Annotated in this window: 111 protein-coding genes, 3 tRNA genes, 1 other RNA gene and 1 riboswitch (1 of these 116 only partly in view); of the genes, 75 read left to right on the forward strand and 40 right to left on the reverse strand. The window is 62.3% G+C overall.

Annotated elements, in window-relative coordinates; translation table 11 throughout:
- Positions 1–234 precede the first annotated feature (234 nt).
- Both FHW83_RS23300 and FHW83_RS23305 read right to left on the reverse strand, forming a co-directional pair.
- Complete coding sequence (locus tag FHW83_RS23300) at positions 235–1557, reverse strand: Nramp family divalent metal transporter (RefSeq protein ID WP_373997256.1); 1323 nt, start codon at positions 1555–1557, stop codon at positions 235–237.
- 56 nt (positions 1558–1613) lie between these two features.
- Positions 1614–2309: a UPF0149 family protein gene (locus FHW83_RS23305; RefSeq protein ID WP_176648757.1), complete on the reverse strand. Its 696-nt coding sequence runs from the start codon at positions 2307–2309 to the stop codon at positions 1614–1616.
- 63 nt (positions 2310–2372) lie between these two features.
- On the opposite strand from FHW83_RS23305, the gene FHW83_RS23310 reads away from it, so the two are divergent.
- Positions 2373–3353: a serine/threonine protein kinase gene (locus FHW83_RS23310; protein ID WP_176648758.1), complete on the forward strand. Its 981-nt coding sequence runs from the start codon at positions 2373–2375 to the stop codon at positions 3351–3353.
- A 9-nt stretch (positions 3354–3362) separates the two neighbouring features.
- Here FHW83_RS23310 and FHW83_RS23315 read toward each other — a convergent pair whose 3' ends face one another.
- From FHW83_RS23315 to FHW83_RS23330, 4 genes are all read right to left on the reverse strand, one after another.
- A complete protein-coding gene (locus tag FHW83_RS23315; protein ID WP_176648759.1) occupies positions 3363–4169 on the reverse strand; it encodes an oxidoreductase in 807 nt (268 codons plus the stop codon).
- 20 nt (positions 4170–4189) lie between these two features.
- On the reverse strand, positions 4190–7291 hold the full coding sequence (locus tag FHW83_RS23320; protein WP_176648760.1) for an efflux RND transporter permease subunit: 3102 nt from the start codon (positions 7289–7291) through the stop codon (positions 4190–4192).
- Complete coding sequence (locus FHW83_RS23325) at positions 7288–8382, reverse strand: efflux RND transporter periplasmic adaptor subunit (protein ID WP_176648761.1); 1095 nt, start codon at positions 8380–8382, stop codon at positions 7288–7290. Before FHW83_RS23325 ends, FHW83_RS23320 begins: the two co-directional genes overlap by 4 nt.
- 84 nt (positions 8383–8466) lie before the next feature.
- Positions 8467–9084: a TetR/AcrR family transcriptional regulator gene (locus FHW83_RS23330; RefSeq protein ID WP_176648762.1), complete on the reverse strand. Its 618-nt coding sequence runs from the start codon at positions 9082–9084 to the stop codon at positions 8467–8469.
- 90 nt (positions 9085–9174) lie between these two features.
- Between FHW83_RS23330 and FHW83_RS23335 the strand changes: the two genes are divergently transcribed.
- Positions 9175–10632 carry an efflux transporter outer membrane subunit gene (locus FHW83_RS23335; protein ID WP_176648763.1) on the forward strand — a complete coding sequence of 486 codons (1458 nt, stop codon included), beginning with the start codon at positions 9175–9177 and terminating at the stop codon, positions 10630–10632.
- A gap of 116 nt (positions 10633–10748) precedes the next feature.
- A complete protein-coding gene (locus tag FHW83_RS23340; protein ID WP_229224327.1) occupies positions 10749–13028 on the forward strand; it encodes a hypothetical protein in 2280 nt (759 codons plus the stop codon).
- A gap of 99 nt (positions 13029–13127) precedes the next feature.
- Here FHW83_RS23340 and FHW83_RS23345 read toward each other — a convergent pair whose 3' ends face one another.
- The 3 genes from FHW83_RS23345 to FHW83_RS23355 all read right to left on the reverse strand — a co-directional run bounded on the left by FHW83_RS23345 (position 13128) and on the right by FHW83_RS23355 (position 15621).
- Positions 13128–14081 carry a hypothetical protein gene (locus FHW83_RS23345; protein ID WP_229224328.1) on the reverse strand — a complete coding sequence of 318 codons (954 nt, stop codon included), beginning with the start codon at positions 14079–14081 and terminating at the stop codon, positions 13128–13130.
- 75 nt (positions 14082–14156) lie between these two features.
- Positions 14157–14525 carry a hypothetical protein gene (locus FHW83_RS23350; RefSeq protein ID WP_176648764.1) on the reverse strand — a complete coding sequence of 123 codons (369 nt, stop codon included), beginning with the start codon at positions 14523–14525 and terminating at the stop codon, positions 14157–14159.
- A gap of 34 nt (positions 14526–14559) precedes the next feature.
- Positions 14560–15621, reverse strand: coding sequence for a DUF475 domain-containing protein (locus FHW83_RS23355; protein ID WP_176648765.1), 1062 nt, complete (start codon positions 15619–15621; stop codon positions 14560–14562).
- 108 nt (positions 15622–15729) lie between these two features.
- Between FHW83_RS23355 and FHW83_RS23360 the strand changes: the two genes are divergently transcribed.
- From FHW83_RS23360 to FHW83_RS23375, 4 genes are all read left to right on the forward strand, one after another.
- The gene (locus tag FHW83_RS23360) at positions 15730–16152 is read left to right on the forward strand and encodes a divergent PAP2 family protein (protein WP_176648766.1); all 423 of its coding nucleotides are present in this window, start codon (positions 15730–15732) and stop codon (positions 16150–16152) included.
- Positions 16153–16359: 207 nt separating this feature from the next.
- Complete coding sequence (locus tag FHW83_RS23365) at positions 16360–17529, forward strand: efflux RND transporter periplasmic adaptor subunit (protein ID WP_176648767.1); 1170 nt, start codon at positions 16360–16362, stop codon at positions 17527–17529.
- A 15-nt stretch (positions 17530–17544) separates the two neighbouring features.
- A complete protein-coding gene (locus FHW83_RS23370) occupies positions 17545–20775 on the forward strand; it encodes an efflux RND transporter permease subunit (RefSeq protein ID WP_176648768.1) in 3231 nt (1076 codons plus the stop codon).
- 162 nt (positions 20776–20937) lie between these two features.
- The gene (locus FHW83_RS23375; protein WP_176648769.1) at positions 20938–22359 is read left to right on the forward strand and encodes an OmpP1/FadL family transporter; all 1422 of its coding nucleotides are present in this window, start codon (positions 20938–20940) and stop codon (positions 22357–22359) included.
- Between the two features lie 47 nt (positions 22360–22406).
- On the opposite strand, the gene FHW83_RS23380 is transcribed toward FHW83_RS23375, so the two are convergent.
- Both FHW83_RS23380 and FHW83_RS23385 read right to left on the reverse strand, forming a co-directional pair.
- On the reverse strand, positions 22407–22721 hold the full coding sequence (locus FHW83_RS23380) for a hypothetical protein (RefSeq protein ID WP_176648770.1): 315 nt from the start codon (positions 22719–22721) through the stop codon (positions 22407–22409).
- Positions 22722–22788: 67 nt separating this feature from the next.
- Positions 22789–24189: an L-cystine transporter gene (locus tag FHW83_RS23385; protein ID WP_176648771.1), complete on the reverse strand. Its 1401-nt coding sequence runs from the start codon at positions 24187–24189 to the stop codon at positions 22789–22791.
- 209 nt (positions 24190–24398) lie between these two features.
- On the opposite strand from FHW83_RS23385, the gene FHW83_RS23390 reads away from it, so the two are divergent.
- Entirely contained in the window at positions 24399–26069 is a 1671-nt protein-coding gene (locus FHW83_RS23390; protein WP_176648888.1) for a methyl-accepting chemotaxis protein, read from the forward strand.
- 39 nt (positions 26070–26108) lie between these two features.
- A complete protein-coding gene (locus FHW83_RS23395) occupies positions 26109–26609 on the forward strand; it encodes a hypothetical protein (protein WP_176648772.1) in 501 nt (166 codons plus the stop codon).
- A 149-nt stretch (positions 26610–26758) separates the two neighbouring features.
- Here the strand turns inward: FHW83_RS23395 and FHW83_RS23400 are convergent, their stop codons facing one another.
- The 7 genes from FHW83_RS23400 to FHW83_RS23430 all read right to left on the reverse strand — a co-directional run bounded on the left by FHW83_RS23400 (position 26759) and on the right by FHW83_RS23430 (position 34553).
- Positions 26759–28072: a PAS domain-containing sensor histidine kinase gene (locus FHW83_RS23400; RefSeq protein ID WP_176648773.1), complete on the reverse strand. Its 1314-nt coding sequence runs from the start codon at positions 28070–28072 to the stop codon at positions 26759–26761.
- The gene (locus tag FHW83_RS23405) at positions 28069–29526 is read right to left on the reverse strand and encodes a sigma-54 dependent transcriptional regulator (protein ID WP_176648774.1); all 1458 of its coding nucleotides are present in this window, start codon (positions 29524–29526) and stop codon (positions 28069–28071) included. The genes FHW83_RS23400 and FHW83_RS23405 overlap by 4 nt, the downstream gene beginning before the upstream one ends.
- Before the next feature lie 3 nt (positions 29527–29529).
- A complete protein-coding gene (locus FHW83_RS23410; RefSeq protein ID WP_176648775.1) occupies positions 29530–30726 on the reverse strand; it encodes an ABC transporter permease in 1197 nt (398 codons plus the stop codon).
- Complete coding sequence (locus FHW83_RS23415) at positions 30726–31964, reverse strand: ABC transporter permease (RefSeq protein ID WP_176648776.1); 1239 nt, start codon at positions 31962–31964, stop codon at positions 30726–30728. The genes FHW83_RS23410 and FHW83_RS23415 overlap by 1 nt, the downstream gene beginning before the upstream one ends.
- Positions 31965–31973: 9 nt before the next feature.
- Positions 31974–32636, reverse strand: coding sequence for an ABC transporter ATP-binding protein (locus FHW83_RS23420; protein WP_176648777.1), 663 nt, complete (start codon positions 32634–32636; stop codon positions 31974–31976).
- Between the two features lie 17 nt (positions 32637–32653).
- Positions 32654–33901, reverse strand: coding sequence for an efflux RND transporter periplasmic adaptor subunit (locus tag FHW83_RS23425; RefSeq protein WP_176648778.1), 1248 nt, complete (start codon positions 33899–33901; stop codon positions 32654–32656).
- A 118-nt stretch (positions 33902–34019) separates the two neighbouring features.
- Positions 34020–34553, reverse strand: coding sequence for a GNAT family N-acetyltransferase (locus FHW83_RS23430; protein WP_176648779.1), 534 nt, complete (start codon positions 34551–34553; stop codon positions 34020–34022).
- A gap of 84 nt (positions 34554–34637) precedes the next feature.
- Between FHW83_RS23430 and FHW83_RS23435 the strand changes: the two genes are divergently transcribed.
- Positions 34638–35420, forward strand: a complete 783-nt coding sequence (locus tag FHW83_RS23435) for a transporter (RefSeq protein ID WP_176648780.1) — start codon at positions 34638–34640, stop codon at positions 35418–35420.
- A 94-nt stretch (positions 35421–35514) separates the two neighbouring features.
- Here FHW83_RS23435 and FHW83_RS31175 read toward each other — a convergent pair whose 3' ends face one another.
- On the reverse strand, positions 35515–37173 hold the full coding sequence (locus FHW83_RS31175; RefSeq protein ID WP_176648781.1) for a methyl-accepting chemotaxis protein: 1659 nt from the start codon (positions 37171–37173) through the stop codon (positions 35515–35517).
- A 241-nt stretch (positions 37174–37414) separates the two neighbouring features.
- On the opposite strand from FHW83_RS31175, the gene FHW83_RS23445 reads away from it, so the two are divergent.
- On the forward strand, positions 37415–38587 hold the full coding sequence (locus tag FHW83_RS23445) for a DUF418 domain-containing protein (RefSeq protein ID WP_176648782.1): 1173 nt from the start codon (positions 37415–37417) through the stop codon (positions 38585–38587).
- A gap of 60 nt (positions 38588–38647) precedes the next feature.
- Here FHW83_RS23445 and FHW83_RS23450 read toward each other — a convergent pair whose 3' ends face one another.
- Positions 38648–39244 carry a YigZ family protein gene (locus FHW83_RS23450; protein WP_176648783.1) on the reverse strand — a complete coding sequence of 199 codons (597 nt, stop codon included), beginning with the start codon at positions 39242–39244 and terminating at the stop codon, positions 38648–38650.
- Between the two features lie 102 nt (positions 39245–39346).
- Here FHW83_RS23450 and FHW83_RS23455 point away from each other — a divergent pair, with 102 nt between their 5' ends.
- Positions 39347–41329 (forward strand): helicase-related protein, encoded by a 1983-nt coding sequence (locus FHW83_RS23455; RefSeq protein ID WP_176648784.1) that lies wholly within the window; start codon positions 39347–39349, stop codon positions 41327–41329.
- A gap of 5 nt (positions 41330–41334) precedes the next feature.
- The gene (locus tag FHW83_RS23460; RefSeq protein WP_176648785.1) at positions 41335–41610 is read left to right on the forward strand and encodes a hypothetical protein; all 276 of its coding nucleotides are present in this window, start codon (positions 41335–41337) and stop codon (positions 41608–41610) included.
- A 37-nt stretch (positions 41611–41647) separates the two neighbouring features.
- Here the strand turns inward: FHW83_RS23460 and FHW83_RS23465 are convergent.
- Positions 41648–41723, reverse strand: a tRNA-Lys gene (locus tag FHW83_RS23465).
- 116 nt (positions 41724–41839) lie between these two features.
- On the opposite strand from FHW83_RS23465, the gene FHW83_RS23470 reads away from it, so the two are divergent.
- The 4 genes from FHW83_RS23470 (at position 41840) to FHW83_RS23485 (ending at position 46985) form a co-directional block, all read left to right on the forward strand.
- Positions 41840–42991 (forward strand): acyltransferase, encoded by a 1152-nt coding sequence (locus FHW83_RS23470; protein ID WP_176648786.1) that lies wholly within the window; start codon positions 41840–41842, stop codon positions 42989–42991.
- A gap of 25 nt (positions 42992–43016) precedes the next feature.
- A complete protein-coding gene (locus FHW83_RS23475) occupies positions 43017–43238 on the forward strand; it encodes a hypothetical protein (RefSeq protein ID WP_176648787.1) in 222 nt (73 codons plus the stop codon).
- Positions 43239–43374: 136 nt separating this feature from the next.
- A complete protein-coding gene (locus tag FHW83_RS30900) occupies positions 43375–44019 on the forward strand; it encodes a PEP-CTERM sorting domain-containing protein (RefSeq protein WP_229224329.1) in 645 nt (214 codons plus the stop codon).
- A gap of 203 nt (positions 44020–44222) precedes the next feature.
- Positions 44223–46985 (forward strand): TonB-dependent receptor, encoded by a 2763-nt coding sequence (locus FHW83_RS23485; protein ID WP_176648788.1) that lies wholly within the window; start codon positions 44223–44225, stop codon positions 46983–46985.
- 7 nt (positions 46986–46992) lie between these two features.
- Here FHW83_RS23485 and FHW83_RS23490 read toward each other — a convergent pair whose 3' ends face one another.
- From FHW83_RS23490 to FHW83_RS23505, 4 genes are all read right to left on the reverse strand, one after another.
- The gene (locus tag FHW83_RS23490) at positions 46993–49110 is read right to left on the reverse strand and encodes a TonB-dependent siderophore receptor (RefSeq protein ID WP_176648789.1); all 2118 of its coding nucleotides are present in this window, start codon (positions 49108–49110) and stop codon (positions 46993–46995) included.
- Positions 49111–49189: 79 nt separating this feature from the next.
- Positions 49190–50215, reverse strand: a complete 1026-nt coding sequence (locus tag FHW83_RS23495; RefSeq protein WP_176648790.1) for a galactose oxidase — start codon at positions 50213–50215, stop codon at positions 49190–49192.
- 101 nt (positions 50216–50316) lie between these two features.
- Positions 50317–50790: a PIN domain-containing protein gene (locus tag FHW83_RS23500; RefSeq protein ID WP_176648791.1), complete on the reverse strand. Its 474-nt coding sequence runs from the start codon at positions 50788–50790 to the stop codon at positions 50317–50319.
- Positions 50791–51082: 292 nt separating this feature from the next.
- On the reverse strand, positions 51083–52060 hold the full coding sequence (locus FHW83_RS23505) for an aromatic alcohol reductase (protein WP_176648792.1): 978 nt from the start codon (positions 52058–52060) through the stop codon (positions 51083–51085).
- Positions 52061–52204: 144 nt separating this feature from the next.
- On the opposite strand from FHW83_RS23505, the gene FHW83_RS23510 reads away from it, so the two are divergent.
- Together FHW83_RS23510 and FHW83_RS23515 are read left to right on the forward strand one after the other, a co-directional pair.
- Positions 52205–53089, forward strand: a complete 885-nt coding sequence (locus FHW83_RS23510) for a LysR family transcriptional regulator (RefSeq protein ID WP_176648793.1) — start codon at positions 52205–52207, stop codon at positions 53087–53089.
- Between the two features lie 392 nt (positions 53090–53481).
- Positions 53482–55797, forward strand: a complete 2316-nt coding sequence (locus FHW83_RS23515; RefSeq protein ID WP_176648794.1) for a sialidase family protein — start codon at positions 53482–53484, stop codon at positions 55795–55797.
- A 59-nt stretch (positions 55798–55856) separates the two neighbouring features.
- Here the strand turns inward: FHW83_RS23515 and FHW83_RS23520 are convergent, their stop codons facing one another.
- Positions 55857–56339, reverse strand: coding sequence for a hypothetical protein (locus FHW83_RS23520; protein ID WP_176648795.1), 483 nt, complete (start codon positions 56337–56339; stop codon positions 55857–55859).
- Positions 56340–56345: 6 nt separating this feature from the next.
- Complete coding sequence (locus FHW83_RS23525; protein ID WP_176648796.1) at positions 56346–57053, reverse strand: hypothetical protein; 708 nt, start codon at positions 57051–57053, stop codon at positions 56346–56348.
- A 411-nt stretch (positions 57054–57464) separates the two neighbouring features.
- On the opposite strand from FHW83_RS23525, the gene FHW83_RS31385 reads away from it, so the two are divergent.
- The 14 genes from FHW83_RS31385 to FHW83_RS23595 all read left to right on the forward strand — a co-directional run bounded on the left by FHW83_RS31385 (position 57465) and on the right by FHW83_RS23595 (position 68378).
- The gene (locus tag FHW83_RS31385) at positions 57465–57602 is read left to right on the forward strand and encodes an AAA family ATPase (protein ID WP_176648797.1); all 138 of its coding nucleotides are present in this window, start codon (positions 57465–57467) and stop codon (positions 57600–57602) included.
- 237 nt (positions 57603–57839) lie between these two features.
- On the forward strand, positions 57840–59264 hold the full coding sequence (locus FHW83_RS23535) for an AAA family ATPase (protein ID WP_218106424.1): 1425 nt from the start codon (positions 57840–57842) through the stop codon (positions 59262–59264).
- A 1070-nt stretch (positions 59265–60334) separates the two neighbouring features.
- Entirely contained in the window at positions 60335–60637 is a 303-nt protein-coding gene (locus tag FHW83_RS23540; RefSeq protein WP_176648799.1) for a helix-turn-helix transcriptional regulator, read from the forward strand.
- On the forward strand, positions 60638–62764 hold the full coding sequence (locus FHW83_RS23545; protein WP_176648800.1) for a Mu transposase C-terminal domain-containing protein: 2127 nt from the start codon (positions 60638–60640) through the stop codon (positions 62762–62764).
- A gap of 48 nt (positions 62765–62812) precedes the next feature.
- Positions 62813–63553, forward strand: coding sequence for an AAA family ATPase (locus tag FHW83_RS23550; protein WP_176648801.1), 741 nt, complete (start codon positions 62813–62815; stop codon positions 63551–63553).
- A gap of 14 nt (positions 63554–63567) precedes the next feature.
- Entirely contained in the window at positions 63568–64209 is a 642-nt protein-coding gene (locus tag FHW83_RS23555; RefSeq protein ID WP_176648802.1) for a hypothetical protein, read from the forward strand.
- The gene (locus FHW83_RS23560) at positions 64196–64543 is read left to right on the forward strand and encodes an XRE family transcriptional regulator (RefSeq protein ID WP_176648803.1); all 348 of its coding nucleotides are present in this window, start codon (positions 64196–64198) and stop codon (positions 64541–64543) included. Before FHW83_RS23555 ends, FHW83_RS23560 begins: the two co-directional genes overlap by 14 nt.
- 23 nt (positions 64544–64566) lie before the next feature.
- Entirely contained in the window at positions 64567–65166 is a 600-nt protein-coding gene (locus tag FHW83_RS23565; RefSeq protein ID WP_176648804.1) for a helix-turn-helix transcriptional regulator, read from the forward strand.
- Entirely contained in the window at positions 65163–65381 is a 219-nt protein-coding gene (locus FHW83_RS23570; RefSeq protein WP_176648805.1) for a hypothetical protein, read from the forward strand. Before FHW83_RS23565 ends, FHW83_RS23570 begins: the two co-directional genes overlap by 4 nt.
- Positions 65378–66178, forward strand: coding sequence for a hypothetical protein (locus FHW83_RS23575; RefSeq protein ID WP_176648806.1), 801 nt, complete (start codon positions 65378–65380; stop codon positions 66176–66178). Before FHW83_RS23570 ends, FHW83_RS23575 begins: the two co-directional genes overlap by 4 nt.
- Positions 66179–66206: 28 nt before the next feature.
- On the forward strand, positions 66207–66839 hold the full coding sequence (locus FHW83_RS23580) for a DUF3164 family protein (protein WP_176648807.1): 633 nt from the start codon (positions 66207–66209) through the stop codon (positions 66837–66839).
- Positions 66840–67122: 283 nt separating this feature from the next.
- Positions 67123–67187, forward strand: an RNA gene (locus tag FHW83_RS23585) — hammerhead ribozyme type II.
- Between the two features lie 349 nt (positions 67188–67536).
- Positions 67537–67968 carry a gp16 family protein gene (locus tag FHW83_RS23590; protein ID WP_176648808.1) on the forward strand — a complete coding sequence of 144 codons (432 nt, stop codon included), beginning with the start codon at positions 67537–67539 and terminating at the stop codon, positions 67966–67968.
- On the forward strand, positions 67965–68378 hold the full coding sequence (locus FHW83_RS23595; protein WP_176648809.1) for a Mor transcription activator family protein: 414 nt from the start codon (positions 67965–67967) through the stop codon (positions 68376–68378). Before FHW83_RS23590 ends, FHW83_RS23595 begins: the two co-directional genes overlap by 4 nt.
- 16 nt (positions 68379–68394) lie before the next feature.
- On the opposite strand, the gene FHW83_RS23600 is transcribed toward FHW83_RS23595, so the two are convergent.
- Positions 68395–69210 (reverse strand): AbiJ-NTD4 domain-containing protein, encoded by an 816-nt coding sequence (locus FHW83_RS23600; protein WP_176648810.1) that lies wholly within the window; start codon positions 69208–69210, stop codon positions 68395–68397.
- Between the two features lie 189 nt (positions 69211–69399).
- Between FHW83_RS23600 and FHW83_RS23605 the strand changes: the two genes are divergently transcribed.
- From FHW83_RS23605 to FHW83_RS23660, 12 genes are all read left to right on the forward strand, one after another.
- Positions 69400–69831, forward strand: a complete 432-nt coding sequence (locus tag FHW83_RS23605; RefSeq protein WP_176648811.1) for a putative holin — start codon at positions 69400–69402, stop codon at positions 69829–69831.
- A gap of 1 nt (position 69832) precedes the next feature.
- Positions 69833–70459, forward strand: a complete 627-nt coding sequence (locus FHW83_RS23610; RefSeq protein WP_229224330.1) for a lytic transglycosylase domain-containing protein — start codon at positions 69833–69835, stop codon at positions 70457–70459.
- Positions 70456–71070: a hypothetical protein gene (locus tag FHW83_RS23615; protein WP_176648812.1), complete on the forward strand. Its 615-nt coding sequence runs from the start codon at positions 70456–70458 to the stop codon at positions 71068–71070. The genes FHW83_RS23610 and FHW83_RS23615 overlap by 4 nt, the downstream gene beginning before the upstream one ends.
- Positions 71063–71293, forward strand: coding sequence for a TraR/DksA C4-type zinc finger protein (locus FHW83_RS23620; RefSeq protein WP_176648813.1), 231 nt, complete (start codon positions 71063–71065; stop codon positions 71291–71293). The genes FHW83_RS23615 and FHW83_RS23620 overlap by 8 nt, the downstream gene beginning before the upstream one ends.
- Complete coding sequence (locus FHW83_RS23625; RefSeq protein WP_176648814.1) at positions 71283–71585, forward strand: hypothetical protein; 303 nt, start codon at positions 71283–71285, stop codon at positions 71583–71585. The genes FHW83_RS23620 and FHW83_RS23625 overlap by 11 nt, the downstream gene beginning before the upstream one ends.
- Entirely contained in the window at positions 71582–71788 is a 207-nt protein-coding gene (locus FHW83_RS23630) for a hypothetical protein (protein ID WP_161080316.1), read from the forward strand. The genes FHW83_RS23625 and FHW83_RS23630 overlap by 4 nt, the downstream gene beginning before the upstream one ends.
- 3 nt (positions 71789–71791) lie before the next feature.
- Positions 71792–72292 (forward strand): DUF1804 family protein, encoded by a 501-nt coding sequence (locus FHW83_RS23635; RefSeq protein ID WP_176648815.1) that lies wholly within the window; start codon positions 71792–71794, stop codon positions 72290–72292.
- A 2-nt stretch (positions 72293–72294) separates the two neighbouring features.
- Complete coding sequence (locus FHW83_RS23640; RefSeq protein ID WP_176648816.1) at positions 72295–72474, forward strand: hypothetical protein; 180 nt, start codon at positions 72295–72297, stop codon at positions 72472–72474.
- 4 nt (positions 72475–72478) lie between these two features.
- Positions 72479–74113 (forward strand): phage terminase large subunit, encoded by a 1635-nt coding sequence (gene terL / locus FHW83_RS23645; RefSeq protein ID WP_176648817.1) that lies wholly within the window; start codon positions 72479–72481, stop codon positions 74111–74113.
- 38 nt (positions 74114–74151) lie between these two features.
- Positions 74152–75648 carry a DUF935 domain-containing protein gene (locus FHW83_RS23650; RefSeq protein WP_176648818.1) on the forward strand — a complete coding sequence of 499 codons (1497 nt, stop codon included), beginning with the start codon at positions 74152–74154 and terminating at the stop codon, positions 75646–75648.
- Entirely contained in the window at positions 75648–76874 is a 1227-nt protein-coding gene (locus tag FHW83_RS23655) for a phage minor head protein (protein WP_176648819.1), read from the forward strand. The genes FHW83_RS23650 and FHW83_RS23655 overlap by 1 nt, the downstream gene beginning before the upstream one ends.
- 120 nt (positions 76875–76994) lie before the next feature.
- The gene (locus tag FHW83_RS23660; protein ID WP_176648820.1) at positions 76995–77507 is read left to right on the forward strand and encodes a phage virion morphogenesis protein; all 513 of its coding nucleotides are present in this window, start codon (positions 76995–76997) and stop codon (positions 77505–77507) included.
- A 23-nt stretch (positions 77508–77530) separates the two neighbouring features.
- Here FHW83_RS23660 and FHW83_RS31390 read toward each other — a convergent pair whose 3' ends face one another.
- Both FHW83_RS31390 and FHW83_RS23665 read right to left on the reverse strand, forming a co-directional pair.
- The gene (locus tag FHW83_RS31390) at positions 77531–78028 is read right to left on the reverse strand and encodes a HEPN domain-containing protein (protein ID WP_373997257.1); all 498 of its coding nucleotides are present in this window, start codon (positions 78026–78028) and stop codon (positions 77531–77533) included.
- The gene (locus FHW83_RS23665; RefSeq protein WP_176648821.1) at positions 78028–79185 is read right to left on the reverse strand and encodes a DUF262 domain-containing protein; all 1158 of its coding nucleotides are present in this window, start codon (positions 79183–79185) and stop codon (positions 78028–78030) included. Before FHW83_RS23665 ends, FHW83_RS31390 begins: the two co-directional genes overlap by 1 nt.
- A gap of 387 nt (positions 79186–79572) precedes the next feature.
- On the opposite strand from FHW83_RS23665, the gene FHW83_RS23670 reads away from it, so the two are divergent.
- The 24 genes from FHW83_RS23670 (at position 79573) to FHW83_RS23785 (ending at position 99037) form a co-directional block, all read left to right on the forward strand.
- Positions 79573–80730: a peptidase gene (locus FHW83_RS23670; RefSeq protein ID WP_176648822.1), complete on the forward strand. Its 1158-nt coding sequence runs from the start codon at positions 79573–79575 to the stop codon at positions 80728–80730.
- A 45-nt stretch (positions 80731–80775) separates the two neighbouring features.
- Positions 80776–81150 carry a capsid cement protein gene (locus FHW83_RS23675; RefSeq protein WP_176648823.1) on the forward strand — a complete coding sequence of 125 codons (375 nt, stop codon included), beginning with the start codon at positions 80776–80778 and terminating at the stop codon, positions 81148–81150.
- A gap of 58 nt (positions 81151–81208) precedes the next feature.
- Positions 81209–82165, forward strand: a complete 957-nt coding sequence (locus tag FHW83_RS23680; protein WP_176648824.1) for a capsid protein — start codon at positions 81209–81211, stop codon at positions 82163–82165.
- 68 nt (positions 82166–82233) lie between these two features.
- The gene (locus FHW83_RS23685) at positions 82234–82407 is read left to right on the forward strand and encodes a hypothetical protein (protein ID WP_176648825.1); all 174 of its coding nucleotides are present in this window, start codon (positions 82234–82236) and stop codon (positions 82405–82407) included.
- Between the two features lie 6 nt (positions 82408–82413).
- Positions 82414–82848: a gp436 family protein gene (locus tag FHW83_RS23690; protein ID WP_176648826.1), complete on the forward strand. Its 435-nt coding sequence runs from the start codon at positions 82414–82416 to the stop codon at positions 82846–82848.
- On the forward strand, positions 82848–83399 hold the full coding sequence (locus FHW83_RS23695; RefSeq protein WP_176648827.1) for a phage protein Gp37: 552 nt from the start codon (positions 82848–82850) through the stop codon (positions 83397–83399). The genes FHW83_RS23690 and FHW83_RS23695 overlap by 1 nt, the downstream gene beginning before the upstream one ends.
- 29 nt (positions 83400–83428) lie before the next feature.
- Positions 83429–83638, forward strand: coding sequence for a DUF2635 domain-containing protein (locus tag FHW83_RS23700; RefSeq protein WP_218106425.1), 210 nt, complete (start codon positions 83429–83431; stop codon positions 83636–83638).
- Between the two features lie 2 nt (positions 83639–83640).
- Positions 83641–85065, forward strand: a complete 1425-nt coding sequence (locus tag FHW83_RS23705; RefSeq protein ID WP_176648828.1) for a phage tail sheath C-terminal domain-containing protein — start codon at positions 83641–83643, stop codon at positions 85063–85065.
- Between the two features lie 57 nt (positions 85066–85122).
- On the forward strand, positions 85123–85497 hold the full coding sequence (locus FHW83_RS23710; protein WP_176648829.1) for a phage tail protein: 375 nt from the start codon (positions 85123–85125) through the stop codon (positions 85495–85497).
- Positions 85498–85521: 24 nt separating this feature from the next.
- Positions 85522–85827 carry a hypothetical protein gene (locus FHW83_RS23715; RefSeq protein ID WP_176648830.1) on the forward strand — a complete coding sequence of 102 codons (306 nt, stop codon included), beginning with the start codon at positions 85522–85524 and terminating at the stop codon, positions 85825–85827.
- Between the two features lie 250 nt (positions 85828–86077).
- Complete coding sequence (locus tag FHW83_RS23720) at positions 86078–88258, forward strand: phage tail tape measure protein (RefSeq protein WP_176648831.1); 2181 nt, start codon at positions 86078–86080, stop codon at positions 88256–88258.
- A gap of 79 nt (positions 88259–88337) precedes the next feature.
- Complete coding sequence (locus tag FHW83_RS23725; protein ID WP_176648832.1) at positions 88338–89777, forward strand: DNA circularization protein; 1440 nt, start codon at positions 88338–88340, stop codon at positions 89775–89777.
- Positions 89761–90900 carry a phage baseplate assembly protein gene (locus FHW83_RS23730; protein WP_229224331.1) on the forward strand — a complete coding sequence of 380 codons (1140 nt, stop codon included), beginning with the start codon at positions 89761–89763 and terminating at the stop codon, positions 90898–90900. Before FHW83_RS23725 ends, FHW83_RS23730 begins: the two co-directional genes overlap by 17 nt.
- Positions 90897–91517, forward strand: coding sequence for a phage baseplate assembly protein V (locus FHW83_RS23735; protein WP_176648834.1), 621 nt, complete (start codon positions 90897–90899; stop codon positions 91515–91517). The genes FHW83_RS23730 and FHW83_RS23735 overlap by 4 nt, the downstream gene beginning before the upstream one ends.
- Positions 91517–91900 (forward strand): phage GP46 family protein, encoded by a 384-nt coding sequence (locus FHW83_RS23740; RefSeq protein ID WP_176648835.1) that lies wholly within the window; start codon positions 91517–91519, stop codon positions 91898–91900. Before FHW83_RS23735 ends, FHW83_RS23740 begins: the two co-directional genes overlap by 1 nt.
- 13 nt (positions 91901–91913) lie before the next feature.
- Positions 91914–92975: a baseplate J/gp47 family protein gene (locus FHW83_RS23745; RefSeq protein WP_176648836.1), complete on the forward strand. Its 1062-nt coding sequence runs from the start codon at positions 91914–91916 to the stop codon at positions 92973–92975.
- Positions 92968–93501: a putative phage tail protein gene (locus tag FHW83_RS23750; protein WP_176648837.1), complete on the forward strand. Its 534-nt coding sequence runs from the start codon at positions 92968–92970 to the stop codon at positions 93499–93501. Before FHW83_RS23745 ends, FHW83_RS23750 begins: the two co-directional genes overlap by 8 nt.
- Position 93502: 1 nt before the next feature.
- A complete protein-coding gene (locus FHW83_RS23755; protein WP_176648838.1) occupies positions 93503–94639 on the forward strand; it encodes a hypothetical protein in 1137 nt (378 codons plus the stop codon).
- Positions 94639–96267, forward strand: coding sequence for a hypothetical protein (locus FHW83_RS23760; protein ID WP_176648839.1), 1629 nt, complete (start codon positions 94639–94641; stop codon positions 96265–96267). Before FHW83_RS23755 ends, FHW83_RS23760 begins: the two co-directional genes overlap by 1 nt.
- Positions 96267–96671, forward strand: coding sequence for a hypothetical protein (locus FHW83_RS23765; protein WP_176648840.1), 405 nt, complete (start codon positions 96267–96269; stop codon positions 96669–96671). Before FHW83_RS23760 ends, FHW83_RS23765 begins: the two co-directional genes overlap by 1 nt.
- Entirely contained in the window at positions 96668–96979 is a 312-nt protein-coding gene (locus tag FHW83_RS23770; RefSeq protein ID WP_229224332.1) for a hypothetical protein, read from the forward strand. Before FHW83_RS23765 ends, FHW83_RS23770 begins: the two co-directional genes overlap by 4 nt.
- 123 nt (positions 96980–97102) lie before the next feature.
- The gene (locus FHW83_RS23775) at positions 97103–97264 is read left to right on the forward strand and encodes a Com family DNA-binding transcriptional regulator (protein WP_176648841.1); all 162 of its coding nucleotides are present in this window, start codon (positions 97103–97105) and stop codon (positions 97262–97264) included.
- Complete coding sequence (locus FHW83_RS23780; RefSeq protein WP_176648842.1) at positions 97257–98048, forward strand: DNA adenine methylase; 792 nt, start codon at positions 97257–97259, stop codon at positions 98046–98048. The genes FHW83_RS23775 and FHW83_RS23780 overlap by 8 nt, the downstream gene beginning before the upstream one ends.
- 359 nt (positions 98049–98407) lie before the next feature.
- Positions 98408–99037 (forward strand): hypothetical protein, encoded by a 630-nt coding sequence (locus tag FHW83_RS23785; protein WP_176648843.1) that lies wholly within the window; start codon positions 98408–98410, stop codon positions 99035–99037.
- Between the two features lie 253 nt (positions 99038–99290).
- On the opposite strand, the gene FHW83_RS23790 is transcribed toward FHW83_RS23785, so the two are convergent.
- From FHW83_RS23790 to FHW83_RS23835, 10 genes are all read right to left on the reverse strand, one after another.
- Positions 99291–99366: transfer RNA gene (locus FHW83_RS23790), tRNA-Lys, on the reverse strand.
- Positions 99367–99395: 29 nt separating this feature from the next.
- Positions 99396–99471 (reverse strand) — tRNA-Lys (locus FHW83_RS23795).
- Between the two features lie 57 nt (positions 99472–99528).
- Positions 99529–100284, reverse strand: a complete 756-nt coding sequence (gene ybgF, locus FHW83_RS23800) for a tol-pal system protein YbgF (RefSeq protein WP_176648844.1) — start codon at positions 100282–100284, stop codon at positions 99529–99531.
- A gap of 111 nt (positions 100285–100395) precedes the next feature.
- The gene (pal, locus tag FHW83_RS23805; RefSeq protein WP_176648845.1) at positions 100396–100926 is read right to left on the reverse strand and encodes a peptidoglycan-associated lipoprotein Pal; all 531 of its coding nucleotides are present in this window, start codon (positions 100924–100926) and stop codon (positions 100396–100398) included.
- Positions 100927–100952: 26 nt separating this feature from the next.
- Positions 100953–102218: a Tol-Pal system beta propeller repeat protein TolB gene (gene tolB / locus FHW83_RS23810; protein WP_176648846.1), complete on the reverse strand. Its 1266-nt coding sequence runs from the start codon at positions 102216–102218 to the stop codon at positions 100953–100955.
- Position 102219: 1 nt separating this feature from the next.
- On the reverse strand, positions 102220–103143 hold the full coding sequence (gene tolA / locus FHW83_RS23815) for a cell envelope integrity protein TolA (RefSeq protein WP_176648847.1): 924 nt from the start codon (positions 103141–103143) through the stop codon (positions 102220–102222).
- Between the two features lie 9 nt (positions 103144–103152).
- On the reverse strand, positions 103153–103590 hold the full coding sequence (locus tag FHW83_RS23820; RefSeq protein ID WP_176648848.1) for an ExbD/TolR family protein: 438 nt from the start codon (positions 103588–103590) through the stop codon (positions 103153–103155).
- 5 nt (positions 103591–103595) lie between these two features.
- Positions 103596–104285, reverse strand: coding sequence for a protein TolQ (tolQ, locus tag FHW83_RS23825; RefSeq protein WP_176648849.1), 690 nt, complete (start codon positions 104283–104285; stop codon positions 103596–103598).
- 6 nt (positions 104286–104291) lie between these two features.
- Positions 104292–104705: a tol-pal system-associated acyl-CoA thioesterase gene (gene ybgC / locus FHW83_RS23830; protein WP_176648850.1), complete on the reverse strand. Its 414-nt coding sequence runs from the start codon at positions 104703–104705 to the stop codon at positions 104292–104294.
- Positions 104706–104890: 185 nt separating this feature from the next.
- A complete protein-coding gene (locus FHW83_RS23835; RefSeq protein ID WP_176648851.1) occupies positions 104891–105637 on the reverse strand; it encodes an SDR family NAD(P)-dependent oxidoreductase in 747 nt (248 codons plus the stop codon).
- A gap of 130 nt (positions 105638–105767) precedes the next feature.
- Positions 105768–105904: riboswitch (ZMP/ZTP riboswitch) on the forward strand.
- Positions 105905–105998: 94 nt separating this feature from the next.
- On the opposite strand from FHW83_RS23835, the gene glyA reads away from it, so the two are divergent.
- The 6 genes from glyA to FHW83_RS23865 all read left to right on the forward strand — a co-directional run.
- Positions 105999–107246, forward strand: a complete 1248-nt coding sequence (gene glyA, locus FHW83_RS23840) for a serine hydroxymethyltransferase (protein ID WP_176648852.1) — start codon at positions 105999–106001, stop codon at positions 107244–107246.
- Between the two features lie 130 nt (positions 107247–107376).
- Positions 107377–107850: a transcriptional regulator NrdR gene (gene nrdR, locus FHW83_RS23845; protein ID WP_176648853.1), complete on the forward strand. Its 474-nt coding sequence runs from the start codon at positions 107377–107379 to the stop codon at positions 107848–107850.
- Positions 107851–107943: 93 nt separating this feature from the next.
- Complete coding sequence (gene pilV / locus FHW83_RS23850) at positions 107944–108480, forward strand: type IV pilus modification protein PilV (RefSeq protein ID WP_176648854.1); 537 nt, start codon at positions 107944–107946, stop codon at positions 108478–108480.
- Positions 108477–109340, forward strand: a complete 864-nt coding sequence (locus FHW83_RS23855) for a PilW family protein (protein WP_176648855.1) — start codon at positions 108477–108479, stop codon at positions 109338–109340. Before pilV ends, FHW83_RS23855 begins: the two co-directional genes overlap by 4 nt.
- Positions 109341–109343: 3 nt before the next feature.
- Positions 109344–109874, forward strand: a complete 531-nt coding sequence (locus FHW83_RS23860) for a PilX N-terminal domain-containing pilus assembly protein (protein ID WP_176648856.1) — start codon at positions 109344–109346, stop codon at positions 109872–109874.
- Positions 109871–111102 carry the 5' portion of a pilus assembly protein gene (locus FHW83_RS23865; RefSeq protein WP_176648857.1) on the forward strand. The gene runs 694 nt beyond the window's last position, so 1232 of the gene's 1926 nt are visible here — the first part of the coding sequence; it begins with the start codon at positions 109871–109873; the stop codon falls past the right edge of the window. Before FHW83_RS23860 ends, FHW83_RS23865 begins: the two co-directional genes overlap by 4 nt.

Genomic DNA, 111102 nt, shown 5'->3' on the forward strand with positions numbered 1-111102 from the left:
CGGGTATACGCCCGTTAACCAATACCTGCAACACCTTCAGGCTTATTCAAGCAAATTTATTCCGGACAGCAGTGCGCCTGCGCGGGAATGACGGCTCATCAGTTTGCGGTCAAAAAAGCCTTAACTTAGCGGTACTAACGTCAGTACCGCGACAATTTGCTGACGACGATACAGGCGGAAGGACAGGCGGCCTTGCAGTCACACCTGAGCAAGCTGCAAGGCAAATAGCAGGGGTCAGGCCAATGCCTGCCACACCAGCCAGGCGTTGGCGCTGGAGATGACGGCGAACAGGAACCATGACAGCGCGGTGGTCCACCAGGCGTTGACGAAGTTGCCCATGATGCGGCGTTGCGACGTCAGGCTGATCAGCGGGTACATGGCGAACGGCAGTTGCATGCTCAGCACCACCTGGCTCAGCACCAGCAGTTTGCCGACCGAGTGTTCGCCCAGCGTCAGCACGCCGATCATGGCTGGCACCAGCGCCAGGCCGCGCGTGATGGCGCGCCGCTGCCAGCAGGGGATCTTCATTTTCAGGAAGCCTTCCATGATCACCTGGCCCGCAATCGTGCCGGTGAAGGTGGAGCTTTGCCCCGAGGCCAGCAGGGCCAGCCCGAACAGGATGGCCGCCAGCGCGGTGCCGGCCACCGGCTCCAGCAGGCGATAGGCTTCGTCGATGTCCAGCACGCGCTCGTTGCCCGGTTCATGGAACGCGGCCGCCGCCAGCACCAGGATGGAGCCGTTGATCAGCAGGGCCAGCAGCAGGGACACGACGGTGTCAATGCGCGACAGGCCGATGGCTTCGCGCTTGGCATGATCGTTCTTGCTGACCACGCGCGTTTGCACCACCGAGGAATGCAGGTAGAGGTTGTGCGGCATCACGGTCGCGCCAAGGATGCCGATGGCCAGGTACAGCGGCTCGCGTGAGGACAGCGCGCTGATCGACGGCACCAGGCCGGCCGCCACCGCCTGCCAGTCCGGCTTGACGAAAATCAGCTCGGTGAACAGGCAGATCGCCACCGTCAAAATCAGGCCCAGCACGATGGCTTCCACCTGGCGGAAGCCTTTGCCTTTCAGGCCCAGCACGATCATGGTGTCGAGCGCGGTCAGCGCCACGCCCACCGGCAGCGACACGCCCAGCAGCAGCTTGAACGCCAGCGCGCAGCCCAGCACCTCGGCCAGGTCGCAGGCGATGATGGAAATCTCGGCAAAGCCCCACAAGGTCTTGCCGACCGCCGGCGGATACTGCTCGCGGCAATGCACGGCCAGATCCTTGCCGGTGACGATGCCCAGCCGCATGCTCAGGCATTGCAGCACGATCGCCGCCAGGCTGGACAGCACCACCACGAACAGCAGCTGATAGCCGAACTGCGAGCCGCCCTGGATCGCCGTGGCCCAGTTGCCCGGGTCCATGTAGCCGACCGAGACCAGCAGGCCGGGGCCGGCGAAGCGCAGCACTTTTTTCCAGAACGGATCGCTTTCCGGCACGGCGACGGTGCCGGCGACTTCGGAGGGGCAGAACGGGGCGGTGGCGGTGGTGGGGAGCTTGAAGGAGAACATAGGCATCCTGAAAAAGATGCCTGAATTCTACTGTAGAAGGAGGGCGACCGCCTCTGTCATTCCGCCGATTCGGCGCCGTGGCACTTCTTGTACTTCTTGCCGCTGCCGCAAGGGCAGTCGTCGTTGCGGCCGACTTTCGGCTCCTCGCGCTTGACGGTCTCGACGCCGGCCTTGCGGCGCGGCAGCCAGAACTTGTAGATGTTCGGCAGGTTGGCTTCCAGTTCCAGCGCCAGCTTGTGGGCCTTGACCGGGTCTTCCACCAGCGGCAGTTCCTCTTCCTCGATTTCGTCCGCGCCCAGCAGGTAGATCGGACGCATCAGGTCGGACTGCTCGGAATCCCAGATCGGATCCCACGAACCTGGACGCAGCTCCATGCCTTCCCAGAAGCCCCAGCACCAGGCTTCGGCGTTGATCAGGGTCTGGCCTTCGTGCTCGTGCTCGACGAACAGCGGCTCGAACTCCTTCGGCGCCACCTCGAACGTCACCAGCACCTCGTTCATGAAACGCATGATGAGGTGGATGATGCGCTGTTCTTCCTTCTCGTGCTTGAACTGCGGCACGTCGGTATCTTCCTTGCCCCAGACTTTCTTCAGCCATTCGGCCGGCATGATGGGTTCCGGGCCGATGGCGATGGCGGTCAGGTAGCCATGGAGCATGTCCATGGTCATCGCGTCTTCGGGCGTGCGGTCGGACAGCAGGAAGTTGTCCAGTTCGTCGAATTCTTTTTCGCTCAATGGCTGATCGAGTTGCATAACTTGCTCTATTTATTTGGGTGAATATGACAGTATACACGCCGCGCCCCGTACAATGGCGGTATGACTGCACCTCACCCTTATTCCGCGTTGAGCCCGGACTGCGTGCTCGACGCCCTCGACAGCATCGGCTTGCGCGGCGACGGCCGCCTGCTGGCGCTGAACAGCTATGAAAACCGTGTCTACCAGGTTGGCATCGAAGACGACAAGCCGCTGGTGGTGAAATTTTATCGTCCTGGCCGCTGGAGCGACGACGCCATCCTCGAGGAACACGCGTTCACCGGGGAATTGGCCGCCGCCGAAATCCCGGTGGTGCCGGCGCTGGCGCTGAACGGCGCCACGCTGCATCACTACCAGGGTTTCCGCTTCGCCGTGTTCACCCGCCACGGCGGCCGCGCGCCCGAGCTGGGCGATCCGGCGGTGCTGGAGTGGACCGGACGCTATATCGGCCGCATCCACGCGGTGGGCGCGGCCAGGGCGTTCGCGCACCGGCCGGCGCTGGACATCGACACCTTCGGCACCGAGCCGTGCGCGTTCCTGCAGACCAACGGCTTCATTCCGGACGATCTGAAGGCCGCCTACGCCAGCATCGCGCAGCAGGCGCTGGACGGCGTGCGCCGCTGCTACGAGCGCGCCGGCGAACTGCCGCAGCTGCGCCTGCACGGCGACTGCCACGGCGGCAACGTGCTGTGGACCGATGCCGGCCCGCACTTCGTCGACTTCGATGACGCGCGCATGGGACCGGCGATTCAGGATTTGTGGATGATGTTGTCCGGCGAGCGCGCCGAGCAGGTGCGCCAGATGGGCGACATCCTGGCCGGCTACGAGGACTTCTGCGAATTCAATCCGCGCCAGATGCATCTGGTGGAGGCGCTGCGCACGCTGCGCCTGATCCACTACTCGGCGTGGCTGGCGCGGCGCTGGGACGATCCGGCCTTCCCGGCCGCCTTCCCATGGTTCAACACCCAGCGCTACTGGCAGGACCGGGTGCTGGAGCTGCGCGAGCAAGTGGCGCTGATGGACGAGCCGCCACTGCCCGTCTGAGCTGAACGATCAGACCAGGCCCAGGCCCTTGCGCAGGCTGGCGTCGACCGGGCCGGCCGGCATGAAGCGGCGCAGCTTGCTCAGCAGCGAAGCTTGGCCCGGCGGCATGCGCCGCATGCGCCATTTGCCCAGCGCCGCCTCGACGATGGTGGCGGCCACGCCGTCCGGTTGCGGCGCGCCACTGACATGGCCGGCCACCGCCTCGGTGACGATGCCGCGCTCGCGGTCGTAGGCGCCGATCGGGGCGCTGGCCGACGGCGAGTTGGCGTCCAGGCTGGTCCTGGTGTAGGAGGGCGCCACCAGCGTCACGCGCACGCCGAACTGGCGCACCTCGTGGTCCAGCGTCTCGGACAGGCCCTCGACCGCGTGCTTGGAGGCCGCGTACAGGCCCATGTACGGCGCCGGCAGGAAGCCCAGCACCGAACTGACGTTGACGATGCGGCCCGACTGCCGCTGGCGCATATGCGGCAGCACGGCCTGGGTGGTGCGCAGGATGCCGAACAGATTGGTGTCGAACAGCGCCTGCGCCTCGCCGACGCTGGTTTCCTCCACCGCGCCCATCAGGTTCATGCCGGCGTTGTTGACCAGCACGTCGATGCGCCCGGTTTGCGCGACGATGGCGGCGATGGCGCGCTGCACCGAGGCGGTGTCGCGCACGTCCATCTCGACCAGCGTGACGCCGCGTATCGGCGCCGCCTTGGCGATATTGCGCACGGTGCCGAACACCGCGCAGCCACGCTGCGCGAACTGTTCCGCCGCCGCCCGTCCGATGCCCGACGACACGCCGGTCACCAGCACCACTTGGGATGTTGTCATGGTATTTCCTTTCAATTGATTCAGGCCCGCAGGCGTTCAGTGTCCGGCTCCGCCGCCGTCCCGGCCTGCTGGGGGCGGATCTTGAACCAGATCGAGTACATGGCCGGCAGGAACACCAGCGTCAGCACGGTGCCCGCCAGGGTGCCGCCGATCAGGGTGTAGGCCAGCGTGCCCCAGAACACCGAATGGGTGAGCGGGATGAACGCCAGGATCGCCGCCAGCGCGGTCAGGATCACCGGCCGCGCGCGCTGCACGGTGGCCTCGACCACGGCGCGGAACGGATCGAGCCCCTCGGCCTCGTTATGGTGGATCTGGCCGATCAGGATCAGCGTGTTGCGCATCAGGATGCCCGACAGCGCCACCAGGCCGACCAGCGCGTTGATGCCGAACGGCTGCTGGAACAACAGCAGGGTCGGCACCACGCCGATCAAGCCCAGCGGACTGGTGAGGAACACCATCACCATCGCGGCGATCGAGCGCACCTGGAAGATGATCAGCAGCAGCGTGACGGCCAGCATGATGGGGAACAGCGGCAGCATGGCCTTGGTCGCCTTGCCCGATTCCTCGATGGCGCCGGCTTCCTCGATGCGGTAGCCGGCCGGCAGCTTGTCGATGATCGGCTTGAGCTGCGCGGTGATGGCGTTCGAGACGTCCGGCGGCTGCATGCCGTCGGCGATGTCGCCGCGCACGGTGATGGTGGGCATGCGGTCGCGACGGCGCAGCACGGGTTCTTCCATGCGCACCTCGACCTTGCCGACCTGCGACAGCGGAATGCGCTGGCCATTGGCGCCGGCCAGCGTGAAGTCGCCGATCCTGGCCGGGTCGAGGCGGGCGCCGCCGGCCGAACGCGCCACCACCTGGACGGTGCGGATGTCTTCGCGCACGCTGGTGATGGGCGCGCCGCTGAGCAGGAATTGCAGCTGCTGGGCGACCGCGCTGGTGCTCAGGCCCACCGCCTGCAGGCGGTCCTGCTGCAGCACGAAGTGCAGGGTCGGCACGCGGGTGCCGCCGTCGTTGTTCACGGTCCGCATCATCGGGCTGCCATCCATCACGCGCTGTACCTGCTCGGCGATGCCGCGCAGTTGCTCCGGGTCCGGACCGCTGACACGGTAGGCCACCGGGAACGGCGAGTACGGGCCGAACACCAGCTGGGTGACGCGCACCCGCGCCTCGGGGGCCAGGCCGGCGCCCACCGCCGCGCGCAGTCGCTGTTTCAGTTCGTCGCGCTCGTGCTGGCTGTCGGTGCGCACCACGATCTTGGCGAACGATGGATCAGGCAGTTCCGGTCCCATGGCCAAGAAGAAGCGCGGCGCGCCCTGGCCGATGTAGGCGGTGACGATTTTCGCTTCCTTCTGCTGGCCCAGCCACGCTTCCACCTTGGCGGTGGCGGCGCTGGTCTGGGCGATCGAGGTGCCGTACGGCATCTGCACCTCGACCAGCACCTCCGGGCGGTCCGAGATCGGGAAGAACTGCTTCTTGACCACACCCATGCCAAGAATGGAAACCACGAACAGGGCGACCACCGAGCCGGCCACCAGCCATTTGCGGGCGATCACGCGGCCCAGCAGCTGGCGGAAGCGGTTGTAGCGCGGCGTGTCGTACATCGCCTCGTGGCCGCCTTCGATCTTCTTCATGTCGGGCAGCAGCTTGACGCCCAGGTAGGGCGTGAACACCACGGCCACCACCCACGAGGCGATCAGCGCGATGCCGACGATCCAGAACATATTGCTGGTGTACTCGCCGGCGCTCGAGCGGGCGAAGCCGTTGGGCATGAAACCGACCGCCGTCACCAGGGTGCCGGACAGCATCGGCGCGGCCGTGTGGCTCCACGCGTAGGCGGAGGCGGCGATGCGGTCGTAGCCTTCCTCCATTTTCACCACCATCATCTCGATGGCGATGATGGCGTCGTCCACCAGCAGCCCCAGCGCCAGGATCAGCGAGCCGAGGGTGATGCGGTCGAAGTTCTTGCCGGTGGCGGCCATGATGACGAACACCACGGCCAGCGTCAGCGGCACCGCCGCCGCCACCACCACGCCCACGCGCCAGCCCATGCTGATGAAGCTCACCAGCATCACCACCAGCAGCGCGACGAAGAATTTGACCATGAACTCGCCGACCGCCGAGCTGATGTTGACGGCCTGGTCGGTCACCTTGCTCAGGCTGACGCCCAGCGGCAGCTGCGCGTTGATGGCGCCGACCTCGCCGTCCAGCGCCTTGCCCAGGTCGAGGCCGTTCCAGCCTTCGCGCATGACGATGCCCAGCAGCAGCGCCGGCTCGCCGCCGTTGCGGATCATGAAGGTGGCCGGGTCCTCGTAGCCGCGCTTGACGGTGGCGACGTCGGACAGTTTCAGCGTGCGGCCTTGCGCCACCACCGGGGTGTCGCGGATCTTCTGCAACTGGTCGAAGGCGCCGTCCAGGCGCACCAGCACCTGCGGCCCCTGGGTCTCGACCGAGCCGGCCGGGTTCAGGACGTTCTGCGCGTTCAGGGCCGCGAACACGTCCTGCGGGCTGATGCCCAGCGTGGCCAGGCGCTCGTGCGAGAACTCGACGTAGATGCGCTCGGCCTGTTCGCCGACGATGTTGACCTTCTTCACGCCCGGCACGTGCAGCAGGCGCTGGCGCAGGGTTTCGGCGTCGCGCACCAGCAGGCGCTGTTGCTCGCCCTTGGCCTTGAGCGCGTACAGCGCGAAGGTGACGTCGGCGTACTCGTCGTTGACCATCGGGCCGATCACGCCGGCCGGCAGGTTGCCGACCTCGTCGCCGACCTTCTTGCGCGCCTGGTAGAACTCATCCGGCACGGCCGCCGGCGGCGTGCTGTCGAGCAGGGTCAGGGTGGTGAAGGCCAGGCCCGGACGGGTGTAGGTTTCGCTGCGCTCGTACCAGCGCAATTCCTGCAGGCGCTTTTCCAGCTTCTCGGCGACCTGGTCCTGCATCTCCTGCGCGCTGGCGCCCGGCCAGGCGGTGACGATGGTCATCACCTTGACCGTGAACGCCGGATCCTCCGCCCGGCCCAGCTTGAAGAACGCCAGCACGCCGGCCAGCGAGATCAGGCAGATCAGGAACAGCGTGATGGCGCGCTCGCGCACCGCCAGCGCGGACAGGTTGAAGCGGCCCGGGCTCACGGACGTGCTCCTTCGGTCGCGGCGATGCGGACCGGGGCGCCGTCGCGCAGCAGGTGCGCGCCGAGGGCGACGACGCGGTCGCCCTGGCGCAGGTTGCCGCTGACGCGGGCGCGCTCCTCGTCGAGTTGCTGCACCGCGACCGGGCGCCAGCTCACCTTGGCCGGTTCGCCATTGATGAGCCATACGCCCGGGCCCTTGCCGGCGTCGTACAGGGCGCCGATCGGCACCTGCACGCCGCCCGACGCGAGCGCCGGACCGTCGGCGACGCGGATGGTGACGGTGGCGCCGAGCGGGGCGTCGGCCAGGTCGCCCTCGAGCACGTAGCGCGCCTCGTAGGTGCGGGTCAGGCGGTCGGCGGTGTTGGAGAGCTGGCGCAGCTTGGCGGCCACGCTGACGTCATCCTTGCCGAACAGCGTGGCGGTGCCGCTCGAGCCGAGCGCCGGGCGCAGGGTCTCGGGCAGCTGCACCACCGCCTCGCGCCGTCCGGCGTGCGCCAGGCGCACCACCGGCTGGCCGGCGTTGACCACCTGGCCGGGTTCGGCCAGCGTTTCCATCACCACGCCGTCGCCGTCCGCCACCAGCAGCGCGTAGCCGCTGGCGTTGCGGGCGACGTCGGCCTGGGCCTCGGCCGCGCTGAGCTGCGCCTTGGCGGCGTCGGCGGCGGCCTTGACCTGATCGTAGGCCGAGGCCGAGATGGCGCCGGTGCCGCGCAGGTCGCGGTAGCGGGCCTCGTCTTCGCTGGCCTGGCGGGCCCGCGCGCGGGCCGCGCTGACGGCTTCCTGCTGGGCCTGGGCGGCCAGTTTCAGGTCGACCGGGTCGATGCGCATCAGCGGCTGGCCGCGCTTGACGGTCTGGCCGGCGTCCACCAGCCGCTCCAGCACCTTGCCGCCGACGCGGAAGCCAAGGTCGCTCTGCACGCGGGCGGCGACGATGCCGGTAAACGAACGAGAGGCCGCCTCGGCCGGTTGGACCGAGGCGGCGCGCACCAAGGGCGCCTCGGTGCGCGGATCGGTGGCGGGTTTTTCGCTGCAAGCAATCAGTGCTAACGGCAGCAGCGCGGTAATGACTGTGGTTGGATATCGCCGGAACATATGCATCCCATGAGCAAGTAGTAGAAGTGCTCATTATGGTTCAGGTGACTAATTTAGTCAACAGTCACAGTCATTAAAATAGTTTCAGGGCGATAAGCTGCGCAGCACCAGGCTGGACAACTGGGCCGGGGCGTCGTCGGCGTAATCGAAGCTGTATTGCAATAACAAGGGGCTGAGGTAGGGGCGCATCACCAGGTAAATCGACATGGTGGCCTCGTCCAGCGGGGTCTTGCGCTCGAAGTCGCCGGACTGGCGCCCGGCCTGCAGCACCTCCTGCAGCAGCTTGCGGATGTTTTCCTCGTAGGTCACCACCGATTTCCAGCGTTCCGTGGCGGCCGAGGCGGCGATTTCGTAGAGCTTGCGGTCCTGGAAGAACAGGCCGAGGCTGGCCTCGGTGCAGGCCTTGAACATGCGTCGCAGCTTCTCCGGCGGCAGTTCGACCTCGGCGACGGCGGCCCTAACCTGGGATTCCAGCTGTTGCAGGCAGGCCGAGCAAATCGCCTCGCCGATCGCCTGCTTGGATTCGAAGAACTTATAGATGTACGCCTTGGAAAAGCCGATCGACTTGGCCAGGTCGGAGACCGTGGTCTTGGCATAGCCGTAGTGGCTGAAGTGTTCGCCGGCCGCGGTGAGGATTTGATTGCGGACGTCGTGGTCCGCCGGCCCGCGGGCCGCAGTGGTTGGGGTGCTTGGATTGTTCATAGCCGAGAGTCTACGCGAAAACGTTATGGTGGACAAATTGTGACCATTTGGTATTATAGTCACCAATTCTACCATTTACGAAAGTATCCCATGTTGACAAAATCCACACTTGGCGCGCTGATTGTTGCCGTCTTCTCAACGGGTTGCGCCGTCGGCCCCGATTACGTCCGTCCCGAGACCCCGATGCCGGAACGCTACCATGGCCAGGCCGCGGTCGACAGCCGGCAGGGCGCGACCAGCGCCGACCTGGCTGCCTGGTGGGGCGGATTCTCCGATCCGCTGCTGAGCCGCTACGTCGAGCGCGCGCTCGAGCAAAATCTCGACCTGGCCCAGGCGGCCGCGCGCGTGGCGCAGGCCCGGGCCGGCGTCGGCGCGGCTGATGCCGCGTTGCTTCCTTCGGGCAATGTGTCTGGCCAGGCGGCCAGGGCATATCAATCGGTGGAAACGCCGCAGGGGCGCATCCTGAGCGGGACACCCGGCTTCGACCGTTACGGCAACGCCTACGAGATGAACCTCGGCGCGGCCTGGGAGCTTGACATTTTCGGCGGCCTGCGCCGTGGGCGGGAGGCGGCGCAGGCCGAGTACCAGGCCTCGGAGGCGGGCGCGGCGGCGACGCGCCTGGCCGTCGCCGGCCAGACCGCCGACATCTATATCACCATCCGCGGCCTGCAAACCCGCCTGAATATCGCGCGCGATCAGGTCAAGACGCAGCAGGAACTGCTGGACACCATCAATCTCCTGTATAGCAAGGGATTGGCGGCCGAACTGCAGGTCCGGCAGGCGGAAGGCGCGCTGGCGCAGGTGCGGGCCTCGATTCCGGTGCTGGAGACGGGACTGGATACGGCCATGAACGCGCTGGACGTGATGCTGGGCACGCTGCCGGGCACGCACCGGGCGGAATTGATCGACAGCGCCGCCGCCATCCCGGCGGCGCCGATGATCGCCGATGCCGGCGCGCCCGGCGACCTGCTGCGGCGGCGGCCGGACTTGATCGTGGCCGAGCGGCGCCTGGCCGCCTCCAACGCGCGCATTGGCGTCGCGATGGCCGAGTATTACCCCAAGCTGTCGCTGAGCGGCCTGGTCGGCAGCGCCACCTCGGTGTCGGGCAATCTGTTCAGCAGCGGCGCCAGCCAGGCGTCGGGGGCGCTGGGGCTGCGCTGGCGGCTGTTCGATTTCGGCCGCATCAACGCGCAGATCGGCCAGGCCAAGGGGCAGGAGGCCGAGGCGCTGGCGGCCTACCGGCTGGCCGTGCTGCGCGCCGCCGAGGACGTGGAAAACGCCTATTCCGCGCTGGTCAAGCGGGAACAGCAGGCGGTGGTGCTGGCCCAGGGCGTGGACTCGCTCAGCCGTGCGCGCGGCGCCTCGTTCGCGGCCTATCAAAAAGGCGTGGTCAGCCTGATCGAAGTGCTGCAGGCTGACGACAGCCTGCTGCGCGCCTCGGACGCGCGGGCCCAGGCCCAGGCCGAGACGGCGCACGCGGCGGTCGCCGCCTTCAAGGCGCTGGGCGGCGGCTGGCAGGGCGCCAAGCCGGCGCTGGCGGCGCGCTAGGGGGACAGGGCCGGGCAAGCGCGGAATTGGCGGGTTTTTCCGCCTCTTCTTGCGGCTCGGCTTGCCAGCTTGCCACATGATAATGAGAGCTCGGAAATCCCCTAGCGAGAACTCTCATGAACGACAACGATCTGCTCCCGATTCCCATGGTCTCGCTGCATGAGGCGGAGGAGCCCGCCGCCATGCCGCGCGCCGCGATGGAAATGAAAGCCATCCAGGAAGCGATCGCTCGGGTGGAGGCCGAAGCCAAGGCCGCGTGCGCCGCCGAAAGCCGCGCCCACGCCGAAGCGCGGGCCCGCGCGCTGGCCGAGGACCGCGCCGCCATGGACGCCGCCGCCGCCGCCGTGGCGCTGCAAAACGCGCAGGCGGCGGAGGAGGCGATCAAGGCCAACCAGGAGCGGCTGGAATCGCTGCGCGCCGCCGCCCAGGCCAGCGTGGCCCGGCTGGACGCCGTCAAGCAGGAAACCGCTGAGCTGCGCGCGCGCGCCGAGGCCGACAACCAGATCCGCCAGGCCGCCCAGGAGCGCGCCAAGGCCGAGGAAGAAAGCCGCAAGCGCGCCCACGAACAAATCGCCACCGAGGCCGAGCTGGCCGAGCAAGCCGCGCGCGCCGCCGCCGAGCTGCAGGCGCAAACCGAGCAAGCGCGGTTGCAAGCGGCCGAGCGCGTGGCCGCCGTGCAGGCCGCCAAGGAAGAAGTCGTGGGCATCGCGTCGGCCGACGCCCGTGTCGCCACGCTGGCGCGCGAGCGCGAGCGTCACGCCGCCGCCGCGCGCCAGACCGCGCAACAACTGGCGGAAGCCGAGGCGGAGGCGCTGGAGCTGACCAAGCAGCGCGAGCGCGCCGACCAGATCGCGCTGGAATCGGCCTTCAACCGATCCGCCGCCGAGGTGCGCGCGCTGGAGGAAGCGCGCGCGCTGGCCCACCTGGAGCAGGAGCGCGAACAGATCGCGCTGGCCAAGGCCGAATCCGAGCGCAGCGCCGCGCAATCGCTGCGCATGCGCCTGCAAACCGAAAAAGAAATCCGCGACGCCGCGATTCACCGCGAGCGCATGGAAGCCGTGGCGGCGGCGGCGGCGCAAGCGCGGCGCGAGGCGGACGCCCGCATCATCGCCGCCACCGAGGCGCGCATCGAAGTCGACAACCAACTGCGCGCGGTGGCGCAAGCGCGCGTGCTGGCGGAAGAGGAAGCCGAGATCGCCACGCTGGCCAAGGTGGAAGCCGAAGCCGAGGCGATGGAGCAGGCCAAGCTGCGCCAGGCCGCCGATGAAGCGGCTGCCGAGGCGGCCCGCGCCGACGCGCAGGAACAGCAACGCGCCAGCGAACTGGCCAACGAACGCGCCGCCAAGTCGCGCGCCGCGGCCGAACTGCTGGCTAGCCAGAACGCCGCCGAGCAACAGGAAATCGCCACCCTGGCGCAGCACGTGGAAGCGCAAAGCGCCGCCGCCGCGCTGGCCGGGCAGCGTGCCGCGCAGGCGGCGCAGTTGTTGCAGGCCGAGCAGGAACGTGCGGCGGCCGAGCAGCAAGCCATCGTCGCGCTGAAAGAAAAGCTGGACGCCGAGCAGCTGGCGACCGAGGCCGCGCAACAGCGCGCCGCCGCCGAGCGTGCGCAAACCGAGGCCTTGCGCCAGCAACGCGAAGCCGACCAACGCCTGGCCGAGGCCGCCAATCAGGAAGCCGAGGCGGCGCGCGTGATGGCGGCGCAAGTGTCGGCCGAAGCCGAGCAGAAAGCCATTGCCGCGCAGGCGCTGGCGGCGCAGGCCCACCTGGCGGTGGAATTGGGCGTGGTGCATGCCGAGCGCGCCCGGGTGGAACAGGACAAAGCCGCCAAGGCGGAAGCATTGCTCGCCGCCGAGCGCGAGTTCGTGGAAACCGAGCGCAAATCGCTGGCGTTGATCGACCAAAAGCTGACGCAGCAACGCATCGCCACCGCATCCGAGCTGCGCGCCTCGCAAGCGATTGCTGGCCGCCTGGAAGCGGAAAAGAACGTCGCCGCGAGCGCGCGTCAGCGTGCCGACGAAGCCCAGGCTGAAGCGGACGCGATGCGTCTGCGCGAAGAGGCCGAGCAGGAAGCCGCGCAAGCGGTGGCCGACAAGGCGGCGGCGCAGAAAGCCCTGCTGGAGGCCGCGCAGGCCCACGCCGCGATGCAGCGCAAAGTGGCCGACACCACGGCCGCGATGACCGTCGCCAAGCAAAAACTGCTGGAACTGGAAACGCGCCGTCTGGCGGCGGCACAGAAAGTGCTGGCGTCGGTGCAAGCCAAGATCGCGGCGGAAGAAGCGCTGGCGGCGGAGGGCGGCACCGTGGTCGCCACCCTCGACGACGCCCGCGCCCGCAAAGAAGCCGCCCGCCAATCCACCCCCGCCGAGCCCGCCAAAGCCGTCTGGCGCGCCCGCTAAAACTCCGGGGTCAGGTCCTCCATTTCGTCACACTGGAACTAAAATAGGCGGCGAAAGTTCCTGAATGACGAAATGGAGGACCTGACCCCGGATTTTGCGTTAAAAACTATAGCCGAGGCCGATCAGCAGCAGGTCGGCGTCGCGGTGGTAGTCGGTGACGACACGGTTCCAGGCCGCCTCGGCCACCACGCGCCGGTCCAGGTGGTAGCGCGCGCCCACGGTCACCAGACCCGACCGGTGCGAGCGCTGCCCCTCGCCATCCGGCACCTTGGCGTTGAAGTAGGGCCCCGCCCCCATGCCCAGTTCCACCTTCGGACTCAGCGAGCGAATCAGCCACAGTTGCGTGGCCACGCCGTTGCGCTTGCTCTGCGCGCTGTTGCCTTCGTGGATGGCGGTCACGGTCCAGTCCACATAGCGCCCCACCGCCCGCCGGTATTCAATCGCGCCGATCGCCGTGCTTTCCGAACGCAGGCTGTTGGTGATGCCTTGCCCCGCCATCAGCGTGACCGCCTCGTCCGCCGCGCTGCCCTCCAGGTGCAGCTTGTCGCCCTTGACCCCATCGAACCGGTAGCCCACGCCCAGCATCAGCGAGGTGGTCGAGTCCTTGCCGGACGGCGTGATGCGGTTGATCTGCACCTGGTTGTACCAGCGGCTGTCCGGGTAGTGGTAGGTGGCTTGCAGGCTGTAGATGTTGGCCCAGCCATGGTCGTTGGTGTAGCGGGCGCCGCTGGCGCTGTGCAGGTCGGTGGTGTCGAAGTAGTAGTACTGGCCGACGCCGGCCCCGAAACTCCAGCCCGGCACGTTGCCGCCGGTGCGCGCCCAGAGTTGGCCGGCCACGCCGTCGCGGTGGTGGCTTTGCGGATGGCCTTCGTTCAGATAGCTCAGGCTCAGCGCGAAGTGCTCGCCCAGCGGATGCGAATACGAGGCGCCGGCGCTGAAGGTGGCTTCGTCGGCTTCCTTGACGCGCAGCGCGCCGCCGTAGACGGTCACTTCCTGCGCCGATGTCATGCCAGCCACGGCCAATGCCGCCGCTGCGAGTAGGGAACGTTGCATGATTGAAGTTCCGGCAAAATGCCGAGTCTACCGGAAATCAAATCCCGGCGCTTTACGCCAGCGCGATTCCAGACCTCAAGGCTGGACCGTGACCTTGGTGATGTAATACTCGGTTTCTCCGAAGCACTGGGTCGGCACGCCCTTGTGCTGGGCGTAGCTGAGGATGACGCGCTTGCCGGTGGCGGCGCTCAGCTCCCTGGCGACCTGCTCGTCGCGCACGCTGAATTCGAATTTCTCCGGGATCGCGCCCGGCATCGAGGTCAGCAGGATTTCACCTTCCCAGGTCTTGCACACCCAGCCGCGGCTGGAGAATTTTTGCAGGTAGCCGGCGCGCTCGCCATCCGAATACGAGATGTGCAGCATGGCCCAAGTGTAGGCGGCCAGCAGCACGGCGGCGGCCAGCAGGCCGATGAAGTACAGGAATACGCGTTTGGAGGTGGTCATGGCGGTTCTGAGTTAGGCAATGTTGCGCATCTTATCACGCGGCGTTCAGGCGTTTGTGGCGCACCGATGACCACAGCGAGACCACGATGAAGGCCACGCCCGACAGCCCGGTGAACCACTCGGGGATATGGTATTTCACGCTGGCCAGCATGATCACGGCCAGGATGCCGATCGCGTAGTGCGCGCCGTGCTCCAGGTAGACGTATTCGTCCAGCGTGCCCTTGTGCACCAGGAACACCGTCAGCGAGCGCACGAACATGGCGCCGATCGCCAGCCCCAGCATGATGATGACGACGTCGCTGGTGATGGCGAACGCGCCGATCACGCCGTCAAAGCTGAACGAGGCGTCCAGCACTTCCAGGTAGAGGAAGCCGCCGAAGCTGCCCTTGGCCACCGTGGCCACCACCGGGCCGACCCCGGCCTCGGTGATGTCGTCGTCGTCATCCTGTGGTTCCTCCTCCTCCAGCAGGCTGCTGATCCAGCCCACCGCCAGGTAGACGATCACGCCCACCACGCCGGCGGTCAGGACCTTGTATTGCTCGTCGGCGCCGACCAGCGACACGCAGGCGAACACCCCGGCCAGCGTCAGCAGCACGGCCAGGCTTTCGGTGCCGTGCTTGCCCAGCTTTTCCTCGATCCAGCCGAGCCAGTGCAGTTCCTTCTGGTCGTCGAACAGGAAGTTGAGGAACACCAGCAGCAGGAAGGCGCCGCCAAACGCCGCCACCTCGGCGTGCGCGCCGGTCAGGTGGCGCGAGTATTCCTCGGGCGTGGTGGTGGCCATGTGCCATACGTCCAGCAGCCCCAGCCCGGTGGCCATGGAGACGATCAGCAGCGGGAAGATCAGGCGCATGCCGAACACGGCCACCAGGATGCCGACCGTCAGGAACAGCTTGCGCCAGAATTCGTTCCAGTGGCGCAGCACGGAGGCGTTGACCACCGCGTTGTCGAACGAGAGCGATACCTCCATCACGCCCAGCACGGCGGTGATCCACAGCGCCTGCGCCAGGCCGCTGACGCCGCCGTGGTTGTAGCCCCACCAGCCGGCCAGGGCCATGAGGAGGAAGGTGACGGCGAACGAGACGCGGAAGTGCTGCATAGTTATCTTTTTTGAATGATTGGGACAGCCTGAATTTTATATTACTTGCTTCCGCCACTGGGGGGCGTCTGCCATAATGTCGCCACAAAAATGCATAGGACCGCCACAATGGACATCGCTTATCTCGTCACCCCGCTGATCACCTGGATCACGGTGGGGCCGATCAAATTCCTGATTAATAGCGCCAGGGCGCGCAAGTGGGCCTTCAACCTGGTCGGCAACGGCGGCTTCCCGAGCAACCACAGCGCCGTGGTGTCCAGCATGGCGACCCTGATCGCGCTGCGCGAGGGCATCGGCCACCCGGCGTTCGGGGTGGCCGTGACGCTGTGCTTTATCGTGATCATCGACGCCAACAGCCTGCGCCAGCACGTCGGCAAGCAGGCGGCGGCCATCAACCGCCTCGCCGGGGAGGACGGCGGCCACAAGTGGCTGCGCGAGCGCATGGGCCACACGCTGGTGGAAATCGCCGGCGGCCTCGCCACCGGCATCATTATGGGTAACATCATTAACGCCATCTTCGGCCGCGGCTGACTGTCCGCGCCGTCCGCTCCGGGCCGGACAATGTCCGGTTCCGCACCTCCCAGGTTTACCGTTCATCCCCGTATTTGGCGTTTCAGCCACAAATTCTGCCGTCCGTCGCACTGTGATTGACCTGACAACCCGGGTCGCGGATACTCTGCGCCCTGTAGTCTGGCTAATTCTAAAAGCACCGCACGTGCCACTTTCTCGGAGAACTTTATGTTGCGCAAAACCCTTCTAGCTCTCGCCATTGCCTCGGCCCTGGTCGCATGCGGCAAATCCGCCAAGGAGCCTGAAAAAGCCGCCGCCAGCGCTTCGGCCTCTGCCCCGGCGGCGAAGGACGAGCAGAAAGTGACATTGCAGATGTCGCCGGAGGACACCCTGACCATCGAATCGAACGCGCTGGCGTCCGGCCCGGTCATCACCGGCTCGATCCAGCCCGAGCGCCGCGCCGACCTGCGCGCCGAGGTGAACGCGGTTGTAGTTCAGGTACTCAAGGAAAATGGCGAGACGGTTAAGAAAGGCGATGTGTTGCTGCGCCTGGACGAAACCGCCATCCGCGACAGCCTGACCTCGGCCGACGAGGCCACCCGCGCCGCCGAGCAGTCGCTGGCCCAGGCCCAGCGCATGTACGAGCGCCAGAAAACCCTGCTGGCCTCCGGCATGGTCTCGACCACCGCCATGGAGGACGCCGAGGTGCGCCGCAACAACGCCCAGAGCGACCTGGCGGCCGCCCGCTCGCGCTCGGTGACGGCGCGCCAGCAACTGACCCGCACCGTGGTGCGCGCGCCGTTCGACGGCATCGTCAGCGACCGCAAGGTGTCCAACGGCGACACGGCGCAGGTGGGCAAGGAGCTGATCAAGGTGATCGACCCGGCCAGCATGCGCTTCGAGGGCATGGTCTCGGCCGACAAGATCGGCGAGGTGAAGGTGGGCCAGCCGGTGCTGTTCCGCGTCAACGGTTACTCGGACCAGCATTTCAACGGCAGGATCAAGCGCGTCGATCCGGCCGCCAACGCCGTCACCCGCCAAGTCGAGGTGCTGGTGGACTTCGCCGACGCCAACCGCCCGGGCGTGGCCGGCCTGTACGCCGAGGGCCGCGTCGAGTCGAAGACCACTTCCTCGCTGATGGTGCCGCCGTCGGCGCTGGTGCAGGCCGGCGACAACAACTATGTGTGGCGCGTCAAGAACGGCGTGCTGGCCAAGGTGCCGCTGTCGATCGGCACCCGCGACGAGCGCAGCGGCCGCTGGCAGGTGCTGTCCGGCCTGCAGGCCGGCGACATGGTGGTGCGCGTGCCGGCCTCCGGCTTCAAGGATGGCCAGAAGGTGGTGCTGAGCGCGCCCAAGGCCGTGGCCTCGGCCTCGACCCCCAAGGTCTCGGAAAAATAAAAAGGAATCCCCGCCATGTTCTTATCGGATTTTAGTATCAAGCGGCCCATCGCCACGATCGTGCTGATCGTCGCGATGATGTGCCTCGGCCTGATGGCGCTGACCAAGCTGCGCGTCAACCAGAACCCGGACGTGGAAGTCCCGTTCATCGTGGTCAACATCCCGTATCCGGGCGCCTCGCCCGAGACGGTGGAGCGCGAGATCGTCAACCGCCTGGAGAAATCGCTGAACTCGATCACCGGCGTGACCGAGTTGAACAGCACCGCCTCGGAGGGCTACGCCAGCATCTTCATCAAGTTCACCTTCAGCAAGAACCTGATCGAGGCCTCGGACGAGATCCGCAACGCCATCGCGGCGGTGCGCTACAAGCTGCCGATCGAGATGCGCGAGCCCATCCTGCAGCGCATCGACCCGTCGGCGCAGCCGGTGATGCAGATGGCGCTGTCGTCGAGCTCGCAAAGCCACGCGGAGATTTCGCGCCTGGCCGAGGACAAGCTGGCCGACCGCTTCCGCAGCATCGACGGCGTGGCTTCGGTCAACATCGACGGCTCGCTCAAGCGCGAGCTGAGCGTGCTGCTGAAGGCCGAGAAGCTGCGCGAGTACAACGTCTCGGTGGGCGACGTGGTCAACGCGCTGCGCAACCAGAACACCAACGCGCCGGTCGGCAAGGTGCGCGGCGAGCTCGACGAGAAGAGCATCCGCCTGGTCGGCCGCATCGAGCGGCCGGAGGAGTTCCAGCAGGTGGTGGTCAAGCGCAACGGCAACGAGCTGGTGCGCCTGGCGCAGGTGGCCACCATCGCCGACGGCTTCGCCGAGACCAACAGCCTGAGCGTGCGCTCCGGCAAGCCCAACGTCGGCATCTCCGTGACCCGCTCGCGCGACGCCTCGACCGTGACGGTGGCCCGCAAGATCAAGGCCATGGCCGAGGAAATGCAGAAGGAGATGCAGCCCGGCACCAAGCTGGAGATCACCCAGGATGACGGCGAGAACGCCGAGAGCAGCCTGGACAACGTGATCCACGCGCTGGTGTTCGGCGCCGGCCTGACCATCTTCGTGGTGTACGCCTTCCTCAATTCGTGGCGCTCGACCCTGATCACCGCGCTGTCGCTGCCGACCTCGGTGCTGGCGGCCTTCATCGGCGTCTGGCTGTGCGGCTTCACGCTGAACTTCATGACCCTGCTGGGCCTGTCGCTGGCGATCGGCGTGCTGATCGACGACGCCATCGTGGTGCGCGAGAACATCGTGCGCCACATGCAGCTGGGCGCCGACCGCCGCACCGCCGCGCTGAAGGGCACGGCCGAGATCGGCATGGCGGTGGCCGCCACCACCTTCTCCATCATGGCGGTGTTCATCCCGGTGGCCTTCATGCAGGGCATCACCGGCGAATGGTTCCGCCCGTTCGCCCTGACGGTGACCTGCTCGGTGGCGGTGTCGCTGCTGATCTCGTTCACGCTGGACCCGATGCTGTCGGCCTTCTGGGGCGACCCGCCGGGCCACCACGACGCGCCGCGCAAGGGCATCGAGAAGTATTTCGCCAAGTTCAACCACTGGTTCGACCACCAGGCCGACCGCTACGGCAACGTCATCGAATGGGCGCTGCACCACCGCCGCTCGATGGGCGTGATCGCGGTGGCGACCTTCGTCGGCGCGCTGTTCCTGCAGGCGCAGTACGGCGGCGCCAGCTTCGTGCCGGCCTCGGACTGGGGCACCATCGCGATCGACGTGCGGACCCCGTCGTCGAGCTCGCTGGAATACTCGCGCCTGAAGCTTGAAAAGGCGGCCGTGATCGCCCGCTCGATCAAGGAAACCAAGGAAACCAACAGCTACGTCAACCTGAGCGGCGGCCGCATCTACGTCGACATCGGCAAGAAGACCGAGCGCAAGCGCGGCGCCGTCGAGATCGCCAAGGAGTTGCGCGAGAAGCTGGCCGGCCTGGTGGGCGCCGAGTACACCGTGCTGGACGACCTGAGCAACGGCGCCCGCAAGCCGGTGCAGATAGAATTCACCGGCACCGATTCGCGCAAGCTGATGGAGATCACCAACGCCTTCATGGACCGCCTGCGCAAGGTGCCGGGCGCGGTCGACGTCGGCCTGTCGGAGATGGATCCGAAGGACGAGCTGCAGATCGAGCTCAATCGCGGCCTGGCCAACTCCATGGGCATCGCCGCCGGCGACGCCGCCCAGGCGCTGCGCGTGGCCTTCGCCGGCATCGAGGTGGGCGACTGGGTCGACCCGACCGGCGAGTCGCGCGACGTGGCCGTGCGCCTGGCGCCGGAGGACCGCACCAGCGCCGAGAACATCGAGCGCCTGCCGATCGCGGTGTCGGGCACCAACCAGATGGTGCCGCTGGACCAGATCGCCACCGTGACCATGGGCAAGGGCCCGTCCACCATCAAGCACAAGGATGGCAAGCGGGTGATCTCGGTCAGCGCCAACGTCGAGGGCCGCTCGCCGGGCGAGGTGACCACCGACGCCATGAAGCTGGTCAAGGACATCGACTTCCCGCCGGGCTACGGCCTGGCGCTGGGCGGCGCCGGCAAGGACATGCAGGAGGTGTTCGGCGCCATGATCATCGCGCTGGTGGCCGGCATCGGCCTGATGTATTTGATCCTGGTGATGCAGTTCGGCTCCTTCACGGCGCCGGTGGCGGTGATGCTGTCGCTGCCGCTGTCGCTGATCGGCGTGGTGCTGGGCCTGCTGGCCACCAACAGCACCATCAACCTGATGAGCCTGATCGGCGTGATCATGCTGATGGGCCTGGTCGCGAAGAACGCCATCCTGCTGCTGGACGCGGCGCGCAAGCGCGAGGAGGAGGGCTTCGGCCGCGAGGACGCGCTGATGTACGCCGGCCGCATGCGTCTGCGGCCGATCCTGATGACCACCTTCGCGCTGATCGCCGGCATGCTGCCGGTGGCCATCGGCCTGGGCGAGGGCGGCGAGTTCTACCGTCCGATGGCGATCGCCATCATCGGCGGCACCATCACCTCGACCCTGCTGACGCTGCTGATGGTGCCGACCTTCTACGACAGCATCGAGATCAAGAAGGACAGCGCGATCGCCAAGATGCACCGCCGCGCCGAACGCTTCGGCATGGTGGCGGCGGTGGCGTCGATCGTGGTCGAGACGCTGCTGTTCGTGCTGCTCATCCGTTTCGTCTACCGCATGGTGATGCTGGCGGCGCGCAAGCTGTTTGGCGGCCGCAAGGCCCCGCCCGCCGCGCCGGAGGAAGAGCGTAAGATTGCTTAGAAGTATTGTTGATTAAGCATCGGAAAGGGCCTTCGGGCCCTTTTTTTATTAATGAAATGCAGAGCGAATGCTCGGTTTGGCTTTTTTTGGTGTATGCTGCTGGCCTTCCAGTACCAATTTTTGGCTACCGGACCCTATAACATCTGATAAAGCGAGACCTCCATGCAGCGCAAATACCTCTCCCTGCTCATCGCCGCCGCCCTGGGCGCGGCCTCCGTCGGCGCGCACGCCTCGGGTTACCGTTTCGGCTCGCAGAGCGTGGCCGGCCAGGGCACGGCCGACGCCAACGGCGCCGAAGCCAACGACGCCTCGACCATCTTCTACAACCCGGCCGGCATGTCGCGCCTGGACGGCACGCAGATCAGCGCCGGCGCCACCGTGGTGGTGCCGCACTCGACCTACAACGACACCGGCTCGACCCACTTCACCGGCGCCCCGACCGGCGGCACCGCCGCCAAGGATTACGCGCCCGACGCGGTGACCGCGCCGTCGCTGTACGTCAGCAAGAAGCTGGACGACAAGTGGGCCGTGGGCCTGGGCCTGTTCGTGCCCTACGGCGCCAAGCTGGACTACGGCAACACCTGGAACGGCCGCTACGCGCTGTCCAACATCAAGCTGGAAGCCATCACCCTGAACCCGTCGGTATCGTGGAAGCTGAACGAGCACCACGCCTTCGGCTTCGGCATCAACGCCGAATTCATGAAGGCCGAGCTGGGCCAGGCGGTGGACGTGCCGGGCTCGATCGCCGCGCTGTCGAGCGGCGCCGGCGCGGCGCAGGGCGCGCTGCTGATCAAGCAGATCACCGCGCTGGGCGGCAATCCCGCGCTGCTGCGCTCGGTCAAGGACGGGCACGGCTCGAACGACGGCAAGGACTGGGGCTGGGGCTTCAACCTGGGCTACCTGTTCACGCTGGACGAGAACACCCGCTTCGGCCTGGCCTACCGCTCGTCGGTGTCGCACCAGCTGCGCGGCAGCACCGTGTGGGACTTCTCCCAGGTGACCACCGACCCGATCGTCAACAAGGTGCTGGAAGCGGCCTCGCACAAGGTCAACTCGGCGGCGCTGGTGACCCTGCGCACGCCGGAGACGCTGTCGGCCAACGTGTTCCACCAGTTCGATTCGAAGTGGGCCGGCATGGCCGACGTGACCTTCACCCGCAACAACCGCATGGGCAACCTGAACATCCAGTTCCCGGGCACCGGCGAGGGTGACGAGGTGATCCGCCAGCAGTGGAAGAACACCGTGCGCGTTTCGCTGGGCGGCAACTACGCCTACAACGACAACCTGACCCTGCGCGCCGGCGTGGCGTATGACGAGTCGCCGGTCAAGAGCGCGGAGCTGACCCACCCGGCGTTGCCTGACAGCGACCGCATGCAGTATTCCTTCGGCGCCAACTGGAAGCTGAGCCCGCGTTCGTCGATCGATCTGGCCTACAGCTACCTGGACTTCAAGGATGCCAAGATCAACTACACCAACCAGTGCAATCCGCTGGCGACCGGCTGCACCGGCAACGGCGAAACCACCCGCGGCCTGTTCCAGACCCACCTGTCGCTGGTCGGCATCTCGTACAACTACAAGTTCTAAGTTCGGAACCGCGTAGCAAGCAAAGGGCCTTCGGGCCCTTTTTTTTGTTACTGCTGCTTGGCCGGCGGCGGGCTGGTTTGCTGTTGCTGCTGGTTGGGTGGCGTGGTGCCAGTGTTGTTGCCGGCCGCGCCGGTGCCGCTGGCGTCGGCGCCGCCGGTGCCAGTCGCGCCACCAGTAGCGCCCGTGCCGCCAGTGGCGCCGGTGCCGCCGCTCGGGGTGGTGGCCGGGGTGGTGGTGCTGTCGGGCGTGGCTGTGGCGGGGGATGGCGGCTGGTCAGCCGGGCGTTTGTTGCAGGCGCCGAGCAGCGACGCCGTCAGCGCCGCGCCCAGCAGGATTTTCATCGCATGAGGCAGGATAGTCATCATTTTTCCTTTCGGTTAAGGGAAATGATTAGACCGCGCCGGCGTGCCGGCGGTTCCCGCGCGCGCGTCAGGCGGCCTTGCGGTCGCTGTCGATCGGTGCCTCGGCGTCGCTGTTGAAGACCGCCTGGTCGGTTTCTCCCAGCACGCGGCTGGCGACCGCGCCCGCCGTCACCGAACCGCTGACGTTGAGCGCGGTGCGGCCCATGTCGATCAGCGGCTCGATCGAGATCAGCAGGCCGGCCAGCGCCACCGGCAGGTTCATCGACGACAGCACGATCAGCGCGGCGAAGGTGGCGCCGCCGCCGACGCCGGCCACGCCCACCGAGCCGATGGTGATGATGGCCAGCAGCGGCGCGATGAAGCCGAGCGTGAACGGATCGACGCCGACGGTCGGCGCGATCATCACCGCCAGCATGGCCGGGTAAATGCCGGCGCAGCCGTTCTGGCCGATGGTGGCGCCAAACGAGGCGGCGAAGTTGGCGATGCCTTCCGAGGTGCCGAGGCGCGTGGTTTGCGTCTGCACGCTCATCGGGATCGCGCCCGCGCTGCTGCGCGAGGTGAAGGCGAAGGTCAGCAGCGGCAGGATCTTCTTGGTCCAGCGCAGCGGATTCAGGCCCAGCCCGGAGACGATCAGCAGGTGCACCCCGAACATCAGCAGCAGCGCGCTGTACGAGGCCAGCACGAAGTCGACCAGGCGCAGGATGTCGGTGTAGCTGGAGGTCGACACCACCTGCGCCATCAGCGCGAACACGCCGTAGGGCGTCAGGCGCAGCACCAGCGTCACGATGCGCATCACGATGGCGTGCGCCACCTGGATGAAGCGCTCGAACGCGGCAAAGATGTCCGGCTTCTTGTCATGGATGCCGGTGGCGGCGATGCCGATGAACACCGAGAAAATCACCACCGCGATGGTGGAGGTCTTGCGGCCGCCCGTCATGTCGAGGAAGGGATTGGCCGGGATGAAGCTCAGCAGCATGCTCGGCAGCGAAATCGCCTGCGCCGCCTCCACCTTGCCTTGCAAATAGACGCCGCGCGCGATGTCGGCCGCCGAGGCGGTCAGGCCGACCGCGCTCAGGCTGAAGGCCTTGGCCATCAGGATGCCGATGCTGGCCGCGATCAGCGTGGTGGCCATCAGCGTGCCGATGGTGAGCGCGCTGATCTTGCCGAGCGAGTTGATGCCCTTCAGTTTCAGGATGGCCGAAATGATGGACACCATAATCAGCGGCATCACAATCATTTGCAGCAGCTTGACGTAGCCGGTGCCGACGATGTCGAGGTAGTCGCCGGTGGTCTTGACGTCGGCCGCGCCGGCGCCGTAGATCGCCTGCAGCGCCGCGCCCAGCACCACGCCGAGCCCCATGCCGGTGAATACGCGCACCGAAAACGACGCATGCTTGCGCTGTTGCGCGTACAGCAGGCCCAGCAAGGCCAGCGCCGCCACCAGGTTGAGGATTACGTTGATCGTCATTGCTTATCCTTTACTACTTATTTGTAACCGATCGTGCATTTTATAGGTTCCCATCGCGCGCCCAGCGAATATTTGGCTATATGCCTATACAGAATTCACATATGCAAGTGTTGTAAGTTGTTTTGGGCCCGATATTTATAAGGTTACCCTTTGGTGGTTGCGAGCTACAATTTCCTGCATTCCACTTGCAAGGAGCATGTATGGCCACGATGAAGGTAGGCACCCGGTTGAGCCTGGGTTTCGGACTCGTGTTGGTGCTGTTGCTGCTGGTGGCCATGCTCGGCGTGTTTAACATGAGCACGATCCATGCCAAGCTGGACCGTATCGTCAACGAGAATGCCGTCAAGACGCAGCTGGTCAACGATATGTCGGAGTCGGTGCACATCGTGGCGCGCGTGACGCGCAGCGTGGTGCTGCTCACCGACCATGACGCCATCCGCCGCGAGATGGAAAAAGTCGCCAAGGCGCGCGAAATCTACAACAAGGCGGTGGAGACGCTGGCGCAAATGCCGGCCACGCCCAAGGGCGTGGAAATCCGCGACCGCATCGCCGCCCAGGCCAGGCTCACGCGCCCGCTGAACGACAAGGTGTTCGAACTGGCGCTGGCCGACAACGATGCCGAGGCAACCAAGGTGCTGATGCAGCAGGCCGGCCCCAACACGCAGGCCTGGCAGGACGCCATGGACGAGTATGCGGCGCTGCAAAAGGAAGCCAACCAGCGCGACGCCGCCGAGGCGACCGCCGCCTACGAGCGCGCCCGCGCCCTGATGCTGGTGTTGAGCGGCGTGGCGATCGCGGTCGGCGCGATCGCGGCGGTGCACATCGCGCGCGGCCTGTTGCGCCAGCTTGGCGGCGAGCCCGATTACGCGGCGGCCATCGCCAGCCGCATCGCCGCCGGCGACCTGACGGTGGTGGTCGACACGCGCGGCGACGACGAGCAAAGCATGCTGCACGCCATGAAGATGATGCGCGACGCGCTGGCCCGCATCGTGGCCGAGGTGCGCACCGGGACCGAAACCATCGCCTCGGCCTCGACCCAGATCGCCAGCGGCAACCAGGATTTGTCCGCGCGCACCGAGCAGCAGGCCAGCTCGCTGGAGGAGACCGCGTCGTCGATGGAGGAGCTGACCAGCGCGGTGCGCGCCAACAACGACAACGCGCGCCAGGCCAACCAGCTGGCGCGCTCGGCCTCCGAGGTGGCGCAGCAGGGCGGGGCGGTGGTGTCGCAGGTGGTCGACACCATGGGCGCGATCAATGAGTCGTCGCGCAAGATCGTCGACATTATTTCGGTGATCGACGGCATCGCCTTCCAGACCAACATCCTGGCGCTGAACGCCGCCGTGGAGGCGGCGCGCGCGGGCGAGCAGGGCCGCGGCTTCGCGGTGGTGGCGTCGGAAGTGCGCACGCTGGCGCAGCGCTCGGCCTCGGCCGCCAAGGAGATCAAGGAGCTGATCGGCACCTCGGTGGAGAAGGTGGAGATCGGCAGCAAGCTGGTCGAGCAGGCCGGCCACACCATGGACGAGGTGGTGGCCAGCGTGCAGCGCGTGACCGACATCATGGTCGAGATATCCACGGCCGGCGACGAGCAAAGCGCCGGCATCGAGCAGATCAACCAGGCCGTCAGCGAGATGGACACGGTGACGCAGCAGAACGCGGCGCTGGTGGAGGAGGCCGCCGCCGCGGCCGAGGCCATGCAGAATCAGGCGGCCAATCTGGAGCGCGTGGTCAGCGTGTTCCGCGTGGACGGCATGCCGGCGGGCGTGGCCCCGGCCGCGTCCATCGCCAGGCCGGTGGCGCGGCGTCCGGCGGCGCTGAAGCCGTCCACGCCGCGGCTGGCCGGCGCCGCGTCCGGCGGCAAGGACGACTGGGAGGAATTCTGACTATAATCGCGGCAGTGTCTTTTTAATGGATGAGTCGCGATGAAAGCTCTGTTTGCCCTGATGTTGGTTTCGACGGCCGCGCTGGCCGATGACGCGGCGCTGCTGAAATGCCGCCAGCTGGAAGATGGCCCGGTGCGCCTGGCCTGCTACAACGCCATCGTGGTCGCTCCTGGCGCGCCGTTCGCCGCCCCGGCGGTTGCCGCCGCCGCTGGCGCCGCGCGCGCCGCCGCGCCGGCCTACACCACGGTGGCCGCGCCCACAGAGGCCGAAATGGCGGCCATGTTCGGCCGCGAACCGGAAATTCTGAAATCGGCGCGCCTGAACTCGATCGAGACCAGCATCAGCGGCCCGTTCGACGGCTGGGTGCGTGGCCAGCGCATCCGCTTGGCCAACGGCCAGGTCTGGAAAGTGGTGGACGATACCGAGGATGTGGTGGAGCTGAACAATCCGAAAGTGACCGTCAAGCGCGGCCTGCTGGGCGCGATCTTCCTCGACATCGAAGGCGCGCACCGCAATCCCAAGGTCCAGCGCGTGCAGTAAAGCCCGGCTCGGAGCCTGATGCCGTCATTCCCGCGCAGGCGGGAATCCATGCTGAACTTATGACCACGCGTCCTATGGATTCCCGCCTGCGCGGGAATGACGGTTCATCAGTTTGTGGTCGAAAAAGGCTTCACTTAGCGGCATTGGGCTCAGAACCAGATATCGAAGCTGGTCGCGCCATCGCCGGTGGCGGCCAGGCGGTAGTGGAAGCCGTGCCGGTTCAGCACTTCGCGCACGAACAGCAAGCCGATGCCCTGGCCGCCTTTTTTCGTGGTGAAGAAGGGCGTGAACAGCTGCCGCGCCGGCACTTCCCCCAGCAGGTTGCCGCTGTCGATCACCGACAGGCGCACGCCGCCCGCTTCATTCGCCAGCACGAGGCCGATGCGCTTGTCCGCGCCGTGCCCCGCCTCGGCCGCCTCCATCGCGTTCTTCACCACGTTCAGCAGCGCCTGTTCCATCAGGTGGCGGTCCATGGCGATGGCCGGCACCTGGTCACAGCGCTCCCAGGCGATGTGGATGCCGCGGCCGCGGCATTGTTCGCGGTACAGGTAGAGGATGTCGTCCATCAGGTCGCGCACGGCGTTCGGACGCAGCTCCGGCGCCGGCATCTTCACCACGCGCGTGAAGCGCTCGATGAACTCGCCCAGGCTGGCGTTGCGGCGCTGGACGGCCAGGATGGCGGTGCCGAAGTCCTCGCGGTCGTGCGCGGCCAGCTGGTCGCGGTAGTAGAGCAGCGAGTCGAGCACCGAGCCGGTGGCGGCGACCGTGTTGTTGACCTCGTGCGCCAGCACGCGGATCAGCTTGTCGTACGTGGATTTCTCCGAGCTCTCCAGTTCCTCGGTCAGCTCCTCCACCAGCAGGAAGTGGCGGGCGAAGCCGCGATCATAGAATTGCCCGCGCTGCCCGCGATAACGGCGGCCGTCGGCGTCGGCCAGCAGCTGCGAGTCGCCAAGCGGCAGGGTGTTCAGTTGCGCCAGCAGTTCGGTCGGCGGGCATTCGGCCAGGGTCTTGCCTTTGGCGTCCCGCAGCCCGGTCAGCGCCTGGGCGCTCGCGTTCAACAGGCTGATCCGGCCGTCGAAGTCGAACACGATGACGGCGCTCGGCGTGGCCTCCAGCAGCTTGTCCAGGAAGCCCTGTTGCTCGCCCAGTTGCAGGCGCTCCTGATAGAGCGCGCCCAGCATGGTGTTGAACAGCTGGACCAGTTCGTTGAGTTCGGCGTCGCCGCTGAGTTGCAGGCGGGCTGCGTAGTGCTGGTCCTGCAGCAGGTCGTGGAAGTGGCGCGTGTAGCCGAGCGGCTCGAGCGCGCGGCGGATCAGGCGCACGCCAAGCGCAAGGCTGAGCAGCACGGCCGCTTCCAGAACCAGCATCAGCACCGGCTGGCTGCGGAACAGCAGCACGGTGATCGCCAGGAACAGCAGGTGGGTGACGATCAGATAGGCGTACAAGCGCCGCCGCAAGCTCATCTCCAGCCGCCGCGTGCGCCGGCGCCGGCGTGGGCGAGGTTGCCGGCGTCCGCGGCGTCGGCAGCGCCGCCGAGGCCGTGGCGTTCGAGGCGGCGGTAGAGCGCGGTGCGGCTCAGCCCAAGCGCCTTGGCCACGCGCGAGATGTTGCCGTGGTGCTGCTCCAGCGCGTGCACGATCATGTGCCGCTCGACCTGCTCCAGCGTCATGCCGTCGACGCCGAGCCGCGCGCCCGCCGCGCCGGGGCCGCCGCCATGCTCATGCTGCTCGACGGCGACAAAATCCGCCTGCCGCAATTCGCCGCGCCCGACCAGCAGCAAGGTGCGCTCCAGCGTCTGCTTCAACTGGCGGATGTTGCCCGGCCACGGCTGCGCGCTCAGCCATTCCAATGCCTGCGGCGTGATCGTCGCGGCGGGCAGGCCGTAGCTGACCGACACCTCGCCGAGGATGTGGCGCGCCAGCAGTGGAATGTCGCTGCGCCGCTCGCGCAGCGGCGGCAGGCGGATGGTGATCAGGTTCAGCCGGTAAAACAAATCCTCGCGGAACTCGCCGCCCGCCACCAACTCCGCCAGCTCGCGGTTGGTGGCCGACACCACGCGCACGTCGGCCTGCTCGCTGCGGCTGGCGCCCACCGGCTGATAGGTCTGGTCCTGCAGCACGCGCAGCAGCTTGACCTGGTCCGAGCGATTCAGTTCGCCGATCTCGTCCAGGAACAGCGTGCCCCCGTGCGCGCTGGCGACGTGGCCCTTGCGGTCGGTCTTGGCGTCGGTGAAGGCGCCGCGCACGTGGCCGAACATCTCGCTCTCGAACAGCGACGGCGTGATCGCGCCCATGTTGATCTTGACGATGGCCTTGCCCGCGCGCGAACTGTTGCGATGGATTGCGTCCGCGATCAACTCCTTGCCGCAGCCGCTCTCGCCCAGTATCAGCACCGGCGCGCGCGTGTTGGCGACCTGGCCGATGGTGCTCAGCACTTTCAGCAGGCGCGGATGCTCGCCCACGATCGCGCTGAAATCGAACTGCGCGTCGAGCGCCTGGCGCGACGAGCGCGCGGCCGGCGCGGCCGGCGCGGCCGCCTCCAGCGTGGTGCGGATCAATTCCGCCAGCTGCGTGTTGTCCCACGGCTTGGTGAAGAAGTTGGCGGCGCCGGCCTGCATGCCGCGCACCGCCAGCGCGATCGATCCCCAGGCGGTCATCAGCAGCACCGGCAGGGCGGGGTAGGCGGCGCGCAGGTCGGCCAGCAGCCGCAGGCCTTCCTCGCCACTGGTCTGCAGCGAGAAATTCATGTCCTGCAGCACCAGGTCGACCGGCTGGGCGGCCAGCATGGCCAGCGCCTGTTTCGGATCGTCGGCGCACAGCGCGTCGTAGCCGGACTGCTTGAGCAGCAAGGCCAGCGACACCTGCACCGCGTTGTCGTCGTCGATAATTAAAATGCGTTGCTTGCGAGTCGGTTCCATTGTTTATTCGTAGTGCAGCGCCTGGGTCGGGCTCAGGCGCGCGGCGCGCCAGCCGGGGTAGAGCGAACAGACCAAGGATAGCAGATAGATCACGCTGGCCGATAGCGCCGTCGCGCCAAAAAACACCGGCCAGTTCAGGCCGTCGCCCAGCACGCCGGTCAGCGGCAATTGCACCAGCAGCACCAGCGCGACCAGCATGGCGCCACTGCTGAGCAGGATCTGCTCGGTGGCGATCTGGCGGTAGATGCTGCCGGCGTCCGCCCCCAGCGCGCGGCGCAGGCCGATTTCGGGGATGCGCTGGGTGGTGTTCTGCCACAGCACGCCGAACAGGCCGAACGCCACCATGACCAGCAGGAAGGCGGCGATCACCGACAGGATCACCAGCGGCGTGGTTTGCGTGCGCATGATGGCGTCGCGCGCATCCTCCAGCGGCCCGGCGAGATAGGTCCAGTCGTTGCGGATCTGTTTCAGACGTGTGACGAGTTTGGCTTCAAACACGCGCGGCGTGCCGGGCTTTACCTTCAGCACGATCGCGCTGGCCGCCTCCTTGGCGACGCCCGGCACCCAGCGCGGCAGCATGAAATAGACCGGGTCCATGTAGTCGCCCTGCGAGCGGAACTGCTCGACCACGCCGACCACGCGGTAGCGCACCGGCTGCTCCTTGTCGCGCGGCAGCAGGTAAAGCTGGCCGATCGGGTTTTTGCCGGGGAACCAACGGTCCGCCAGCTTGCGGTTGATGACCACCGGGGCGGCGTCGGCGCCGTCATCGATGCGGGAGAAGAAACGGCCGGCCACCAGCCGCATGTCCATGGTGGCGAAGAAATCGTCGGAGACCGCCATGCCGTCGATGGTCAGCTTGGCGCTGCCGTCGGGCAGCGTGTAGTCCTCGGTCCAGCGCGTGAAGGTGTAGGTGGGGAAGGAGCTGAAGGCGACCGATTCCACCTCCGGCAGTTCCAGCAGGCTGCGCTTGATGTTGTCGAACAGGACCGGGTCGTTCGGAATCTCCGGGCCGGATGGCAGGATGGAGACCGACCATTGGTTGCGCCAATTGTGGCCGACCGGCAGCTGGTACAGCTGCCAGTAACGCAGGCCGAAGGCGGCGATCGCGAACACCAGCATGAACGCCAGCAGGATTTCCAGGCTCAGCATCATGTTGCGGCCCTTGCGTTTCCAGATCAGTTTAAGCAGATGGCGCAGCATTATGCATTTCCTTTCAATGCGCGGACCGGCGCCATGCGGGAGGTTTTCCAGGCCGGAATTACGCCCGACAGGACACCGAACACCAGCGCGATCAGCAGGCCGTAGCCGAAGATGGCGAAGTTCAGATGGACTTTCAGATAGGGCAGCACGCCCCAGCTTTCCATCCACCACAGCAGGCCGCTGGCCAGGACCAGGGCGATGGCGCCGCCGATCAGGCTCAGCAGCACGTTTTCCAGCACCAGCTGCCACACCAGTTGGCGGCTGGTGGCGCCGAACGCCTTGCGCACGCCGATCTCGCTGCTGCGCTCCATGATGCGGCCCATGTTCAGATTAATCAGGTTCAGCGCCGGCAGCGCCATGAACAGCAGCATCAGCACGACGATGATGGACAGCAGCGTCGAGGCGCCGCCATCGTCGGCCTGGCTGTTCAGCAGCGTGCGCGAGAACAGCGCCAGCTTGGAGTCGCCCCAGAACTGGGTCGTGTTGAAGCGGTTGGGATCGTCGTACTGCACGTGTTTGGCGGCCTCGATGATTTCGCGCTGGAGCGCCGGCAATTCCGCCGGCGAGCGCGCCATCATGATGGCGCTGAAGGCGCCGAACATCTGATCCTTGTAATCACTGGAGGGCTGGCTGGTGAGCGGCACCCAGATGTCGGACACCGCATTGACGTGCAGCTCGTCCCGCACCACGCCGATCACGGTGAAGTCCTGCCCCATGGCGTTGAACTTCTGGCCCAGCCAGGGCTGGCCGGGGAACAGCTTGCGCGCGGTGGCCTCGTTGATGACCGCCACCATGCGGCCCTGCGCCACGTCGTCCTGGTTGTACAGCCGGCCTTGCAGCAGCCTGAAGTCGAGGATTTGCCAGTATTCGGCATCGGTCTGGCGCATTTGCAGGCTGCTGACGCGGTCGGGCTGATAGACCGAGATGGTGAGCGGCAGGCCGGCGGCCGACACCACCTCCGCGTGTTTCAGCGGCTTCAGGTATTTGTCGATTACCTTGTAGCCCAGCGTGCCGCTGCGCCAGCCCGGCTTGTCGGTGTGCGACGAGCGGTACAGCAACATTTGCACATAGCGGTCGCTGCGGCCCTCGACGCCGGTCGGGTAGAAGGTGTTCTCCAGCAGCGCGGCGACCACCACCAGCACCACCAGCGTCAGCACGATGCACAGCAGGTTGATGGCGGTGAACAGCTTGCGGCGCATGAAGACCTTCCATGCGGTCAGCAGATAATTTCTGAACATGCGCGCTCCTTACGCGACCAGCTGGCCGTCGAACACGCGCACGATGCGGCCGGCCTGCCGGGCCTCGTGCTCGTTGTGGGTGACCATGACGATGGTGGTGCCCTCGCTGTGCAGCTTGAGCAGGATGTCCATCACTTCCTGGCCCATCTTGCTGTCCAGGTTGCCGGTGGGTTCGTCGGCCAGCAGCACTTGCGGCTGGCCGACGATGGCGCGCGCGATCGCCACGCGCTGCTGCTGGCCGCCGGACAGCTGGTTCGGGTAGTGGTCCATGCGCGCGCCGAGGCCGACCTTCTCCAGCGCCTCGCGCGCCAGCCGCTGGCGCTTCTTGGTGGAGACGTTGCGGTACAACAGCGGCAGCTCGACGTTGTCGATCACGCGCAGGTCGTTAATCAGGTGGAAGCTCTGGAAGATGAAGCCGAAGGTCTGGTTGCGCAGCTTGGCCACGTATTTGTCCTTGTACGACGCGACCGGCGTGCCGGCCACGTGGATCGAGCCGGCGCCCGGCTCGTCGAGCAGGCCGATCAGGTTCAGCAGGGTGCTCTTGCCGCAGCCGCTGGGGCCCATGATGCTGACGAACTCGGACTTCTCGACGTGCAGGTCGATGTCCTTCAGGGCCAGGGTTTCGACCTTGTCGGTCTGGTAGGTTTTGCTGACTTTGTGCAGGCGGATCATTGTTGAGGGCTCCCTTGTTATTGGGCCACGCGGACGCTGTCGCGGTCCTTGTAGCGGCTGGTGTCTGAAATGATGAGCTGGTCGCCGGCGCGCGCGCCGGACAGGATTTCCACGTTCTTGCCATCGCTGGCGCCGATGTTGAGCGTGGTCTTGCGGGCGATGCCGTCGCGCACCACGAAAATATCCTGCGGGCCGCGGCCGTTGAAGGCGGGGCCGTAATCGGCCAGCAAGGTATTCTGTTTTTGCTCGGTGATGATATTGACCTCCACGCGCAGCTTGTTGCGCAGGATGCTGTGATGCGGCTCGGCCAGCGTCACCAGCAGCTTGACGGTGCCGTTCTGGATTTCCGGCAGCACGGTCTGCACCTCGCCGCGCAGCTTGACGTTGCCTTGTTCGACCAGCACCTGCTGGCCGGCGCTGAGCGCGCGCGCGTGGAAATCGGACAGCGAGGCCTCCACCTTGTAGTTGTTGAGCTCGGAGACCCTGGCCACCAGCTGGCCGGTGCTGACGCTGGCGCCTTCATCGGCCAGCAGCCAGGTCAGCATGCCGGCGAAAGGCGCGCGCACCTGGGTTTGCGCCAGCAGTTGCTGTTGCTCCTGCAACTGCTTTTGCAGGATGCTTTTTTGCAGGCGCGCGCCTTCGATATTGCTGTTGGTGACGCGCTTGCCGTCCTCGATCTGCTCGCGGTGCTGGCGCAACTGGATCTCGGTGCGCTTGACGTTGAGTTCGGCGGTCAGCAAATCCTCGGCCGAGACGCCGCCGGCCTTGCGCAGGGTCTGGTAACGGCCCAGCTTGACGCGGGTGGCTTGCAGATCGAGTTCCAGCAATTCGATGGCGCTGGTCAGCTGCTTGCGTTTCTGGTCCATTTCCAGCGTCAGCGCGAGGATGCGGTTCTCCTGCTGCGCCAGCTGCTCCTTGAGTGCATCGATGGCCAGCTGGATGGTGCGGTTGTCGAGTTCCAGCAGCAGTTCGCCGGCCCGCACCTGCTGGCCGGGTTTGGCATGGACTTTCGCCACCCGCGTCTGGATCGGGCTCGACACCAGCTCCTCATGCACCGGAATCACGATGCCGGAAGCGTTGATGGTGTTGGCGATGGCGCCGCCGCGCACGGTGGCGATGCTGACCTTGCTCGCGTCCACGCTGGGGCTGACGGCGCGGTTGATGGCCCAGGCGGTCAGGCTCAGCGTGGCGAGCAGGGCGGCCGCCGCCAGCGCGGTGTTGCGCTTGCGGCGGGCGATGATGGCGGGGTTGATAACGGTATCCATGCCCACTGTATTGCAACCTGCGTGCCAGGCTGGAATCGCTTGAAAATCATAGGCTTAGCGTTGGGCGGCGTGGGCGGGCTTGCCCGTCTCCGCGCACCACCGTCCGGAACCGGACACCCTAGCGCAGGCGGCGGGTCATGAAGGTGTAGCTATAGTGCTTGCCGTCGAGGAGAAACATGTTCGGGATCTCGCCGGTTTTGCGGTAACCGCTGCGCTCGTAAAGCTTGATGGCGGGTGTGTTCACCGACAGCACCTGCAGATCCACCCACTGCACCCCGGCCAGCAGCGCCCAGTTTTCGGCGTGGGCGATGAGTTGGCTGCCAAGGCCTTGCTGGCGGTGCTTGCGATCCACGCCCATACCCAGCAGGCAGCGATGCCTGGTGTAATTTTCCGGCAGGCCGCGCAGATCGATGTGGCCGGCGATGGCGCCGTCGTCGGCGCGCGCCACCCACGCGCGTCGCCAGCCGGGCTTGCCGACCTCGATCCGCAAGCCATTCCTGAACGCCTCCGCCTTCTCGGGCGGGAAGCGGGAGGCGTCGCGCGGCAGGGGCTGGAAATAGGCGGTGCCGTCGCGGCCATTGTCGGAGAGATGGTCGTTCAGATAGGCCAGGAACTCATCGAAGGCCGTCGGTGGAAGTTTTTCTATCGTCATGTTTCAGTGTGGGAATTTACCAACGATTGATTTATACCAATGTGTTAGGGTGACGTCCATTGTGCATCATGTAGAGGAGAAAACATGCCTCGTTTATGGACTGCGGCATTGCTGCTTGCGCCCTTGCTGGCTTGCGCGGACGAGGAAAAAGACCAGATCGTCACCGACCGCCCTGATTTCGTGGAATCGAGCAATGTGGTGGGCCGGGGCCGCTTTCAGATCGAAACCAGTTTCGCGCTCGATCGCAACAAGGCCGATGGCGTCAAGCAGCGCACCTACTACAGCCCGACCTTGCTGCGTTTCGGCCTCAGCGACACGGTGGAAGCGCGGATCGAAACCGACGGCCGCATGCGGTTGGTCACGGATGAAGCCGGCAAGCGCGTCACACAAAACGGCTATGGCGACGTCTCGCTGGGCGTGAAATGGCACGTTGCCGACGAAGAGGGCGCGCGGCCGTCGCTGGGCGTGCTGGCCCATGTCGACCTCGACAGCGGCTCGCCCGCTTTCCGCGCCGCCGGCAGGGGCGGCTCGCTGCGTTTGGCGGCCGAGTGGGAGTTGCCGGGGGACCTGGGGTTGGGCGTAATGCCGGGCATCGCCTGGCAGCACGATGATCAGGGCGAGCGCTACGCCGGCGGCATCTTCGGGCTCGTGTTGGGCAAGGAATGGAGCGAGCGCCTGCGCACCTTCGTCGAATACTCGGCGCCGCGGATCGCGCGCGGCCGCCACGGCGGCTCGGTGACCACGTTCGACATCGGCGGCGGGTATCTGCTGACCGACATGGTGCAGATCGACACCGCGCTATCGCGCGGCCTGAACAAGAACACGCCGGACTGGAGCTGGACCGTGGGCTTGTCCATCAAATTCTAATCCGGGGTCAGGTCCTCCATTTCTACACGAGCCCAGCAGTAGGCACGCCTACTGCTGGGCTCGTGTAGAAATGGAGGACCTGACCCCGGATTTTTCAGGCGGCGGCGAGGTGGTGGTGGTCGCGCGGGGGGGCCAGCGACAGTCGCGGCTTGTGGCGCTGCGCCGCACGGCCGGCCGGCGCTGCCGCTTGCCCCGGGTCGGTCGCCAGTTTGAATACGCCTACCAGTTGCACCAGCTGGTGCGCCTGGTCTTGCTGCGCTTCCGCCGCCGCCGCCGCTTCTTCCACCAGCGCGGCGTTTTGCTGCGTTACCGTGTCCATCTCGGCAATCGCGTGGTTGATCTGCTCGATGCCGGCTTCCTGCTCGTTGTTGGCGGTGCTGATTTCGCCCATGATGGCGGTCACCGATTGCACGGCCGCGACGATTCTCTCCATCGTCGCGCCGGCTTCGCCCACCAGCTGCGTGCCGGCGCCGACCTTGCCCACCGAGTCGTCGATCAGTTTCTTGATTTCCTTGGCCGCTTCCGCCGAACGCTGCGCCAGCACCCGCACCTCCGATGCCACCACCGCGAAGCCACGCCCCTGCTCGCCCGCGCGCGCCGCTTCGACCGCCGCGTTCAGCGCCAGGATGTTGGTCTGGAACGCGATGCCATCGATTACGCCGATGATGTCGACGATCTTCTTCGCCGATTCGTTGATCGCGTCCATGGTCCGCACCACGTCGGCCACCACGGCGCCGCCTTGCACGGCGATGTCGGAGGCGTTCAGGGCCAGGGTGTTGGCCTGGCGCGCGTTCTCGGTGTTTTGCTTGACGGTGGCGGTCAGTTCCTCCATCGAGGATGCGGTCTCTTCCAGCGAGCCGGCTTGCTGCTCGGTGCGCGTGGACAGGTCCATGTTGCCGTTGGCGATTTCGGTGGCGGCCGTCACGATGGAGTCGGCGCCGCTGCGCACCTGGCCGACGATGTCGGCCAGGCTGTCGCGCATGCCCTGGATGGCGAACAGCAGGCTGCGCTGGTCGCCCTGGCGCAAGGGGATAGGCACCGCCAGGTCGCCGGCCGCGATCTGGCCGGCGATGGCGGCCACGTCGTTCGGCTCGCCACCCAGCTGACGCAGCAGCTGGCGCGAGATCAGCCAGGCCAGCGCCGCGCCCAGCGCCAGTGACGCCAGGCCCAGCCCGATGGACAGGCTGCGCGACTGCCGGTAGGTGGCTTCCGCGCTGGCGCGGGCGCTTTCCATGTTGGCGCTCTGGTGCGCGATCAGGGCGTCGATGGCCGCCATGTATGCCAGTTGCAGGCCGCGCATCTTGCCCAGCATTTCGTTGACGGCGCCGTCGATGTCGCCGGCGCGGCGCAGGCGCATCACTTCATCCAGCGATTCGTTGAAGGGCGTGCGGGCCGCTTGTACCGCCTGAAACAATTCCACGCCTTTGCCGGACTTGACCATCTCGCCCAGCTTTTTCATGGCTTCGCTGTTTTCCTGGCGCTTTTCCATCACTACGGACAGTTCCTTGGCGGCCTTGGCTTCATCCTTGATCAGCAAGGCGTTGCGCAGCGAGCGCGCGATCTTGTTGTTGTGATTCATGATGAGTTGCGCTTGCAGCACTTTCGGATACGTCTCGGTGACGATGTCGTCGGTGTTGTCCGCCAGTTCGGCCTGGCTGTAGATGCTCATGGCGATGGTGATCGCCAGCATCAGCAGGAGCGCGCCAAAACCCAGTCCGAGCCGGGTGCCTACCTTGAGGTTGTCGAGTTTCATGATGGTATTCCGTTAGTCGAGTGGACTCGCGTTCCGGGCGGAACGTTGGCGGGAATAAGGCCAGAGAGGAAAAAGGCGATCGCGGGAATTTGGCGATCAGTAATGCGGTGAATTCTCTCCAATATACACGCATCGTTCCCGTAGGGCAACAAAATTCATGTAACTATCCGCGTGTGTCTTGGGATCGATTCCATTACACTTGGCATTCTGTTCATTTTTACCCGAGGATAGGTGGAGACTCATGACAACTAATCATTCCCGGCTGGATGTAATCGATGCGCTGCGCGGCTTCGCCATCGTCTCCATCATGCTGCTGCATAACATCGAGCATTTTGATTTCTATTTCCAGCCGGCCGGCCTGCCGGAATGGCTGAAGGCGGTCGACAAGGTGATCTGGGACAGTCTGTTTTTCCTGTTCGGCGGCAAGTCGTATGCCATTTTTGCTTTGCTGTTTGGTATGACTTTCTACATCCAGTACCACAACCGCGAACTGCGCGGCGAGGATTTCCGCGCCCGCTTCGCGTGGCGGCTGGTGCTGTTGCTGGGTTTTGGCCTTTTAAATTCGATGTTTTATCACGGCGATATCCTGAGTATTTACGCGGTGCTCGGCTTTGCGCTGATACCGGTCGCACGTCTCGGTAATCGCTGGGTGCTGGCGATTGCGGTGGTGTTATTGCTGCAGCCTTATGCCTGGATAGAGTTTATCCAGGCGCTGCCGAACCCCGATCAGAAACTGGCCGATCCCGCTTCCTGGGCTTATTTTGGCAATGCCAATGAATATTTCGCTCACGGCACCGCTGCCCAGGTCTGGTGGGGTAATCTGACTAATGGCAAGATCGGCGTTATTCGCTGGAGCTGGGAAAATGGCCGGATATTCCAGATTCCCGCGTTGTTTATGCTTGGCATGCTGGCTGGCCGCAAGGGTTTATTCAAGGAAGGTAATGACGCTTTCTGGCGCCGCACGTTGTTGATTGCCGTGTTGGCGTTTATTCCGCTTTATATCTTGAAAACCTGGCCGGAGACGTGGGGCGTGGGCCAGGCTGTGGCCCGGCCATTACTGACTATCGTGACTTCGTGGTCGAACGTCGCGTTCATGGTGGTGCTGGTTTCTGTATTTACACTGCTGTTTTATTCTCATCGGTGGCTGGAGATATTCTCGCCGCTCGGCCGCATGAGTTTAACCAGCTATGTGGTGCAGTCGATTGTCGGCACCACGATTTATTATGGTTTCGGACTCGGCATGTACAAATATACGGGCGCCAGTTTCGCCTTGGCGATTGGCATCGTGCTGGCGGTGGTGCAGCGCCAGTTCAGCGTGTGGTGGTTGGCCCGTCATTCGCAAGGACCGCTGGAATCCCTGTGGCACAGAATGACGTGGGCTGGCGCGAGCTCCTTGGTTCATGCCAAAAATTAGCGCGAATAAGCTATGAATCAGCTTGAACAGCGCGGCCGTCAGCGATGCGGGCCGCGTTGTTTATTCGTCCTCGGGTTTGGTCCAGGAAATGCGGCCGTGGCCGGCTTCATTCAGGCGGATAATCAGTGATTCGGCCGCGCTATCGGCCAGGCTGAATTCGAATTTCACATCGTCGGCATGGTGCACATTATTCAGCACCGCCCCGGCGGATTCAATTTCGCGCCGCACCAGTCCTTCCATCGCGTATGGGGCGCTGCAAATCAAAAAGCGTTGTTTGATAATCGCGATTTTCTCGGCTTTTAATAATGCCTGCGCCACGCTGTCGGCATAAGCGCGTACCAGGCCGCCAGCACCTAATTTAATGCCACCGAAATAACGCACCACCGTGGCCAATACGCCTTCCAGATCCTGATGGCGTAATACATCGAGCATGGGACGGCCGGCGGTGCCGCTTGGTTCGCCATCGTCCACCGCCGCCGATTGGCCGCCGGCTAATAATGCCCAGCATACGTGGGCGGCGCCAGGATGCTGGGCTTTTAATTCCGCGACGATTTTTTGCGCACCGGCGCGATCCGCCATCGGCTGCACGCAGGCGATAAATCGGCTTTTTTTAATCAGCAGCTCATGATGCACTGCTGTTTCTATGGTTTGCGGCATGGGAAACTTTGTGGTACGGCAACTCATCATTATAACTTGCGGGATCGGCGGCGCGGCGCGGGGCGCGTTATAATCGCCGGCCAGATCCACTGAGTCCCGCCCATGAAAGTTTATTCCACCGCTTCCCCCGCTTTTGATGCCGATGGCGATACGGGCGAGGACGATCAACTCATACACCACCTCGGCCTCGTGGAGAAGGGCGTGTCGCTGGCGCGCCTCGAGGGCAGGGTGTTCTTGCGCATCACCGGCATGGTTGAGTACGCCGGCCGTCGAGTTCCCTATGACCTGGTGCCGACCCAAGGTGTGCTGGCCAAGCCGTCCAAGTGGCGCAAGATGGACATGGATGCCCGCGCCACCCTGCTGCGCGAGCGCGCCAGCGACGAGGCGATCGCCGAGCTGCACGGCCACGTCAGCGCTTTCGTGGCGGAGTTGTCCGATGCCTGCGACGATTGCGACATGGACGCCGAGCCTTTCCTGAACGCCCTCAGCGACATGCAGATCGCCGAGCCGGCCGGATTGGTGTTCGACCGCATCCGCCAGCGTCTGGAGCACGCGGTCGAGCGCGAGATGGAGGAACAGCACGCCGAGCGCACCCGCCAAAGCATCAACCTGGCCGAATATCCGGCCTCGTTCGAGGTGGCGCGCCGCATGAAGCGCAAGTTCATCGCCGTGCTGGGGCCGACCAATTCCGGCAAGACCCACCTGGCCATGGAAGCCCTGGGCAAGGCCCCGAGCGGCGTGTATCTGGCGCCGCTGCGCTTGCTGGCGCTGGAAAACTATGAGCGCCTGCAGGACATGACGCAGCACGGCAAACCGCTCAAGGTCAGCCTGGTGACGGGCGAGGAGCGCCGGCTGGAGCCGGGCGCCACCCACGTCGCCAGCACGGTGGAGATGCTCGATACCCAGACCCCGGTCGACGTGGCGGTGATCGATGAAATCCAGATGCTGGCCGACCGCGACCGCGGCGCCGCCTGGACCGCCGCCGTGTGCGGCGCGCCGGCCAAGGTGGTGTACCTGGTCGGCGCCCCGGAGGCGCGGCGCGCGATCGAGGTGCTGGCCGCGCGCCTGGAATGCGAGCTGGAGGTGCATCTGCTCAAGCGCAAGGGGCCGCTGTCGATGGAGCCGGCCGCCGTGCGCAAGCTGAGCAACCTGCGCCGTGGCGACGCGGTGATCTGCTTCTCGCGCCGCGAGGTGCTGATGTGGCGCGACATGGTGACCGAGGCCGGGCTGTCGGTGGCCACGGTGTATGGCAATCTGTCGCCGGAGGTGCGGCGCGCGCAGGCCCAGCGCTTCCGCGACGGCGCGGCCGATGTGGTGGTGGGCACGGACGCCATCGCCATGGGCCTCAACATGCCGATCGCGCGGGTGGTGATGACCACCAGCGTCAAGTACAACGGTTACGAGGAGGAGGAGATCCCGGCCGCGCTGGCGCGCCAGATCGCCGGCCGGGCAGGGCGCTTCGGCGTGCACGAGGAAGGCCTGGTGGCCGGCTACGACAACGAGACCCACAACGTGATGCGCTCGCTGCTGCGTGAAAAGCCGGTGCCCCTGAAAACCACCGGCTTCGCGGTGGCGCCGACGCTCGAGCATTTGCACCGCATCTCGTCGGTCACGCACGAGCAGGCGCTGGCCAAGCTGCTCAAGCGTTTCGTGCACAACATCGACGTGCCGGACGGCTTCTTTTATCCGCGCATCACCGAGGACCAGTTCGAGCGCGCGGCCTGGCTCGATACGCTGGAGCTGACGGTGGCGGAGAAATTCGCGCTGTCGCTGGTGCCGATTTCGGCCAAGGTGCCGGCGCTGCAGAACGCCTGGGAGAACTGGGCCAAGTCGCTGGCGCACAAGAAGGTGACCCATCTCCGGCCCAGCGACAGTCCGCTGCATTATATGAACCTGCAGGAGGTGGAGGACGCGTGCCGGCTGTACTCGGCCTACGCCTGGCTGGCCTACCGCCAGCCCGAATACTTCCCGGACACGGAACTGGCGCTGCGCCTGTCGCGCGAGGCGTCCGAGCGCGTGGACGCGATCCTGCAAGATCAGAATTCGGCGGCGCGCAAGCGTCAGCCGCGCAAGTTCAGGCGCTGAGCATCATGGAAGGCGAACCTTGTCCGCTGTGCGGCCGCGAGCTGGGGACGGTCAATATCGACCGCCATCATCTGGTGCCGAAGACGTTCAAGGGCAGGGAGCAGTTCCCGATTCATAAGATTTGCCACCGCAAGATCCATTCGGTGTTCAGCGAGCGCGAGCTGCTGCGGCACTATCACACCTGGGAGGCGCTGCGCGCGCATCCGGACATCCGGACCTTCATCGAGTGGGTGGCGCGCAAGCCGCCCGGCTTTTACGTGCGCACCGCGAAGCAGAAATAGAAAAGCCAACCCGAAGGCTGGCTTTTCTATTGAATCTTGGTAGGCCGTGCGGGATTCGAACCTGCGACCAACGGATTAAAAGTCCGCTGCTCTACCAGCTGAGCTAACGACCCAAGGGCCAACATTTTACTGCTGCTTGGCGGAAAGTTCAAGGGCCGCGCTCTGCCGCGCGCCACATACGCCACAACCTCGGCTATCATAGCGCCCTTCACGAAAGAGGAATGAGGTAATGAAAGAAGTTGCAGTGACGCATGGCGCGGATAAGCCGGCCCCGTCGCAGTTTGGTCTGATCAATCTGCTGAAGGCGGGCGCGGCACAACTGATCGTTTTGCACCATCTGGCTTTCTATGGCCCGATGTCCGACCACGCACGCACCTTGTTTCCCTCGTTGATCGACTGGCTCGGCGGCAGCGCCCGCATTGCCGTGCAGGTGTTCCTGGTGATCGGCGGTTTCCTCGCGGCCAAGTCGCTGGCGCCCTCCGGCCGTGCCGGTTACGCCGATCCGCTGCGCGCGATTTGGCGTCGCTACGCCAAGCTGGCGCCGCCGTTCCTGGCCGCCACGCTGATCGCGGTGCTGGCCTCGGCGCTGGCCTCGCGCTGGATGATACATGACTCGATTTCGGCGCCGGCCACCTGGTCGCAGCTGGCCGCGCACGCCTTGCTGCTGCACGGCGTGCTGGGCTATCCGGCGGTGTCGGCCGGCGCCTGGTATGTGGCCATCGATTTCCAGTTGTACGCGCTGCTGGTGCTGGCGCTGTGGATGGCCGGCATCGGCGAAGGCAAGCGACCGGTGGCCTGGCTGATGCCGATGGTGACGGCGTTCGGCATCACGCTGTCGCTGCTGCATTTCAATCTGTACGCCGAGTGGGATAACTGGGCGCCGTATTTCTTCGGCAGCTACGGCCTCGGCGTGATGGCCTGGTGGGCCAGCGATCCGCGCCGCAAGCCCGGCTTCGCCGTGCTGTTGCTGCTGATGGCCCTGCTGCCGGCCGTGGTTGGCCTGCTGCTGGAATTCCGCAGCCGCATCGCGCTGGCGGCTGTGGTGGCCTGCGTGCTGTTCCTGTTCGGCCGCATCAAGACCGCGTCGGAAGCGCGGGCCTGGCGCGCGATTCACGGCATGGGCAAGATTTCCTATTCGGTGTTCCTGATCCACTTCCCGGTGTGCCTGCTGGTCAACGCCGCCTTCAGCCATTTTGTCCCGCTCGCGCCGCAATGGCAGGCCTTGGGCATGCTGGCGGCGTGGGGCGGCAGTCTGGCGGCCGGGGCCTTGTTCCACCGCTGGGTGGAGGAGCCGCTGGGCCGCGTGATGCAGCTGTTCACCGGTCAGCTGGTCACGTCCGCGCCGTTGCCTGCTCGCCTGAACGGTGTTTCGCTGCGATAATCCCTCCTTTTGAACGGAGGGTCGCATGACCTATGAAGAATACCTCGACGAAGTCACCACGCTGATCTTCGAAAAATACGGCCTGGACGAGGCCGCCGCCGTCAAGCTGGTCGTCGCTGCCCAGGACAACGAGTTCTTCGTCAAACACGACGATGACAAGAAACTGCGCACCATCGATCAGGCGCACAAGGACGCGAAAACGATTTACGACGCCGCCAACGCCGTCAAAGCGAAGCCAAAACGCTAATATTCCGTTGTTTTTGGGAACGAGTTAATATATTTCTTGCATGCATTTCGCATGGCGTGATATCGTACGTTCCATGGTTTAAAAGAAAATAAAATTTCATTTTAGAAATATAACTGGGGTACGTATGAAAAACTTCATGAAAATCGCATTGTTGAGTTCCTGCCTGGCTGGCGCAGTGGCTCACGCGGCGCCTCCGGGCTCCGCCGCAGGTACCTCCAGCTACAAAGACGCCTCGCTGACGGTGGGCGGCACCAAGGATTTCTCGGATCAGTTCGCCCTGGTCCTGGACCAGAACATCAACCCGATCCAGTCGACCGCCGGCTTTTCCGGCACCTTCACCAATGCCCTCACCGGCACCTCGAGCTGGAACCGCGCGGCGATCGTGGATCACGGCTCGCTGGTCGATAAATTGCTGGGCGATGGCCTGACCTTCAGCTTCAGCAAGACCAACGATTACAGCGGCACCTGGTCGATCACCAACACCAACGCCAGCAAGAACCTGACGGTGGACCTGGTGTTGTCGCTGCACGCCGGCAATGGCGTCGGCAGCTTCCTGTTCGACAACCAGGTGGTGAAAGCCGGCTCGACCTTGCAAGGCAACTGGGCCGTAAACTGGATCAACAACGCCAACAACCCGGCCAGCATCGCCAAGTTCTCCAACATGGGCATCTACACGGGCGCGAGCAGCTTCACCTCGCCGGTGCCGGAACCCGCCACCTACGGCATGATGCTGGGCGGCCTGGCCCTGCTGGGCTACGCCGCGCGCCGCCGCAAAGCTTAAAAACAACAATCCGCAGCACATTGAACGCCAGCTTATGCTGGCGTTTTTTTATGGGGCGCGCGTCCGCGTTATATGAATTTGGAATCCCTTTGTGTAAAGAAATAATAGATTGGCATTGTTGTGTGCGGCTTAAGATTGGCGAAAGCAGTTGACGTACCAAGCAGCGCACGAAGTCAAACCTATAACTACACACTGGAGATAGCATGAAAACGACTCGGACAACCCTCCGTAAAACGGTATTAGCCGCGCTCATTGCCGACCTCGCCCTGATGGCCGGCGCCCACGCGCAGACGGCCACTGAGGTCGATCCTTCCGCCACCGTGGTGGTGAGCGGCATCCGCGCCTCGCTCAGTTCCTCGCTCACCACCAAGCGCCTGCAGGATGGCGTGGTGGACGCCGTGTCGGCCGAAGACGCCGGCAAATTCCCGGACACCAACATCGCTGAATCGCTGCAGCGCGTGACCGGCGTGCAGATCCAGCGTAACAACGGCGAAGGCCGCTACATCTCGGTGCGCGGCCTCGGCCCCGAATTCAACAACGTGCTGGTCAACGGCCGCACCATGACCAGCGACACCGGCGGCCGCGAATTCTCGTTCGACCTGCTGTCGTCCGACCTGATCTCGAAAGCGCTGGTGTACAAGACCTCGCAAGCCTTCCTGCCGGAGGGCGGCATCGGTTCCACCGTCGACATCCAGACCGCGCGTCCGCTGTCCGGCAAGGTGGGCCACAGCTCGGTGGTCAACGTGTCCGGCGCCTACGACTCCAACTCGGAGAAGAAGACCCCCAACATCAGCGGCATGTACTCGTTCGCCAACGAGGCGCGCACCTTCGGCGTGACCGCCTCGCTGTCGTACACCGACCGCGCCTCCAAGCAGAACAAGGCCATCACCGACGCCTGGAACCTGCGCGACGTGTCGATGATCAACGGCGACCTGAACTCCAAGGGCCTGACCATGGCCGACGTCACCACCAAGAAGCTGTACATTCCGCAGAGCTTCGGCTACCAGCAGGAAAACGAGCGCCGCAAACGCCTGGTCGGCAACCTGACGGTGCAGTACAACCCGACGCCGGACTGGAAGCTGACCGCCGACGCGCTGTATTCCCACCTCGACCAGCGCAACGACGTGATCGCCTTCAGCGACTGGAACAACCCGGTGCAGCTGGGCGTGAAATACAACGGCAACAACCAGATCACCAGCTTCCTGCGTCCCGGTTCCATCTTCTACGCCAACAATCCAGCCATCGCCGGTCCCGGCACGCTGCTGGGCGAGGCCAACTCCAACGACATGATCGTCAAGGGCGGCGACCGCCTGTCGACCACGCGCGCGTTCGGCCTGAACTCGAAATGGAAGCTGTCGCCGGACTGGAAACTGGAAGGCGACGTCTCGACCTCGCGCACCACCTCCGGCTCGCCGGACATGTGGGTGGTGGCCGGCATGGTGCCGAAGAACGGCGACGTGCTGACCTTTAACGGCACGCCGGGCCTGACGTTTGGCGACGGCATCGCCGACCCGACCGCCGTGCGCGCGCACGCCGTCTCCAACGGCGACATCCGCAACCACGACAAGCTCAACGAAGGCCGCCTGAACCTGTCGTGGGCGCAGGACTGGGGCTACTTCAAGGGCCTCGACACCGGCATGGCCTACTCGCAGCGCAGCGTCGACCGCACCGAGTGGAAGAACGACGCCTGGAACGCGTTCAGCGGCTACCACCTGGCGCTGCCATCGTCGCTGTTCACGGTGACGCCGATTGACAACTTCATGGGCAACGGCGTGCAGATGCCGAACGCCTACCTGAGTTTCAATCCGTACAGCTACATGAACTACCTGAACCAGCCTTCGATCCTGGCGCAGTCCAACGATCCGGCGCTGTACCTCAACACCACCAAGTATCCGAACGGCCCGATGGCCATCGACTACACGCTGCCATCGATGTGGGGCGTGAAGGAGAAGGTCGCCAGCATCTTCGTCGACAGCAAATGGGAAGGCGAGGGCTGGTCGGCCAACGCCGGCGTGCGCGCCGTGCGCGTGAAGTCGAGCTCGATCGGTATCAGCCGCGTGCTGCTGTCGGCCACCAAGAGCCCGAACGACACCACCTACATCCTGAACTATGGCCCGAGCACCGTGAACACGGTGGACAACAGCTACAACAGCGTGCTGCCGTCGGCCAACATCAAGTTCGACCTGACCAGCGACATGCTGCTGCGCCTGGCCGCGTCCAAAACCGAGACCCGTCCGACGCTGAGCCAGATGGGCGTCGACAACTGGTACGGCGGCCGCTATGGCGACGTGCAGACCGGCGGCGGCAACCCTTACCTGAAGCCGATGAAGTCCAACAACTACGACCTGTCGTGGGAATGGTACCTGTCGAAAACCAACTACGTCAGCGCGGCCGTGTTCCAGAAGAACGTGCGCGACTTCCTGGAGACCCGCCTGGTCGACATGAAGATTCCGCAGTATGACGAAGTGGTGCACGACAGCCGCGTGCGCAACGGCCAGAAGGGCAAAATCAAGGGTGTGGAGATCGCCGGCCAGTACGCCTTCGACACCGCCGTCCCATGGCTGCGCGGCTTCGGCGTGACCGCCAACTACACCTACGTCGACGCCAGCGCCACCCGCGAGGACAACAGCACCCCGGCGTGCGGTTATCCAGGCCTGTCGCCGCAGTCGTACAACGGTTCGGTGTTCTATGAGAACAGCAAGTTCCAGGCGCGCGTGAGCTACAACTGGCGCAATCACTTCTCCATCGATTGCGGCGGCGGCAGCACCCAGCCACGCAACCGCGCCGCCTACGGCCAGACCGACGCCAGCCTGCGTTACAACCTCTCGCCGACGCTGTCGCTCTACGCCGACGTCATCAACCTGAGCAACCAGCGCACCCACGAGTACGCGCTGAACGAGAGCCAGTTCCTGACGCTGGAAGATGTGGGCCGCCGTGTCAGCATCGGCCTGCGGGCGGCGTTCTAAGCGCGCGTTACAGCTTGGCGCTCAGTTGCAGCGCCAACGTCCTCGGCGCTACCGGGATGTCGAACGGTAGCGCCAGGCCCGGCGACAAGCTGGGCTCGCGCGCATCGGCGTTGAACAGATTGCGCACCGTGGCCGACACGGTGACGCCGTGCGGCAGTTGCCGGCTCAGGATGGCGTCCACGGTCTTGTAATCGGCGACCGGCGCGCGCGCGTCACCGGCCGCGCGGCGTCGGCCAGCCACCCAGTTCAGCTGCGGGCCGAACTGCCAGCTCGGGCTGAAACCCCAGTCGAGGCGGGTGTAGGCGTGGTGGCGCGGCGCGTAGCCGGGATCCTTGCCGGTGGCCGGGTCGTGCGCGTGCTGGCGCGCGTAGTTGGCCAGCCAGCGCAGGTTCTTGTCCATCTCCCATGCGAGCTCCAGCTCGCCTCCCTTGCCGTCCACGCTGCCGCTGTTGCGGTAGGTCGCGCCCGGCGCCGGCGCCGGATTGGCGGTCGAACGGATCAGGTCCTTCATCGCGTAGCGGTACAGGCTCAGGTTGACCGACAGCTCGGGCCGCGCCTGCCAGGCGAACGCCGCCTCGGTGGTGGCGATGGTTTCCGGCTGTATCTTCGGGTTGCCCATGTTGACCGGGTTGATGCCGGTTTGCTCGTTGAAGCTCGGCGAGCGGAACGCGCGCCCATGCAGCAGCTTGACCGTGAGGTTGAGGTCGGCGTCCCACACCAGCGCCAGGCGCGGATTGGTGGTGCCGCCGAAATCGGAGTAATCGTCGTGGCGCACGCCGGCCGTCAGCGCCCAGTCGCGCGCGAACTGCCATTCGTCCTGCACGTAGGCGTAGTTGATCTTGCGCCGCTGCGGCATGATGTGCGGCTGGATGGCGCCGTAGTCGATCACCGGGCCGGTCGGGATCGGCACCCCGGCCGGATTGAGGAGGAAGTTCTTCATGGTGCTGACCTGGTACAGGTACAGGTCGTCGTGGCCGGCGCCGACGCGCAGCGCATGGCGGTTCCAGCCGCTGTAGGTGGCGTGCACGGCCGCGCGCAGATTGCGCTCCCAGCGGCTGGGGCCGCCGATCATCCCGTCCGGGAACAGGTTGGGGCCGATGCGCGCGCCGGCCGGAAACAGGCCGAGGCCGTCCGGCGACTGCTCGGTGAAGAACAGATAGCTGAGCGAGCCGCCCACGCTCCAGTTGTCGGAAAAGTCGGGCGCGCTCCACGCCAGTTCGCTGAGCGCGGTGCCGCTGCGGGTCTTGTGGTTGGGATCGAGCGCGGAATTGATGCCGGGACCGGTGCCGGCATCGCCGCGCCACTTGAGGTTGGTGCGCCAGCGCCAGCGCTGGTAAGTCAGGTCGAGGCCGCCGTCGAAGGCGTTGTAGCCGACGTTCAGCGGGCCGGGCGCGTAGCTGGCGTGGGTGCCGAAGCGGCTGTCGTTGAGGGTTTGCGCATCGGCCTTGATCAGCTGGTCGGAGCCGTTGGTGCGGCCGGCCTGCAGATAGGCGGCGATGCCGAGTTCGTCCCGCTTGCCGCCATATTCCAGCCACGCCTCGCGCGACTGGAAGGTGCCGGCGCGCGCGCCCACGCGCAGCCCCGGCATCTGTTCCGCCGTCTTGGTGATGATGTTGATGACGCCGGCGAAGGCGTCGGCGCCGTACAGCGCCGAGCCGGGGCCGCGGATGACTTCGATGCGGGCGACATTGGTCACCGGCATGCTGATCCACATATTGCCCTTGTCGCCGTTGTAGTCGGTGTTCAGGCGCAGGCCGTTGAGCAGCACCAGCACCTGCGGATTGGTGGGGCCGCCCGCGCCGATGCCGCGTATCACGTAATTGGGCGCATACATCGGCGCGCCGCGCGTGACGTGGATGCCGGCCACGGTTTCCAGCACGTGATCGAGATCGGTGGCGCCCATGGCGGCGATATCCTCGGCCGTCACCACCGAGGCCACCGCCGGCGCGCGGCGCAGCGGCTGGGCCGAACCGGTGGCCAGGCTGATGGCGAAGCGGTCCATGCCGAACAGGGCCAGGTCCTCGTCCTCGGGCTGGGTGGCGGCGGCAGGCAGGGGATAGCAGGTGGCGACCGCCAGGGCGAGCAGCCAGCCGGCGCGGCGGTGCTGGGAAATTAACAGAGTCATCTTGAAAATTAAACTACATCAATGACTCCACAATACACGGGATGGCTGGCTTAACAAACACAGGTGTTGTCAAAGCGCATCAAGGCGGGGAGGGCAGGGTAAAGCGGATCACACCGCCGCTGACCTGCTGATGGGCGCGCATGCCGCCGAACAGCCCGTAGGCGCCGTCACCCAGCGGGACCAGGCCACGGAAGTCCATGCCGGCTTGCGGCAGCGGCGCGTGCCGCTGCCAGGTCTGCGTTTGCGGGTTGAAGCTGAACACCGCATCGGACGGCTCGGCAGGCAGCTTGTCGTAGCCGATGCCGTTGTAGTTGTAGGGCCGCCCGCTGCCGCCGGCGAACACGATACGGCCGCCGTCACCCACCGCGCCGGCGCGGTACAGCGGGGTGCCGGGATGGGCCGGCAGTTGGCGCCAACCGATGCGGGCCGGCTGCCGCGGATCGAGCGTGCCTTGCCAGCAGGCGTTGGTGATGGCGAACGCGTTCTTGCCATCGGCGCCCTTTGCGGCGGTGACGCCGTCGCAGATCACCATGGTGTCGCCGGCGAGGCCGCCGGCGTGGCCGAATACAGGCGCGCCGGGGTAGGGCGTGGCGGCTAGCCATTGCTTGGTTTGGGTATCGTAGAGCTGAACGTCGGCCACGTTGGCCTGGTCGTGCCAGCCGCTGACCAGCACGATCCAGCGCTCGCGCCACGGCATGGTGACGCTGTCGTCGACCGGGACCGGCATCGTGGTTTCCGTTTCGAAGCGGCCGCTGTCGGGCAGGAAGCGCATCACCTCGGGTGTGGAGACTTCCTCGCCGCTGGGCGACACGGTGTAGCCGCCAATCAGGTAGACCTTGCCGCCGACCGTGAGCGCGGCGCTGGCCAGGCGGCCTTGCGCGACCGGAATGTCGCCCACCTTGCGCCATTGCCCCGAGCGCAAATCAAGCGCATGGACATCGCGCTCGATGTCGGCGTGCGTCTTGCCGGGGCCGAGACCGAAGAAGGTGTAGACACGGTCGCCAGCGCGGGCGACCGCCCAGTTGGCGCGCGCGACAGGCGCGTCAGCCTGCGCCAGCGCCGTGCAGCAAACGAGTGCGCCGATGAGGAAGAAAGGTTTGATCATCTCCGATTATAAGCACAAGCTCGGTGGAACCTGTACGAACAAAGCGCGCCCAATAGCCTTGTAATGCCATCGCTGATATTTGCGCCGGTTGACAGGCGCTTTTACGGGATACGTGGAAGTGGGGGATCGCCCGCTGTCGTTGGAACGGAGTAAGGTGCTTGAATGTTGGACGTGGTGCCCGTGTTGGAGTCGTAATCGTAAGGAACGTGGATTGCGATGCGAGCACTGGTGAAATCCCGAGTGTTCCTCGTTACCAAGGGGATACCATATGAGAGGGCTGTTGCCGCGATGATTGCATCGGGCAGTTTAATTTTTGGCGGTGTGACTAAGCCGCTTCCTCGTATGGCAATTGAATATTCAACAATTTGCGGGTCTAGCTGAAGCACTGTGAACTCGCTGAGCACCGCGTCGAGAATGGGTTTGTCTGACGGGTGGGAAATTTCCCCAGAACGTAATTCCATGTAGGTGATAACGCTAATCGCGGGTTCGTCGTAGTGTCCAAGTTCCACTGTGGCGGCATGCACGCCGTTGAGCATGTCGATGAAAATATTTGTATCGAACAGGATCAACGCCATTCGGCCCTCAGTTGTTCCTGGTACTCTACGCCATCCTTCGGCAAGTCGGTGCGATGCTTCCAAAGACCTTCGGCGGCTTTTAGCGCAGCGATGCGACGACGACGACGTTCCTCCTGCTCTAAGCGGGATGCTGAACTATTGACCATGGGGCGTTCGCCCACGTTTGGTAAAGTGCTCATTGGAGCCTACCGTTGCTCGAATTGGATAAATCCAGTGTAGCGCAAATGCGTGGCGACGTGCGGAAAACAAAAAGATTCCACCATCGGTTTGGGCGTCGCTCTTGGTACTGCCTTTATCCGTGCGGGCGATATCGTTCAGATCTAAGCAGGCAAGGCCACGATTGCCCGCTGCTCACGGAGATAAGGTTCTCATTGATCCATGACCCGACATCGGTGACTGGGAGGGCACGCAGACTATTGAACGTTTGCGATTTATCCCAGGCGACGCCCCTGCCTTGAGCGAAAGCCGCACGGTACTTTCGCATCATGTTGTGCGGGTCTCGCGCCAGCTCGGCCAGTAAGTACTCTTCGTCCCACTCCGAACGGCTAAAGGGGCGGCCGAGGGATGCCTGGAGCTTGTCGGCGACCTCTCGGTAAGTCACCGTATCGCCAGCCAGATAAACGATCTCGTTCCGGATGCGAGGTTTGGTGAAAACGATCTCGGCAGTCAGCGTGCCGATATCATCGGGAGTGGTCAACGTGACGGCGGTGTCGAGGCTGCCCAAGGCGTGAACGGCGTCGTTTTGTAGGTCTACAACCCCGAATTCAGGCTCGAACAGGTAGCTCATGAACATCCCGGTCGAGATAATGACCCATTCAGTCTGCTGCTGACCGCGCAGCAGTTCCCGCACGTCCAACTGGGCGTCGAAAATATCCTGCGGACTGCCGCGTCCGATCACGTCAAAATCGACGCCGAACTGCCATGGAAAATACCTTGGTATTCGCGCCTTCAAGGCGGCGCGAGCCAATTTCATTGGGGTGTCAATTCCCGCCGCATAGCCAGCGCAGCCGATCACCGTATCGTATCGCCCGAATACGCCTGCGAGGTCGTCGACCGAGCTCTTCACAAGATCGCCTATGACGATCTCGATCCCCAGACCTCGGATCTCCGCGATATCACGTTGCTTGGCTGGTGCGCTGGACTCAACCGCACTTGCGCGCAACAGCACGCTGATTTTCACACCGTCGATTTCCTTTGCGCGCTGCGCAAGACCTCGCAATACCGGCAAGCCGAGTTCTCCTGCTCCGAGCACCAGAATGTTTTGAGACATAGTCAGTTCCTCCTTTGGATATGAGGCCGCACTTTAGCGAATGCAGCGATGCGGAAAAAGTAGCTTTTGCGGTTTTAAGCATGCGGAAAATGCGAACAATGTTGAGTTATAGTGCCGTTTTCCCAATCGCTGTCAGGACAACGCATGGATCGCGTACAAGCAATGCAGGTATTTCTTCGCGTGGTCGAAAGCGGGAGTTTTGTCCGTGCGGCGGAGACCCTGGGTTTACCGGCGTCATCAGTCACGGGCATCATAAAAAGGCTGGAAAAACATTTGCAGATACGCCTGCTGAACCGCTCCACCAGAAACCTCAGCTTGACGCCAGAAGGCGAGCGTTACTTCTACCGCTGCCGCGAGATACTCGACCTTATCGACGACACGGAATCCAGCTTGCACGGCTCTTCCGAGCGTCCTCACGGGCGGCTGAGGGTGGATATGCCTGGTGGCATTGCGCATGCAGTTATCTTGCCGAAGCTGGCACAATTCCAGCGGCGCTACCCCGACATATACCTCATGATCGGCATCAATGATCGTCAGGTGGATTTGATACAAGAGGGTGTCGATTGCGTCATTCGTGCGGGCGTGCTGCATGACTCGACGCTGGTAGCGCGCCGCTTGGGCGAGCTGCGTTGGATCACCTGCGCGGCGCCAAGCTACTTGGACGAAAAAGGTATTCCGGCCGGGCTGGAGGATTTGCACCGACACCGGGCCGTTCATTACTTTTCCGGCACGGCGCGGCGAGGAAGCCAGCTCCATTTCACGGAGAACGGAGAGCGCGTCTCAGTTGAGGTCCCTGGCACGGTAGCGGTCAACGAGACCGGCATGTACATCAAGCTGGGCCTCGATGGCGCCGGCCTGATGCAGTTGGCCGAGATTCTGGTGACGGAACATTTACGGACCGGAGAATTGGTCGAGGTACTGGATGATCGGCGGCCCGCACCGTTGCCGGTATCACTGGTCTACCCCCATCACCGCTTTCTCTCGCCGGCGGTGCGAGCGTTCGCCGATTGGACGGCCGAGCTGTTCTGATCGACAGAGCACCTTCCCGCGAGGTGCGTTAATCCCGCTCAATTAAACAGCGTCGTTCCGGCGAAGGCCGGAACCCATAGAACGCATGCTTTACCGCATCGGCGAACCGTCCGCCTACGCCGAAATAACGAATTGAACGCTAGCCACACACGGCAGAGATGCTTGAAGAAACATAAGTTTAATCTCTCGCAACGAATGTTTATTCGATGAAATCGCATCATATCTGAATGATAACTTGCCTTGCAAGTGGGCTGTGAAATTTTATTCAGTCATTTGATGATTTTAAGTATTGCAGGGGCCTTCCCATATCCGCACACTGCCGCAGCAGCACATCTTCACCCGAAAGATACCCAAGATCGTTTGTAGGCAATCTATATGGAGGAGTAACCCTCATGAGACAAAATAACAAGTTCATCGTTATACCGGCCTTACTGGCCGGCTTACTGGCCGGCTGCGGCGGCGATAGCGGAACCACCGCCAGCGCGCCGGACCGCCTCCTCGCCGGCGCGGTGACCGTCAATGCCCTCGCCGGCCCGGCGGCCGCCAGCTGGACCAGCGTGAAGTGGGGCGGCGGCGGCTACGTCACCGGCACGATCTACCACCCGGTCAATTCGAGCCTGCTGTACGCGCGTACCGACGTCGGCGGCGCCTACCGCTGGGACGCCACCACCTCGACCTGGACCCCCATCACCGACGGCCAGGGATTCGGCGCCGGAGAAGGCCGCTACCACGGCGTGGAGAGCATCGCCCTCGACCCGAACAACGACCAACTGGTCTACATGATGACCGGCGATACCGTGGGCCAGGACGCCCACGGCCGCATTTACATTTCCAGCGACCGCGGCAACACCTGGAGCTGGTACGAGCTGCCGTTCGCGGTGGGCGGCAATGACAACGCCCGCGGCTACGGCGAACGCCTGGCGGTCGACCCGCAGAATCCATCGACGCTGATGTTCGGCTCGCGCAAGGCCGGCATCTGGAAAAGCACCGACTCGGGCCACACGTGGAACCAGGTCACGGGCTTTTCGAGCACCACCATGACCGGCGGCGGCACCCCGATCGGCGTCGAGCAAATCGTGTTCGATACCCCGTTCAAGGGGACCGGACAGCCGACCTGGATCATCTGGGCCACCGTCGCCTCCGACTACGCCCAGGCCGCGGGCCTGACCTCGACGCTGTACCGCTCCACCAATGGCGGCGCCACCTGGGCGCCGGTCGCGGTCCCGTCCAACGTGGCCAATTACGACATCCCGCACGTCGTGAAGACCTCCGACGGCACCTTCTACATGACGTTCCGCCCGACCGCGCCCCAGGTGCAGGGCGGCAGCGGCCCGAGCTATCTCTACAAGTTCGGCGCCAGCAACGGCAGCGGCTGGACCCAGCTCCTGAGCTCGACCAGCATGGGCATGGCCGGCCTGTCCGTCTACGGCAGCGGCTCGACCGCCCGCATTGCGGTGGGCATGACCGGCTGGAGCGACACCAGCAAGCAAATTCAAATGTCCGACAACGGCGGCGGCACCTGGCGCGAAATCGCGGCCAACATGCCGCACACGTCCGACACTTGCCGGGGCTGGATCGAGAGCGTCACGATCGACCCGGCCAACCGCGACCACATCATGCACGTCCACGGCGGCGGCATCTGCGAAACCACGAACGCCTCGTCGTCCACGCCGACCTGGAGCCCCAAGGTCGACAACCTGGAAGAGACCGCCACGCTGTTCGCCGTCGCCCCGCCGGCCGGCGCGCAGTACAAGCTGATCAACGCCGCCGGCGACATCGGCGCGTGGGTGATCACCGACCTGGCAACGCGGCCGACGCGGGCGCCGATGCCTGGATGGAGCAGCGGCAACGCGGCCGACCTGGCGTGGGCCGATCCGTCCTACATTGCCGTCACCGGCGTCGACAATGCCAACGGTGCCGTCGTCAAGGGCTTCTGGTCCGGCGACTCGGGCAATAGCTGGTCGCAGTTCGCGTCGCTGCCGGCTGGCGGCTCGACCAGCGGCAGCCAGGTGCAGAGCGTGGCGGTGACGTCGCGCAACAACCTGGTCTGGGCGCCGCAAGACTGGGTGCCGTCGTACACCACCAACAATGGTGCGAGCTGGACGCAAACCAACCTGCCGGCCTTCACCGCCACCTGGAACGGCTTCTTCCGCGCCTATCGCCTGGCGGTGGACCGCAAGAACCCGAACAAGGTCTACGCCTTCGATTCGGGCGGCGCACCGTGGAGCTGGCAGCCTGGCAAGGTCTACGTCTCGACCGACGCCGGCCACACATTCACGCTGAGCCAGGGCTCGGTGAACGCGAACCTCGCCTGGAATGCCTGGGGCGACACGTCGATGGTGGTCAACCCGAACGCCGAGGGCGACATCTGGCTGGCCGACGGCAACGCCGTGTACCACTCGCTGGACTCGGGCGCGACCTGGACCAAGCTTACCGCCTTTGCCACCGTCAACGGCAAGCTGGGCGCCACCAATATCACGCTGGGCAAGGCGCAAACCGGCTCGTCGTACTCGGCAGCGGTTTATGTGGAAGGCACGATCAACGGCCAGTGGGGCATCTACCGCTCCGACGATGGCGGCGCAACGTGGTCGCGCTTCAACGATGACGCGCACCAGTTCGGCGGCAACGCCGTGGTGGTGGGCGACTGGAACACGTATGGCCGCATCTACGTCAATGGCGTCGCCCGCGGTCTGCTGTACAGCAACTAAGTATCTAAGCCCCACGTCCCTGATGTGAATAACGGAGGCCGCGCGCCTCCGTTTTTTTTTCAGACGACAGTCTGCGACGTTTGAGGCAGCGGGCTGCTATCCAGCTGAAACATACGGAAGAACTTTAGCGGCCGACTCACCCCTATCGGATCGGAGATGCGCGGGAGCGCAAATTTCTTCTCAGGAAACAGCTTGAGTGTCCAGGTTTTCTCGGCAAAAAAACAAAAGCGAACCGTGTTCTCCTGCGTCAAATCGAGATCTGAGAAGATACCCGTAGCGTACATGAAGTACATGCGCGCCCAATCTACGATGTTAAGCGCCGCATCCAGTAAATAGATGTTCAGCGTCTCCTCAAACGGGACATCGTCGGTCAAGAACAGCAGGGTATATTCGTGCCATCGCAATGCTGCTTCAAACACCGCACCATCGACGATTTTCCCGGTCGGCACGCCAGCAATCAGGATTTCGCTTTTCGGTATCGTGTCTGATGTGGACGGCGTGACTACCCTGATCGAGTAATCCGGGGCATGTGTCAATCTCATAAACGCCTACCAAATAAAACTCGTGCCAAATGCTGCAAGTGCGCCGCCTACAAACGCCCCTACCGTAACGCAAACCGGAGCAGCAGGGCCGCAGGCTAGACCTGCTACCGCGCCGCCGGCCATGCCGCCGGCGATACCTGCACCGTTGATGGCCAGTTCTTTCTGAAACGCTGTGAATTTATTAGAAGCAGTGGCCACATTGTAGATGGACAAGGCCATCGCCACAAACAGCAGTCCGCGGCTTGCATAAGTGAGCCTCGCCATCGCTCGCGTGACGACTGCATTCGATTTGCCAGCCGATGTAACTATGCTCGCATAAATCGCGTTTTGTTTGGCGTTCGATAGGCGGGAGAAAACGACGTGTTCACCGTGCCGCTCTGCAGTCTTGAGAGCGATCAGTTGGTTCAGGGAATACCCCTTCTGTTTCAAGTGTTCGGCGAAGGCACGACCAACAGGTGTGCTGCGCGCCCGGATGATTCCCATGATGAGATTTCGGGTTTCCTGCGCCTCACGCGCCGCAGCGGACCAAGTGATCCTGCGTGCAATCGCATCAGCGCGCAATTTCTCGGACATGTTTTTGATCTCTTGGGCATAAAGCGAACGTGCCCGGGTGTCTATCGTGAGATGCGCTCCCGCGCTGGAAATCTGGGCTTCCAGCGATTTCATCGTGCGCTCAAACAGTAGTTTGTCTTCGTTGGTGGTGTCAGGTTCCATTTCGTCGTCCTTGGGGCGTGAGTATCGGCCGAGGATATGCCGCGCCCGCTCAAATTGCCTTGCGTGATCGCAACCCGCGCCACTAGCTTGGAGATGCGGAGTTCGAATCCGTGGTTCTGGCTGTGGCAAAGGCTCTCTTGCTTAATTGCTGGAGAAAGCGTGTGGCGCATTGCGAGGCGAACTGTTTCACCTGCCCAAGGTGGTCCTCTCCGGTCCATTTCCGGTCGCCGTGGCGGTGAGACGGGACAGTAGCCGTGTCAACCGGGTAACTGCTTTGGTAGCTGGTGTCGTATTCGGCGCGGCTACTCAGTCAGGTGCAGGCGGTGTCAGGAGTATTAGGGAATAAATGTTTTGCAATAGCAATCAATGCTGTAATATCAATTTATTACTTACTCTGGCCTCAACATCGGTATGCAGATCAAGAACGTTTGCCTATGGCGGTTCAAACAATTTAAAAGCTCAGAGATAGACCTTCGGGAGGGCCTGACCTTGGTGGTCGGGGGGAATAATTCGGGGAAATCCTCAATACTCCAAGCGATCGCTACTTAGCAATTTTGCAAGACAATCTTAGAGATCGAAAAAGGTAGAAAGGCTTGGGCCCTGAATTCGAACGTTCAGGGTGTAGGGTTGGGTATTGTTGACTTTACCCCTCTAAACGTCCCATCTCTCGCTCACCTTTGGACGAATCTAAAGTCCCAAAAGGATAAGGAGCAGGATGGCTACACGTTAAAGATCCGCGTGACGTGGGATTCAGCTGATGGTGTCGAAAAATACTTGGAAATTGGTATGTCCTTGGCCAACGACCGTTTGTTTATTAAAACCACTGCAACTAATCTGGTCCTTTCAGAGTTGCAGGACGAGAACGGATATCCCATCGAGGGTGTAGTACCAAGCGTGGCTTATATGCCGCCTTTCGCCGGCATAACAGATCGCGAAACCCGTTTGACACCTGCTATGCGAACGCGGCTTATCGGCCAAGGGCTGTCTGGTGGCGTAATTAGGAACGCTGTATTTGACTTGCACGAAGCGAACAAACTGGAGCGTAATCGATTAAGAGGCGAGCAGTCTAAGCTTAAGAGTTCTGATTTGAAACGGCTCCGAGAAACTGATCCTTGGGAGCTTTTGCAGAAGGCGCTTCAAGAAACCTTCGGCACCGAGTTACGAATTACTCCATTTAATGAGAGATATCATAGTTATCTAAGAGTCGAATCAGTGAAGGGTGAGATTTCTGAAGGGCAGTTTAAGCGGTATCCGAGCTATTCATCCCGTGATCTGATGGTCGAGGGAAGCGGCTTTCTCCAGTGGCTGAGTGTTTACGCACTGGCTCTCTCTCCTGATATTGATGTCGTATTGCTTGATGAGCCGGATGCTCATCTGCATCCAATGCTGCAACAGCAGCTTGTATCACGGCTGAGTAAGATCGCTGATGACAAGAAAAAGCAAATATTGCTTGCCACGCACTCGACAGAATTAATTAGGGGGTATGAGTTCGACAAAATTCTAGCTCTTAAGAAAGGAAAATCGGGACGTTATTTGGGTGATGATGGCGCAAAGATTGGCGTTCTGGCCGGGATCGGTGCCGCGCATACCCCATCGCTTCATGCTCTAATCCAATACAAAAAAATGCTAATTGTTGAGGGCGTGAGCGATGAGCGCTTTCTGAGGATTCTGTGCGAACGACTTGGTGAGGAGTGGCCTAAGAACTTGGTATCGTGGTACTGGACTGGAAAACATTCGGAGCGGTGGCAATTGTATCGTCAGCTTAAGGCTGAGATACCTGACCTAATGGCTATTAGTGTACGTGATCGTGACGATGAGGCCGATAACTCAGTGGACTCTGAGCTAGTCGATATCGGGTTTAAAGCTCAGGTCGGCTATATTGCTTTAAAGTGGCGTCGACGGCATATCGAAAATTACCTCTTTTCGGTATCTGCGATCGCTAGAAGCTCGGGAAAGAGCGAGCAGGCGGTAAAGGACCTGTTTGCGGAACATGCAATTGCTATCCCGGACGATGCTACTGCTAGCGATGTTGCGATGGGAATTAGAGATGCGCACGGGAAGGAGATAATGATGGAAGCTGCAAACTCAGTCGAGAAACAGTTTCATTGTTCGCGTGATGAGGTTGCGAAACAGATGGAAAAGAATGAGATTCCGGAAGACATTAAGAGCTTTTTCCGCAAACTCAAGGCAATGTGTGAAATCTCTTCATAGGACCCGACAGTGCTGGCAAGTGTGGGGGAGTGACCGTTTTGACACCCGAGTTATCGGAGCATTTCGGCCACAAACCCAGCAACCATGCGGCCGCCGCGCCGATTTCCTCACTTAACGCGTTTTGAAACTTTCTGCTTAAGATTGAGTGCATTGTGAGCACGTTTGCGATTTTTTTGGAACGCTTTCGATAGTTCCTAATGCCCGTTTGGCTGTGGGAATAGCTCGCCTCGTTTGCACTCTGGCCGCGTTTTATCCCTGATAGCCAAGTCAGGCACGATGTGCGCACCGCATTGGTCCCAAAACTGACCGCCTCATCTAGCAGGTTGATCAGGCCGTCCAGCAAACTTCTTTCTTCAAATGTCTTCATTGCAACTAACGTTTACTCAAAGTAACGATTGTAACAAGACAGTTATTTCTGAATTCTCACCAATTGTCACTATCCGAGGGCGCGAAGCACTACGTCCAGCGCGTCCTCCTGGCCGTTTGACCTAACCAGGAACTCATATAGAACAGCTATGACTGCCGGACGCCGTTCCGCCGCGATAGTCGCATTCCTGGTGCGCTCCCATTCATCCACCGCGCGTATCGCTAGCTCAAGCTTGCGCACGTCCACTTGACTACTGCCCCCAGCGACCGCCCCAGCAATCTTGGCGCTATCGAACTGCTCTGCAGACGCTTGAGACTGGCTTCCGCCCAGATACTTAGCTGGCACACGAAAGACACGGCGATGGCCGCCTATTCCAGTGACGGTCTCATACTCCCAACCTTCACGCTTCGCCATGACGTTGACCGCCGCCCTAGTCGTTGGCACGCCAGGAAGCTTTAACGCCGCGATTTCACTTGCTGATAACAACTTGTCCACAATTCAGTTCCCTGCGGTGAAGTGAATTCCAAAAACATACGGTTGGATGTCACAAAACCATTAGAAATTTATTCTTTAAAATCAATCGGATATGTAAATTTAACGCATAAATGGCATATTCGGCAACTGTATTTTAGTGAATTCATCTTTACCACTCACTAAAATACACTTAGAATTCACTCATGGCATTACCACATAGGAGTATCCCATGAGTGAAGTTACGAACCAAAAAACCGCCAGTTCGGCAGACTGGCATAGGGCAGATGTAGTTGCGGCGTTGCACAAAAAAGGGTGGTCTTTGCGCGAACTGTCGCGTCAAAGTGGATTGAACGCAGGCACACTTAAATCCGCTTTGGATCGCCCATACCCGAAGGGCGAACAGATCATTGCATCGGCAATTGGCATTAGCGCGATGGAAATTTGGCCTCAGCGTTACCAAAAACGCCTGTTCGCACCGCTTCTGCGTTGCATCGCGACTAGGGGTGTTGCCGCTTCGGGCGGAGTTGCATAAATGCAATCCACTCAGATCAAACAGCGTTATGGTGTCGCAGAATTACTGGCATTCGCCTTGCCTGGTATGCCCACGACGCGCGCTGCGATCCATGTCAAGGCAGAACGCGAGGGGTGGAAGTTTCAAGAAACCACCGGCAAGGGTGGTGTCCGCCGGGAGTACGTTTTGCCAAGCGAAATCATGCGGCAAATCGAACGTACGGCTGCGACGAGGTTAATTGCGACTATGTCAACCGAGATTGTCACGCGGGAGCCACACCATCCCGCGCCGGTCGCTATGACTTTCAACCAAAGCCTGGTTGCCGATGCCCGCAAAGGAGTCCTGGCCGCGTTAAACGGCCTGATGGCTAAGTCCGGCTATGCGATGAAGAAAGCCGCGCGCGTTTTGCTGGAGATGGCAGAACGAGGTGATGCGCCCCCGCAGCTGAGCAACATGCTGCGCGCTGCGCGCGATGGACGTGGGCGTCCAAGCGCTTCCGGCCTGCCATCGGTCAGTAGCCTGTTGCGCTTCGTGGAGTATGACCGTGCCGGCTCCCTGGCGCCGAGGTTCCAGCAACGCGACATGACCGTACCAGCCTGGGCGCCACTGTTCATGGAGTGCTACCAGAAACCAGAAAAGCCGACGGTGAATCATGCCTATGAAACTTTCTGCTGCCTGGCACCGGCGCAAGGTCTCGACAAGCTGCCGAGTATCTGGCAGGTCCGCCGCTTCCTCGACAAAGTGGGCAAAGTCTCGCTGGAAATGGGGCGCATGGGCGACCGCGAACTCAAAACGATCCGGCCTTTCATCCGCCGCAGCTTTAAAGATTTGCTGCCCACCGATATCTACAGCGCGGACGGTCACACGTTCGACGCGGAGGTTCAGCATCCACTCCACGGTCGGCCATTCAGGCCTGAGATAACCAGTGTCGTGGACATTGCAACGCGCCGCTTGGTCGGCTGGTCGGTAGGGCTGGCCGAGAGCGCCTTCGCCGTTTTGGATGCGCTGCGCCACGCAAGCGTTAAATCCGGGATTCCAGCGATCTTCTACGTCGACAACGGCTCGGGCTACAAGAACCAGTTGATGACAGATAGCGCCACCGGCTTGCTTGGCCGGCTTGGCACCGAGATGCACAACAGCATCCCGTACAACTCGCAGGCGCGCGGCGTGATCGAGCGCCTGCACCAGACGATTTGGGTGAAAGCGGCCAAGGAAGTGCCAGGTTACATGGGGCGCGACATGGACCGCCAGGCCTCCCAGGTGATCCACAAGCTGTCACGCCAGGCAATAGCGCGTACGGCTTCCGGTGGCGCGGTTGCGATGCCGCTGATGGCCTGGTCAAGCTTCCTGGAGTTCTGCGACGGTAAGGCGTCTGAATACAACAGCCGCCCTCACCGTTCTCTCCCGAAGATTGTCGACCCGCTCAACGGTCGCAAGCGCCACATGACGCCAGACGAGGCGTGGCAACTGGCGGTGGACAAAGGGTTCCAGGCTTCCGTGGTAACGGATGACGAGGCACGCCCGCTGTTCCGACCGCAGCAGCTGCGCACCGTTCGCCGCGCTGAAATCGAGTTGTTTGGCAATCGCTATTTCGCACGAAGCCTGGAAGAGTTCCACGGCGAACAACTGGCCATCGGCTATGACATACACGATGGATCTAAGGTGTGGGTGTACGACGCGGATGGTCGCTTCATCTGCACCGCTGAGCATAACGCGAACGAACGGGCCTACATGCCGGCGTCGGCAGTCGACAAAGCACGCGACAAACGCGCGGCAGGCAGGGAACGGCGCCTGGAAACGAAGCTGGAGGAAGTGCAACTGGAGCGGCGCGGTGCGCCTGCGCTGGAGAACATGGAAAGCGTGCACATACCTGGCTTCATGAACATCGACCGCGACCAACTGGCGCAACGCGCACGCGACCTTGTGTTTGCTTCACCAGCAGTGCATGCGGACGCAGAGATAGTCGAAGTAAGGGAAGTATCAGTCGCTCCCGAGTGGGCAGCGCCAACCGAGCCGCAGCACCGTTATGCCGAATGGCTACGCATTTCAAAAATGGAGGAAGGAGAACTGAGCGAGCGTCAAAAAAACTGGAGGCAGTCGTACACGGCCACCTCCGAGTTCCGAGTCTATAGCAAGAAAACAGCCTGATAACCCGCGCTGCCGCCAGCAGCGCGAACACCAAGAAAGCGTGAAATTATGACAAACATCAATCCCATGGTCAATCGAGTAGCTCAAATCTCTAACTTGGACCTGATCGCCATCGCAGCCGACAAGCTGCTTAACCGAGTAGACGGCCTGCCAGGCATGGGCGTGATTTACGGCGAGGCCGGCCGGGGTAAGACGTTCGCATGCTCCGCCCTGGCCAACCAGGCGCGCGGCTACTACGTCCAGCTTAAGAGCGCCTGGAATCGTAAGGCGATGCTCGAAAAGATTCTGTTTGAGATGGGCATCAAGCCAATGTCGACCATCGCCGGCATGCTGGATCAAATCTGCGAACAGTTGGCCGCCAGCCGGCGCCCCCTGATCATCGACGAGTTCGATTTTTGCCTGCGCTCCAACAGCATGGTCGAGTTGGTCCGCGACATTTACGAAGGCAGTCAAGGAACGCTGATCCTGGTTGGCGAAGAAATGCTCCCCCACAACCTCAAGAAGTGGGAGCGTTTTCACAGTCGCGTGATGGCGTGGATTCCCGCAATGCCGGTCTCGGTCGATGATGCCGAGAAGCTGGCGCCGATCTACTGCCCTGGCATTGAAATCGCACCTGACTTGCTCACCCATATCGTCGCACAGGCGAATGGTTCGGTCCGCCGCGTCTGCGTGAATTTAACGCTGATTCATGAGCAAGCGAACCTCAACGCAGATACCAGCATGACGCTGAAAAGCTGGGGTGACCGGGAACTGTACACCGGCGAAGCGCCTAAACGCCGCGCTGCATAAGGAACACGAAACAAATGGCATCAACCTATAAAAAACGCGCACCGGCACACGTAGAGATGACCGGTGGCAAAGGCTCCCGCCAACGAGCATGGGAGCAAGTCCGAAAATTTGGGATCAACAAAGGCTTCACCACAGAGCAGCTAAGCATCAAAACGAACATCGAAGTCGGCACGCTGCACACTTACTTGCACGCCCTGCAGCTGGGTGGTTTTCTTGAGGCGAAAGATATTTCTACCGGCGCTGTCCCGCGCAAGTATGAATGGAAACTTGTACGTGATAACGGTGTTGAGGCACCACGCCTGACCAGGGACGGCAAGCCGCTGCAGCAAGGCATGGGGACCGAAGCCATGTGGCGCTCCATGCGCATCATCGGTGAGTTTAACTATCGGGAGCTAGCCGCCCACGCCAGCGCTTCCGGGCAGGAGGTCAAGGACGGAACGGCCAAAGCTTACGTGATCATGCTGTACGCGGCGGGCTATCTCAGTCTGACGAAGCCTGCGAAGAACATGGTTAACGGTGCTGCCCGATATCGCCTTGCTCCAGGCAAGTACACCGGCCCGCGCCCGCCGATGATTCAGCGAACCAAGAGCGTCTACGACCCGAATCTCAACGAAGTGGTGTGGCAGCAGACGGAGAAGAACCATGACGACCTCTGATCCACGCTGGCTGAAACTGCTGCGCGACGAAGCGGACAAGACGAGCATTGGCCGCGCTGCGCTCCGCGTGGGCTACTCACGCACTGCCATCAGCCAGGCTCTCTCGGCAAAGTACCCCGGCGACATGGCTAAGTTAGAGCGAATGGTATTGAGCGCGCTCGAACTCCCGATGGCGGTCGCCTGCCCACATCTCAAGCTGAACTTGCCGACGACGATGTGTCATGACTTTTCGACGAAAGCGGCACCAACGCACAACCCACTGCACATGATGCACTGGCGCGCTTGCCAAAGCTGTCCGAACAAGAGCGAAGCCCGACCCACCAGCGAAGACTAAGAGCAGCACGAAGGAAGCACCTGATGAAGATTTGCGAGTACATGAAGGAAGCCTGGTTCGCTTCTCTGACCCGAGAAGTCCAGGCCAGCAACAAGACGCGCGTAGCAGAAAAGATGGGCGTCAGTCGCTCAACGCTGTCGGCAGTATTTAACGGCATCGGGGAGTACGGGAAGGGAACCGCAGGAACAGAAAAATTTGCGCGCTTGTTCCTCGGCGCATTCGGTGGACTGCCTTGTCCGTATTTGGGCGAAGGAGTGTCGGCGCAATACTGTGAGGAGATATCCCAGGGCAAACCACCGACGCACAACCCGGCAGCGATGCGCCACTGGCAAGCGTGTCAACAGTGCGAGTACATGCCGAAGCAGTCAACGGAAAAACAGAGCAAGTCGAGCAAGCGCATGAAGACGGTGCAGGCGACTGTCGACACCGTAACCCTGGCACTGCCAGAAGTCGGCGCACCGCAACCGACGCCCGCGCCAGTCTTATGTCCAGATAACGACGACGTTGACCCGCGCGATGGCACTGCTCTACAGATGCAGCTGGACGGTCTACCACCCGTCGACCTGACCTGCATTGCAGCTACCGAAAATGACGAACCAACTAACCAGGAGAAAAGATTATGAAGCGGTGGCTGTTGAAGCTGGAGGCGGCTTATCTCGCTTGGCAACTGCGACGGCTGGAGGTGGTGCGGCGCCGCACCTTGGCCGAGTTCATGGCGGCGGTCGACGAAGGCCGGCGTGGCGCCCAGGACTTGTTTTTTCAGCGTGGCGCCTACGTGGCGGAACGCAAAGCGACTTTAGAAGCACAACTACGAACCGTTAAAAAGGAAATTGCGTGAATAACTATCTTGAAAAAATCTTTGACTTGCTCCGCAAGCGTCCTGGCCTGAGCGCCGTGCAGCTCAGCGACCTGCTGGACATTGATCTGGAAGTCGTTGAGAACACCTTGGTCATGGCGCTTCGTGATCAACGACTGAGCTTTGTGGAGACGCCAGGTGGTAACGGCCTTACGTTGAAGAAGTACAGCCTGCCGATCAAGACGCTTGGATGGGACGCACCGCCCGCGAACACGCAAACGCAGATCGACGTGCCAGTTAAACGCCGCGAGGCCACAGGTGCCGCCATAGTTGCTAGCACCACTCCGGTCGACAGCCGCAGCAAGGTTCAGATGGCAATCGACCATCTGGAAAAGCATGGTCCATCGACGCGGGACACGCTGAAGGTCGCCATGGGCTTGACCCAGCGTTACGCGGTTCCACAACTGCTCAAGTCGGCCATCAAAAGCGGGAAGATCGTATTTAACGACGATATCTACAGCATCGGCATCAAGGAGTCCGCGCCAACGGCACCACGCCGCCAGAGCGCGGCTGCAACGGCATCGAAGCCGGATAAGACACTCGTAGCCTCGCACACTGAAGCAACGCCCTCCGCTTCGGACGACGACGCTCTCACCATTGGCCTGCTGCGTGGCCGGCTTCGCCCCAACGAGTTCATCGGATATCTCAAAGGCCGTGCGTTGGAACTGCTTCTCGACGCCGACCGCAGCGGTCGCGCAGATGACTATAAACGGGCAGGCCACTACACCGCGCTGATCGTCGCTGAGTGCGCCACCGCTCCAGCAAACAACAGTATTTAACGCTCTATTAACACCACGAAAGGCAACTATGACCGCAGTAATCCAGAACAACGAAACCATCCCAGCGGGCTACAAGCGCGATGCGCAAGGCCGCCTGGTGCCGGAGTCGATGATCCGTCCGATTGACCTGGCGCGCGACAACCTGGTGCAGGAAATCGTTACCACCGCAAATGACCTGGCAGCACAAATCGCAGCGGTCAAGGCGCGCTTCTTCCGCGATATCGCAGCGTTCGTCCAGCTGAGCGTCGAGCAATACGAAGTCAAGGTCGGCGGCGAGAAAGGCAACGTCACCCTGGTGTCGTTTGATGGCCGCTACAAAGTAATCCGCGCCATCCAGGAAACTCTGGTGTTCGACGAACGCCTGCAGGCGGCGAAAGCCTTGATCGACTCCTGCCTGCAACGCTGGAGCGAAGGCGCGCAGCCAGAAATCCAAGTTCTGATCAACGACGCCTTCCAGGTCGATAACGCCGGCAAGATTAACACCGGCCGCGTGCTGGGCCTGCGCCGCCTGGCCATCCAGGACGACGAATGGCAGCGCGCGATGACCGCGATTGGCGAGGCGCTGCAAGTCGCTGGCAGCAAGTCTTACGTTCGCATCTACGAACGCGTCGGAGAGTCGGACAAATACCGCCCGATCAGCCTCGATATGGCGGCGGTTTAATCATGGCGACCCGCGCACGCAAACCATCTGCTCCACAGTGCGTCGTCCGCATCGACTACAACGATTACCTGCTACCGCTGGCGAAAGGTATGCAACTAGTGGCGTTGATGCAGGAGGCCCGGAAGTGCGAGACCAGCTACACCGGGAACGGTCTGAATAAGTCCGTTTTGACCAGCTGCGAGCGTATTCACACGGAGATGGAAGTGGTGGACCCTCGCGAGGTAAGAGCTAGGCCGGAGCCAAAGCCAGACGACCTGGATGATCACGAACAGTTCTAACTCCAATGCGAAACCGGGCGATAGCCCGGTCTGCCAGGCGTGGTTGCCTGGTACTGAAGAGCAGCCAAGGAAAAAATGGACAAAGAAACAGCAATCAATAAAGTCCGCGCGTATGCGGCAACCGCCTGCGAAAGCGGGCCAAACAAGGCCGCCACCGGCGCGCTTGCCTGAGAGGTAGCCATGAGCGTACTTCAATACAAGCCTGCGGCACCCACAGCGGACAAATTTTCTGCTGGCCTCGCAACTGGCAAGTACCAAATACAGGATGGCGATTTGTACAAACGCTGCAGCGGATGCCAGGACTACTGGCCGGCTGACACTGAGTTCTTCTTTGCGAAAAAGGACGGTGACGGCATCGATAACACCTGTAGGGCCTGCTACATGGAGCGCCGATATCCAAACGGCCGTCAGGAGGCATCATGCAAAAAGTAAATACCGAGCTGACCCGGAAGTCCGAGCTGGCAATGATCCACGTCGCCAAGAAATTCCTCTCGCTTGAGGACGACGTCTACCGTAGCGTTTTGCTGAAAATTACCGGGAGGGACAGTTCAGCGCAGCTTGATGCGGCGGGCAGGAAAGCCCTGATAGCCCACTTTAAATCGCTAGGCTTCAAGGTTGTTGCAAAGCGGGCAGATCGCGGTCGCCCAGCTGGTGCAGGTAATCGGGCAGACTACATCGAAAAGATCGAGGCGCAATTGGCGGAAGCCAAGCGGCCCTGGTCCTATGCTGATTCGATGGCGAAGCGGATATGCAAAATCGATCGAATAGAGTTCTGCGAGCCAGAACACTTGGCGAAGGTCATCGCTGCGCTGAGCTACGATGCAAAGCGTCATGGACGGAGGGAACGATGACTTCGGTATTACACCCAGACCAGATCGCATTGACGGATCTGCCTCACCAGGTGCGGCATATCGCTGCAATCGTGGGGCTATCGGCCGCGCTGAAATTGGTACAAAATTATGGCGGTGTGCGCTTGTATGTTCCGGTGACGATGAGACCGGATCACATCCTTGCCCGAATGATCGGATTCGATGAAGCATGTAAGCTTTCGGCAGAATTCGGCGGAATGGACCACTTTGATATACCGCGCGCTGCTGGCGCCATACGCTTGGTACGAAACAGAGAAATTGTTTATAAGTTCGTAAAGGGAAAGACGCTCCGTCAACTCGCACTGGAATATGTCCTGACGGAGCGTGCAATTCAGAAAATACTTTCTGAGGCCGGCGCATCAATCGATGATCGGCAGGTTTCACTTTTCTAAGCTGATTGGCCGGGAGTCATTCCTGGCCGTCAGCGCCTACGGCCTTCAGATAGTTTACAAACGCGCTGCATGAAATCAAAAAGAACTTAGCTTCTACATATTCTAAGCTTGGGGTCTTTTTCATGGAGTGGCGGATACCGTCTTCGCTATCGGAACTCCACCCGTAGATTTTTCTAAAACCGTCCAGCAGAGCGGGATTGTAAAGTGGGCGTTTTTTTAAGCCTTTTAATGCATCGTCCAAAGTTCCTTTTTCACTTCCATTCAGCGTCTTCCCCATCGCTTCAACTGCAGAAATCGATTCCTTAATCGAATTGCGGTAATCAGGATTTGCTCGGTCAGAAAGCAGTGTTAGCGCGTTCTTGATGTGTTGGCTAGATGAACTAAATCTGCCGCCAGTGTTGGCAGCAAGCTCGACTGCGGCAATTTCAACGGCGTCAGTAATTTGTACTATCTGCCCTTGTACGGAGCGATAGGCCGCCTGCTCTTGCTCAAGTATCGCGTTGACGAGTTGTTCGGAGAGGATATCTTCGCCTATTAACAGCTCTAAGTGGTCATACACGACGTACCACTCGCTAGTAAGAAAACGTTCGCGGATCTTTGCGACTGTGTATCGCCAATCGGTGCGAAAGTCCGAGACTATGACGCCTCTGGTATCCAAAGGCTCCTTGTAGAGATGAAACCAGAGGTGGAATGTTATCTTCTCTAATTTGTCCGGCGTCATGACGCGATCAAATAGATTCCAAAGTTTATTGCGAAGCCCTTCTGGCATGGACTCCGGAACCATAGCGAGCGGTACCTTTTTGTAGCCATTTCTTTCGCTGAATGTAGCCATCAAATATTCTTTCAAGAGTAATTGGGACTCCGCTACCGGAGACAATATGATGATTACTCACCACGTGTCCTCATTCTAGCCTCACTTCTTCCGCCGGAACCAACTCAACCTTATTTCCCGCTTCGCGCGCGCGTAAGCTGCGAACGTGTTTTCCGTTACACGTTCCCTTTACTTAACGCTAGGAGCGCCATGAAATTCCTCCCTTGGTTTTGCCTCTGCCTGACCGCCGGTCTGGCCTGGTATTTCCGCAACGCCATCGCCGCCGTGCCTGGCTTCATCACCGACCGTCTGCCGCGCATGTTTGAATGGCTGCTCGTGGCGGTTGTTACCTGCGCGCTGGCCTTCCTGCTGGCGCCACAGCAGTTGCCCGTCAGCGTCTACAAAATTAGCCTGATCGCCATCGCTGGCTGCATGGGCTACTGGCTCGACCGCAGCCTGTTCCCGTACGCCCGCCCTGACGCGTTCATCGGCAGCGAAGTCGAGCGCGAATCCGGCGTCGATGAAGCGCTGTGTTTTGAGTTGGACTACCAACCGCCGAACGATCTGCTGTTCTGCGTCTCCATGATTCGCCGTGCTGTCATCGTCGCCGCTGCAATGATCGCAGTTGGCCTGGGCGCCTAACATGCTGCGCGCTCTTCGCCAACATGCTGCCATCGTCTTGGCGGCGGCAATGTGCCTGGCAATCGTGCCTGGTGCCGAGGCGTCGGTCGCTGTGCCGCGCAGCGCAAATGCCTATCGCGCCGAACTGACGCGCATCGCTCATAGCACCTGGGGCATGGATGCGCCCATCCCAGTGTTTGCGGCGCAGATCCACCAGGAGAGCGGCTGGAACCCTGCCGCTGTCTCCAGGGTAGGCGCACGCGGCATGAGCCAGTTCATGCCGGCAACCGCAACCTGGTGGTGCCACCTCGTCGGCCTTACCACAGCCGACTGCCAGCCGAACAATCCTACCTGGGCGATGCGGTCGTTGGTCGGCTATGACCGCTGGCTATTCGACCGCGTGGTCGGCGCAACCCTGTACGACCGCCTGTGGGCAATGCTGCGATCCTACAACGGTGGCCTGGGCCATTGGCAGAAAGAGGCCAGCACTGCCACCAACTTAACGCACGGCGCTGTGGATGCGCAGTGCGGCCGGGCGAGTCGCGCAGCGCTGCATTGTGCTGAGAATCTGGGCTACCCGCAACGCATCCTGGTAACGCTGCAGTCGGCATACGCCGGCTGGGGCGCGGTCGTGACGGAGGGAATATGAGCGAAGCCCCAGTCGTCTCGCGCGGCATTCCCGGTCTCGTAGGGATCGCGGTAGCCGCCGCTTGGTTAGTCGGCTGCTTGGTCGGCTACGCCGCTCACACCTGGACCCATGAATCCGTGAAGGACCAGCTGGCCACGCATCAGGTCAATGATGCCCGCGCCGATGCCGCCACTGCCGAAGCCGGCCGCGTTCGCCTGAAAGAAGCCGTCACGCGTGCAAACAAGCTGGAGAAGGCTCTGGCCGAATCCGAAACCCAATATCGCAAACTCGCACAGGAACAACGTAATGCCCTTAAATCGCACACCACTGGCCGCGTTTGTTTGGATGCTGGCGCTGTCCGCGTGCTCAACGCCACGGCCACCACGCCAGGAGACGCATCTCATGGACTGCCCGATGCCGACGTCCACGCTGCTGCAACCAGTTCCGCCGCTGCCGCCGATCCCGACGTCGAAGAGTCGGGCGCCGAAGCCACCGACGACGACGTCGCCGGCTGGGCCGTCACCGTTAAAGAGCAATACGGCGTCTGTCGCAGCCGGCTCCAGCGGTTGATCGACTGGTTCGCGCCGGTCATTCCAGAACAATCACCAACGAACGCCACCACCCATGACTGATATTTCCGATACTGCCACCGCGCAGGAAGAACACGCACGCGCGGTCGCCCTGGCCGCTCAGCAAGCCCGCGCGAAGTTGGCCGGCAAATCGGCGGCCGACAGTGCCACCGAATGTGAGGATTGCGACGATGCGATCCCTCAAGCACGCCGCGAGGCCGTCCCCGGCTGCACCCTCTGTGTCGGTTGCCAGGCCCAACGCGAGAAGTCTTTCTATGAGCGTTGACGTCAGCATCAGCCAGATGCTAACCGGCTGCTTCGGACTCATCTTGCTCTGCTTGGGTTTCTTTGTTCGGCAGTGGATGAGCCGGCTGCAGGCCGACCTGGACAGCGCGAAGAAGGCGCACAGCGAGCTTGCTTCGCACTTCCATGAGTACCAGTTGCAGTGCGCCCGCGATTTCGCTGCGAAAGCTGACGTCGCAAACGGGCGCCAGGAGATGGTCGAAGCAATGCACGAAGTCAGCCGCAAGGTTGACCGCCTATTTGACAAACTTGATATGAAAGCTGACAAGCAATGAGCGATACCAACATCACCAAGCAGCCAGAGATCAGCGAAGAACTCCAGCTGCTGCGCACCATCGCCAAGAAGGTGGACGGCATCGACGCCAGCATGGACAACATGAAGAAGCAGGCCGCTGCTTACGGCGCCGCTGCCGGTGGCGTATCGGGCGCCATCGCTGCTGTGGGTGTGATGATCGCCAAGGCGAAGCTGGGTTTTTAACGCATGGCGCATCCACCTGAAACCCGCGACAAGGTACGCCGCGCATACGTCTTCGACCGGCTATCGCTGGAGGTGGCGGCGATGAAATGCGGCGTGTCCTACGGCACAGCAAGCCGCTGGAAGTCCAACGCAGCACAGAGCGGCGATGACTGGGATAAAGCGCAGGCCGCCCAACTGATGGCCGGCGGCAGCATCGAGGACATTGGCCGCCAGATGCTGGCCGGCCTCGTCACGCAGTATCAGTCGAGCATGGACGAGATCAGCCGCAATACCGAAATCAAGCCGGCCGATAAGGTCCACATGCTGTCCAGCCTGGCCGACGCTTTCAACAAGACCGTCTCCGCGTCCAAACGCATCTTGCCTGAAACATCGGAACTGGCGACCGCAATGGAGGTGGTGCAGAAGCTGGCGGCCTTCGTGCAGCAGCGCTACCCCAAACACGCCCAAGCATTTGCCGAACTGCTGGAACCGTTCGGAGATGAGCTGGCCCGCACGTACGGATAGATATGACTGAAGAGCAAACCGTTCTCCTGGCAATCAAAGGCAGCATCGCGGACATGCCCCCTCCCATGCAGGACCAGGTCTTTGGAGCGTTAACGGCGATTCGATCCGCCATTGCCGCCTATCCGGGCGGCGCCGGCCAAATCGCCATCGCCTTAGTCGCAGCAGAAATCGCTGCGCAATAGCCACATGATGAAATCAAAACAGAAGCTAACTAAGAAGGATTTCCTGGCCAGCGTCACAGAGCTGGCCAGCGGCCTGCGCATGGCCATCGAGGCCCAGTGCGATGGCTTCGATCCGACGCCCGCCGCGATGCAGGAGCGACGCTTGGGTGCGTTCGCGTCGTTCAGGAAGTTTGCTCAGACTTACTTCCCGCACTACATCAAGCACGATCCGGCCACTCTTCACGACTATCTGTTCGACCGCTTCCAAGAGGTGGTCGATAACGAGATTGGCGATCACGAAGCCGTTGCGGCGCCGCGCGGCCACGCCAAGTCCACCATCATTACGCAGATCGGGACGCTCTGGTGCATTTGCACCGGCCGCAAGCGATACCCGCTGATCGTCATGGATGCGCTTGACCAGGCACTGCCTATGTTGGAGGCGATCAAGGCCGAGCTGGAGTTCAATCCACGGCTTCTGATGGACTTCCCGGAAGCCACTGGCCAGGGCCGTGTCTGGCAGGTCGGCGTTATCGTCACGAAGAACGACGTCAAGGTCGAGGTGTTCGGTTCGGGTAAGAAAATCCGTGGCCGGCGCCATGGGCCATACCGTCCTGACTTGATCATTGGTGACGACCTGGAGAACGATGAGAACGTTCGCAGCCCTGAGCAACGCGACAAGCTTTTGTCTTGGGTGAACAAGAGTCTGCTGTCCCTGGGCGCGGCTGACGACAGCATGGACGTGTTCATTATCGGCACGATCTTGCACTACGACTCGGTGCTCTCGCGGCTGATCGGCAACCGGCTATGGCGCGGCGTTAAGTTCAGGGCCGTCGAGCAGTGGCCGGATCGCATGGACCTGTGGGACACATGGGCTGAACTGCTGCTCAACGCCGATCCGGGCGAGGCGGAAGCCTTCTATGCGGCGAACAAAGCGCCAATGGACCGAGGCGCCAGCATCTGCTGGCCAAGCGGCACGACCTTCTACAAGCTCATGGTCAAGCGCGCGCGCGATGGCAAAGCCGCATTCGACTCCGAGCAGCAGAATGACCCGATCAGCGGCGAGGACGCCCCGTTCGCCAACTGCATCCAGTTCTGGGTGAACCGACTTAACGAATGGGTGTTCTACGGCGCCTGCGATCCGTCGCTAGGCAAAAAAGGTAAGTCGCGCGACCCATCGGCGCTGCTGATAGGCGGCGGCAATCGCGTCACTGGCGTGCTGGACGTCGTCGAGGCCAAGATCGCCAAGCGCGTCCCGGACAAGATCATCTCCGACATTATCACGCTGCAGCGCGAATACAACTGCGTTGCCTGGGCCTTTGAGGTCGTCCAGTTCCAGGAGTTCTTGCGCACCGAGCTGGTCAAGCGTAGTGCCGCACAAGGCATGCCTGTTCCTGCGATCCCTGTGACCCCGCACGAGGACAAGATTCTGCGGATCGAGGCGCTACAGCCCCACGTTGCGAATGGCTTGATCCGCCTTCACCCGTCGCAAAACACGCTGATGGATCAGCTGAAGCACTTCCCAATGGCGGATCACGACGACGGCCCAGATGCGCTGCAGATGTTGTGGGCGATCTTCTTGGCCCGTATGGGCGGCACGCGCGGACGATCCAGCGGCCGGCGCCGATCCTCGTCGAACACTTCTGATTACGTGAACGGCTGAGCCGGCACGTGCACCGTTAAGAAATAACAGGACCGATCATGACCCAACAAGACAAAGCCGCGTTGACCACCGTCATCGCTACCAGCCAGCGCGACATTACCATCCCTCAGTTTGCAGGTGTTTTGACACCTCAAGATGACACGCTGCTGCAGCGTGGCAACGGTAAGGGTCTGAAGATCTACGACGATATTGAGCGCGACGCGAAGGTTTTCTCGTCGCTGCAGAAGCGTAAGCTGGCCGTGATCGGCCGGCCGTGGCAAGTGGACCCAGCATCGAAGAGCGCGCGCGACGTTGCTGCCGCCGAGATGGTCAAACGCAATCTGATGCGCATCAACTTCGATACAGTCACATTAAACAGCCTTGACGCCGTCCTCAAGGGCTTCTCGGTTGGTGAGATTGTGTGGGCCACCGAGGGCAGCGAGTACATCGTAAAGAGAATCCTGCCGCGCAATCAGCGCCGCTTTACCTTCGATATGGATTACAACCTGCGGATGCTCACTTGGGGCAACATGATGACTGGGGAGGCGCTGCCCGACCGGAAGTTCATCGTCCACACCTACGGAGGCAAAGACGGTAGCCCCTTCGGTTTAGGCCTCGGCACACGCCTGTTCTGGCCTGCCTTCTTTAAGCGTCAGGATATCGCCGCCTGGTTGGTGTTCCTGGACAAATTCGCGTCGCCCACGGCAGTGGGCCATCATGCCCAGGGCGCATCGAACAAGGAGATCGACGATCTGCTGTCCTCCTTAGACGCTATTGCCCAGGAAACGTCCATCGCTATTCCTGACAACATGAAGGTGGAGTTTTTGGAGGCTGCACGATCTGGCGGCAGCGACGCCTATGAGCGCATGGCGCGCTATATGGATGAGCAGATCGAGGAGATCGTGCTGGGCGACAGCGGCGGCAAGAACGGCGGCGGCGCTCTGGCTGCTGCTGCAATCACCAAGAAGGAAGTCCGCATCGAGCTGGTCAAGGCCGATGCGGACCTGCTGTCCGACACTCTGAACGCGACCGTGGCGCAGTGGCTAGTCGACCTCAACATGCCAGGCGCGGGCGTGCCACGTATCTCGCGCATCGTCGAAGAGCCGGCGGATCTGAAGGAGCGCTCGGAGCGAGATCTCAATATCTCCAGGGTTGGGTACAGGCCCACGTTGAAGTCGATCCACGAGACCTATGGCGGCGAATGGGAAGTCGTTCCTGGCAAGGACGCGGCCCCGGCCGGCGCCGCCAGCGCAGCGCTCACCGAAACGGAGTTCTCCGAGAACGACCTCACGCGCCTGGCAGGCCAGATCGCCCTGGAGAAAGCCCTGACCGATACGGTTGACGGACGTGCGCAGAAGCTGCAGCCGCTGGCCAGTGCGTTGCTGGCGCCGCTGGTTGAGGCGCTGCAGGGCGCGGCTTCGTTCGAGGAAGCGTTTAACGCAGTAGCGGAGGCATTCCCCATGATGGACAGCGACCGCCTGCAGCAGCTGCTGGGCCAGGCAGAGTTTGTTTCTCAGCTGGTCGGCCAGGCGGACGTGCCAGGCCAGGACGATTGATGAAGGCAACCGATATCCGGGTGGCGTTTAATCTGCCGCCGGAGCGCGCCATCGCGTTTTTGGGCGCCAAAGGACTGGTGACTAGCGGCGGGTGGCAGGAGGTGTGGCAGGAGGCGCACGCGCGCGCGTTCACGGTGGCAAACTGCGCAAAGCTGGACGTGCTGCAGGATATCCATGACGCCCTCATGGACGCACAGAAGAACGGGACCACGTTCGCCCAGTTCCAGGATCGTCTTACCCCGCTGCTGCAGAAGAAAGGCTGGTGGGGCAAGGCCATCGACCCGGCCACCGGCGAAGTGACAGCGACCTACCCAAACTCGCTGCGGCCGGTGCAATACGGTTCACCGCGCCGGCTCAAAACGATCTTCGACACGAATATTCGCACGTCTTACATGGCGGGCAAGTTTAACGCTTTCACCGAGTCTGCGGACACGCACCCGTTCTGGATGTACACCGCTGTCCTGGATAACCATACGCGCCCCAGGCACCGCGCGCTGCACGGCCGGGTATTCAGTGCCGATGATCCGATCTGGCGCTACATCTGGCCACCAAACGGCTTTGGATGCCGCTGCACGGTCATCAACATGCGCAAGTCGACCATGGAGGCACAGGGCTACAAGCTGTCGGACTCGCGGGAATTCACCCACCAGGTCGAGGTGCCGATTTCCAAGCGCGACCCCAGCAAGGGGACTACCAAGGTGACGCGGATCAAGCTGCCTGGCATGGACAAGTCTTTCCAGACCGACCCTGGCTGGAATACCAATCAGGCGATGGCCGCGTACCAACCCAAGTTGGACAGCTATGACTACCAGGTGGCCAGGCAGTACATCCGAGGGACGATCAAAGGGCCTGACTTCCAGCGCTTCTTCGCCGGCAAATCGCAGGAGGACTTCCCTGTGGCCGTGTTGAAGCCGAGTGACGTGGCCGCCATTGGTGCGCTAAGCCAGACCGTGTACCTGTCGCAAACTTCTTTGGCTGAACACCTGGCAAAGCACCCCGAGATTGGTCTGGAGGACTACCAGAAGATCCCGGATATCCTTGATCGTGGCGCTGTATATAAGCAGGGGGAAGATCGCTTGGTGGTGCTGCAGCTGGACGGCGTTCTGTACCGCGCCGGCCTGAAGCGCACCAAAAGTGGCTTGAAGAATTACTTTTTAACGCTGTATCGAACCAACGACAAGGCGGCGGAGCGGTCCGTGACTAGCAAGTTTGAGCGCTTGCGCTAGAGGGAATTAGGGCCAGTCGCGGGGGCGCAATCCCGCAAGGTCTCATCAACCACACGATCTACTGTGCGGAAGGACTCGGAAGCATTCCGAAGACTGGCACGCCCATTATAGGACAACTCGATGACCTTTGAAATAAATGTGGATATCGGCGCTGCCGATACCCTGCTGCGGGACACGGCGGCCAAACTGGAGCGGCCCGCGCCGCTGATGCGTGCCATTGCCACCGAGCTGGTCAGCATCACCGCGATGAACTTCCTGGCGCAAGGTAGACCGCACTGGCTGGGCCTGAAGCACCCGTCAGCCAGGCGCGCGGGCGGCATGATCTTGCAGGACTCTGGCCGACTACGCGACTCCGTGACCTCGTTCCATACCGATGACACGGCCGGCGTGGGCAGCAACCTGGTGTATGCCGCCATTCACCACCTGGGAGGTCAGACTCGCCCGCACACGATCCTGCCGAAGAACAAGCGAGCCTTGGCATTTAACGGTCGAGTCGTGACAAAAGTAAACCATCCCGGCTCTGTGATTCCGGCGCGCCCATTCCTACCTACAAGCGAGCAAGGCGAACTTCAACTCGACGCTGACACCGCTATTCGGTCAGCAATACAAGAGTATTTCGATAGTATGAACTGAACGTTATGTTGGCTGCTTTGGTCTTAAACCCGCATAGGGTTAAATTTAAGAATGAACCAATCCGATATCTCTAAAGACACATCTTTCAACGTTAAGGCCTTGTCACGATTAATGCCCTCGCTTAACCCATGAGCTATATGGTTTCGACGATCCACAAGATATGCTAGTTCGCGTCTAAGGCGTTGGTCATCCATCTCCAGCAATCCATCAAAGTCATTTTTTAAATTTAGATCGAATCGTCCAATCATACCTAGGAGACTATCGGGAGACGGATTTCTACTTTTGTCGAGCCACGAGTGTCCGAAAGTCTTGACCAAGCCTCCCGATCGTTCAGCGATGTAGCCCCAAAATACTTCACGACAGGTTTGCTCTATATAGCCACTGCTACGAACCACTAGCATGCGAGTGAGCCACGGCAGAATATCTACGTCGCTCGCTGCCTTTACGACTTCCCCCAGTTCTTCTAACGAGTCTCGCAGCCTATGGACTTGATACGGTGGCCATGATGTGACTTTAGCCATTACAGCGCCCCGAATATCTTCGCTGCGAATGCCAGGCGATACTTAACGCTGTCGTCAACGGCCGTACCCTCAGTAATAGACTCAACAAATTTTTTGTCGTCCAGAAGTTTTATGAGTGCCTGGTTCACACTTTCAGGCGACGGGCTGGAGTCACCGACCTCCAAGCGCCGCATGAGACCAACGATTACCGCTTCCGTCATCGCAACGTTGACTTGTTTGCTGAGGTGTCGGAGCGACGCGGGGCCAGCAGACTCATTAAGCAGAGAACATACCCGGTCTAGAAGCCCCTTGATATGCGCCTTATCCAAATTCGCGCAGTCGCGATTAGTCCCAGAAAAATCATTCAAGAACTTCTTCATTGGCCGCTTGTAAGTCCCAGGAGAAACGAAGAATGCCAGGATACGCAGAATCAATTCTTGGTCCCGAAGGCGCGGTGACGGTTTTCCGTAGAGCGCTCTCCAGCTTGGCAGCTGATTTAGCCCAGCGATGAAATCGATTAAACGGCCCGCATAAAGCGCGACACGAATTTCATGGCCCGTTAACTGTGTACCACCAGAGTTCAAACGCTCAAAAACTTGATAGATAGACTCTAGCGAATTGGTTGAGCCGTCCGTCTTCACAATGATCGCCTGGATAAACGTGTTATCTAGAGATCTGCGCTGGGCGTCGCTAAGTGTAGAGTAAGTCAGATCTTGGTACTCTTCAGCGACGGTCTTGAGCGCAAAAAGCTGATTGCCTCGTCTCCCGTCATAGAAAGCTGCTAGGGTGCTCAGTCGCTGCTGACCGTCTAACACTAGATACCGCTTATCCGCTTGCTGGACTAGGACAATCCCAGGTACAGGAAATCCGAGTAGCAGAGATTCGATAAATTTGTCCATCTGCGCCGGGCGCCAAACGAAGGCGCGCTGAAAGCCCGCAACTTCCACATTCGGATCGCTGTGCCCGAACGTTGGAATTACGATATCTCCGCGATTCAACCTGCGCACTAACCCTTCGACATCGAAATCAGTGCCCGAATAGGATATAGGCTGGACTTCTGGTGTTGCCTCATCTACCTCGGCGTAGTCGGATTCATCCAAAACGACCGCCTCATTTATGGCGTCCTGCTGATCAATCATTTGTAGCGGATTAGCTTGTCCCAAAATTTTCTCCAACATATCGACCCGACCTTAACTATATTGTTGACTCGTTCTTCCCGCGTATGCCGCCAGGAATTGAGTACCCCTCATACACCTAGTGTTGTTACTATAGCACTCCGGCGTTGCCTTTCGTTCTTTGCTCAAGGTTCGCCTCCGAAAAAACGGCGTTGGGGCATAAAACAGCACCGAGCGGGGCGGAGGCATGGACTTTGATCGATGCGCTTTTTTAACGGGTGTTTAACGGGCTTGTATCTGGTCCGCGCGGGTAACTGCGCTGGCAAGGTGTAAATCATTTGATGTTGCCACCGATTGCATACTCATTTATCCTAAAAAAGCGAGCACTAGCACGCCCCCCCGAACGCCGTCAGCCTTAACCGGGTGACGCCGCCAACCCACAATGGCGGCATGAACACTATCCAAATCTTCAAACCTGGCAAGCACGTCGCGGCAAGTGGCGGCTCCTTCAATTTCTCCGAATCCGATGTAACGGCTACGGTCGCGGCATACGATCCGTTGCTGCACGAAGCGCCAGTCGTCGTCGGCCACCCGCGCCACGACTTGCCGGCCTACGGCTGGATCAAGTCGCTGTCGTTCGCGGAAGGCGTCCTTAGCGCAGAGCCGCAGCAGATCGATCCGGCATTTGCCGAGCTGGTCGATGCCGGTCGCTACAAGAAGATTTCGGCCAGCTTCTATCACCCAGACTCGCCAAGCAATCCAGTGCCGGGCGTGTACTACCTGCGTCACGTCGGTTTCCTGGGCGCGCAGCCACCGGCCGTCAAAGGCCTGCGTAATCCTGAATTTAACGAAGCGGACGAGAACATCGTCTCGTTCGAGTTCAGCGAACAGGGCTACACCTGGTTGACCATCGCGGGCCTGTTCCGCTCGTTGCGCGAGTACGTGATCGGCAAGGACGGCACCGAGAAGGCCGATCAGATGATCCCAAACTGGCAGATCGACCAAATCCAACGCACTGCCACCGACGTGCAGGAAGCGGAGGCCGGCACCGCAGGTACGGTCCCGGCATTTAACGAACCCACCCCCAACCCCAATGAAGGAGAAGTAATGTCCCTGACTCCCCAGGAGATTGCAGCCCTGCAGGCTGAGAATCAGCGTTTGACCGCCCAGGCTGGCGCCTTTGCCGCGCGCGAAAAGGAGCTGGCCGACCAAGCTGCGGCACAGCGCAATCAGGCTAACGTCGCGTTTTGCGAGTCGTTGGTGCAGAGCGCACAAATGCACCCTGGCCAGAAAGATAACTACGTCGCCCTGCTCGGCGCCCTGGGAACGATGCAGGCCGGCGGCCCTTCCGACTACGCTCCTGTTGTGGAGTTTTCCGAAGCCGGCACTTCCAAGCAACTGGCTCCAGCAGATGCGCTGAAGGCGCTGCTGCAGGCGCAGCCGAAGATCGTGGAATTCAAGGAAGTCGGCAACGAGCGGGGCCGTGTACCCGTCGCAGAAGACCCGAACGCGATTGCCAACGCGGCCGTCGAGTTCCAGGAATCGGAGCGCAAAGCCGGCCGCATCATCACCGCCGCGCAGGCGGTCAACCACGTCCTGGGCAAGTAAAAGCGGCCTCGGCCGTTTTATCCCCTCATATATATAGGAGCAACGATGAATCTCCAGTTGGCAAAAAGCTACCAGGCGGAGGCCGCGATCCCGGCTTACCGTCTCGTCAAGTTCGGTTCGGCCGATGACCGCGTCGTGCCAGGCACGGCTTCGACCGACCTGTTGATCGGCGTTACCACCGACATCGGCGCCGCCATCGGTGAGCGCTGCGACGTCCAGTTCGCGGAAATCGCCATGGTGGAAGCCGGCGCCGCTATCACTCGCGGCACGATGATCACCTCGGATGCGGTGGGCCGCGCCGTCGCTGCGGCGCCTGCCGCCGGCGTCAATAGCCGCGTCGTCGGCTTTGCGCTGGAAAGCGCCACCGCAGCCGGCGACGTCATCCGCTTCATGCAGTCCATCGGCCAGATCCAGGGCTAATCACGCTGCTGGCGCGCGGGCGCCAGCTTAACTCCACTTCTATATAACAGGAGCATCAATGAGCACTACTGCATTTCCGATTAACCCGGAGTTGACCGCGATTGCAATCGCCTGGCGCAACTCGGCCGATTCCCTGATCGCTGACCGCGTGCTGCCGCGCGTGCCAACTGCGATGCGCTTCAAGTACACCAAATACGACATCGCGCAGGCGTTCACGCTGCCAGGCACGAAGGTCGGCCGTAAGTCGGAGCCGAATATGGTCGACTTCGGCGGCACCGACGTAACCGACGAGTGCGTCGACTACGGCCTGGACGATATGATCCCGCACCAAGAACTGGTGGCGTGGGAGCAGATGGAAAAGCCAGCGTCGGGCGGCCCAATCGACCCGCGCCAAATCAGCACCATGTTCCTGACCAACCTGGTGCTGCTGGACCGCGAAGTGCGCGCGGCCAATCTGATCTTCAATCCAGCCAACTACAACGCCGCGCTGCAGCAGACCCTGTCGGGCACGTCGCAGTGGAGCGACTACGCCAATAGCAATCCGATCAACGCCATCCTGTACGCGCTGGACCAGCCTATCGTTCGTCCTAACAAAATGACCATCGGCCGCGCCGGCTTCACGGCGTTGCGTCAACATCCGAAGGTGGTCCAGTCGGTCTATAAGTCCGCGCAGAATGCCGGCACGGTGTCCATTGACCAGCTGAAGGAAGTGCTGGAGCTGGACGAAATTTGCGTCGGCGGTGCATTCGTCAATACGGCTCGCAAAGGCCAGGCGCCGCAAATGCAGCGCACCTGGGGCAAGCACTGCTCCTTCACTTACACCGACATTCAGGCGGCGCAGACCGGCCAGCCAACCTTCGGCTTTACCGCGCAGTTCGGCGGCCGTGTCGCAGGCAACATCGCAGCACCGACCGTGGGCCTGCGCGGCTCGGAGCGCATCCGTGCCGGTGAGTCCGTCAAAGAAGTGATCTGCGCGCCAGAAGCTGGCTACTTCTTCGGCAACATCATCGCCTAACCATCGCAGCGCGGGTGGCCAGCCGCCACCCGTGCGCCATCGACAACCACAGAAAGGACTTGCTACTCATGGCAAAAGCAAAGGTCGGCACCGCAACCTACACCGTTAAATTCATCGTCACCCACGACGATAAAACCTACCCGCCAGGCGAACCGATCACGCTGACGGAAGAACAGGCCGAGCCACTGGTCAAGCTGGGTTCCATCGAAGCCGCCGCCCCAGCGGTCGACGCCGAGCAGTAATCGACCATGTTCGCCACCCAAGACGATATGGTGCGCCGGTTTGGCATGCGGGAGGTGATCCAGATCACCGACCGCGAGATGACCGGCGCAATTGATCCGCAGGTGCTGCAGGGCGGGCTGGCCGACGCAGACGCGGAAATCTCCGGCTACCTGGCCAGCCGATACACGCTCCCGCTGGCGGCCACGCCGCTGCTCCTGGTCGGCTACGCATGCGACATCGCCCGGTATCGCCTGACTGGCACAGATGCTGTGTGCACGCCAGATATTGAGTCGCGCTATAACCAGGCGATCAAGTATCTGGGCCAGGTAGCAAGCGGCAGCATATCCCTGGGAACGGATGCCAATGGCGTCCCGGTCGATGCTGGCGAGACGACCAATGCGACGATCAAGGCCCGCGCCGGCCGGCGCCGGTTTGACGGCCGTTCATTGGAGGGCTACTGATGATCGGCCAGATCGAGGACGCCATGATCGCGCGACTCAAGACGTTGCAGGTCGCCCGCTCGGTAGAGAGCTATGGCGGCCAGTTCGATGATGAAACGTTCGACGTAGCGCGCGTCTTGCCAGCCATTTGGGTGACCTTCGCCGGCGCAGGCAAACCGGAGCAGCGGGCAAGCGGGAAGTTTTTAACGCCTCTGACCTTCGCCATTATGTGCGCCGCCCGCAGTGTCCGCAGCGAGCGCGCCGGTCGTCATGGTGGCCCAGCTGGGGAAATCGGCGCGTACCAGATGCTCGAGGGTCTGATGCCGCTGTTTACGATGGAAGACCTCGGCCTGCCTATCGATCACTTCCGGCCTGGCGCAATCCGCACGCTCTACAACACCCGTCTGCGTGCCAGCGGCTTGGCAGTGTTCGCCCAGGAATGGCACACCAAATACGAGCACGTCAAACAACCTGGCGATGACACCGAGTTCTTGAGGATCAGCCTGGAGTATCGCTTGAAGCCAGGCGACGACAAGACCGACGCATCAGACCTGGTGGAGCTGCCGCGTTAAACCAATCAACCTACCTCACCGGAGAAACTATGAGCACCATTGAAGTCATCGCCACGGCGGGCGTTAAAGTCCCGATGGAGGACAAGCCCAACAACTACATCACCGACGAAGGTGCGGTGACGGTCGAAGATTCGACCTACTACCAGCGCCGCATCAGCGATGGCGACCTGAAGCCCTACAACGCAATCAGCAAGAAGGCCGCCGCGCGCGCTGCGGCCGATAACGCCAACGGAGGCTAAGCATGGCAAGTCCCAATATCTCGTTTAGCGCCATCCCTGCGAGCATTCGCAAGCCTGGCAAGTATTTTGAATTTAACACCGCGCTGGCGGTTCGCACGCTGGCAGCGAATAGCCAAAAGGTGCTGTTGCTGGGCCAGCGCGTCGCCGCCGGCCAGGTCAATGCCGGTGTGCTGGTGGATATCTTCACCGACGTCGAGGCCGCCAAATACTTCGGCTACGGTTCCCAACTGCACCTGATGGCCTCGGCGGCTATCAGCACCAATCCGAACATGGCGCTGCAGGCGGTCGCGGTCGACGATGCGGCCGGCGCCACGGCGGCGAGCGGCACCATCACCATCGCCGGCGCCGCGACTGCGGCAGGCAGCGTGACGCTGAACGTGGCCAACGATGTACTGACCGTGGCGGTGGCCTCGGCCGACACTCCGACGGTCATTGCCGCGTCCATCGTCGCTGGTGTCGCGGCACGGCCGGACCTGCCGGTGTCGGCGGCTGCGGCGGCAGGCGTCGTCACGCTGACGGCAAAAAACAAGGGTTCGCTGGGCAACCAGATCAAGATTGCAACCGTGCTGACCGGCGTTACCGGCATCACTTCCACCGTTGTGGCCATGGCCGGCGGTGCGACCGACCCGACAACCGCTTCGACGCTGGCCAGCGTGGCCGGCGCCGGTCATACCATCATCGCCACGGCATTTAACGATGCCACCAATCTGGCGGCGCTGCGCAGCCACCTGGACAGCGTTTCGTCGCCGATGGAGCAGCGCGGTGCGGTTGGCGCCGCCGGCCACACTGGAACGCTGGCGCAGGCCACCACACTGGGGACTGGCGTCAACGCCGGCCGCATTTCGCTCGGTCTGGTGCCGGGTACGCTGTCGCTCCCGTACGAAGTGGCCGCAGCCTACGCCGGCCTCATCGCCTCGGAAGAAGACCCAGCGCGTCCGCTGAACGGCCTGGCGCTCGCCGGTATCGGCGTTATCCCTCTGACCAGCCGCTTGCTGCGCCAGGAGCAGGAAACCGCCCTGGCCAATGGCGTAACGCCGTTTGAAGTCGGCCCTGGCGGTTTGGTCCAGGTTGTCCGCGCGGTGTCGACCTACGTCCTGGATGCGAACGGCGTGCCGGATGTCTCCTTGCTGGATATCACCACCATCCGCACGCTGGATTACGTCCGCAAGACCATGCGCGAGCGCATCGCGCTGCGCTTCCCGCGCGACAAGCTGTCGATGCGCACGCCTGCCCGTGTTCGCTCCGAGCTGCTGGACGTAATGGTCAAACTGGAGGAGCTGGAGATTATCGAAAACGTCGATCTGTACAAGGCCGGATTGATCGTCGAGCGTGATATCCAAGACCCGAACCGCCTGGACGCGAAGATTCCGACCGATGTGGTCAACGGCCTGCATGTGTTCGGTGGCCGCATCGACCTGTACCTGTAATCCGCTGGCGCGGCGGTGGCCTGCCGCCGCGCCGGCTAACCTCATTCTGGAGTAAATATGGCATTGACCGAATACGAGGGCGCAATCGTCCTGGAAGTCGACGGCGTCGAAATCGAGTGCGACTCCTTCGAGCCGACCATCAAGACCGGCCGCAAGCCCGTTAAAACCATGAACAGCACCGGCCGCTCCAAGGGCTTCTCGCGCGGCATCGAAGAAATCTCGCTGAAGGTTTCGGTACTGATCCCGCTGACTGGCGACATCAACTGGGAAGAAATCGAAGGCGCGAAACTGACCCGCTATCCGCAAGGCGGCGGCGGCAAGCGCATCAGCTATCTGGACTGCTATACCGTCGAGGTGGGCGAAAAGTACAAAGTCGACAACGAAGCGATGCGCGATCTGACCATGAACGCGACCCGCAAGATCGAAGAATAACCTACACCTCGGAACCTATTAAAAATGGATTTCTCCTCCACCAAAACGCTGCCGATTGGCTTCACGCACAACGGCCAGAAGATTACGCAGGTCACCGCGCGTCCGGTCATGGTACGGCACAGTATCGAAGCGATTGAAGAGCTGGGCGCCAATGTCTCCCAGGCGCGGCTGCAAGTCGGCATCGAAGCGCGCCAGGTGCGCTTTGAAGGCGTTCCTGAAGATGAACACAAGATCGACATGCTGCTCAATCTCGCGGATGCGGACTACTCCGTTGTCGTGGCTGCCATCGACGAGGCCGAAAAAAAGCAGAAGGCGCCGAAACCCGCTTAAAGTGGTTGCGCCAGGTGCAAATCGTACTCGGTCGAGTGGGGTTTGATCCTGGCGCCGTCCTGGCAATGACGCACGCCGAGCTAGTCTCCCACCTCTCTAATCTGGCGCCGAAGGCCCAAGGCCAGGCGCCCGATGGCAGCGGCAAGGTCGTCAACCAGGCGCGTCGGCGCCGCCAACAACGACAGCAGGCCGGCTAAGCCGGTCCTCCAAACTTCTATCCTGCACGATGGCCACGAATTTAGAACTTGCAATGATTCTGCGCTGGCGCGCAGGCGAGGTGCGCACCGGGATCACCGGTCTGCGCACCGACGTCAACCGCCTGGGCGACAGCGGGCGCGCGGTTACAGACCGTCTAATCGACGGAACGCGCCGGCTCACCACTTCAACCAGCGTACTCGGCCGCACGCACAGCCAGGTGGCGGGTGCATCGATCACCGCAAACGGCCGGCTGCTGACCTGGACTCAGCGGCTGGAAACAGCAAACCGGGCTCTGCAGCGCCAGGCCGCGCAGACGGGCCAGGTTGGCACTGCAGCAGCTGATCGCATCACCGACCACAACAGGACCGCTGAGCGGGCCACATCGCTCCTGGGGCGCGCGTATGACGCCGTCATGCGCCGGATTTGGGAGCTGGGGCGCCAGCGGCCTGGCGATCAGCTTGCGGCCAGCATGCGCGGCGCTCGTACCGAGGCGGAGCGAACCGCCGGAGTGCTGGGCCGGCTGCAGCGCGCTGGCCAGGCCGGAGGGAGCATGCTGGCCGGCGCGGCGGCGGCGAAGTTCATCCTGGCCAAACCCGTCAATGCCACCATGGACTACGGCATGCGCCTGGCAGGCATGGCCAACACCGCGTATAGCGACCGAGACGTCGCCGGCCGCATTGCGGGAAAGACCGAACTTAACACCGCCATCGAAAAGGCGGTGCGGTTGGGCGGAGGCACGCGAGAAAGTGCAGCCACTACGCTGGACACCCTGATTGCCGCCGGCACGTTGAGCGTGGACGATTCCAAGGCTGTTCTGCCAACGCTGACAAAAGCGTCCACGGCGTCTGGCGCCGATCCCACCGAGCTGGCAAACATCGCTCTGCGCTCCATGGCCACCTTCAAGATCAAGGCCAGCGAGATTCCCAAAGTCATGGATATGGCGATCACTGCCGGCCAGGCTGGTGGCTTTGAGCTGAAAGATATGGCCAAGTGGTTGCCGCAGCAGATGGCTGCTGCGCGGCTGTCTGGTATGTCGGGCATGGGCGGCCTGGCCAAGCTGCTGGCCGCCAACCAGGCATCGGTCATCACCGCCGGTTCCAAGGACGAAGCCGGCAACAACCTGGTCAACTTCCTGGCGAAGATCAACAGCCAGGACACGGCGCAGGATGCTAAGAAGCTGGGCATCGACCTCTCCGGCACGCTGTCGGCCGCACGCGCCAAAGGGATTGACTCCCTGCAGGCGTTCACCTTGCTCACCGAGAGAACTGTTTCCCAGGACAAGCGCTACACCACGCTCAAGGATAAAGCCGCCAAGACCAAGGATGGCGACGAGAAGAAGGCGACCTATGAGGCGCAGGCGGATATCATCGAAGGTTCGGCCATCGGCAAGCTGATCCAAGACCGCCAAGCGCTGATGTATCTGGTTGCTGCACTCAACAACAAGGACTACCTCAAGGACGTTGAGGCGAAGGTCAACGCGGCGAAAGACACCACGGAAACGAACTACGCCGTTATCGCCAATGAAGCCGGCTTCAAAAAGGAGCAGGCAGTTCAGGAAGGCGACATTGCCACCTACAAGGGCATGACCCAGCTGGACGGACCGCTGAAGAAGACCCTTGACCTGATGACTGAGACAGCGCGGGAGTACCCGAATTTAACGGCTGGCGCCAAGCTGTCCGCGTCGGCACTCTCCGCACTTGCGGCAGCGGCGGGCGCATCGGGCCTGATGAAGCTGTTGACCGGTGCCGGCGGCGCGGCGGCCGGCGCAGCAGCGGCCGGTGCTGTCGGTACAGCAGCCGGATCGGCGGCCACTGGAGTCGGTGCAGCCGCCGCTGGCGCCGCAGCCCCGAGTTTGCTGGCCCGGCTGAGTGGTGCAGTCGGCAGTGGCGCACGCGGCCTGCTGACGACCGGCGCTTTCGCAGCTACGATGCCGGCCGCCAGTTTCGCGGCGGCTGCGCCAGCGGCCACGGCCGGCACGGTGGTTGCTGCCGGCGCTGCGGGATATGGCATCGGAAGCGTCATCAATAAGGCAACTGAGGGGACGGCGTTTGACCGGTTCCTGACCCGCGCCGTCAACGCGGTATATGATGCGGTCACAGGGCAGAAACAGCACGAAGCCGTGAAACTCGTGCCACGCGAACCAGTAGAGGTAAATGTGAAAATCACCACCGATAGCCACCTCATCACCGCTGAGGTAAGCCGCGAGCAGCAGCGTCAAGCGACCCGCAAGTAGCGTTTTCGTATCGGTTCGGGGCTTCCCCCCGAACCCCATCCGCCTTATCTGGCCTCTTGCGCGCGCGTAAGCTGCGGGCATGTCTTGGGCCGAAAAACTCCTACCTGCTAGCTTCCGCGATATCGAATTCGACGTGCAGTCGTTGAGCGATGAGACGCCACGTTCACTCGCGCGGCATTCTTATCCGTACACCGATGGCACGGATATCGAGGATATGGGCCGCGACGAGCGCAAGTTCTCGGTAAAGGCCGTTCTCTGGGGCGATGACTACGAAGAGCGCCTGCAGGCGCTCATAGCGGCACTGGATACGCGCGGCGCCGGCCGCCTGATCCATCCTATCTACGGTGTGATTGAGAGCGCCCAGGTCAGAACCCATCGCGTCCACCACGATGCAGATAACGTCGACTACTGCACCGTCGATATCGAATTTGAAGAGTCCGTCACTGGCGCGCCATTCTTCACCCGTCAGCTGAGTAGCCAAGCGGCCGACGCCATGGACGACGCGGCCGATGACGCGGAAACCGCGAGTGGCGGCGTCTTGGTCGACGAGTGCGACAAGCTGGCCGGCCAGGCCGACGGCGACCTCAGTGTCATGAGCCGAATTAGCGCCATGCGTCAGAACGCCGTCACGTTCCTGGTGGCCGTGAACAATGAGGCTCATGAGATTCTGACCTCCATTACCGACCCTATCCGCAACGCCATGGGCTTCGTCCAGGACGTGACGGCGCTGGCGCAGGCGCTCATCAGCCAAGTCCCGAACCAACTGGATGCCCTGCAGCGCCAGGCCGACATTACCCGCAATTCGGTCAACCGCCTCTTGCCGGCTGGATCGTCTACGGCCGTCGCACCGCAGCTAGTCGCTGCTGGCAGCGACAGCGCCGCAGTGGCCGGCGAAGCATTTGCGCAAATTGACCGGCTGTTCTCGTCCGCCGCCGTACTGCCCACGCCAGTCAGCCAGGATTACGCACCTGGTAGTTATGACGCGTGGGTGGCCGCAGTAGCAGCTAGCGCTCAGACCGCCGCCGCCGGTGTCGTCCCTGCGTCCTCCCTCTATCCGGTCGCCCAGTCTCAGCTGGATGCTGACACGCAGGTGCTGCTGGTGCATATCGCCACGGTTCGCGCCACCACCAAGGCGCGCGTGGCCGCCGACGTCATGGCCGCAGAGAGCATCACGCCGCTGTCCGCCCCCAGCCAGATCGAGCAGGTGGTGACGGCCGTCCGCGACTCCATCGAGGAAGCGATTGTCCAGGTGCGCGCGCGCTACGGCATCGAGCAGGCTCGCGCCATTACCGAACCGTTAAAGTCCCTCGCAATGTCCGTCCAAGAGGCAGGCCGCGCCGTGATCAACGCTCGCCCGGCCCTGGTTTCTCGCACGGTGGCGTCGCCGGCACCGCTGCGTCTCCTGGCGCACCGCTGGTATGGCGATCACTCCCGCGCGGTGGAGCTGCAGCGCCTGAACAATCTTCGACTGCCAAACGCCACAAACACTGGAGACAAGCTCAATGCCTATGCAAAATGATTTCTCCGCACAGGACAACGAAGCGCTGTTCCTCCTGGTAGCCGGCCAGGCGCATGCGGCCTGGGAGGCATACACGATTGACTCGGACTTGCTGACGCCGGCCGACGCCTGGCAGTTTGCGGTTTCCGGTCAAGGCAGGACGCTGCCGGCCTATGTGAAATCGGGCGCTGAGATGCAGGTCCGCGTGGGCAATGACCTGGTACTGACCGGTCGAATCGACCGAGTGCGCCGAGTGCTCAAGAAAGGTGTGCGCACCTATCAGATTTCCGGCCGCGACAGTGCCGCACAACTGGTGGACTGCTCCGCGCCTGTCTTCGTCCGCAAGATGAGCACGCTGAAAGAAATCGTGACCAACATCGTACGACCACTCGGCATCGCCAAGGTGCGCATGCAGACGTCCACCGAGACCACGCAGCGCGAGAAGATCAACGTTGAGCCAGGTGATACCGCTTGGGAGGTGTTGCGCAATGCTGCCGAGGCGGAAGGGTTATGGCCGTGGTTCGACCCGGACGGCACGCTCGTGATCGGCGGCCCGGACTACACGACGCCGCCGGTCGCCGTGCTGTCGGCCAATCCAGATGACTGCAACATCGAGAGCTTGGAGATCGATGACGATATCGTAGACCGTTTCTCGGAAATTACCGTGCTGGGCCAGACCCACGCGACCAAGGCTCAGGGCGGCAAACACAACCTCAAGGGCGTGGCGAAGGATACCGGCATCACCTGGTCGCGTCCGAAGATCGTGGTCGACCACGAAACCGACACCGCCGAACTGTGCAAGGACCGCGCCGCCAAGCTGATGGGCGACTCGCGCCTGCGCGCCTTCGAGATGCAGATCACCGTCAAAGGGCATCGGATCAACGCGCCTGGCCAGCCGGGCGACGGCATGCTGTGGCAGCCTGGCCAGCGCGTACGCGTCGTGTCCGATGCTGATGGCATTGACGCCATCTACTTCCTCATGGCCCGCAAGTTTCAACGCAGCCGGGGTTACGGAACCACCACCGATTTAACGCTGAAGGAGGACGGCGTGTGGGTAGTTGAGGCTCACCCGCACAAGGGCAAGCACCGCAAAGGCAAGAACGCTTTGACGGGCGAAGTGATCATTCTGGACGACTTGAAATGAGCGTCGATACTGTGATGCGCGCGGTCAACCGCGCCCTGGGCAAGATTCGCCAGGCATTCCGCGCTGTGCTGACCACGGTCGACAGCAGCACCCCAATCCAGCTGATCCAGGGCGAGGCGCTGGCCGGCGAGCAGTTGCAGGACAACGAGCTGATGCAGCATTACGGCTTCACCTCCGTCCCACTGCCTGGCACGCAGTTGGCGGTGCTGCCCATTGGCGGCAAGACCGCGCACGGCATCGTCATCGCCTGCGAGCATACCCAGTACCGCCTAAAGGGCTTGCAGGGCGGCGAGGTGGCGATCTATGACGACCTCGGCCAGTTCGTGCATCTGACCCGCGACGGCATCGTGGTCAACGGCGGCGGCTTGAAAGTCACCGTCACCAACACGCCGGAAATCGAACTAGACGCGCCGCTTGTCACCGCAACGAAAGACCTGAAGGTGGCGAGGAACATCAGCGCTGGCGGCAACGTCAACGCGACCGGCGCCGTGGGCGCTGGCGGCAGCATCAGTGCAGGCGGCGACATCAAGGATAAGGTCGGCTCGATGGCCGGCATGCGTGACACCTACAACGGCCACAAACACGGCAATACGCCGACGCCAGACAAGAGCATGTAATGGATATTTTCGTCAACCCTACAACCAGCGACTACCAGCTCGTCGACGGCGCGCCCTCGCGCGATCCGATGGCCGGCCTGGCAAACGCGGCGTACTTCCGCCTGATGACACCGCTGGGCAGCTACTGGGCCGACCCTACGCTGGGCAGCCGGCTACACGAGCTGGAGCGCCAGAAGGACTTGGGGCGCTACTCCGTCCTGGCCAAGCAATATGCGCAGGCCGCGTTAAAGCCACTGATGGATGACGGTCGCGCATCGAGCATTGATGTCAGCGTCGCGCATGAGAAGGATGGGACCGGCGGCGGCCGCATCTACTTGGGCATTGTCCTGACTGCGGTGTCCGGCGAGCAAACCACATTCCGTCTCCCGTTAAAAGTCATCTAAGGGACTACAAGAAATGACATTTCCAACACTGTCTTTTGAGCAGATCCGCGACGGGATGCTCCGCGACATTCTCAATCAGAATCCGCAGGCTGCGGTCGGCGCCGACTCCGATTTCCGATTACGCGCAAACTCGACTGCCGGCGCAATTGAGGGGCTGTACCAGGCGCTCGGATGGACCGCGCGCCAAATCTTTCCCGACACGGCAGATGAAGACCAGATGCTGCAGCATGCCGCGAAGTATGGCATCTACAAGAAGGCTGCCACCGCAGCCACCGGCGCTCTGAAATTCAGCGGCGTGCCTGGTAGCACGATCAATGCCGGCGTTGAAGGGAAGGCGCTGGATGGAAACTCGTATGTAACCACGGCGGCCGGCGTCATTGGCACCGACGGCATGCTGCTCCTGGACGCAACCGCAGCCACGCCAGGCTTCGCCGGCAATCAGGCGAGCGGAACCAGTTTAACGCTGACGCAAACGCCGGCCGGTGTTTCGTCCACAGCGACAATCGTTGCGATGGCTTCCGGCACTGATATCGAGTCCAGCAGCGCGATCCTGGCGCGACTACTTGACCGCCTGCGCCATCCGCCTGCAGGCGGCAACAAATACGACTACCGGCGCTGGGCGCTGGAAGTGCCAGGCGTGACTTCCGCCTGGTGCTACCCGCTGCGTCGGGGCATGGGCAAGGTCGACGTGGCCATCCTTTCTAACGGCCTGCCTGCGACGCGCGTGCTGCAGAACACCGTGCAGGCTTATCTGGAAACGGTCAACCCGGCCGGCGGCGATTGCCAGGTGTCGACGCCGGCTCTGGTGGTCGTCGACGTCGTGGCGCAGGTGACGCTCGCGGCCGGCGTGAGCCTGGCCGCCGTGATCGAAGCGGTACGCAGCGTCGTCAGCGCCTATATCGCTGGGCTCGCGCCAGGCGCTACGGTATTGCGTGGGCGCATCCTCGCCGCGATCACCGATGTTCCAGGTGTAACGGACGTCACTCTGGTATCGCCAACCGCCAGCGTCGTGACGCGGGTGGACGCGGCGAACATCGAAATGGCAGCGCTCGGTTTGGTGAATCTGTATGTATAAGCATGCCGACTATCTGAAACTGCTTCTGCCTGCGGTTTCCTACGATCCAGCTGCGCCGCAATTGTCGGCTGAGCTGGCCGCCGAGGGCCGCCAACTGGATGCCGTGCAGGCCAGCGCTGCCGTGCTGCTGCAGGAGATGGACCCGCGTACCACGGTGGCGCTGCTGGACGACTGGGAGCGCGTCTATGGCCTTCCAGACGAAGGTTTGATGGCTGCGACGACGGTCGAGGAGCGCCAGGCCCGCCTGGTCACGAAGGTGAATCAGACCGGTGGCCTGTCCAAAGCGTACATCCAGTCGCTGCTGGAGCAAGCCGGCTACACCGTCATCATCGACGAGCCACGCGGCTTCTTCGCTGGCGAGAACGCCTGCGGCGACCGGCTGTATGACCCTGACAAGGTGGTTTGGTACTGGCGCGTTCGTTTGCGGCGCAACGGTCAGATCATCTCGGACGCCGACCGTAGCCAGGTGTTGATCTGGCTTGACAGCGTTAAACCGGCTTATTCATTTGTAGATTTGGAAGACTAGAATGCAGACTATCAACACACCCGACCAGTTGTTTCATGACGGCGACCCGTTTAACGGCGTTAAGGGTACGGTCGTCACGGCTGCATGGCTCAATGCGGTTCAGCAGGAAATCGTCGGCGTGATTAGCGACGCCGGCATTGCCTTGGACAGCAGTCGCACTGACCAACTTCTCAATGCCATCAAGGCCGCAGCGTCGAAGGTCGCAAATTCCGCTGTCACCGTCCAAGTGTCAGCAGGCGTCACAATTCTGACGCAAGCCCAGTACAGCGCGCCATTCATCGTCATCACTGGCGCTTTGACGGCGAATGTGAGTCTGATCTTCCCGCGCAACATCGGCAAGTGGGACGTCATCAACGCGACCACCGGCAACTACACCGTTAGCTGCTTCGCCACGAATGGCGGCGGCGTCGTCATTTCGCCGGGTGTGGTGGACGGCATTGTCTGTGACGGGTCCGACATCAAGTATGAAGCGGGCGACGCTGCCACGCGCGCCGCCGTGCAGAAGAACAGCCTGGTGTATGCGACCGGCGGTGGCACCGCAAATGCGCAGACCGCCAGCTTCCTCCCGGCAGTGGCCGATCTGACAGATGGCATGACGCTCTACTACCAGGCCAGCGTCGCCAACAACGCCGCAACCACCTTTGCCCCGAACGGCTTGTCGCCGGCACCCATCCTCGGGGGATTCCATCTGCCGCTACAGGGCGGAGAGATTGTCGCGGGCGGCAAAGTGGCACTGATGTGGCATGCCGGCTTGGCTTCTTGGATTTTGACCAGCAGCACGGGCGGCGGAGTCCAGGTCGGCACTGCGTCGCGGGCCTATCACGCGGTCAACCTGGGGACTGTGCAGAACCTTATTGCAGGGGCCGGGCCAACATACTGCAATGGCGCACGCACCTTGGTTGCTGGCCAAGTGTACTTGGTTGATTCGACCGGCGGTACTTTTACGCTGACGCTGCCCACTCCGACAAAGGGAACGATTGTCACCTTCATCGACGTGACAAACAACTGGGGGACGACGAACTGGACGCTCGGCCGCAATGGCAAAACGATCATGGGTTTTTCCGCAGACCTGACGATCGACCTCAGCGACAGGCAATTTTCTATTTGGTTTAACGGTAATGATTGGAGGCTCGTGTAATGCCTAAGCTTAGTGATTTTGTAGCTGGGACTGGAAATGGTGTTGGGGGTTCAGCATCGGGAAACAACACGCTGGTGGCTAAAGCCAGCCGCTTTGCTATCGCAGTCAATGATCTGCTGTATATGACGAGCAAAGGGGACTTGTATCCAGCACAAACTGCGTCGTGGGCCGCGCCTGCTAGCAGCGTCGGAAGCAACAACGGTGGCGCGGCGTTGATCGCAGAGACCACCGTAGTTACTAATACCAACGCGACTAATAATGATGTCAAACAGGCGTGCTGGGTGAGTCCGCTGGATCAGTGCATTTTCATTCTTGCGATGGGATCGGGCTCGCAGGTCATGCTGACTAAGTATTCGCCAGCTGGGGTAGCCCTACTGTCGCTGAAATTGGATGACGTTGGGGCGACTAACTACGGCGCGTTTAACCTCATTCAGCTATCGAACGGTAATCTTGCGCAGACTTGGTCTACTGGGGGGAATGCTCAGTTCTTCAGTATTTGCGATACCGACCTGAACCCATTGGTTGCTAAGACCGCTATAACTGGGCCGGCCGCGACGACAAACGGCAATGGTCTTTATGCGGTTGCGCTGTCGGGCGGCGGTTTCGCAGTCACCATCGCGGCACCAGGCACGTCCACTGCGACAGCGGTTTATCTGGCGATCTACAGCAACAGCGGCGCCGTCGTTCGCGCCAGCGCGGCTATCGCAAACACGACCTTATTAGGGAATTACGCTCGCTGTGCGCAGCTGTCCGATGGCACCATCGTGGTTGCCATTAGCTCGACAACGGTAAATCAGGCTCTGGGCGTGGCCTCCTTCACCGCCGCTGGCGTCGCAGCATTGGCATACACCGTGCTGGAAAACTCGCAAGGTTCCGCCGGTATGCCAGAGCTGGCAGTAGTCCCTGGCTATTTCGCCGTGGCCTCACAACTTACAACCGGAGGCACGGCGACGGCCAAAGCCTTCGTTCTGAGCAATGCTGGTGTGCTGCAGGGAGCGGCATTGCCGTTCTCGATGACGTCGAACGGCATCAGCCCCATGTTCCGTATGCGGGCTGACGGGACATATTTCTGGATCATGTGTCAGGCGCCGAGCAGTGCCGGCGTGTGGATCTGCAGGCTGTCTACGACTGGCGGGGCCAGCGCAGTGGTAAGCACTTTCCCGCTGGTCATTATGACCGGCACTATCGACTTCTTCATCGAGCGTGACTTCATCGTCCATTGCATCCAAAATGCAGTCTATGCGCTGTCGATCCGTAGCGACGGTACGGTAGTGCAGTACGCGGTCAGCACCACGCCCTGGACGTTGACCGGCGCGGCCAACCCGCACACGTTTAAGCCAGCGGGGGATTTTACCGTGCTGGCATATAGCCCCTCGGAGGGCAGCAACTCGAGCAAGTTTCGGGTGGCGCGTTACCTGGATGCGTCGATCATCGGAGTGGCGCAGAACGGCGTCGCGGCAGGCGCTGCAGGAACGCTCGTCTCAATGTCGGTGGGACCGGTGGCACTGCCGATCAATCCGTTGCCTGGGCCTGCGCAGCGTGCATTCGACCACCAGTCCAGTACCCCTAACGTAGTCGGCAACAAAGGCTACATTCTGCAAAACTCCGTCGTTCTGAAAGGATACTGATGCCTCAACTAACTCATATCGCAACCGCCACCAAAATCGAGGTGGCTGCTGTTCCACAGTGGATTTCCGGTACGTGGGAATGCGGCGACCAGCGCTTTACGGACATCGACAAGGACCAGTACAGCTACACCCCGGCACCGCCGACTGTAGGGCCGAACGAGTTCTATTTCCGCTGGACGATGCAAGAGCAGATCGCTATCGAAGCGCTGCGCAGCACGGACGACGTCGTGAAGCTGTTCATGCGGCGCCTGGACGATCCACGGACAACCGAGGTTGTGCTGGCAGATCCTGCTGTGCAGGGCGCGGTCCAGCACACCGTCATGGCATTGGTGGCGGCCAACGTCATCCCGGCAGATCAGGCGGACCAGCGCATTGCCGCGATCATCGGTGGCGGTGCGCAATGATTGGCCGACTGTTTCGCGCGGCTGCTCAGCGCCTGGGCCTGCTGTTGATTGTGTTGGTGTGCCAATTCGCACACATGGTCGCGTCGCTGTGGTTGTTGGTCGCGGCCGTCACCGGGAGCGACCGCTTCTGGCGCATTGCTAAAGGGTATGACCGCGTCGGCAATGCTGCGACCGGCGGCTTGGATACTGAGACTGTCAGCAGTCGCGCAAGTCGCGCGCGCAGCGAGGGCCGGCGCTGGGGCTGTGTTCTTTGCCGCGTCCTGGATTGGATCGAGAAGGACCACTGCAAAAATTCAGAAGGCGTTTAAATGAACGAAGCGGCCGGCCAGGTGCGGGAACACCAGGCCGACCATTCGATTGCAGCTTGACCTGCGCACGAACCAAGGCTCCGCCACTCTGCAGAGGGGCGGCATCTTAGCACAGGGCGTTAAATGAAAGAAATTCGATGTGGCAACTGCCACCGAAAACTCGCCGAAGGTGAATACACCAGGCTCAACATCAAGTGTCCGCGCTGCGGCACCATGAATCAACTGAGGACCGAGAGTCCCGAACCAGAGCGCCGTCGAGCGTCACAAGTTCAAAGTAGTGACTAGTCCAATTATTCCATGGCTCGGCGGCAAGCGCCGCTTGGCCGACAAGCTTATCCCGCTGTTTCCAAAACATGAATGCTACGTCGAGGTGTTCTGCGGCGGCGCGGCGCTGTACTTCCTGCGGCCGTTCCCGGCCGCCACCGAGGTTATCAACGATATCAACGGCGACTTGGTCAACCTGTACCGCGTTGTTCAGCACCACCTGGAGGAGTTCGTTCGCCAGTTTAAATGGGCGCTCAGTAGCCGCCAGGTGTTCAAGTGGCAGCAGATGACGGACGTGCGCACGCTCACGGATATCCAGCGCGCTGCACGTTTCTACTATCTCCAGCAGCACGCCTTCGGCGGCAAGGTGAGCGGCCAGAACTTCGGCACGGCCACTACCGGCGCACCGATCAACCTGTGCCGCATCGAGGAGAATTTAAGCGCGGCTCATCTGCGCCTGTCCGGAACTTATGTGGAGAACCTGGTGTGGCAAGACTGCATGCGCAAATATGACCGCGCACATACGTTCTTCTACTGCGATCCGCCATACTGGGAAACGGAGGGCTACGGCGTCGATTTCCCGTTCTCCAATTACGTCGAGCTGGCCGAGTTTATGCGGACCTGTAAGGGGAAGGTCATGGTGTCGATCAACGACCATCCGGCCATCCGCGAGGCGTTTAACGGTCTACACATCCTCGGTCTGGATATCAAGTACAGCGTGGCCAACACGGAGGGGTCACAGCAAACCAGCAAGGAGTTGGTCATCACGAACTGGGATACTACCGCGATGGGCGGTCTGTTTTAGCTAGTGAAAAGGCCGGCAAACGCCGGCCAATTTACGGTTGTAATCAGGCGGCGGGGTTGATGATGGAGACTGATTCGATTGAATCCCGCTCAATATACGTCAGCACGCCTCGTTCGCCGGTGAGGCAAATCAAATTAGGAGTCGAAACTGCATTCCATTGCCTCAGCGTACCCTGATGCTCCGCTCCGCTCTTAGTGCGAATCAGAAGGCCATCAAAATAATCTGCTTCTGGACTGGCGCAGTTCTGGAGGACGCTAAATATTGTATTTGCCATATCAAACCCTTGGTAAAATGTTGGCGTTAAATTCTAGCATGTTGTTTTACGGAATTATCCAGCTGCATCCAACTACAAGCCGATAATGCAAACTTTTCGTGTGCACCTAGCCGATGGAATTCATGAGTTCTCGGAGGAAATGCTGGGGAAATACGCCCGTATCGTTGGATTAGATCGTGTGGCGCCGAGCCGCTACAGCTGGGCATTCGTCCTTAAGATGCATATCTTTGAGCGACTCTATGGTATCAACCCATTCATGATCGTTGAGGAAATAAAGAAACTTGAAGGGTTGGACAGCAAGTCGTCAACCAAGCGGGCAACGCCGTTCACGAAACCACCCCTGAGTGGGCTATGGCACCAGCATTTTTTCTCTGGTCGATTTGTGGCCGCAAACGTCTACAGTCAACTGGGTAATGGAAAACGCACTGCTGAACTCGGTGCTCAATACCTAGACCCTCAACCAGACGGTACTATAGGAGAAAAGGCGGATTGGGAGGGCTTTCTTCATGCCGTCACGGTCCAGCAGTTTGAGGAGCGTCACGAGCAGGGACGCCTGACTGGTGAGTGGATTGTTTTTGGCAAACATGAAGGGCGCAACTACTACCTGTTACTGTCTCCGCATACAACAGGCGTGGGCGATCAGAAGCTGTTCGACGAGATCAAACTGACCTGCCAGCCGCAGTTTCCTTTTTTGCCAATTTTCAAACAAGATTGACATCGCGCCCAGCGGTAAACAGACCGGTGAAATGTTGCCACCTCACAGTATCAAAAATTCTGCAAACGGACACTTTCCGGCCGGCGTGAGAAGTATCAAAAATCCCGCAAATCGGTTCCAAAACGCGCGCCGCGTTACAGCAAGGCTGAACAGCCAGCGCTTTCGTTTCGTTGATTCTTCCCGGGGTGACCAGAGAGCGACCCGAAACAAAAAAGCCCACGAACCGAAATTCGTGGGCTTCCTTGATAATTCTTGGTAGGCCGTGCGGGATTCGAACCTGCGACCAACGGATTAAAAGTCCGCTGCTCTACCAGCTGAGCTAACGACCCTTAGGTGTGAAACCTAGGCACTTTCGGAATGGTAGGCCGTGCGGGATTCGAACCTGCGACCAACGGATTAAAAGTCCGCTGCTCTACCAGCTGAGCTAACGACCCCCGAAAGAAGCGAGATTATAGGGGACCCCAGCCCAGCTGTCAAATACCCTCCGGTAATTATTTGCCGCCCAGGCGCTCCTTGGCGGTGGCCGCCGCCGGCGAGTCCGGGTACTGCTTGATCAGGTCTTGCAGTGTCTTTTTGGCAGCCTTGTCTTTCAGCTCAGTTTGGCAGCTGGCGATGTTCAGCATGGCGTCCGGCGCCTTCGGGCTGTCGGCGTAGTTCTTCAGCACCACCAGCTGGGCCGCGATGGCGGCCTTGCAGTCGCGCTGCGCGTAGTAGGCGTTGCCCAGCCAGTATTGGGCGTTGGCGGCGTAGCTCGAACCCGGATAGCGCTGCACGAATTCCTGCAGCGCGCTGCCGGCCGCCTTGTAGTCGCCGGCCTTGAACAGCTGCATCGCCGCGTCGTAGCCGCGTTGCTCGCCCGGATCGACTTGCGCGGTCTTGCCGTCGATGTTCACTTCGCGCGGCTCCAGCTTGCGCAGGCGCGCGTCGAGGTCGACGTAGAAGTCCTTCTGGCGTTTTTGCGTGTTGGAGATGTCGTTGGCCAGCACTTCGATCTGGCCGCGCAGCTTGGCGATTTCCTGCAGCAGGTTTTCATTCTGGGTCACCAGGTCCAGCGTGCTCGATTTGTCGGACTTGGTGTCGATGCGCGCTTGCAGGTCGACGCGCATGGCTTCCACCTTGGCGCGCAGGTCGAGCAGGGCTTTGCGGGCCTCGTCGTCGTCGAACAGGCCGGCATGGGCTTGCAGCGGCAGCCAGATCGACGCGGCCAGCAGGGCGGCGCTCAGGCCGGATTTGGAGAATTTCATCATGTCGGGCGCTTTCTACACAAATCTATAAAAGAAACGGGGCAGGGCGCGGACTTAAATCCGCGCGCCGCCCCGTATTATGCCTGTGACCCGGCAAAAAGGTAGTGCTTTTGATTACTTGTAGACGATGTCAGCACGACGGTTTTGCGCCCATGCCTCTTCGTTCGAACCGGTGGCTTTTGGTTTTTCCTTGCCCAGCGAAACGGCTTCGATTTGCGATTCCGGCACGCCCAGGGTGGTCATGGCCTTGCGCACGGCTTCGGCGCGCTTCTGGCCCAGCGCCAGGTTGTACTCGGCGCCGCCGCGTTCGTCGGTGTTGCCTTGTACCAGGATCGAACGGTTTTTGTTCTTCACCAGGTAGGCCGAGTGGTTTTCCACCACTGGCTTGCCGTCGGCGCGCACCACGTAGCTGTCGAAGTCGAAGTAGACGCTGCGGTTGGCCAGCACGCCTTTCGGATCGTCCAGCGGATCCAGCGATTTGGTCTCGACCGGCGCCACGGTGCGGGTGTCGGCTTGCGGGGTCACGGCTTTTTCTACTGGACGCTCAACCACGGGTGCCGGCTCCGACACTTTGACCGGGGTCGAGCAAGCCGACAGGATGGCGGCGGTGGTGATGGCGAATGCCAGGCTGCTGAGTTTACGCATAAGTTTCTCCTAGTAGTGAAATGTAATTACTGCATGAACGGACCCCAGGTGGGCTCCTTGATGTTGCCCGCCTGAGTGGTCAGGCGTTGTTTCACACGGCCGTCCACCGAGACCACGGCCAGCGACTTGCGGCCGCCCGCGCGGGTGGCGTACATGATGTATTTGCCGTTGGGGGCGAAGCTTGGCGATTCGTCGTCGGTGGTGTCGGACAGGCGCTGCTCCTGGCCGCTGGTCAGGTCCAGCACGAACAGCTGGAAGTTGCCGTCGCGGCGAGAGATGTAGGCCAGGGTCTTGCCGTCCGACGAGATGCGCGGGCTGATGTTGTAGCTGCCGCCGAAGGTCACGCGCTTGACGTCGCTGCCGTCCGGGTTCATGCGGTAGATTTGCGGGCCGCCGCTGCGGTCGCTGGTGAAGTAGATGCTGCTGCCGTCGGCCGACCATTGCGGCTCGGTGTCGATGCCGCTGCTGTTGGTGGCGCGCTGCAGGTTGCTGCCGTCGGCGTTGACGGTGTAGATCTGGGTGTTGCCGCTCTTGGACAGGGCCACCGCCAGCTTGTTGCCGCTCGGCGCCCACGACGGCGCCGAGTTGCTGCCTTTTTCATTGGCCACCACGGTGCGCGCGCGGGTGATCAGGTTCTGCACGTAGACCACCGGCTTTTTCTGTTCGAACGAGACATAGGCCACCTTGGTGCCGTCCGGCGACCACGATGGCGAGATGATCGGTTCGTTCGAGCGCAGCGCCAGCTGTTCGTTCTCGCCGTCGGCGTCGGCCACCATCAGCTGGTAGTTGCGGCCTTCCTGCTTGACGTAGGAGATGCGGGTGGAGAAGGCGCCGCGGATGCCGGTCAGCTTGAAGAACACGTCGTCGGCGATCAGGTGGGCCGACAGGCGGGTGAACTGGGCGGTGACGGCCTTGTCCAGGTTGGAGATCTTGGTTTGCTTGACGGTGTCCAGCAGCTTGTAGCGCACGTCGTAGCGGCCGTCGGCCAGGGCGTCGACGGTGCCGACCACCAGCGCGTCGGCGCCCTTGGCTTTCCAGCCGCTGTAGTCGATGTTGTTGACGTCGTTGATGACGCCGGCGTCGATGATCTTGAAGGCGCCGCTGCGTTCCAGGTCGGCCTTGATGATTTCGGTGATTTTTTGTGGCGCCACGTTTTCGTTGGCGAAGCCGGCGATCGCCACCGGAATCTGATTGCTGCCGACGCCGGAAATTTCAATCCGCATCTGGGCATGCGCGCTGCTCATGGTGGCGGCGATGACCAGACCGGTGTAGAGCATGTTCAGTTTTTTCATATCAGTGCATTTCCTTCAGTTTGAAGACGAGTTCCAGGTCACGCTCAACCGTACCATCTTTTTTCTTGGGTAGTGGGGACGATTTGGTAATCGCGTTTTCGATCGCGTTATCGTAGGCGATCGAGCCACTGCTTTTCACTTTGCGCACGCCGATCACTTCGCCCGACGGCAGCTGGGTGATCACATAGGTCGCGCTCAGGCTGTCGTCCTGCTCGCCGTAGACCAGATTGCTCTTGATCTTGGCGCGGATGGCCGCCGCGTAGCCGCCGTCGGCACGGCCGCCGGTCGACTGGGCCGCGGTGCCGGTGCTGCCCTTGGCGGCGTTGCCGGTGATGCGGCTCATCTCGGCGGCGAAGGCTTTTTCGCGCGCGGCTTTGTCGGCCTTTTCCTTGGCCAGTTTTTCGGCGGCGGCTTTTTTCTTCTCTTTTTCAGCGGCCAGGGCTTTTTCCTTCTCTTCCTGCTCGGCCTTTTCCTTGTCTTCCTTGGCTTTTTGATCGGCCTTTTTCTTGGCTTCCAGCTTGGCCAGTTTCTCGTCGGCCTCTTTCTTCAGGCGCGCCTGTTCCAGCTTCTCGGCTTTTTCTTCCTCCAGCTTTTTCTTCTTCAGACGCTGCAGGGCGATTTCGGGATCTTCCTTCGGCTCGGGCGGCGCTTCAACCTTCGGCGCCGGCGGCGGCGTCTTCACCACTTCCGGTTCCGGCTCGGGTTGCGGGGCGGGTTCCGGCGTGGGGGCGGGCGGGGCGGCGTCCTGCACCTTCATGTCCCAGATCTCGGCCTGCACTTCGGTCGGTTCATTGTTCTGCCAGCTCACGCCCACCCACAGGAACAGCAACAACACGGCGTGCATCGCCACCGCCAGCGTGATCGAACGCCAGTTGTCGTGTTGTCGCGGAACCTTGTACGGACCGCCTGCGGTTGCGGGTTTCATCGTTTGCATTTACTTGGTCGACAGGCCCACGCGGGTGATGCCCAGTTTCTTCGCTTCCGAGATCAGTTGGATGACGTCGTCGTACTTGCTGTCCTTGTCGCCGGCGATCAGCACCGGGTAGTCCGGATGGTCGGCGTGGATGGCGCGCAGCTTGCGCACCAGGGCGTCGCGGTTGGGCGCGGTTTCCGGCGCGTCCTCACCCTTGCCCTTGACGCCGATCGACAGCGCGCCGTTCGGCTTGAGCACGATCTGCACGTAGTCGCTCGGCGGCTTGGTGGATTTCTCCGCGCGCGGCAGGTCGACCACGCTCGGATCGTTGGCCGACGGCATCACCATGAAGATAATCAACAGCACCAGCATCACGTCGATGTAGGGCACGACGTTGATCTCGGACTTGAGCTTGCGGCCACGGCCGCCACGCATGCTGCTGGAGAAAGAAGAGGCCATAGTGATTAACGCGATTGACGCTGCAAGATGTTGGAGAACTCTTCCACAAAGCTCTCAAAACGGATCGCCAGGCGGTCCACGTCGTACGAGAAGCGGTTGTAGGCGACGAAGGCCGGGATCGCCGCGAACAGGCCGATGGCGGTGGCGATCAGCGCCTCCGCAATGCCGGGCGCGACGGCGGCCAGCGTGGCTTGCTGGACGTTGGCCAGGCCGCGGAAGGCGTTCATGATGCCCCACACCGTGCCAAGCAGGCCGATGTACGGCGACACCGAACCGACCGAGGCCAGGAAGGCCAGGTGCGATTCCAGCGCGTCCATCTCGCGCTGGAAGGCGGCGCGCATGGCGCGGCGGGCGCTGTCGAGCACGGCGCCGGTGTCCATGTTCTGGCTCGAGGCGTAGGCCGCCTTGGACTTGATGAACTCGCCCATGCCGGCCTCGAAGATGCGGGCCAGCGGGCCGCTGTTGGCGCGGTCCTTGCCGGCGTTCTGGTACAGCGCGTGCAGGTTGCCGCCGGCCCAGAAGGTCTTTTCGAACTCCACCGTCAGGCGGCGCGCCGACTTGATCGCGAACAGTTTGCTGAAGATGTAGGTCCAGCTGGTCAGCGAGATGACGAACAGCAGCGCCATGATCAGCTGCACGATCAGGTGCGCGTTGGTGATGAGGGACAGGAAAGAAAGGTCTTGGGTGACGTTCATTGTTTATCAGTCTGTTTTGGTGGTGTGACGCATTTTGTCGGCGACGATCGCGGGAACGGCGCGCGGACGCAGGGCGGAATCGACGCAACCTACCTTGACCCGCGCCGTGTTCAGCAAAGTTTCGCCGCGCCACGCTTCTTGTTGGAAGACGATGGAGGCGCGGCCGATTTTCTCGATACTAACCGTTAATTTTAGTTCATCATCGAGCTTTGCGGGCGCATGATATTCCGCGCTCACGCTTTTGACGACGAACATGGTGTCGTGTTCGGCCAGCAGGGTGTGCTGGTTGACGTGCAAGGCGCGCAGCCACTCGGTGCGCGCGCGCTCGAAGAACTTCAGATAGTTTGCGTAATAGACGATACCGCCGGCGTCCGTGTCTTCGTAGTAAACCCGGACGTTCCAGATGAAATCTGCAGACATGTTATTTTGACTACTAGTGTAATTGAGCAAGATTCTACGCGATATTGTTGTTTTGGTTGAACTTTATCAACTGGCGCGCAAAAGTGCCCCCGGCAAGAGTAAAGCGGTTTCCTGCTCACTTGCCAAGGATTGTAACAATGGCTTACACCTGCGTCATTCCGGCTTGCGCCGGAATGACGGCGGGATCAGGTGCTGCGTTTGACGTTGAGCGCGCCGTAGCCCTGGCAGGTCGGCATCATGTCGATGCGGTTGATGTTGACATGCGGAGGGAGGGTGGCGATCCAGTACGCGGTGTTGGCGATATCCTCGGCGGTCAGCGGGGTGGTGCCCTCGTAGACCTTGGCCGCCGCCGCGTCGTCCTTCAGGCGCACGTTGGAGAATTCGGTGCCGCCGCACAGGCCGGGGGCCAGGTTGGTGCAGCGCACGCCGGTGCCCGCCAGGTCTGCGCGCAGGTTCTGGGTGAACTGGTTGACGAAGGCCTTGGTGGCGCCGTACACATTGCCGCCCGGGTAGGGCGTGGAGCCGGCGATCGAGCCGATGTTGATCACGGTGCCGCTGTTGCGCTCGACCATGCCCGGCAGGATGGCGCGCGTCATGGCCACCAGGCCGCTGACGTTGGTGGCGATCATGGTGTCCCAGTCGTCCAGCGACGAGGTGTGGGCCGGCGTGACGCCCAGCGCCAGGCCGGCGTTGTTGATCAGGACGTCGATATCACGCCATTCGGCCGGCAGGCCGTCCAGCGCGGCCTTGATCGAATCGCGGTCGGTCACGTCCAGCACGATCGGGCGCACGGCCTCGCCCAATTCGGCCGACAGCGTTTGCAGGCGGTCTTCGCGGCGGCCGCTGATCAGCACTTTGTGGCCGTTTTGGGCGAAGATGCGGGCCATGGCGGCGCCGAAGCCGGCGGTGGCGCCGGTGATGAAGACGATCATGATCTGTCCTTGGGATGAGTGGAAATGTGGACAAAATTGTAGCCGCAAACGCCGTTGGTGGTTGTCTTGCCTTAACTGCAACTCATTTTCTTGCTCAAATCTGGCGCATCAAATACAATTTGGCTTCCATTACGTCTCACGTAACTGGCGAAAAGCTGGAGTGATCCGCAAAAATGCCCCACAATGGTGCGTTTTGGTCAGTCCGCGAAAGGTGGGCATCCACCGGGAAACGTGAGATTTCAACAGCCGTTCGCCTGGGCAGCCCTCGATGGAAAGCACGAAGAGGCTGCCGGTCCGCTATGGCTTCTCTCTTTCGATCCAACTGCCAGAAACAAGTTACTCATTCGATTGGAGTTTTTTCATGTTCGCAAAAGATCACACCCTCGCCAGCGTTGACCCGGAACTGTTCGGCGCCATCCAGAACGAAAACACCCGCCAGCACGATCACATCGAGCTGATCGCGTCGGAAAACTACACCTCGCCAGCCGTGATGGAAGCGCAAGGTTCGCAACTGACCAACAAATACGCCGAAGGCTACCCAGGCAAACGCTACTACGGCGGCTGCGAGTACGTGGACGTGGTCGAGCAACTGGCCATCGACCGCGTGAAGAAGCTGTTCGGCGCGGAAGCGGCCAACGTGCAGCCTAACTCGGGCTCGCAAGCCAACCAGGGCGTGTTCTTCGCCGTGCTGAAGCCGGGCGACACCATCATGGGCATGTCGCTGGCCGAAGGCGGCCACCTGACCCACGGCATGCCGCTGAACATGTCCGGCAAGTGGTTCAACGTCGTTTCGTACGGCTTGACCGCCGAAGAGGACATCGACTACGCCGCCATGGAAGCGCTGGCCAAGGAACACAAGCCTAAGCTGATCATCGCCGGCGCCTCGGCGTTCTCGAAAAAGATCGACTTCGAACGTTTCGCCGCCGTCGCCAAATCGGTGGGCGCGTACTTCATGGTCGACATGGCCCACTACGCCGGCCTGATCGCCGCCGGCCTGTATCCTAACCCGGTGCCGCACGCCGACTTCGTCACCTCGACCACCCACAAATCGCTGCGCGGCCCACGCGGCGGCATCATCCTGATGAAGGCCGAGCACGAGAAAGCCATCAACTCGGCGATCTTCCCTGGCATCCAGGGCGGCCCGCTGATGCATGTGATCGCCGGCAAGGCCGTGGCTTTCCAGGAAGCGCTGCAGCCTGCGTTCAAGGAATACCAGCAGCAAGTGGTGAAGAACGCCGACGTGCTGGCCAAGACCCTGATCAAGCGCGGCCTGCGCATTGTGTCGGGCGGCACCGAGTCGCACGTGATGCTGGTGGACCTGCGTCCGAAGAACCTGACCGGCAAGGAAGCGGAAGCGATCCTGGGTTCGGCCCACATCACCTGCAACAAGAACGGTATTCCTAACGATCCGCAGAAGCCGTTTGTGACTTCGGGCATTCGTCTGGGTTCGCCGGCGATGACCACCCGCGGCTTCAAGGAAGCGGAAGCGGAACAAGTCGGCAACCTGATCGCTGACGTGCTGGACAACCCGCACGACGCCGCCACCATCGAGCGCGTGAAAGCGGCGGTGAAGGTTCTGGCGGATAACTTCCCTGTGTACGCCAAGTAATACCCATCGTCGTCCCCGCGTAGGCGGGGTGGTCCGCCACTGCGGCCCATACTGAGCATGCGCTCTATGGGCCGCAGTGGCGGACCATCCCGCCTACGCGGGAACGACGGCAACGAAAGTTAGCGCCTCTATGAAATGTCCGTTCTGCCAGCACGAAGATACCCAGGTCCTCGATACGCGCGTATCCGAGGAGGGGGATGCTATCCGCCGGCGCCGGCGCTGCGGCAAATGTGATAAACGATTTACCACGTATGAGCGCATCGAGCTGATGATGCCGTATGTGGTCAAGAAGAATGGCAGCCGCACCGAGTACACCTCGGCCAAGCTGCGCGGCAGCCTCGAGCTGGCCCTGCGCAAGCGCCCCGTCGCCGCACCGGCGGTGGACGCCGCCATCGCCTCCATCGAAGAAAAACTGCTGACCAGCGGCAAGCGCGAAGTCGAAACCGGCTACATCGGCGAGCTGGTGATGCAGGAACTCAAGCGCCTCGACAACGTCGCCTACATCCGCTTCGCCTCGGTCTACAAGAACTTCGAGGACCTGGTGGAATTCCAGAACGCGATCGCCGAAGTGGGCCAGGAGCGCAAATCCCCGCGCAAGAGCTAGCGCACTGCTGGCGCACTTTTGATACAGCTCATACTCTCTGCCGTAGCCACTGCTAACTTCTGACGAGTCTCCCCCGACTTGCGGAGGTGTGCCATGCGCGCACGCGGCTATACCCTGCTGGAAATTCTGATCGCCCTGGTGCTGCTGGCGCTGGGCATCATGGGTGGCGTGGCGCTGCAAATGGCGGCGCTGCGGGCGCGGCACCAGGCGGTATTGTTGTCGCAAGCCACGCAACTGGCCACGGCGCTGGCCGAGCGCATGCGCGCCAACCCGGCGCAGACCGATCTCTACCTCACACTCAACTACGACGCCCACGCTGAGCCGTCGCCAGCGGCGCCTGTCGCCCTGTGCCATGGCGATGCCTGCGCGGCGGCGCAACTGGCGCTGTCCGATATGTACGAAGCCAAGCTGCAAGTGCGGCAAGCCATGCCGGCCGGCCGCGTGCTGATCTGCCGCGACGCCGGTCTGTGGAGCGGCGGCAGCTTGCGCTGGGCGTGCGCGGGCGGGGCGGCCGCGCCACTGGTGGTCAAGGTCGGTTGGCGCGGCAAGAATCCGGACGGCACGCCGTTGGTGGATGGCGCCGGTGAAAGCGTGCCAGGTGTGGCGCTGGCGGTGGGAGCAGCGCCATGAACGCCGTCACCCGCAATGGCTGGGGCATGGTGGAATTCCTGGTTGCCGTCGCGCTCGGGTTGCTGGTGACCTTGCTTGGCAGCGGCCTGCTGATCGCGTCCGGCAGCAATTTCCGCAATCACAGCGATAACGCGTGGCTGGGCGACAGCGGCCGCTACGCCTTGCAGGTGATGGCGCAAGCAATACGGCAGGGCGCCTACAGCAATTGGGATAGCGAGTTGGCGCCGCCGGTGTCGACGGCGTCGGTGGATGGGTTGGATGCCGCCAGCATAAGCCGGAGCAGCGACGGCATCGGCAAGCCGCTGCCGGCCGTGGCCAACGGCAGCGATGTGCTGGCCCTGCGCTTCTTCGGTTCCGGCACGGGCGCCAATGGCGACGGTTCGGTGGTCAACTGCGCCGGCTTCGGCGTCGCCGGCGACACGCGCGGCTGGAGCATTTTTTATGTGGCGGCCGATGCGGGCGGCGAGCCTGAGTTGCGCTGCAAGTATCGCGGCGCATCGGGCTGGGGCGCGGACGCGATCGTGCGTGGCGTGGATTCTTTTCAGGTGCTGTACGGCGTCGATACCGATACGCCTGCGGACGGCGTGCCGAACACCTATCTGAACGCGACGGCGGTGCGTGCGCTCGATGGCTGGGCGCGGGTGTGCAGCATCAAGCTGGCCTTGCTGCTGCATGGCGAACGGAACAACCGGTCGGACACGGTGGACACGCGCTTTGACCTGTTCGGGCCGGCGTATTCGGAAGCGCACGGCGGTGATCTGGGCGTGCGCGTGGTGGAGGGCAGTTTGCCGCCGACGCAGCGCTTGCGTGCGCGGCGCATGTTCAGCATGACGGTGGCACTGCGCAATCGGGACGGCTGAATCATGCGCAGGCAACGGGGGATTGTGCTGTTGGTCAGCCTGATGCTGCTCATCATGGTGATGCTGCTGGGCGTGTCGGCGGCGCAGTTGGCGTTGCAGAGCGAGAAAGCGGCGCGCGGCGAGCGCGATCGGGACGTGGCGTTTCTGGCGGCGGAGGATGCCTTGAAGGATGCGGAGCGGGACGTGCTGGCGAGCGGGGCCGCGTTTGCGCCGGACTGCGCCACCGCGCGCCACGAGCGTGCGGCACCCGGCAAGGCGCCGGTGTGGCAGGCGGTGGACCTGGCGGGCGCAGCATGCACGTTGCCGTATGGCGCGCGTACCGCCGCGTCCATGCCGACCGGCGAGGGTTTTTTGCCGTTCAAGAAGCCGCAGTACATCGTTGAGCGGATGGAATGCCACCGGGCCGGCGACGATGCTTCGGCCGGGGCCGCGCCAAGTTATTGCTATCGCGTCACCGCGATCGGTTTCGGCGCCAGGCCGGAGACGGAGGTGGTGTTGCAAAGTGTGTTCAGCAAACCGGAGGGGGCGCCATGAGAGCGGATCGGTTGACATTGCTAGTGGTGCTGGCCCTGTGCGCCGGCGCAGCCTCGCGCGCCGACGTGCCGGCGCTGGAGATCGACAGCTGGCCGGTTGCCGCCAACTGTACGTTTACGGCACCCGCCGCGCCGGCTGGCACCGCCCGTGGCGCGATGCTGGTGCGCGCGGGGCCGCTCTCGGCCGCCAGTGGCGGCGAGCTATACCAGGCCACGACCGATCTGGCCGGCTGGGGCGGGCACTTCTCGCGCTACCTGCTGGCGGCATCGGCTGGCGGCCCGTCCACGCTCGCGTGGGACGCGGGCGCGATCCTGACCGGCGCCGCTGGCGCGCCGCCCACGCCGGCGCCAGAGCGGCGCCAGATCCACACCTCCATCGTGCAGCCGGACGGGGCGCTGACGGTGATTCCATTCAGGTGGTCGGCGCTGTCGGCGGAGCAGCAAGCGTTGCTTGATCTGGATGACCACGCGGGAGAGCAGCGCCTGGCCTATCTGCGTGGCGACCGTACGCTGGAAACAACGCGGTTCCGCCGTCGCCGTAGCGTGCTGGGCGACACCGTTCACAGCACCCCGGTCTACTATCGCGACATGGTCTACCTCGGCGCCAACGACGGCATGCTGCACGCCTTCGACGCCGCCACCGGCATTGAGCGCTTTGCCTACGTGCCGGATGCCCTGATCGCGCACCTGCATCACCTCACCGATCCGGCGTATGTGCACCGCGCGTATGTGGATGGTCCGGCCAGCGCGGGCGAGGCGGGCGGCAAGTCGGTGCTGGTCTCCGCCATGGGCGGCGGCGCCAAGGGCGTGTTTGCGCTGGACATCTCCGATCCCGACAATTTCGCCGGCGCGCTTTGGGAGTTCACCGACCGCGACGATCCCATGATGGGCAACCTCACCACCGTGCCGCAGATTGCCAAGGTGCGCGTGCGGCGTGGCGTTGATCGTTATTTCGCTGTCGTTGCCAGCGGTGTCAACAACGGCGGCGATGGCGACGGCGCGCTGTTTCTGTTGGCGCTCGATAAGCCGCGCACGGAGGGCTGGCGGCGCAACAGCAACTACTATCGCATCGTCACGCCGGTTGCTGAAGCCTCCCTCATCAATGCCCTCAGCGCGCCGGTGCTGCTGAACGACACCGAGGGCGCGCTACGCTACGCCTACGCGGGCGACTTGCAGGGCAACCTGTGGCGCTTTGATTTCAGCGGCAGCGCGCCGTGGCCGAAGGCTGT

This window comes from Duganella sp. SG902, assembly GCF_013376005.1.
Lineage (GTDB): Bacteria > Pseudomonadota > Gammaproteobacteria > Burkholderiales > Burkholderiaceae_D > Rugamonas.

Excerpts from the sequence above, each read along its gene's own strand:
- FHW83_RS23300 (WP_373997256.1), bottom strand. The coding sequence starts at position 1,557 with ATGTTCTCCTTCAAGCTCCCCACCACCGCCACCGCCCCGTTCTGCCCC.
- FHW83_RS23305 (WP_176648757.1), bottom strand. The coding sequence starts at position 2,309 with ATGCAACTCGATCAGCCATTGAGCGAAAAAGAATTCGACGAACTGGAC.
- FHW83_RS23310 (WP_176648758.1), top strand. The coding sequence starts at position 2,373 with ATGACTGCACCTCACCCTTATTCCGCGTTGAGCCCGGACTGCGTGCTC.
- FHW83_RS23315 (WP_176648759.1), bottom strand. The coding sequence starts at position 4,169 with ATGACAACATCCCAAGTGGTGCTGGTGACCGGCGTGTCGTCGGGCATC.
- FHW83_RS23325 (WP_176648761.1), bottom strand. The coding sequence starts at position 8,382 with ATGTTCCGGCGATATCCAACCACAGTCATTACCGCGCTGCTGCCGTTA.
- FHW83_RS23330 (WP_176648762.1), bottom strand. The coding sequence starts at position 9,084 with ATGAACAATCCAAGCACCCCAACCACTGCGGCCCGCGGGCCGGCGGAC.
- FHW83_RS23335 (WP_176648763.1), top strand. The coding sequence starts at position 9,175 with ATGTTGACAAAATCCACACTTGGCGCGCTGATTGTTGCCGTCTTCTCA.
- FHW83_RS23340 (WP_229224327.1), top strand. The coding sequence starts at position 10,749 with ATGAACGACAACGATCTGCTCCCGATTCCCATGGTCTCGCTGCATGAG.
- FHW83_RS23345 (WP_229224328.1), bottom strand. The coding sequence starts at position 14,081 with ATGCAACGTTCCCTACTCGCAGCGGCGGCATTGGCCGTGGCTGGCATG.
- FHW83_RS23350 (WP_176648764.1), bottom strand. The coding sequence starts at position 14,525 with ATGACCACCTCCAAACGCGTATTCCTGTACTTCATCGGCCTGCTGGCC.
- FHW83_RS23355 (WP_176648765.1), bottom strand. The coding sequence starts at position 15,621 with ATGCAGCACTTCCGCGTCTCGTTCGCCGTCACCTTCCTCCTCATGGCC.
- FHW83_RS23360 (WP_176648766.1), top strand. The coding sequence starts at position 15,730 with ATGGACATCGCTTATCTCGTCACCCCGCTGATCACCTGGATCACGGTG.
- FHW83_RS23365 (WP_176648767.1), top strand. The coding sequence starts at position 16,360 with ATGTTGCGCAAAACCCTTCTAGCTCTCGCCATTGCCTCGGCCCTGGTC.
- FHW83_RS23370 (WP_176648768.1), top strand. The coding sequence starts at position 17,545 with ATGTTCTTATCGGATTTTAGTATCAAGCGGCCCATCGCCACGATCGTG.
- FHW83_RS23375 (WP_176648769.1), top strand. The coding sequence starts at position 20,938 with ATGCAGCGCAAATACCTCTCCCTGCTCATCGCCGCCGCCCTGGGCGCG.
- FHW83_RS23380 (WP_176648770.1), bottom strand. The coding sequence starts at position 22,721 with ATGACTATCCTGCCTCATGCGATGAAAATCCTGCTGGGCGCGGCGCTG.
- FHW83_RS23385 (WP_176648771.1), bottom strand. The coding sequence starts at position 24,189 with ATGACGATCAACGTAATCCTCAACCTGGTGGCGGCGCTGGCCTTGCTG.
- FHW83_RS23390 (WP_176648888.1), top strand. The coding sequence starts at position 24,399 with ATGAAGGTAGGCACCCGGTTGAGCCTGGGTTTCGGACTCGTGTTGGTG.
- FHW83_RS23395 (WP_176648772.1), top strand. The coding sequence starts at position 26,109 with ATGAAAGCTCTGTTTGCCCTGATGTTGGTTTCGACGGCCGCGCTGGCC.
- FHW83_RS23400 (WP_176648773.1), bottom strand. The coding sequence starts at position 28,072 with ATGAGCTTGCGGCGGCGCTTGTACGCCTATCTGATCGTCACCCACCTG.
- FHW83_RS23405 (WP_176648774.1), bottom strand. The coding sequence starts at position 29,526 with ATGGAACCGACTCGCAAGCAACGCATTTTAATTATCGACGACGACAAC.
- FHW83_RS23410 (WP_176648775.1), bottom strand. The coding sequence starts at position 30,726 with ATGCTGCGCCATCTGCTTAAACTGATCTGGAAACGCAAGGGCCGCAAC.
- FHW83_RS23415 (WP_176648776.1), bottom strand. The coding sequence starts at position 31,964 with ATGTTCAGAAATTATCTGCTGACCGCATGGAAGGTCTTCATGCGCCGC.
- FHW83_RS23420 (WP_176648777.1), bottom strand. The coding sequence starts at position 32,636 with ATGATCCGCCTGCACAAAGTCAGCAAAACCTACCAGACCGACAAGGTC.
- FHW83_RS23425 (WP_176648778.1), bottom strand. The coding sequence starts at position 33,901 with ATGGATACCGTTATCAACCCCGCCATCATCGCCCGCCGCAAGCGCAAC.
- FHW83_RS23430 (WP_176648779.1), bottom strand. The coding sequence starts at position 34,553 with ATGACGATAGAAAAACTTCCACCGACGGCCTTCGATGAGTTCCTGGCC.
- FHW83_RS23435 (WP_176648780.1), top strand. The coding sequence starts at position 34,638 with ATGCCTCGTTTATGGACTGCGGCATTGCTGCTTGCGCCCTTGCTGGCT.
- FHW83_RS31175 (WP_176648781.1), bottom strand. The coding sequence starts at position 37,173 with ATGAAACTCGACAACCTCAAGGTAGGCACCCGGCTCGGACTGGGTTTT.
- FHW83_RS23445 (WP_176648782.1), top strand. The coding sequence starts at position 37,415 with ATGACAACTAATCATTCCCGGCTGGATGTAATCGATGCGCTGCGCGGC.
- FHW83_RS23450 (WP_176648783.1), bottom strand. The coding sequence starts at position 39,244 with ATGCCGCAAACCATAGAAACAGCAGTGCATCATGAGCTGCTGATTAAA.
- FHW83_RS23455 (WP_176648784.1), top strand. The coding sequence starts at position 39,347 with ATGAAAGTTTATTCCACCGCTTCCCCCGCTTTTGATGCCGATGGCGAT.
- FHW83_RS23460 (WP_176648785.1), top strand. The coding sequence starts at position 41,335 with ATGGAAGGCGAACCTTGTCCGCTGTGCGGCCGCGAGCTGGGGACGGTC.
- FHW83_RS23470 (WP_176648786.1), top strand. The coding sequence starts at position 41,840 with ATGAAAGAAGTTGCAGTGACGCATGGCGCGGATAAGCCGGCCCCGTCG.
- FHW83_RS23475 (WP_176648787.1), top strand. The coding sequence starts at position 43,017 with ATGACCTATGAAGAATACCTCGACGAAGTCACCACGCTGATCTTCGAA.
- FHW83_RS30900 (WP_229224329.1), top strand. The coding sequence starts at position 43,375 with ATGAAAATCGCATTGTTGAGTTCCTGCCTGGCTGGCGCAGTGGCTCAC.
- FHW83_RS23485 (WP_176648788.1), top strand. The coding sequence starts at position 44,223 with ATGAAAACGACTCGGACAACCCTCCGTAAAACGGTATTAGCCGCGCTC.
- FHW83_RS23490 (WP_176648789.1), bottom strand. The coding sequence starts at position 49,110 with ATGACTCTGTTAATTTCCCAGCACCGCCGCGCCGGCTGGCTGCTCGCC.
- FHW83_RS23495 (WP_176648790.1), bottom strand. The coding sequence starts at position 50,215 with ATGATCAAACCTTTCTTCCTCATCGGCGCACTCGTTTGCTGCACGGCG.
- FHW83_RS23500 (WP_176648791.1), bottom strand. The coding sequence starts at position 50,790 with ATGGCGTTGATCCTGTTCGATACAAATATTTTCATCGACATGCTCAAC.
- FHW83_RS23505 (WP_176648792.1), bottom strand. The coding sequence starts at position 52,060 with ATGTCTCAAAACATTCTGGTGCTCGGAGCAGGAGAACTCGGCTTGCCG.
- FHW83_RS23510 (WP_176648793.1), top strand. The coding sequence starts at position 52,205 with ATGGATCGCGTACAAGCAATGCAGGTATTTCTTCGCGTGGTCGAAAGC.
- FHW83_RS23515 (WP_176648794.1), top strand. The coding sequence starts at position 53,482 with ATGAGACAAAATAACAAGTTCATCGTTATACCGGCCTTACTGGCCGGC.
- FHW83_RS23520 (WP_176648795.1), bottom strand. The coding sequence starts at position 56,339 with ATGAGATTGACACATGCCCCGGATTACTCGATCAGGGTAGTCACGCCG.
- FHW83_RS23525 (WP_176648796.1), bottom strand. The coding sequence starts at position 57,053 with ATGGAACCTGACACCACCAACGAAGACAAACTACTGTTTGAGCGCACG.
- FHW83_RS31385 (WP_176648797.1), top strand. The coding sequence starts at position 57,465 with ATGCAGATCAAGAACGTTTGCCTATGGCGGTTCAAACAATTTAAAAGC.
- FHW83_RS23535 (WP_218106424.1), top strand. The coding sequence starts at position 57,840 with ATGTCCTTGGCCAACGACCGTTTGTTTATTAAAACCACTGCAACTAAT.
- FHW83_RS23540 (WP_176648799.1), top strand. The coding sequence starts at position 60,335 with ATGAGTGAAGTTACGAACCAAAAAACCGCCAGTTCGGCAGACTGGCAT.
- FHW83_RS23545 (WP_176648800.1), top strand. The coding sequence starts at position 60,638 with ATGCAATCCACTCAGATCAAACAGCGTTATGGTGTCGCAGAATTACTG.
- FHW83_RS23550 (WP_176648801.1), top strand. The coding sequence starts at position 62,813 with ATGACAAACATCAATCCCATGGTCAATCGAGTAGCTCAAATCTCTAAC.
- FHW83_RS23555 (WP_176648802.1), top strand. The coding sequence starts at position 63,568 with ATGGCATCAACCTATAAAAAACGCGCACCGGCACACGTAGAGATGACC.
- FHW83_RS23560 (WP_176648803.1), top strand. The coding sequence starts at position 64,196 with ATGACGACCTCTGATCCACGCTGGCTGAAACTGCTGCGCGACGAAGCG.
- FHW83_RS23565 (WP_176648804.1), top strand. The coding sequence starts at position 64,567 with ATGAAGATTTGCGAGTACATGAAGGAAGCCTGGTTCGCTTCTCTGACC.
- FHW83_RS23570 (WP_176648805.1), top strand. The coding sequence starts at position 65,163 with ATGAAGCGGTGGCTGTTGAAGCTGGAGGCGGCTTATCTCGCTTGGCAA.
- FHW83_RS23580 (WP_176648807.1), top strand. The coding sequence starts at position 66,207 with ATGACCGCAGTAATCCAGAACAACGAAACCATCCCAGCGGGCTACAAG.
- FHW83_RS23590 (WP_176648808.1), top strand. The coding sequence starts at position 67,537 with ATGCAAAAAGTAAATACCGAGCTGACCCGGAAGTCCGAGCTGGCAATG.
- FHW83_RS23595 (WP_176648809.1), top strand. The coding sequence starts at position 67,965 with ATGACTTCGGTATTACACCCAGACCAGATCGCATTGACGGATCTGCCT.
- FHW83_RS23600 (WP_176648810.1), bottom strand. The coding sequence starts at position 69,210 with ATGGCTACATTCAGCGAAAGAAATGGCTACAAAAAGGTACCGCTCGCT.
- FHW83_RS23605 (WP_176648811.1), top strand. The coding sequence starts at position 69,400 with ATGAAATTCCTCCCTTGGTTTTGCCTCTGCCTGACCGCCGGTCTGGCC.
- FHW83_RS23610 (WP_229224330.1), top strand. The coding sequence starts at position 69,833 with ATGCTGCGCGCTCTTCGCCAACATGCTGCCATCGTCTTGGCGGCGGCA.
- FHW83_RS23615 (WP_176648812.1), top strand. The coding sequence starts at position 70,456 with ATGAGCGAAGCCCCAGTCGTCTCGCGCGGCATTCCCGGTCTCGTAGGG.
- FHW83_RS23620 (WP_176648813.1), top strand. The coding sequence starts at position 71,063 with ATGACTGATATTTCCGATACTGCCACCGCGCAGGAAGAACACGCACGC.
- FHW83_RS23625 (WP_176648814.1), top strand. The coding sequence starts at position 71,283 with ATGAGCGTTGACGTCAGCATCAGCCAGATGCTAACCGGCTGCTTCGGA.
- FHW83_RS23630 (WP_161080316.1), top strand. The coding sequence starts at position 71,582 with ATGAGCGATACCAACATCACCAAGCAGCCAGAGATCAGCGAAGAACTC.
- FHW83_RS23635 (WP_176648815.1), top strand. The coding sequence starts at position 71,792 with ATGGCGCATCCACCTGAAACCCGCGACAAGGTACGCCGCGCATACGTC.
- FHW83_RS23640 (WP_176648816.1), top strand. The coding sequence starts at position 72,295 with ATGACTGAAGAGCAAACCGTTCTCCTGGCAATCAAAGGCAGCATCGCG.
- terL (WP_176648817.1), top strand. The coding sequence starts at position 72,479 with ATGATGAAATCAAAACAGAAGCTAACTAAGAAGGATTTCCTGGCCAGC.
- FHW83_RS23650 (WP_176648818.1), top strand. The coding sequence starts at position 74,152 with ATGACCCAACAAGACAAAGCCGCGTTGACCACCGTCATCGCTACCAGC.
- FHW83_RS23655 (WP_176648819.1), top strand. The coding sequence starts at position 75,648 with ATGAAGGCAACCGATATCCGGGTGGCGTTTAATCTGCCGCCGGAGCGC.
- FHW83_RS23660 (WP_176648820.1), top strand. The coding sequence starts at position 76,995 with ATGACCTTTGAAATAAATGTGGATATCGGCGCTGCCGATACCCTGCTG.
- FHW83_RS31390 (WP_373997257.1), bottom strand. The coding sequence starts at position 78,028 with ATGGCTAAAGTCACATCATGGCCACCGTATCAAGTCCATAGGCTGCGA.
- FHW83_RS23665 (WP_176648821.1), bottom strand. The coding sequence starts at position 79,185 with ATGTTGGAGAAAATTTTGGGACAAGCTAATCCGCTACAAATGATTGAT.
- FHW83_RS23670 (WP_176648822.1), top strand. The coding sequence starts at position 79,573 with ATGAACACTATCCAAATCTTCAAACCTGGCAAGCACGTCGCGGCAAGT.
- FHW83_RS23675 (WP_176648823.1), top strand. The coding sequence starts at position 80,776 with ATGAATCTCCAGTTGGCAAAAAGCTACCAGGCGGAGGCCGCGATCCCG.
- FHW83_RS23680 (WP_176648824.1), top strand. The coding sequence starts at position 81,209 with ATGAGCACTACTGCATTTCCGATTAACCCGGAGTTGACCGCGATTGCA.
- FHW83_RS23685 (WP_176648825.1), top strand. The coding sequence starts at position 82,234 with ATGGCAAAAGCAAAGGTCGGCACCGCAACCTACACCGTTAAATTCATC.
- FHW83_RS23690 (WP_176648826.1), top strand. The coding sequence starts at position 82,414 with ATGTTCGCCACCCAAGACGATATGGTGCGCCGGTTTGGCATGCGGGAG.
- FHW83_RS23695 (WP_176648827.1), top strand. The coding sequence starts at position 82,848 with ATGATCGGCCAGATCGAGGACGCCATGATCGCGCGACTCAAGACGTTG.
- FHW83_RS23700 (WP_218106425.1), top strand. The coding sequence starts at position 83,429 with ATGAGCACCATTGAAGTCATCGCCACGGCGGGCGTTAAAGTCCCGATG.
- FHW83_RS23705 (WP_176648828.1), top strand. The coding sequence starts at position 83,641 with ATGGCAAGTCCCAATATCTCGTTTAGCGCCATCCCTGCGAGCATTCGC.
- FHW83_RS23710 (WP_176648829.1), top strand. The coding sequence starts at position 85,123 with ATGGCATTGACCGAATACGAGGGCGCAATCGTCCTGGAAGTCGACGGC.
- FHW83_RS23715 (WP_176648830.1), top strand. The coding sequence starts at position 85,522 with ATGGATTTCTCCTCCACCAAAACGCTGCCGATTGGCTTCACGCACAAC.
- FHW83_RS23720 (WP_176648831.1), top strand. The coding sequence starts at position 86,078 with ATGATTCTGCGCTGGCGCGCAGGCGAGGTGCGCACCGGGATCACCGGT.
- FHW83_RS23725 (WP_176648832.1), top strand. The coding sequence starts at position 88,338 with ATGTCTTGGGCCGAAAAACTCCTACCTGCTAGCTTCCGCGATATCGAA.
- FHW83_RS23730 (WP_229224331.1), top strand. The coding sequence starts at position 89,761 with ATGCCTATGCAAAATGATTTCTCCGCACAGGACAACGAAGCGCTGTTC.
- FHW83_RS23735 (WP_176648834.1), top strand. The coding sequence starts at position 90,897 with ATGAGCGTCGATACTGTGATGCGCGCGGTCAACCGCGCCCTGGGCAAG.
- FHW83_RS23740 (WP_176648835.1), top strand. The coding sequence starts at position 91,517 with ATGGATATTTTCGTCAACCCTACAACCAGCGACTACCAGCTCGTCGAC.
- FHW83_RS23745 (WP_176648836.1), top strand. The coding sequence starts at position 91,914 with ATGACATTTCCAACACTGTCTTTTGAGCAGATCCGCGACGGGATGCTC.
- FHW83_RS23750 (WP_176648837.1), top strand. The coding sequence starts at position 92,968 with ATGTATAAGCATGCCGACTATCTGAAACTGCTTCTGCCTGCGGTTTCC.
- FHW83_RS23755 (WP_176648838.1), top strand. The coding sequence starts at position 93,503 with ATGCAGACTATCAACACACCCGACCAGTTGTTTCATGACGGCGACCCG.
- FHW83_RS23760 (WP_176648839.1), top strand. The coding sequence starts at position 94,639 with ATGCCTAAGCTTAGTGATTTTGTAGCTGGGACTGGAAATGGTGTTGGG.
- FHW83_RS23765 (WP_176648840.1), top strand. The coding sequence starts at position 96,267 with ATGCCTCAACTAACTCATATCGCAACCGCCACCAAAATCGAGGTGGCT.
- FHW83_RS23770 (WP_229224332.1), top strand. The coding sequence starts at position 96,668 with ATGATTGGCCGACTGTTTCGCGCGGCTGCTCAGCGCCTGGGCCTGCTG.
- FHW83_RS23775 (WP_176648841.1), top strand. The coding sequence starts at position 97,103 with ATGAAAGAAATTCGATGTGGCAACTGCCACCGAAAACTCGCCGAAGGT.
- FHW83_RS23785 (WP_176648843.1), top strand. The coding sequence starts at position 98,408 with ATGCAAACTTTTCGTGTGCACCTAGCCGATGGAATTCATGAGTTCTCG.
- ybgF (WP_176648844.1), bottom strand. The coding sequence starts at position 100,284 with ATGATGAAATTCTCCAAATCCGGCCTGAGCGCCGCCCTGCTGGCCGCG.
- pal (WP_176648845.1), bottom strand. The coding sequence starts at position 100,926 with ATGCGTAAACTCAGCAGCCTGGCATTCGCCATCACCACCGCCGCCATC.
- tolB (WP_176648846.1), bottom strand. The coding sequence starts at position 102,218 with ATGAAAAAACTGAACATGCTCTACACCGGTCTGGTCATCGCCGCCACC.
- tolA (WP_176648847.1), bottom strand. The coding sequence starts at position 103,143 with ATGAAACCCGCAACCGCAGGCGGTCCGTACAAGGTTCCGCGACAACAC.
- FHW83_RS23820 (WP_176648848.1), bottom strand. The coding sequence starts at position 103,590 with ATGGCCTCTTCTTTCTCCAGCAGCATGCGTGGCGGCCGTGGCCGCAAG.
- tolQ (WP_176648849.1), bottom strand. The coding sequence starts at position 104,285 with ATGAACGTCACCCAAGACCTTTCTTTCCTGTCCCTCATCACCAACGCG.
- ybgC (WP_176648850.1), bottom strand. The coding sequence starts at position 104,705 with ATGTCTGCAGATTTCATCTGGAACGTCCGGGTTTACTACGAAGACACG.
- FHW83_RS23835 (WP_176648851.1), bottom strand. The coding sequence starts at position 105,637 with ATGATCGTCTTCATCACCGGCGCCACCGCCGGCTTCGGCGCCGCCATG.
- glyA (WP_176648852.1), top strand. The coding sequence starts at position 105,999 with ATGTTCGCAAAAGATCACACCCTCGCCAGCGTTGACCCGGAACTGTTC.
- nrdR (WP_176648853.1), top strand. The coding sequence starts at position 107,377 with ATGAAATGTCCGTTCTGCCAGCACGAAGATACCCAGGTCCTCGATACG.
- pilV (WP_176648854.1), top strand. The coding sequence starts at position 107,944 with ATGCGCGCACGCGGCTATACCCTGCTGGAAATTCTGATCGCCCTGGTG.
- FHW83_RS23855 (WP_176648855.1), top strand. The coding sequence starts at position 108,477 with ATGAACGCCGTCACCCGCAATGGCTGGGGCATGGTGGAATTCCTGGTT.
- FHW83_RS23860 (WP_176648856.1), top strand. The coding sequence starts at position 109,344 with ATGCGCAGGCAACGGGGGATTGTGCTGTTGGTCAGCCTGATGCTGCTC.